The sequence below is a fragment of the Microlunatus capsulatus genome (genome assembly GCF_017876495.1).
Lineage (GTDB): Bacteria > Actinomycetota > Actinomycetes > Propionibacteriales > Propionibacteriaceae > Microlunatus > Microlunatus capsulatus.
The window spans coordinates 1,253,125-1,365,891 of record NZ_JAGIOB010000001.1 but is presented as its reverse complement, the minus strand read 5'-3'; the positions used below and the strand labels follow the sequence as shown (position 1 = coordinate 1,365,891).

The following is a 112,767-nucleotide window of genomic DNA, read 5'->3' as shown; positions in this document are numbered from 1 at the left end:
TTGCGCGCGCGGCCGCCCTCGGGCTGCGAGTGCTGAGAATCTGCATCTCCGGACGTCTCTTCGGTGCGGTCTTCCAGCACTCGCCGAGCTCGGGCGGCCGACCCGACCCGACCCGCGAGCAACCCCGGGTCAGGCGCCGTTGGGCTCGGGGGAGTTGACGACGGGGTACTGGGTCATGAAGTCGGCGATGGCGGCACCGCTGACCTGGCCGCAGGCCTGGCGGACGCCCTGCTGCTTGGTGGTGTCGGCGGGGTTGGCCGGGTCGGCGGTCCAGCGGGTCAGGACGACGTCCTTGCCGTCCGGGAACGGGCCGCCGTCGGCCTCGGACCAGGGGGCGGCGATGAACTTGTCGGCCGGGTCGTAGTCGTCGCTGCCGAAGGTCTTGGCGATGTCGCTGAGGGTGTCGACCTGGTCCTGCGGGGCCTCGGCGCGGTACCAGACGACGGTGTAGCCGTGCTCGAGGTTGTGCACCAGGGTCTCGACCTGAGGGCGGTCGGCGGTGGAGTAGAAGTGCTTGGTGAACGGGGCCGGGGTGGCGTAGTGCGGACCCGAGTCGGGCGGGAACCGGTCGTAGGTCACCTTGGTGCCCTCGGCGACGTGCTCCTGGTTGCCGGTGGCGGGGTTGCTGGCCGCGGGGTCGCAGCCGGCCGCCGAGGCCGCCGGGCCGAAGTCGGTGATGGTGGCGTTGCGGGCCTTGTAGTCGTCGACGAACAGGTAGACGGGGTAGGCCAGCAGGGCCAGCGCGAGCACGCCGCAGATGGCGAAGAGGCCGATGGTGCGACGGCGCTGCTCGGCCTTGCGGGCGGCCTCGAACGAGGCCAGCCGGTCCCGACGGCTCGTGCCGGGCGCGGGCGTGGGGGACTTGGCCACCGGTACTCCTCCAGGGCCCACCAGGTGCGCGGGGGCGCGGTGGGGTCGACGGTTCGCGGGCGGCACGGGGCGGGTGCCCCGCGCGCCGGGGGCCGAGTCTAACCGCTGGACCTGGGCCGACGGCCCTCCGCGAGCGGCCGCCGGCGCCGTCCCCGGGCGGTCAGCGCAGGTCGGCGGCCAGCAGCGCGCGGACCAGCGCGACGGCCTGCGGGCCCAGCGGCTCGCCGTCCGGACCGGTCCCGGCCAGCACGGCGGCGGTGCGCTCGGGCTCGTCCAGGGCGACGACCTCCTCGTACCGCTCCGGCTGGCCGGTGGCCGTCAGCGCCGCCAGCAGCACGGCCTCCCGGGCGCCGCGGGAGAACATGTCCTGGCCCGGGTCGCGGACCAGCGCGCGGGCGGTGCCGTCGGGCCCGCCCACCGGCTGCACGAGGTGACCCAGGCCGCGGACCACCGCGACGGGACGGCCGGCCAGCTTGCCCTTGACGAGGTCGGCGGCCCCGGCCACCTCGTCGGCGACGGCCATCGCCGTCACCTTGAGGTCGTTGCCGTAGCCGTCCTGCCGGCCGGCGTAGCGCTCCAGCACGCGCAGCCCGGCCGCGCCGATGGCCTGGTCGGTCTGCCCCTCGCGCCAGGCCCGGCCCGCGGTGTCGGAGACGACGACGGCCAGCGCCAGCCCGGTCCGGGCCGCCAGGGCGGCCAGCAGGTCCGCGGCGTCGGCGTCGGGGTCGGCGGGCAGCACGAGGACCGTCCCGGCCGCGACGTTGGAGGCGTCGACGCCGGCCGCGGCCAGGGTGAGGCCGTGCCGGGTGCGGACGATCCGGGTCGGCCCGCGACGGGCGACGGTGCGCACCGTCTGCTCGTCGACCGCGGCCTCCCGGTCGGCGCCCGGGCGGGCCAGGCCGGCGGCCTTGCTCAGCACCTTGGAGGTGACGACGACGACGTCGCCGTCGACGAGGGGCCCGTGCGGGTCGGCCGCGACGGTCCGCAGCACGAGGTCGGCCAGGTCGGTGCCGACCACCACCTCGCCGGCGCCGTCGGGGGCGAAGACGGTGATCACGCGGGGGGGGCCGACCCCGTCGGCAGCCGGTCGAGGGCGTGCCGGACGAAGGCGGCGGTGGCGTCGGCGTCGGCCATCACGAGGTCGGTGGTGGTCACGGCGAGGCCGCCCCGGCGCACCGCGTCGGCCGAGCCCGCGTCGCGCTCGTCCATCACCCAGAGGTCGAGCACCCCGCCGGCGTCCCGGGCGCCGTAGTGCAGCCCGACGGCGGCCGCGTCGACCTCCACGCCGATCGCGGGCAGCAGCCGGTGCGCCATCCCCAGCACCGGCGCGCCGCCGAGGATGCCGGCGAAGCCGACCACGGGGGCCGGCGTCGCCCGGAGCGCGTCCCGGAGCCCCGGCACGGCGAGGATCGGGCCGATGGAGACGACGGGGTTGCTGGGCGCGACGAGCACGAGGTCGGCGCCCGCCAGCGCGGCGAGCACCGCGGACGTCGGCCGCGCGGCGTCGATCCCGACGCGGACCACCTCCAGCGCGTCCGGGGCGGCGCGCAGCCGCACCCAGTACTCCTGGAAGTGCACGGCGCGCCGGCCGGCGGGGGAGCCCGGGTCGGCGATGACGACGTGGGTCTCGACGCGGTCGTCGCTCATCGGCAGCAGCCGGATGCCGGGGTCGGCGGCGAGCCAGCGGGCCGTCAGCGCCTGCGTGACCTCGGTCAGCGGGTAGCCGGCCTCCAGCATCTGGGTGCGCACCAGGTGGGTGCCGATGTCCAGGTCGCCGAGGGAGAACCAGCTGGGCTCCACCCCGTAGGCGGCCAGCTCGCCCAGCACGTTCCAGGTCTCCCCGAGCCGGCCCCAGCCGCGCTCGTCGTCCCCGCCGCCGCCGAGGGTGTACATCATCGTGTCCAGGTCGGGGCAGATCCGCAGGCCGTGCATCGTGATGTCGTCGGCGGTGTTGCCGATGACGCTGATGGTCGCCCCGGGGTGCGCCCGGCGCACCCCCTGCACGAACCTCGACCCGCCCACGCCGCCCGCCAGCACCACGATCTGCACCGGCCCAGTCTCCCAGGCGCCGGGCGGCCGCCCGACCCCGCCCGCGGCCGGTCCCGGCGCGGGGGCGGGCCGCACTAGGGTGCCCGCATGGAACGGGTGCAGCGCTGGCGCGAGCCCGCGGTCGTCGTCGTGGTGCTGGTCCTGCTGGTCCGGCTGGTGCTGGTGGCGGCCTTCGCGGTCAGCACCCTGCGCCTCGGGGTGGGCGCCGCGCCCGACGCGGCCTACCTGGCCAGCCGCCAGCTCGCCGACCCGACGCCCTACGTCGTGCTCGCGGCGCTGGTGCTGGCCTGCCACCTCCGCCCCGCCACCGCGCACGCCCGGACCCTGTCCGCGGTGGCCGCCGGCGTCGGTGGGGTCGGCTTCGTGCTGGTGCTCGCGCTGGCCGTCTACGGCTACACGACCTACGCCGCACCCTTCAGCCAGCTCGACCTCGCCGACCGGCTGGACGCCGCCGTCGTCCCGCTGCTGGCGGTGGTCCTGCTCGTCGCGCTGGCCGCCCGGCCCGCACCGGCGGCGGCCGGTGCGCTGGAGCGCGGCCGGCCGGCCGACGTCGCCGACGGCGCACCGGCCGCCCCCGCCCCCGACCCGGCGCTGGAGCCGACCTGGACCCCGGACGCGGCCGCCGGCGCGGCGTGGACCACGGCGGGGGAGGCGGCCAGCGGGCGTCCGGCCACCGGATGGGGCACCCCGACCGGCACGGGCTGGGAGGTGCCGCGGGCCCTCGACGCGTCAAGGACTGACGAAAGCCGCGCTGACCAGGGGGATCACCCACCCGCCGACGAGGGCGGGCACCCGTGGGGCCGGCCCGTCCAATAGCACGTCAGGGGTCCGGCGTACAGCGGGCGCTATAGCAGGTCCGCACTTGACGAACCGGTATTGACGGGCATGTAATTCCACCAGTGTCATTCGCCGTACCGGCCCGGCGCCCGTGCTCAGGTCCCCCGACCCGCACAGGACGTCGGTGGGGGCTGCCGGGGTGGGCGGGCGACCGAGCCGACGCCCTCACGGCCCGCGAAGTCGTGGTGGTCCGGCTCGACACACATTTGCGGGGTCGAGGAGGCACAGATGCAGGAACTGGCACAGCTCATGCCGGAGCTGGTGGACGAGAGCGACGACGAGGGTCTGCTCGGCTGGCAGGAGCGCGCGCTGTGCGCCCAGACCGACCCGGAGGCGTTCTTCCCCGAGAAGGGCGGGTCCACCCGCGAGGCCAAGAAGGTCTGCCTCTCCTGCGACGTCCGCGGTGAGTGCCTGGAGTACGCGCTGCAGAACGACGAGCGCTTCGGGATCTGGGGCGGGCTGAGCGAGCGCGAGCGGCGCAAGCTCAAGAAGCGCGCGGTCTGAGGTCCCCCGGCGAGCGCCCGCGTCCGTGGTGACGCACGGCTGCATCGCCTAGGGTAGGGGCCGCCCGACCGGGCGCCCCGGCCCGCCGCACCCCCTGCGGGAGCGCGCTGACCAGGGGAGACACCGACCACGCAGCAGGGGACAGCGCTCAGCGGATGGACAGCTCGACGGGTGGCGGACCGCGCACGGACCGACGGCGGAGTGGTGAGGACGACGCCTTCGCCGCTCTGCGCTCGGGTCCCTTCGGCGGCTCTGCTGACGACTCCGACCCTTGGTCCTGGGCCGCGCAGGAGCCCGTTCCCCCGGCTGAGCGCGACGTCTCCTCGGCCCACGTCACCGCCGTCCTGGTCGCCTTCGATGCGGCCCGCTGGCTGAGCGCCACCCTCGACGGCCTCGAGGCCCTCACCCGTCGGCCCGAGCGGCTCATCGCCGTGGACAACGGCAGCGACGACACCACCGCCACCCTGCTGGAGCGGGCCCGCGACCGCGGCCTGCTGCACGCGGTCTACCGCGGCGAGCTGGGGCGCGGCTTCGGCGACGCCGTCCGCTCCGCCCTGGAGCAGGACCGCACGGCCACCCTCGAGGACAGCGGCACCCGGCTGCTGCGGCCCGCCAGCGGCCACGAGAGCCGCTGGCTGTGGCTGCTGCACGACGACGCCGTCCCCGCCCCCGACGCCCTCCAGCAGCTGCTGGCCCACGCGGTCGGTGAGCGCCTCGACATCACCGGACCCAAGCTGCTGCTCCCGCGGCGGCGCCAGGCCGGCCAGCAGATCAGCGAGGTCGGCGTCAGCATCTCCGGCACCGGCCGCCGCGAGCTGGGCGTGGACGTCGGCGAGATCGACCAGGGCCAGCGCGACGAGCCGGCCGAGCGGCTCGGCGTCTCCACCTGCGGGATGCTGCTGCGGACGGCGGTCTGGAACGACCTCGACGGCCTCGACCCGGCGCTCCCCGTCTTCCGCGACGGCGTCGAGCTGGGCTGGCGCGCGCACCTCAACGGCTACCGGGTCGTCACCACCCCGCAGGCGGAGATGACCCACCGCCAGGTCGGCCGCGCCGGGCTGCGCCCCCGCGGGGTCACCGGCCGCCGGCCGGGCCGGCTCGACCGGCTGCTCGGCATGCTCGTCGTCGCCGGCCACGCCCCCGCCCGCGCGCTGCCGCTGGTCTGGCTGCGGCTCGTCTGGAGCTGCCTCGTGCACGCGGTCGGCTACCTCGTCGGGAAGGTGCCGGGCCGGGCGCTGGACGAGGTGCTGGCGCTGGGCTCCTTCGTCGCCCACCCGGGCCGCCTGCGCGCCCTGCGCCGGCGGACGGCCACCATCGAGCCCGCGCCGGGCACCGCCGAGGTCGTGCAGGCCCTCCGGCCGCCGTGGTGGAGCAGCCTGCGGGTGGCGGCCGAGGCCGTCAACGGCGCGCTGTCGGACCGCTACCGCTCGGTGGCCGGGGAGGTCGAGGGCACCAGCCTCGACGAGCTCACCGGCGACGACTTCAGCACCGTCGCCGAGGACCGCACCCGCAACCCCTGGCTGAGCCCGGTGGTGCTCACCCTGCTGCTCCTGGTCGTCGCGAGCCTCGTCGCCGCGCGCGGCGTCCTCGGCACCGGGTCGCTGGCCGGCCCCGCCCTGCTGCCCGCCCAGGACACCCTCGGCGCGCTGTGGGCCTCGGTCTGGGACGCGGTGCCGGGGGCGCCCGGCCAGTCCAGCCCGCCGTGGCTGGCGCTGGCCGCCGTCGCCTCGACCGTGCTGGCCGGCCGGCCCGAGTGGTTCACCACCCTGATGGTCTGCGCCGTCGTGCCGCTGGCCCTGCTCGTGGCCTACCCGGTCGTCCGCCGGGTGGTGGCCGACCGGCGGCTGCGGCTCTGGGTCGCCCTCACCTACGCCCTGCTGCCGGCGCTGCTCGGCGGCACCAACCAGGGCCGGCTCTCGCTCGGCGTCGTCGCGCTCACCCTGCCGCTGCTGGCGGCGGCCGTGCGCGCCCTGGTGCTGCGCCGGGTCCGCACGCCCGAGGCCTGGCGGGGTGCCTGGGGCTCGGGCGTCGCCCTGCTCGTGCTCGTCTGCTTCGAGCCGTCGCTGATGGCCTTCGCCCTGGTCGCCGGGGCCGCCGGCGCGGTCGCCCTGCGCCGCAGCCCGCGCAAGATCGGCCGGATCGGCATCGCCCTGGGCCTGCCGCTGGTCGTGCTGCTGCCGTGGTGGCCCAGCCTGATCCTCGAGCCCGGTCGGCTGCTCGTCGGACCGGACGCCGCACTGCAGGGGGCACCGCCCGCCGCCGAGGTCTGGCAGCTGGCGCTGGGCCGCGACGTCGGTCCCGGCCTGCCCCCGCTCTGGCTCGGCGCCGTGGTCTTCGGCGTGGTGTGGGCGCTCGCCCTCGGCGGGCTGGTCCGCCGGGCCGACCGCAAGCTCGTCCTCGTCTGCTGGTCCGCCGCGCTCCTCGCGCTGGCGCTGGCCGTCGTGCTCTCCCGGCTGGTCGTCGCCGTCCCGCCGCTCGGCACCGAGGTCCGGCCGTGGGTGGGCCCGCAGCTGCTCATCGCCTTCGGCGCGCTCGCCCTGGGCGGCGCGGTGGGCGTGGACGGGCTGACCCGCGACGTCGGCCGCCGCAGCTTCTCGCTGCTGCAGCCCGCCGCGGTCCTCGGCGGCGTGGCGATCGCCGTGGTGACCCTCGGCGGCGCGGCCTGGTGGGTGGGGGCCGGCGTCGCCGGTCCCGTCGACCGGGTGGGCCTGGACGCGCTGCCGCCCTATGTCCGCAACGCCATGGTCGGCGACACCCGCACCCGGGTGCTGGCCGTGGACCTCGCCGGCGACGACGCCCGCTTCTCCGTGCTCGCCGACCGCCAGCTGCGGCTGGGCGACGCCGACCGCGGCGGCGCCTTCGGCGGCTCGGCCGCCGCCCAGCAGGAGGCCCAGGACCTCGTCGTCCGCCTCGTGGCCGGGACGGCCGACTCCGACATCGCCCCGCAGCTGGGCGCGCTCGGCGTCGGCTACGTGTGGGTCCAGGGCGCCACCGAGGAGGAGCGGGCGCGGATCGACAACACCCCCGGCCTCGGCGCGGCCAGCGGCGACGACGGCGCGACGGTGTGGCGCCTCGAGCCCGCCGTCAGCCGCAGCGTCCTCGTCGACGGCGCCACCCGGACTCCGGTCGCCGGCGGCTCCGCCGTCGTGCCGCCCGGCGGGGAGGGCCGCCAGCTCCTGCTGGGCGAGGCCGTTGACCGCCGCTGGGAGGCCACCCTGGACGGGCAGCCGCTCGCGCGCGTCGACGCCGGCTGGCAGCAGGGCTTCGCGGTGCCCGCGGCGGGGGGCCAGCTGGTCTGGTCGCTGCCCTCGGTGTCCCACTGGTTCCTGCCGGCCCAGGGCCTGCTGGTGGCCGTCGCGTGCGTGCTCGCCGCCCCGGCCGTCCGGCGTCCCGAGGTCCGGGACCCCACGAAGTCGGCCCGCCGGGCCGCGACCCTGGCGGAGGTGGGCTGATGTCGGACTACAGCGGAGAGCGGATGCGCGACCGTCGCGGCGTCCGGACGGCCGTGGCCGGCCTCCTGGTGGCCCTGGCCCTGGTGCTGGTGCTCGGCGGCGGCAGCCTGCTGGGCGCGCGCAGCGCCGCCCCCACGACCGCCGCCGGCCTCGTCGTCGGCCGGACCAGCGCCGTCTGCACCGCCGGCGCGGCGGACACCCTGCCCTCGCCGACCGCGACGCCCACCCCGGGCGGGAGCACCAGCGGCGAGCCGGGCGGCAGCCCGACGCCGTCGGACCCCGCCCCCAGCCCGACGCCGTCGGCCTCGCCGTCCGCGTCACCCACCCCCTCGGCCAGCGCCTCCGCTGACGGCGACGCCCCGACCAGCACCGTCTCGGCCGTGGCCGCGGCGCAGGGCGCGGCGTCGGGCACCGGCTCGCTGACCGGCGCCCCGCTGGCCGGCGGCGCCGGGGACCTCGAGGTCACCCAGCCCGGCAGCGGCGCGGTGCAGACCGGCGTCGGCGCCCCGCTGCTGCTCACCGGCGAGGGCGCGCTGGCCACCGCGGGCAGCGGCGCCGTCACCAGCCAGGAGGACGGCGGCGAGACCGCCGGCCTGATGGCCGCCCCGTGCCTGGTGCCCGGCACCGAGCAGTGGTTCGTCGGGGTCGGCTCGCGCGACAGCGACCGGACCGAGCTGGTCCTCAGCAACCCCGACGACGCCCAGGCCGAGGTCGACCTCCGCTTCTTCGGCCCGCAGGGCCGGGTCGTGGTGCCGGGCAGCCCCGGGGTGGTCGTCAGCGGCCGCTCGTCGCGGGCCGTCTCGGTCAGCAGCCTCGTCGACGCCGACGGCCCGCTGAGCGTGGCCGTCCGGGCCAGCGAGGGCCGGGTGAGCGTGGCCGCCCGCCGCATCCGCACCGACGACCTCAGGCCCGCCGGCGCGGACTGGCAGGTTCCCTCGGTCGCCCCCGGTCCCGCGGTCGTCGTGGCCGGGGTGCCGGGCGACGTCGGCGCGCGCTCGCTCGAGGTGGTCAACCCCGGGCCCGACCGGGCCTCGGTCTCGGTCGAGGTGCTGGGCCTCAGCGGCCCCTTCGCCCCGGCCGGTGCCGACGTCGTCGAGGTCGCCCCGGAGAGCACCGCCAGCGTCGCGCTGGAGTCGGGCCTGGCCGGGGAGTCGGCCAGCGTCCGGCTCAGCAGCACCACCCCGGTCAGCGCGGCCGTGGTCTCCACCAGCAGCCGCGAGGACGCCCAGGCCGACCTCGCCGTCCAGTCGGCCCTGCCGCCCCTGGTCCGCCAGGGGGTCAGCGCCGTGGGCGCCGGCAGCGGGTCCACCGCGGCCGAGCTCGTCCTCAGCAACGGCGGTGACGCCGACGCCCAGACCTCGTTCCGCGAGGTCAGCTACACCGGCGTCGTCCTCCGCGAGGACGACATCCTGCTGGCCGCCGGCGGCACCGCGACCCGGCGGCTCACCGGCACCGGCCCCAGCTACGTCGTGGTGGACGTGCCCGACGGCTCCTCGGTCGTCGGCTCGGTCATCCTGACCCAGCCCGAGGGCGACGTCGCGGGCCTGGCCACCCTCCCGCTCACCTCGCCCGACGTCGCCAGCCGGGCGCCCTCGGTCGAGCAGGACCCCGCCGTCGCGCGCTGAGCGCGGGCTCGCGGAACGCAACGCCCCGCGCCCTCACCCGCACCCTCAGCCGCACCCGCTCCCTGAGCCTGTCGAAGGGCCTTCGACAGGCTCAGGCCGCGGTGGTCTGCTCAGCCCGCGGGGTCGCGTCACGCTCCCTGAGCTCGTCGAAGGGCCTTCGACGAGCTCAGGCCGCGGAGGTCTGCTCGGGCCGCGGGGTCGCGTCACGCCCCCTGAGCTCGTCGAAGGGCCTCCGACAGGCTCAGGCCGCGGACTCGGCGGACGCGCTAGTCGTCGTCCTCGTCGCTCAGCCCGTCGGGGTCGAGCTCGTCGACGCTGCGCCCGGTGAGGGCGGCGAGCTGCTCGACGACGGTGCGGTGCACCAGCAGCGCCAGCCCGCGGCGGCTGCTGGCCCGGTGCTCCAGGGGGCGGCGGTAGACCACGAGCTGGGCGGGACGGTCGGCCGTCGCCTCGACGGCGAGCGCCAGCGGCACGTGCGGGCCGGTCCACGACGGCTCCAGCACGGGCACCTCCTCGATCCCGAAGGCGACCTCGGCGACCGCGTCGGGGCAGGCCCGGGCGACCCGCTCGACGGCGGCGTGCACCGCCTCGTGGAAGGCCTCGGCCGGGCTGGCCGGGCGGGGCGGGTTGGCGGGCCGGCCGGCCAGCGGCGACGGGGCGGCGAGGGGGCCGCGCAGGCCCCGGCCGTGGCGGTCGCGGCGGCGGTTCGACATGGCGGCCACTCTAGGCCGCCGGGGCCGCTCCGCCGGCTGCGCGACCGGCCACGCGAGCCTCCCGGGCGCCGGGGCGGGCGGCGGGTAGCGTCGCGCAGGTGAGGTCACGAAGGTGTTCGCGGTCGGGGTGCTCGGAGCCGGCGACCTCCACCCTGACCTACGTCTACAGCGACTCGACTGCGGTGCTCGGCCCGCTGGCCACCCAGGCCGAGCCGCACTGCTACGACCTGTGCCGCACCCACGCCACGGCGCTGTCCGCGCCGCGCGGTTGGGAGGTCATCCGGCTCGCCGCCGACCCCGACCCGCGGCCCAGCAGCGACGACCTGCTGGCGCTGGCCGACGCCGTCCGCGAGGTCGGGCTGTCCTACGACCCGCCGCCGCCCGGCGAGGAGCCGGCCCGGACCCGTCCCGGGATCGTCGAGCTGCGCCGTCGCGGCCACCTGACGGTGCTCGCCGACCCCGACGCCTAGACCGGCGCGCGGCGGTGACGCGGTCCCACGCCGGGGCTCGGTCGACCGGGGACGTCACGACGTCCCCGTATGATCCGCACCGATGATCACCGAGGGAATCTTCAAGGCCAACGACATCCGCGGCGTCACCGAGGGCCCCGACCCCGAGTGGGACGAGGCGGGGGCGACGGCCGTCGGCGTGGCCCTGGTCGCCGTGCTGGGTCTGGGCGCCGGTGACCAGCTGGTGCTCGGCCGCGACATGCGGGTGAGCGGTGAGCGGATGTCCGCCGCGTTCACCGAGGGCGTGCTGAGCCGGGGCGTCGACGTCCTCGACATCGGCCTGGCCAGCACCGACGAGCTGTGGTTCGCCTCGGGCCGGCTGGACCTGCCCGGCGCGATGTTCACCGCCAGCCACAACCCGGCCGCCTACAACGGCGTGAAGTTCTGCCGGCCGGGCGCGAAGCCGATCGACCCGGCCCAGCTGGTCGAGATCGCCCGGCTCGCCCAGGGCGCGCAGCCCGTCCCCGCCGCCACCCGCGGGACCCGCACCGAGCAGGACCTGCTGCCGGCCTACGCCGAGCACCTGCTCTCCCTCGTCGACCTCACCGGGATCCGCCGGCTGACGGTGGTCGCCGACGCCGGCAACGGGATGGCCGGGCACACCCTGCCCGCCGTCCTCGGCACCCTCGACCTCGACCTGGTCGGCCTCTACACCGACCCCGACGGCACCTTCCCGAACCACCAGCCCAACCCGCTGGAGCCGGAGAACCTCGTCGACGCCCAGGCCGCGGTCCGCGAGCACGGCGCCGACCTGGCCCTGGTCTTCGACGGCGACGCCGACCGCTGCTTCGTCATCGACGAGCGCGGGGAGGTGGTGACGCCCTCCACGGTGACGGCGATGATCGCCCGCTCCGAGCTGGCCCGCGAGCCGGGCAGCACCGTGGTCTGCAACAAGATCACGTCCTGGTCGGTGCCCGAGATCGTCCGCGAGCTGGGCGGGGAGATCGTCATCACCCGGGTCGGCCACACGTTCGTCAAGGCCGGGATGGCCGAGCACGGGGCGATCTTCGGCGGCGAGCACTCCGCGCACTACTACTTCCGCGACTTCTGGGGCGCCGACACCGGCATGCTGGCCGCGCTGCACGTGCTGGCCCTGCTGGGACGCTCCGACGAGCCGCTGTCGGCCCTCAGCGCCGAGTACACCCGCTACGTCCCCTCTGGCGAGCTCAACTCCACCGTCACCGACGCGCCCGCCGCGATCGCCCGGGTGGAGGAGGCCTTCGCCGGCCGCGGCACGGCCGACCACGTCGACGGGCTGACCGTCGCGGGGGAGGACTGGTGGGTCAACGTCCGGCCCAGCAACACCGAGCCGCTGCTCCGGCTGAACGTCGAGGCGCGGACGCAGGACATGATGGAGTCCCTGCGCGACGAGGTGCTCGCGCTCGTCCGCCGCTGACCCCGGTCGCGCGGACCGCGCACCGCCGGGCACCGACCGCACGACCGAAGGAGAACGATGGCTGTCGAGCTGGCTCCCGAGCTGCTGGAGATCCTGGCCTGCCCCCACTGCCACGGCGCGCTGGCCGTCGACCACGAGCGCGAGGAGCTGGTCTGCCTCGCCGCCGACTGCGGTCTGGCGTACCCCGTGCGGCAGGGCATCCCCGTGCTCCTCATCGACGAGGCCCGCCGGCCCGACGCCGGCTGACCCCGTGTTCGAGGACTCGCTGCTGGAGGACCGCTCCGCGCTGGAGGGCGCCGACGCCGTGCTGCGCCGGCTCGCCGAGGCCGGCGCCCGGGTGCGCCGGGAGGCCGCCGACGCCGAGCGGCCGCTCGCCACCCTGACCGACGACGTCCGGCCGCGCGCCGTCATCGCCGCCGGCTCGGAGGCGCGGCTGCTGCGCGCGGTGCTGGAGCCCGTCTGCCCGGTGCCGTTCGTCGCCTGGCCCGCCCACGGCCTGCCCGGCTGGGTCGGCGCGCTCGACCTCGTCGTCGTGATGGCGAGCGACGGCGCCGAGCCGGGCGTGGTGGCCACGGTGCACGAGGCCGTCCGCCGCGGCTGCCAGCTGCTCATCGCCTGCCCGCCGGCCTCGCTGGTCGCCGAGCACGCCGCCTCGCGCTCCACCGTGCTGCTGCCGACCTCGGCCGCCGACCCGCTGTCGGCGGCGGTGGTCACCCTCGCCGGGCTGCAGCGCCTCGGCCTGGGGCCGGTCGTCGACCCGCAGGCCGTCGCCGACGCCCTCGACCAGGTCGCCGCCGACTGCTCCCCGTTCCTCGACGTCTCGGAGAACCCCGCCAAGGACCTCGCCGTCAGCCTGGCCGAGGCCCAGCCGCTGGCCTGGGGCGGCACCGTGCTCGCCGCCCGCGCGAGCCGTCGCGTCGCCGAGGCCCTGCGGGCCGCGAGCGGGCGCGCCGCGCTGGCCGCCGACGCCGACGAGCTGCTGCCGATCCTGGAGTCCCAGGTCCCGCGCGACCCCTTCGCCGACCCCTTCGAGGACGACGCCGACGCCGACCGCCGGCCCGCCCTCGTGCTGCTCGACGACGGCAGCCAGGACAGCCTGGTCCGCCGCGACCTCAACCGGCTGCGCGCCGCCGCCGAGCACCAGGACGTGCGGGTCTGCACCGTCAGCCAGCACCACGGCTCCGACGTCGAGCGCTACGCCCACCTGCTGCAGACCGGCATGTTCGCCGCGGTCTACCTGGCCGTCGGCCTCGGCCGCTACGTCGACCTCTGACCCGCTGCCCGGCCTCCGGCGGAGCCGTCGGCGGGTCTGAGAGGATCCGGGCGTGAGCACCGAAGGTGGGACCAGGGCCGTCGTGGCCGCGCTGACCGCGAACCTCGCCATCGCGGCGACCAAGTTCGGGGCCTGGGCGCTGACCGGCGCCTCCTCGATGCTGGCCGAGGCCATCCACTCGGTGGCCGACTCCGGCAACCAGGTGCTGCTGCTCGTCGGCGGCAAGCGGGCCCGCCGGGCGCCGACGGCCGAGCACCCCTTCGGCTTCGGCCGCGAGCGCTACGTCTTCGCGTTCCTGGTCTCCATCGTGCTGTTCAGCATCGGCGGGGTCTTCGCGCTCTACGAGGCGTACCACAAGTACGAGGAGATCCAGGAGGGCCACGGCAACGAGCTCCTCGACAGCCGGTGGTGGTGGGTGCCGCTGGCCGTGCTGGCCGCGGCGATCGTCGCCGAGTCGCTGTCGTTCCGGACGGCGGTCCGCGAGGCCAACAAGTCCCGCGGGAAGCAGAGCCTCGGCCGCTTCGTCAAGAGCGCCAAGGCCCCCGAGCTGCCCGTCATCCTGCTCGAGGACTTCGCCGCGCTCGTCGGCCTGGTCTTCGCGCTGTTCGGCGTGGGGCTCACGCTGCTCACGCGCAACGGGCTGTTCGACGTCGTCGGCACGGCGATGATCGGCCTGCTGCTCGTCGCCGTCGCCATCTCGCTGGCCTACGAGACCAAGAGCCTGCTGCTGGGGGAGTCCGCCGGGCCGGAGGCGGTCCGGAGGATCGAGGCCGCGATCACCGGGACCCCGGGCGTCGAGGGGCTCATCCACATGAAGACGCTGCACCTCGGTCCGGAGGAGATCCTGGTCGCCGCCAAGATCGCGGTGCCGGCCGCGGAGACCGCCGGCGAGGTCGCCGAGGCCATCGACGCGGCCGAGCGGGCCATCCGCGAGGCCGAGCCGATGGTGACCGCGCTCTACCTCGAGCCGGACGTCTTCCACGCCGACTACACCCCCGCGCCGCGGCCCGAGCGGCCGGGTGCCCCGGCGCACTGAGACCGCCCCGCGGCACAGGAGGACGCTGTCGGCGGGAGCCCCTACGCTGGGCCCCATGGACTACCGCGTCGCAGATCTGACCCTGGCCGACTTCGGCCGCCTCGAGATCAAGCTCGCCGAGCACGAGATGCCGGGTCTGATGGCCATGCGCGAGCAGTTCGGGGAGTCGAAGCCGCTCACCGGCGCCCGGATCGCCGGGTCGATCCACATGACGACCCAGACCGCCGTGCTGATCGAGACCCTCGTCGCCCTGGGCGCGGAGGTCCGCTGGGCCAGCTGCAACATCTTCTCCACCCAGGACCAGGCCGCCGCGGCCGTCGTCGTCGGCGACGGCACGCCCGAGGCCCCGGCCGGCTCGCCCGTGTTCGCCTGGAAGGGCGAGACGCTGGAGGAGTACTGGGAGCAGACGCTGGAGATCCTGCGCTGGCCCGACGGCAAGCTGGCCAACATGATCCTCGACGACGGCGGGGACGCCACCCTGCTGGTGCACCGGGCGGTCGAGGCGGTCAAGACCGGCCAGGTCCCGCAGGCCGAGGACGACGACCCCGAGGAGCTGCACGTCATCATCGCGCTCATCAAGCGCACCCTCGAGGAGGACGTCGACTGGCTGGCCATCGGCAACGCCATCCAGGGCGTCACCGAGGAGACCACCACCGGCGTGCACCGGCTCTACGAGATGTTCCGCGGCGACCAGCTGCTGTTCCCGGCGATCAACGTCAACGACTCGGTGACCAAGTCCAAGTTCGACAACAAGTACGGCACCCGGCACTCGCTGATCGACGGCCTGAACCGGGCGACCGACGTCCTCATCGGCGGCAAGACCGTCCTCGTCTGCGGCTACGGCGACGTCGGCAAGGGCTGCGCCGAGGCGCTGCGCGGCCAGGGCGCCCGCGTCATCGTCACCGAGGTCGACCCGATCTGCGCGCTGCAGGCGGCCATGGACGGGTTCCAGGTCACCACCCTGGAGGAGGCGCTGCCGCTCGTCGACATCTTCGTCACCGCGACCGGCTGCCTCGGCGTCATCACCGCCGACCAGATGGGCCGGATGAAGAACCAGGCGATCGTGGCCAACATCGGCCACTTCGACAACGAGATCGACATGGCCGGGCTGGCCAAGCGCCCCGACGCCACCCGGGTCCGGATCAAGCCGCAGGTCGACCAGTGGGTCTTCGACGGCGGCACCGACGGCGAGCGCTCGGTCATCGTGCTCAGCGAGGGCCGGCTGATGAACCTCGGCAACGCCACCGGCCACCCCAGCTTCGTGATGAGCAACTCCTTCACCAACCAGGTGCTGGCCCAGATCGAGCTCTACACCAAGCCGCAGGAGTACCCGGTCGGGGTCTACACCCTGCCCAAGCACCTCGACGAGGCCGTGGCCCGGCTGCACCTCGACGCGCTGGGGGTCAAGCTCACCGAGCTGACCGACAAGCAGGCCGACTACCTCGGCGTGCCGACGACCGGGCCGTTCAAGTCCGACCAGTACCGCTACTGAGCCAGCCCGCAGGTCCCGGACGGGGCCGGACGCCGTCGTCCGGCCCTCGTCCCCGCCCGTGCCCGTCGAGCAGGTCAGGGAGTCGTCGATGAGCACCAAGGTCGCGCTGGAGCACCGCACCACCTACCGGTTCGACCGGAGCATCGGGATCGGCCCGCACGTGGTGCGGCTGCGGCCGGCACCGCACACGCGCACCCCGGTGAGCGCCTACTCGCTGACGGTCAGCCCGGCCGACCACTTCGTCAACTGGCAGCAGGACCCCTTCGGGAACCACCTCGCGCGGCTCGTCTTCCCGCACCCGGCCGACACCCTGGAGATCACCGTCGGGCTGGTCGCCGACCTCGGCGTCATCAACCCCTTCGACTTCTTCGTCGAGCCCTACGCCGGGACCTTCCCCTTCGCCTACGACGACCAGCTGGCCCGTGACCTGCAGCCCTACCTCGGCACGGCCGCGGCCGACCCGGTGCTGGCCGGCTGGCTGGACCGGGTGCGCAGCGGGCTCGAGGGCCGCTCGACGATCGACGTCCTGGTCGCCCTCAACAGCGCGGTGAACGGTGACGTCGCCTACTCGCTGCGGATGGAGGAGGGCGTCCAGACCCCGGCCGAGACCCTCACCCGGGCGGTCGGCAGCTGCCGCGACTCGGCCTGGCTGCTCGTCACCGCGCTGCGGCACCTCGGGCTCGCCGCCCGCTTCGTCTCGGGCTACCTCGTGCAGCTCGCGCCCGACGTGCCCGGCGCGGGCGGCCCCGCCGAGGACTTCACCGACCTGCACGCGTGGGCCGAGGTGTTCCTGCCCGGGGCCGGCTGGATCGGGCTGGACCCCACCTCGGCGCTGTTCGCCAGCGAGGGCCACATCCCGCTCGCCGCCACGCCCGAGCCGTCCTCGGCGGCGCCCGTCACCGGCGCCACCGACCCCAGCGAGACCACGTTCAGCTTCTCCAGCAGCATCACCCGGGTGCACGAGGACCTGCGGGTCACCCGGCCCTACACGCCCGCCCAGGTGGACGGGATCTCGCGGGTCGGCGCGCTCGTCGACGAGCGGCTGGCCGCCGCCGGGCTGGAGCTGACGATGGGCGGCGAGCCCACCTTCGTCGCGCTCGACCGGCCGAGCGCCCCGGAGTGGACGGTGACGGCCGACGGCGCCGACAAGCGGGAGCGGGCCGACCGGCTGGCCCTGCGGCTGGCCGAGCACTACGCCCGCGGCGGGCTCGTCCAGCGCAGCCAGGGCCGCTGGTACCCCGGCGAGGACCAGCCCCGCTGGGAGATCGGCCTGGTCTGGCGCGCGGACGGCGTGCCGCTGTGGGCCGACCCCGCCCTGCTGGCCGACCCGCAGCAGCGCACGGCCGGCGACGACGCCCCGGCCCGCGCCGCGGCGCTCGCCGCCCGGCTGGCGACCGAGGCCGGGCTCCCCGCGACGCAGGCGCAGCCCTGCTACGAGGACCCGCTCGCGGCGCTGGCCGCCGACCTGCGCCAGCCCGTCGGCCCGCGGCCCGGCCAGGACCCGCGGACGGCCTCCCCGGCGCTGGCCGCCGACCTCGACGCCGCCGCGACGGACCCCGCTGCCTGGGTGCTGCCGCTGGTCCCGTCCTGGTTCGGCGGCGCCTGGTCCAGCCCGGTCTGGCGGACCCGCCGCGACCGCGTCGTGCTGGTGCCGGGGGACTACCCGGCCGGCATGCGGCTGCCGTTGGACTCCCTCTCCTGGTCCGACCGCGAGGGTCCGGGCGAGGCGTCCTACGTCGCGCCCGACGACGTGCTGGCCGAGCCCGGCGAGGGGCTGCACGCCGTCGTCGCCGACCCCGACGAGGTGCCCGCCCGCACCGCGCTGGTCGTCGAGCCCAGGGACGGCTCGGTGCACGTCTTCCTGCCGCCGCTGGAGCAGCTCGAGCGCTTCGTCGAGCTGGTGCGGCTCGTCGAGCGGTGCGCCGCCGCGCTGGGCACCCCCGTCGTGCTGGAGGGCTACGGCCCGCCGCCGGACCCGCGGGTCCGCACCCTGGGCGTCACCCCCGACCCGGGCGTCATCGAGGTCAACCTGCACCCGACGGCCGGCTGGGCCGAGCTCGCCGAGGTGACCCGCACGGTGCACCGGCTGGCCGCCGAGCAGGGCCTCGGCACCGAGACCTTCGCCCTCGACGGCGGGCACCGCGGCACCGGGGGCGGCAACCACCTCACCCTCGGCGGCCCGACGCCGGCCCGCTCGCCGCTGCTGCGCCGGCCCGACCTGCTCGTCAGCATGCTCACCTTCTGGCAGCACCACCCGTCGCTGTCCTACCTGTTCTCGGGCCGCTTCGTCGGCGCCACCAGCCAGGCGCCGCGCGCCGACGAGGGCCGCCCCGACGCGACGTACGAGCTGGAGACCGCCTTCGCCGAGATCGCGGCGCTACCCGCCGACGACCTGCGGCCCTGGCGGGTCGACCGCTCGCTGCGGAACCTGCTCACCGACCTCACCGGCAACGCGCACCGGTCGGAGTTCTGCGTCGACAAGCTGTGGAGCCCCAACGCCACCCGCGGGCGGCTGGGGCTGCTGGAGCTGCGCGCGTTCGAGATGCCGCCGCACCCGGACATGGGGCTGGTCCAGGCGCTGCTGGTCCGCGCCCTGGTGGCCCGCTTCGCCAAGGAGCCCTACGCCGGCCCGCTGGTCCGCTGGGGCCCGGCGTTGCACGAGCGCTTCCTGCTGCCGCACTTCGCGCTGGCCGACGCCGCCGAGGTCGTGGCGGACCTGCGCGCGCACGGGCTGGACGTCGACCCGGCCTGGCTGACCCCCTTCGGCGAGTTCCGCTTCCCCCGGATCGGCGAGACCACCGTCAGCGCGGCCGACGGCAGCCCCGTCCGCGTGGAGCTGCGCCAGGCCATCGAGCCCTGGAACGTGCTGGGGGAGGAGGCCAGCTCCGGCGGCACCGCGCGCTACGTCGACTCCTCGACCGAGCGGGTCCAGGTCCTCGTCGACGGCTTCGTGCCCGAGCGCCAGGTGCTGACCTGCAACGGCCGGCCGGTGCCGCTGGCGCCGACCGGGACGAGCGGCCAGCACGTCGCCGGCATCCGCTACCAGGCGTGGACGCCGTGGTCGGCCCTGCACCCGACCCTGGAGGTCGACGCCCCGCTGCACCTCGACGTCGTCGACCGGGCGAACGGGGTCGCGCTGGGCGGCGTGACCTACCACGTCGTCCACCCGGGCGGCCGGTCCTACGCCCACCCGCCGGTGAACGCGGCCGAGGCCGAGGCCCGGCGCGCGCGGCGGTTCGAGCCCTCCGGGCACACGCCCGGACCGGTCGACGTCGCCGCCCTCGACGCCGAGGCCGGCGCCCGGGCGGCCCTGCCGCAGGAGCACCCGCTGACGCTGGACCTGCGCCGGCGCCCCGCCGCGAGCGGGGTGCGGTCCCGGTGACCGTGCTCGGCCGCTACCTCGCCACCGCGGGGCAGGGCGATGTGCTGACCCCCGAGCCCGGCTTCGACGAGCTCGCAGCGCCCGACGGCACCCCGCGCCGCGGGTGGCGCGGGCTGCTCGAGGGGCTGGACCGCTTCGTCGATGGCGACCTGGCCCACGCCCAGCGCGAGGTGGCCCGGCTGCTCGAGGACGACAACGTCACCTACACCCCCAGCCCGGGGTCGGCGGTGTCGGTGGTGGACGACCCGGCCCCCGTCGCGGCGACGGCGCTGGCCCAGCCGCGGCCCTGGCGCCTGGACCCGGTGCCGCTGGTGCTCGACGACCGCGAGTGGGCGGTGCTGGAGGCCGGCGTCGTCCAGCGCGCCGAGCTGCTCGACGCGGTGCTGGCCGACCTCTACGGCCCGCAGCGGCTGCTCGCCTCCGGCGACATCCCGGCCGCCGCCGTCCTCGACCACAGCGAGTACCTCCGGCCCGTGGTCGGGACCGAGGCGCTGGAGAGCCAGCGGCTGTTCCTCACCGCCGCCGACCTCGGCCGTGACGCCGCGGGGGACTGGAAGGTCCTCGCCGACCGCACGCAGGCGCCGTCCGGGGCCGGCTTCGCCATGCAGAACCGCCGGGTCGTCTCCCGGGTGATGCCCGAGCTGTACCACGCGGCGAACCTGCACCGGCTGACGCCGTTCTTCCAGGCGATGCGGACCGCGCTGGTCGAGTCGGCCCCGCCGACGGTGGAGGACCCGCGCGTCGTCGTGCTGAGCCCGGGACCGCACAGCGAGACCGCCTTCGACCAGGCCTTCGTCGCCTCCCTGCTCGGCTTCCCGCTGGTCGAGGGCAGCGACCTCACCGTCCGCGACGGCCGGGTCTGGCTGCGCGGCCTGGGCCGGCGCGAGCAGGTCGACGTCATCCTGCGCCGCGTCGACTCGGTGTGGACCGACCCGCTGGAGCTGCGCCCGGGCTCGCGGCTCGGCGTCAGCGGACTGCTGGAGTGCGTGCGGCAGGGCAGCGTCAGCGTCGTCAACACCCTCGGCTCTGGGATCCTCGAGAACCCGGCGCTGCTGCCCTTCCTGCCCCGGCTCAGCGAGCGGCTGCTGGGGCAGCCGCTGCGGCTGCCCTCGGTCGACACCTGGTGGTGCGGCGACCCGGCCGGCCGTTCCCACGTGCTGGCGCACCTCGACGAGCTCGTCGTCCGCCCGATCACCCGCGACGCCGGCCGCAGCGTCCTCGGCTCCGCGCTCACCGCCGCGCAGCGCGAGACGCTGCGGGCCCGGATCGACGCCGCCCCGCACCGCTTCGTCGGCCAGGAGGTGCTGCCGCTGTCCTCGGCGCCGACGACGGTGGCCGAGCGGCTGGTGCCGCGCGACGTCGTGCTGCGCTCCTTCGTCGTCCGCAGCGGGACCTCCTACACCCCGATGCTCGGCGGCCTGGCCCGGGTGGCCGACCAGGCCGGCGACCGGCACGGCCCGCTGGTCACCGCGCCCGACGGCGGGCTGGCCAAGGACGTGTGGGTGGTCAGCAGCGAGCCCGTCGTGGCCAGCCGCGTGGTCGTGCCGCGCCGGGCCGTCCCGCACACCCGGCACCCGAGCGCGCCGGCCGCGATGGTGCCGCGCGTGCTCAGCGACCTCTTCTGGTTCGGCCGCTACGCCGAGCGCGCGGAGGACCTGCTCCGCCTGGTGCTGGCCACCCGGACCCTGGCCATCGAGACCGACCTCGACACCACCCACGGGCGGGCGCTCGAGGTGCTGCTGCAGGCCGTCACCCACGTCAGCACGGCCTACCCGGGGTTCCTCGGCCGGGCCGAGCTGATGCCCGAGCTGCGGGCGATGCTGCTGGACCGGCACCGCTCCGGGACGGCGGCCCAGGCGCTGGCCTCGTTGTCGATGGCGGCCCAGGGCGTCCGCGACCAGCTGTCCGAGGACGTCTGGATGGTGCTCGCGGAGGTGGACCGGGCGCTGGCCGCCCTCGCCGCCAACCCCCACGACCAGGGGCTGCAGCTGGTCGACGTCAGCGAGCGGGTGCTGTCGGGGCTGCTGGCCCTGGCCGGCATCATCAGCGAGAACATGGTCCGCGACCCGGGCTGGTTCATGCTCGACGCCGGCCGCGGGATCGAGCGGGCGCTGCAGGTCGTCGCCCTGCTGCGGGTGACGGTGGTGCGCGAGCGCGCAGCCGACACCGACCGGATGGTGGCCGAGGCGGTGCTGACGGCCTCGGAGTCGATCGTCACCTACCGGCGGCGCTACCGCGGGCGCTCCGGGCCCGAGGCCCTGGTCGAGCTGCTGGTCGTCGACCAGCACAACCCGCGCTCGGTGGCCTACCAGCTGGCCCGGGTGCTCGCCGACCTGCAGGCGCTGCCGACCACCTCGCCGACCGCCCGGCCGCTGCGGCTGCTGGAGACGCTCGTCGAGACGGTCCGGACGGCCGACCCGGACGCCCTCGTCGCCGCCGACGGCGACCGCCGGCCGGGCCTGGAGCGGTTCCTCGCCGAGCTGCACGACCAGCTCCGCGACCTCTCCGACGCCGTCCGCACCCAGTACCAGCAGCAGCCGCCCACCCAGCAGCCGCTCTCGGACACCTCGAGCTGGGGAGGGACCCCGTGAGGACCTACCGGATCCAGCACAGCACCACCTACACCTACGAGGCCGACGTCACCGCCAGCTACGGCCAGTTCCACCTGCGCCCGCGCGACCTCGGCTGGCAGCGCTGCCTCAGCCACGAGATCACGGTCGCGCCCGGGGCGGACGACCTGTTCGTCCACGACGACCTCTACGGCAACGCGAAGTCCTACTTCCACGTGACGCAGCCGCACCGCGAGCTCGTGGTCACCGCCGTCAGCCACGTCGAGGTGGGCGTCGGGCGCCCGGACGAGGAGCACCTCGCCGTGCCCTGGGAGCAGGCCCGGCCCGCCGTCCGGCCCGAGCAGCCGGACGCCTGGTCGGCCACCGACTTCACCTTCCCCTCGCCCTACGTCGAGGTGCCGCCCGGCGTCGAGGAGTACACCCGGCAGTCGTTCACCCCGGGCCGGCCGCTGGGGGAGGCCGCGGTCGAGCTCATGCACCGCGTGCACGACGACTTCACCTACAAGTTCGGCTCCACCTCGGTGGGCACGACGGTGAGCACCCTGCTGGAGCGCCGGACCGGCGTCTGCCAGGACTTCTCCCACGTCATGCTGTCCGGCCTCCGCTCGCTGGGGCTGGCCGGCCGCTACGTCAGCGGCTACCTGGCCACCCGTCCGCCGCCGGGGAAGCCCCGGCTGGTGGGCGCCGACGCCAGCCACGCCTGGGTGGGCTGCTGGGTGCCGGGCGGCGGCTGGCTCTACCTCGACCCGACCAACGCCAAGGTGATCGACGAGTCCCACGCCACGGTGGCCTACGGCCGCGACTACGGCGACGTCCTGCCGGTCAAGGGCGTCATCTTCACCGAGTCGAAGTCCTCGACGATGAAGGTCTCGGTGGACATGGCCCCCCTGGATCTGCAGACGTAGTGACGTCAGGACGGCCTCAGAGCCGTCCGGTGCGCCACTGCGTCTGCAGAACCAGGGCGGCGCGGACCTCCTGCACGAACTCCTCGGGGTGGTCGCGCAGCATCGCCCAGGTGAAGCGGAGCACGCGCCAGCCGGCGCGCACGAGCGCGTTCTGCCGCCAGCGGTCGGACTCGAAGAGCGAGTCGTCGTCCTCGTGCAGCCGGCCGTCGATCTCGACGGCGAGCCGGGCGCCGCGGAAGGCGATGTCCAGGTAGTAGGTCCGCCCGGAGACGACGACGGGGAGGTTGGACCGCCACCCCGTCACGCCGGCCGCCCGCAGGAGCCGGTGCGCGCGACGTTCCGCCTCCGACCAGGGCTCGTCGCGGGAGTCGAGCAGCACCCGGGCGCGCTCCGCGTTGCCCGCGCGGTGCCGGGTCAGCCGGAGCGCCTCGTGCATCCCGGCCAGCGTGGCCGACCGGGTCCGCAGGGCGAGGTCCACCGCCTCGGCGCACGCCTCCGTCGCGAGCTCGACCGCCGTCAGCGCCGGGTCGGTCCAGCGCAGCCCGCCCCGCTCGACGACGAGCTCCGGCGGGATGCGGCGGCGCTGCCAGCGGTACCCGGGCTGGGGCCGCAGGCCGACCGGCAGCGCGGCCTCCACCACGGGCAGCGGGGCGGTGGGCCAGAAACCCAGGCGCGCGGCCGCGCCTCCGACGAGCACCGCGTCCGGGTGGGTGACGCAGACGGCGCGGAGGCGGACGGCCGGCTCACCGGCCTGCTCCGCGAGCGCGTAGGTGCCGGGGAGCAGGGGCACCAGCCGCCCCGACCGCAGCTGCCAGTCCAGGGCAGCGCGGTGCTCGGCCAGCTCCTGACGACGGAGGACCCCGCCGCCCGCGACCAGCGCCCGCCCGAGCTCCGCCTCGTCCACACCGGGAGGATCCGGACGTCAGCGGGCGGCAGGACGCCCCGAGGGTCGCCTGTGCAGGAGACCCGAGCGGGTCAGGCCCCTGTGGAGGAGCTCAGTCCTCGTCGTCCCCGCCCTCGGACATCCCGGCCCAGATCTCCTGGCACTCGGGGCAGACGGGGAAGCGCTCGGGGTCGCGGCTGGGGACCCACACCTTGCCGCAGAGCGCGACGACGGGGGTGCCCAGCACCATGGCCTCGGTGAGCTTCTCCTTGGGCACGTAGTGCGAGAAGCGCTCGTGGTCACCCTCCTCGAGACGCAGGTCTTCACGCTCGGCGACGCGCTCGTCGACGATCGTCTCGGCTCCCGGGCTCAGCTGCTGGCTCACGCGGTCAGTGTAGACAGCACGGCCACGGGGTGGAGGATTCTGCCGGGCTGGTGCGGGGGTGGTGGACTGGGCCGGTGAGCACCCCCGGCACCCAGGGCACCGACGCCGGACCGACGTCCCCGGGAGCCCCGCCCGCACCTCCGGTGTCCCAGCGCCGGCTCGTCGTCGGGGTCTGCGCGACCATCGTCGCCGTCGCCTTCGAGTCCATCGCCGTGGCCACCGCGATGCCGGTCGCTGCCCGCGACCTCGACGGCTTCGCCTACTACGCCTGGTCCTTCTCGGTCTTCGTCATCGGGATGCTGTTCTCCACCGTGGTCGGCGGCCGCCTGGGGGACCGGATCGGCCCGGCCCGGCCGCTGCTGGTGGGCATCGTCGTCTTCGCCCTCGGCCTGGTGCTGGCCGGCTCCGCCACGACGATGGGCCAGCTCATCGCCGGCCGCTTCGTGCAGGGGCTCGGCGGTGGCGTCCTCAACGTCTCGATCTTCGTCTGCGTCGCCCAGGTGTTCGCGCCGCAGGACCGGCCGCGGATGTTCAGCTACATCTCCACCGCCTGGGTGCTGCCGGCCTTCGTCGGCCCGCCCGTCTCGGCCTGGCTGACCCACCGGCTCAGCTGGCACTGGGTGTTCTTCGCCGTCCTGCCGCTGGTCGCCCTCGGCGGCGCCCTCGTGCTGCCGACGATGCTCCGGCTGATGCGCTCCTTCGTGCCCAGCGAGCCGGAACCGGGGGCCCGGCCACCCGCGCCGATCTGGGCGGCCGTCGTCGTCTCGCTCGCCGCGGCCGCGCTGCAGCTGGCCGGGCAGCGGCTCGACGTCGTCGCGCTCGTGCTGCTCGTCGCCGGCCTCGCCGGGCTGGCGGTGGGCCTGCCCCGGCTGATGCCGCCCGGCTTCCTGCGCTTCCGTCGGGGGATCTCCCCGGTCATCGTGGTCCGCGGCCTGCTGCCCGGCGCCTTCTTCGGCGGCGAGGCCTTCATCCCGCTGATGCTCGTCGAGCAGCGCGGCGTCGCCCTGGTCCTGGCCGGGGCCACCCTCACCGTGGGTGCCGTCGGCTGGACGACCGGCTCCTGGATCCAGTCCCGGCCCTGGCTGCGGCTGCGCCGCGACCGGCTCATCACCGTCGGCTGCTGCTCGGTCGCGCTGGGCCTCGCCTCGGTCGGCACCCTGGCCTTCCTGCCGGGCGTGCCGTTCTGGCTCGCCGGCGTCGGCTGGGTCTTCGCCGGCTTCGGCATGGGCCTCTCGGTCTCCAGCACCTCGCTGGCGGTGATGACCCTGTCGTCGGAGGCCGAGCAGGGCCGCAACGCCTCCTCGCTGAACCTCTTCGACGCCCTCGGCTCCAGCGTCTTCGTCGGCATCGCCGGCTCGCTGTTCAACGCGCTGCGACCCGGCGGCGACCTGCCGCTGACCTTCGGCGTCCTGCTGCTCTCGATGATGGTGATCGCGGTGCTCGCCGCCCTGGCCAGCCTGCGGATCGGGGTCGTCCGCAACGAGTTCGCGCCCCGCTGAGAGCCCGCCGGCCCCCGCGCGGGGTGCGGTCCGGACCGGTCCGGGGTCCTAGACTCTGGGGAATGTCTGCCCAGCCCGACCCCGCGTCCGCCGCGGGTGCTGCCGCAGCCATCGCCGCCTCCGGGCTGCCTCCCGCGTTCCCCGCCCGGGCCGCCTGGGGCACCGCCAAGAGCCTCCGGGCCTGGCAGGCGGCGGCGCTGCAGCGGTACTTCGACGAGACCCCCCGCGACTTCCTGGCCGTCGCCACGCCCGGCGCCGGCAAGACCTCGTTCGCGCTCACGCTGGCGCAGAACCTGCTGGCCCGGCGCCAGATCGACCGCATCATCATCGTCGCGCCGACCGAGCACCTGAAGACCCAGTGGGCCGAGGCCGCACACCGCATCAACCTGGCCATCGACCCGAACTTCGGCGTCAAGCAGGGCCGGACCAGCCGCGACTACCAGGGCATCGCCCTGACCTACGCCGGCGTCGCGGTGAACCCGCTGGCCCTGCGGATCCGGACCGAGGGCTTCAAGACCCTCGTCATCCTCGACGAGGTGCACCACGCGGGCGACGCGCTCAGCTGGGGCGAGGCGGTCCGCGAGGCCTTCGAGCCGGCCACCCGCCGGCTGATGCTCACCGGCACCCCGTTCCGCTCCGACACCAACCCCATCCCGTTCGTCCGCTACGAGGCCGACGGCGCCGGCGTGCTGCGGTCCAAGGCCGACTACGCCTACGGCTACGGCGAGGCGCTGGCCGACGGCATCGTCCGGCCCGTGCTCTTCATGGCCTACTCCGGTGACCTGCACTGGCGGACCAGCGCCGGCGACGAGATCTCGGCCCGGCTGGGCGGCCCGCTCACCAAGGACCTCGCCAGCCAGGCCCTGCGCACGGCCCTGGACCCGCAGGGCTCCTGGATCCCGGCCGTGCTCAAGGCCGCCGACACCCGGCTCAGCGAGATCCGGGCCCACGTCCCCGACGCCGGCGGCCTCGTCATCGCCACCGACCAGACGGCGGCCCGGGCCTACGCCGGGCTGCTCAAGGCCATCACCGGCCGCGCGCCGACGCTGGTGCTCAGCGACGAGCCGCAGTCGAGCAAGAAGATCACCACCTTCGCCGAGGGCGACGCCCGGTGGATGGTGGCGGTCCGGATGGTCTCCGAGGGCGTCGACGTGCCGCGGCTGGCCGTCGGGGTCTACGCCACGTCGACGTCGACACCGCTGTTCTTCGCCCAGGCCGTCGGCCGCTTCGTCCGCGCCCGCAGCAAGGGGGAGTCGGCGTCGGTCTTCGTGCCCAGCGTGCCGAACCTGCTGCTGTTCGCCTCCGAGATGGAGAAGGAGCGCGACCACGTCCTGCGGGCCCCGAAGGAGGTCGACGAGGCCGACCTGCTGGTGGAGGCCGAGCGGACCGAGAGCGAGCGCGACCTGCCGGAGGGGGAGTTCACCGCCCTGGGCAGCGAGGCCGACTTCGACCGGGTCGTCTTCGACGGCGCCGACTTCGGCCTCACCACCCAGTCGGGCAGCGACGAGGAGGCGGACTACCTCGGCCTCCCCGGCCTGCTGGAGCCCGACCAGGTGAAGGACCTGCTCCGCCGCCACCAGGCGAACCACCTCTCGCGCAGCCCCCGCGACGCCGCGCCGGCGCCGACCGTCAGCACCCACGAGGAGCTGCGGGCGCTGCGCAAGGAGCTCAACGGCCTGGTCGCCGCCTGGCACCACCGCACCGACCTGCCGCACGGCGTCGTGCACGCCCAGCTGCGCACCGAGTGCGGCGGTCCGCCCACCGCGATCGCCAGCGCCGAGCAGCTGCAGGAGCGCATCGACCGCCTCCGGGAGTGGGCCGTCACGGGGCGCCGGCCGGGCTGACGGCTGCCCGCGGCCGGACCGGCCGCTCCGGGCCGTCGGGTAGTTTGTGCCGTCCCGGCCGCCGCGCCGGGCGTGCGAGGGCCCTGCCACGCGATCCCGCTCCCGCTCCCGCTCGTCGGACCACCCCGAAGGATCCCGTGAAGATCTCCGTCATCGGCTGCGGCTACCTCGGGGCCGTGCACGCCGCCTCCATGGCCCAGCTGGGGCACGACGTGGTGGGCGTGGACGTGGACGTCGCCAAGGTCGAGGCCCTCGCCTCCGGGTCCGCGCCGATCTTCGAGCCGGGCCTGGAGGACCTGCTCCGCGCGGGCGCGGCGTCGGGCCGGCTGGCGTTCTCCACCGACGCCGCCGCCGTCCGCGGAGCCCGGGTGCACTTCGTCGCCGTCGGCACGCCGCAGCGCCGCGGCGAGAATGCGGCCGACCTCACCTACGTGGACGCCGCCGTCGAGGGCCTGCTGCCGCACCTGCGGCCGGGCGACCTCGTCGTCGGCAAGTCGACCGTCCCGGTCGGCACCGCGGCCCGGCTGCAGGCCCGGCTGGACGAGGCGGGCTCGGGCGCCACCCTGGCCTGGAACCCCGAGTTCCTCCGCGAGGGCTTCGCGGTGCAGGACACGATCAGCCCGGACCGGCTGGTCTACGGCGTGCCGCCCGGTCGACGGGGGGAGGAGGCCCGCGCGCTGCTCGACGAGGTCTACGCCGACGCGATCGGCCGGGACACCCCGCTGATCGTCACCGACTTCGCGACCGCCGAGCTGGTCAAGGTCGCCGCCAACGCCTTCCTGGCCACGAAGATCTCCTTCATCAACGCGATGGCCGAGATCGCGGACGCGGCCGGCGGCGACGTCACCGCCCTCGCCGACGCGATCGGCCACGACGCCCGTATCGGGCGACGCTTCCTCAACGCCGGCATCGGCTTCGGCGGTGGCTGCCTGCCCAAGGACATCCGGGCCTTCGCGGCCCGGGCCGAGGAGCTGGGGCGGGGGGAGTCGACCGCCTTCCTCAAGGAGGTCGACGCGATCAACCTGCGCCGGCGCCAGCAGATGGTCGACATGGTCGTCGAGTCCCTGGGCGGGGTGGTCTACCAGAAGAAGGTCGCCGTGCTGGGGCTGGCCTTCAAGCCCGAGTCCGACGACGTCCGCGACTCCCCGGCGCTCGACGTCGCCGTCCGCCTCAACGGCCTGGGCGCGCACGTGGTCGCGACCGACCCGGCCGCCATCCCCAACTCGCTGCGGATGCACCCCCAGCTGGGCTTCGCCACCGACACCCTCGACGCGCTGCGGGGGGCCGACGCGGTCGTGCTCGTCACCGAGTGGCCGGAGTACCGCGCCCTCGACCCGGTCGCCGTGGGCGGGCTGGTGTCGGCGAAGCTGGTGCTCGACGGCCGCAACGTCCTCGACGCCGGGGCCTGGCGCGCCGCCGGCTGGACCTACCGGGGGATGGGCCGGCCCTGACGGCACGGCCGGGCGCGCCACGTACGGGCCCGGCGGCGATCTGGATGCGTGAGCCTTCCCACGGGCCCCCGCCGTGTGAGGCCCGGAGGCGCGGGGTAGTCATGGAGGTCCGCACCAAGTCTCGAGGAGCTCCATGAAGACCAATGTCATCTCCCGCTCGCTGCACGACGTCGGCCTGTCGGCCTGGTTCGGCGGGACCCTCGCCAACGCGGTGGCCCTGAACCGCGCCGCCTCGGCCGCCAGCGACGCCCGCTCGACCGGCGCCGTCTCCAACGCCGGCTGGGACGCCTGGACCCCGGTCAACGCCGTCGCCATCGGCGCCCACCTCGTCGGCTCCGTCGGCCAGCTGCTCGGCAACCGCCAGCGGATCGCCGGCCAGCAGGGCGTCGGCACGATGTCGGTCGTCAAGACCGTCGTGACCGTCGCCGCGCTCGGCGCCACCGGCTACAGCCGGGTGCTGGGCCGCAAGGTCTCCGACCACGGCGCCGTGCCCGCCGCCTCCGGCACCGAGCCGGCCGCCAGCACCCCGCCCGAGGTCGCGAAGGCCCAGGAGCAGCTCCAGACGCTGCAGTGGGTCATCCCGGCCCTCACCGGCGCCCTGCTGGTCATCAGCAGCTTCGCCGGCGAGCAGCAGCGCCCCACCTCGGTCCTCTCGGGCGTGACCGACCGCCTGGGCATCGGCCGCTGACCCAGCGCCAGAGGGACGACCAGGGACCGTGCGGGAAGCTCCGCGCGGTCCCTGTTTGGCTCCACGGCCCGGGGGTACAGCAGTGACGGGACGGCGTTTACACCGTAAACACCGGTGACCGCGAGGTCGTCCCAGAAGGAGCACCATCGTGAGCCTGACCACTGACCAAGCACGCACGCTCGCCGGTTCCGGCGGGAACGTCGTCTCCACCGACGGCGGCAAGATCGGGGGCATCGGTCAGATCTACCTGGACGACGCGACCGGCGACCCCACCTGGGTGACCGCCAAGACCGGTCTGTTCGGCACCAAGGAGTCCTTCGTCCCGCTCGAGGGCGCCCGCGTCGACGGCGACGACGTCGTCGTCGGGTACGACAAGTCCAAGGTCACCGACGCCCCGCGCGTCGACCCCGACGGCAACCTGTCGCCCGAGGAGGAGGACCAGCTCTACGCCTACTACGGCCTGGGCAGCGGCTCCACCGGCGCCGGCTACGCCGACTCCACCTCCGGCACCCAGAGCGGCACCGGCACCGAGACCGGCATCGCGAGCGGCTACGTCGAGAACGCCTCCGACGCCGACTACTCCGAGACCGCGACCACCGGCGGCACCGGCGCCGGGACCGGCTTCGCCGCCGGCACCGGGACCACCACCGGCACCGACCGCGACGACGACCTCGGCACCACCACGGCCACCGACCGCGACCTCGACGACGACCGCACCCGCGGCGCCGTCGGGCACGACACCTCGGGCCCGACGACCGACGAGGCCATGACCCGCTCCGAGGAGCAGGTCACCGTGGGCACCACCCAGCGGGAGACCGGTCGCGCGCGGCTGCGCAAGTACGTCGTGACCGAGAACGTCACCCAGACCGTGCCGGTGAGCCACGAGGAGGTGCGGCTCGAGCGCGAGCCCATCACCGAGGGCAACCGCGGTGAGGCCTACGACGGCCCCGCCATCAGCGAGGAGGAGCACGAGGTCGTCCTCCACGCCGAGCAGCCGGTCGTGCAGAAGGAGGCCGTCCCGGTCGAGCGCGTGCGCCTCGACAAGGAGACGGTCACCGACACCGAGACGGTGTCGGAGGACGTCCGCAAGGAGCAGATCGAGCTCGAGGACGACGGCGACACGAAGCGCTGACCCCGGTCGTGTGAACCGGAGAACCTGCCGCCGCTCCCCTAGTGTGGGGAGCGGCGGCAGTCCCACGTCCGGGGCGCGGCCGAGCGGCCCGGCCCCGGCGGCACAGCCCCGCACGGACCACGAGGAGAAACACCATGAGCAGCGCAGTCAACCCCAGCACCGGCGACCGGCGCCCCGGCCCGACCGGCGGCGCGTCGAACCACCAGGAGCTGGTCGCCCGCCAGAAGGAGCAGTTCGGCGGCATGAAGTTCGGCTGCTCGTTCTTCGGCTGGCTCACCGCCACCGGGACGGCGGTCCTGCTCACCGCGCTGCTGGCCGCGATCGGTGCGGCGCTCGGCTACAAGGGCGTCCTCGGCACCCAGCCGGCCGACAGCGAGATCCGCACCATCGGCCTGGTCAGCGGCATCATCCTGCTGGTCGTCGTGCTGGTGGCCTACTTCGCCGGCGGCTACGTGGCCGCCCGGATGGCCCGGTTCAGCGGCGTCAAGCAGGGCCTCGGCGTGTGGCTGTGGGCCGTGATCTTCACCATCGTCGTCGGGGTGCTCGGCTTCGTCGCCGGCAACCAGGTCGACCTGATGAGCCGGGCCAACGGGCTGCCCCGGCTGCCCGTGAACAGCGACGCCCTCGCCGGCGGCGGGATCATCACCGTCGCCGCGATCGTCCTGATCAGCCTCGTCGGCGCCCTGCTGGGCGGCCTGGCGGGCATGCGGTACCACCGCCGCGTCGACCGGGCGGGCTTCGACGAGGCCTGAGCACCACCCCACGACGCGGCCGGCGCCGGTGGTCCCGACGGGACCACCGGCGTCGTCGCGTCCGCACCCGGTCGCGGCGACCGGCTAGCCGGCCGGCTGCACCGCCGGCCGCTCGTCCTCGCCGACGGTGACCTCGTCCTTGGTCTGCCCGCCCCGGTGGTCCCACACGTCGCGCAGCACCACCTGCACGATGCCGGCGACGGGGATGGCCAGCAGCGCGCCCAGCACCCCCGCCAGCTCGACCCCGACGAGGATCGAGACGAGCACGGCAAGCGGGTTGAGCTTCACCGTGCGGGCCAGGATCACCGGTTGCAGGACGTGGTTCTCCAGCTGCTGGTAGGCGACGAAGAAGATCGCGACGACGACCAGCGCCGGCACCGACTGCACCGCCGCCGCGACGATCGCCACCAGGGCCCCGACGGTGGCCCCGACCAGCGGGATGAGGTCGGCCACCGCGACGAACAGCGCGATCAGCCCGGCGAACGGGACGTCCATGATGCTGAGCACCAGCCAGGTGAGCAGCCCGCAGATCAGGCTGATCAGCAGGTTGCCGGAGATGTAGCCGGTGATCGACTTCGCGCAGTCGCCCGCCACCCGGCGCACCCGCTCGCGCTGCCGCGGGCTGTCGATGAGGTGAGCGTCCCGTCGACGACCTTCGGGCCCTCCAGCACCATCAGCAGGGCCAGGACGAAGACGGTGACCACCCCGGCGACCCCCGTCGCCACCTCGCGCAGCAGACCGGCGGCCGGCGTCGTCAGCCCGGTGACGAAGCCGCTGATCCGCTCCTGGTTCTCCTGCAGGTAGCCCAGCGCGTGGGTGCGCTCGAGCAGGTCGCCGACGGGTCCGCGACCGGCGCGGGCGTCCGCGACCAGGTCGGGCAGCCGGACGGCGAAGTCGGCCCCCTCGCGCGCCAGCGGCACCGCGAAGAGGGTCACCAGCCCGCCGACCAGCGCCAGCACGACGAGGAACACCAGCAGGGTCGCGAGCGTCCGGTGGAACCACGTGAGGTGCCGCTCGACCCAGTTGGTCACCGGGTACAGCGCGATGGTGAAGAAGACGGCGACGACGACCCAGACCAGGGTCCGGCGCACCTCGTAGAGCAGCAGCAGGGTCAGGGCGGTGGCCAGCACGAGGCCGATGGTGGCGAGGATGGTGCGCACCGGGACGGGCCGGCGCGGGTCCCCGAGGGCGGTGGACGGCATGCCGGGTCGCTACCCCGGAGCAGCCCTGCTCACCCCGTCGGCAGCGCCGCGGCGCGGACGCGCGGCCGGGCGCCGGGGCCGGCGAACCAGCGGCGGCACAGCAGCACCGCCATCGCCACCTCGACGACGTCGCCGGCGTAGTACATGACCACCGCGCCCGCCTGCGCGGTGGCCGCGTCGACGGCCGCCGGGGGCTCGGCCCACAGCGTCTTGGCCAGGATCCCGTGCGCGGCCAGCGCCACCACCAGGGCGACGGCGCGGTGCCGGTGCGAGCGCCGGTGGGGGAGCGGGTCGCGGCCCACCAGGACGGCGGCCAGCAGGTAGCCGGCCAGCACGAGGTGCAGGTGCACCGCCAGGTGGACGGCGGGCGCGGTGTGCGTCCAGCCCAGCAGCGGCGTCCGGTAGAGCAGCCACAGGCCGCCGAGGTCCAGCACGACGGCGACGGCGGGCTCGGTGAGCAGCCGGAGCGGGCGGCTGCGCAGCACGCCGCTCAGCCGCCGGGCGCCCGCCACCGGGAGGGCCCGCAGGGCCAGGGTGACCGGGGCGCCGAGGACCAGCAGCAGCGGGCCGAGCATCCCGACCAGCACGTGGGCCACCGCGTGCGCCCGGAAGTCGGTGTGGGCGGCGGCGGCGAGCGGACCGGTCGTCCCCGCCACCACCGCGGCGACCCCGGCCAGCCAGCAGGCGGTGCGCCCGGGCGGCCAGCTCCGCCGGCCGGCCTCGCCGCGGACGGCCACCAGGTAGCCCACCACCGCCGGCACCGCGACCAGCAGCACCAGCAGGGTGGTCGGGTCGGGTCCGTGACCGGCGTGCCCGTCCACCGCTCAGGACCCCGGCCCGGCCGGTGCCGGCCGGCGGTCGCGCCGGGCGACGAGGACGCCGGCCACCAGCAGGGCGACGGCGACGAGGTTCCAGGTGAGGTCGTAGGGCAGCAGGGCGACGTCGTAGCGGATCTGGTGCAGGCCCAGCAGCTTGTGCTGCACGGTGCCGTCGTAGAGCTGGAAGGCGCCGGTCCCCACCAGCAGCCCGCCCACCCAGCGCGCTGTCACCAGCTCGGCCCGGCGGCGGAGCGCCGCGAACCAGAACAGCCCGGCGACGACGGCGAACCAGCCGACGGCGTGGAAGACGCCGTCGGACACGAGGCCCGCCTCCGGCGTCGAGCGGTCGTAGAAGTGGTGCCAGTGCAGCAGCTGGTGGAAGACGGTCTCGTCGACGAAGGCCGCGACGCCCACGCCGACCAGGACCCCGGACCACCAGCTGGCGCGCGCCGGTGGTGTGCCGGTCCTGCGGTCCCGGCTGCTGCGCGCGGGGCCGTGCGCCGCGGTGCTCAGCGCGGGTCCGGGACGGGGGCGGGCGTTCGGTGCACGGGGAGGCTCCTCGGGTGGGGACGGGTGCCGGTCCGGGTACCCGGTCACCCGCTGGACCAACCCGGCCCGGAGGTCAGGAAGCCGAGCCCGTGCCCATCAGCGACTCGAGCGTGGCCCGCGCGCCGCGCTCGTGCAGGGAGCCGAGCACCGCGAGGTAGGGCTCGGTGAAGCCCGGCTCGTCAGCCAGGTCGCCGAACAGCCGCCGGTTGGCCACGAAGGCCAGCGGCTCCTCCTGCTGGCGGGCGGCGATCCCGGTGAGCTCCTCGGCCAGCCGGTCGACCACCTCGATCGGCTCGCCCTGCTCGTCGACGCCCTCGGCGTAGCGGGCCCAGCTGGCCACGACGGCCGCGGCGTAGCGGGTGCTGCGGCCGGCGGCGAGGTTGGTGCGGATGACGGGCAGCAGCCACTTGGGGATGCGGTCGGAGCTCTCGGCGCACAGCCGGGCCACGGTGTCGCGGACGGCGTCGTTGGAGAAGCGCGCGATGAGCTCGCTCTTGTAGACCTCGAGGTCCATGCCCGGGACGGGCGGCAGCGTCGGCGTGCCCTCGTCGTCCATGTAGGCGCGCAGGAACCGGGCGAACAGCGGGTCCTGCGCGACCTCGTGGACCAGCCGGAAGCCGGCCAGGTAGCCGAGGTAGCAGAGCGCCTGGTGGCTGGCGTTGAGCAGCCGCAGCTTCATCAGCTCGTAGGGCTCGACGTCGTCGACCACCTGCACGCCGACCTCCTCCAGCGGGGGCCGGCCCTGGGTGAAGCGGTCCTCCAGGACCCACTGGGTGAACGGCTCGCAGACCACCGGCCAGGCGTCGTCGAGGCCGAACCGCTCGGCGATCTGGGCCTTGTCGTCGTCGGTGGTGACCGGGGTGATCCGGTCGACCATGGAGTTGGGGAAGCTGACCTCCGCGCGCACCCACCGGCCGAGCTCGGGGTCGCGGAGGTCGGCGAAGGCCGAGAACACCTGCTGGGCCATGTGGCCGTTGCCGGGGATGTTGTCGCAGGACATGACGGTGAAGGGGGCCTGACCGCGATCGCGGCGTCGGGCGAGGGCCTCGGTGACCAGGCCGAACACCGTCGCCGGCACCGCACCCGGCCGCAGGTCGGCCACGACGGCCGGGTTCTCCGCGTCGAACTCGCCGGTGACGGGGGAGAAGTTGTAGCCGCCCTCGGTGACGGTGAGCGAGACGACACGGGTGGCGGGGTCGGCCATCTTCTCGACCACGGCCTCGGCGTCGTCGGGGGCGAACAGGTACTCGACGACCGAGCCGACGACCTTCGGGGTCCAGCTGCCGTCGGGGTCCTTGAGCACCAGGGTGTAGAGGCAGTCCTGCGCGGCCATCGCGTCCCGCATCCGCGCGTCGGAGGGCATCACGCCGACGCCGCAGATGCCCCAGTCGAGGGCGAGCCCCTGCTCCATCAGCCGGTCGAGGTACATGGCCTGGTGGGCGCGGTGGAAGCCGCCGACGCCGAAGTGCACGATCCCGGTGGTCACCGCCGACCGGTCGTAGCGGGGGACGGGCACCCCGAGCTCGCCGAGGTGGGCGCTGTCGAGATGGGTCAGGGCACCAGCGGTCATCGTCGACTCCTCGTCCGGGGGCGGGTCCAGCCATGTATAACGCAGCGACTGCCGGCCCGCCCACACCGGCGGGGCGCTCCCGGCCCCGCGCGCGGACCGGGTACGGGGGCTCCGCTCCCTAGGATGGGGGCGTGTCTGGTATCCCCGTCGGCAGTCCTCCGGTCCCGCCCGGCCGTCACGCGGCCCCGTCCGGCTGGTACGCCGACCCGCTCGACGGCGCCCAGGAGCGCTACTGGGACGGCTGGCAGTGGTCGCGCAACACCCGCGCCCGCGAGGGCGGCGCACCGCAGGCGCCCGCCGCGCCCGCGGTCCCGCCGACCGGCCCCGCCGGTGGCCAGGGCCAGCCCGGCCAGCAGCCGCAGCCGTGGGCGCCGCAGCAGCCCTGGTCGGGCCAGCCGGGGCAGCCCGGGCCGTCCGACGGCCAGGGCCAGCAGGGTTACCCGGGCCAGCCGGGCTACCCGAACCAGCCGGGCTACCCAAACCAGCCGGGCTACCCGGGCCAGCAGGGCTACCCGGGCCAGCCCCCGCAGGGCTACCCGGGCTATCCGGGCTACCCGCAGGCCTACCCGGGTCAACCGGTCGGCGGCCGACCGGGCCAGGCGGCCTACACCGCCGACGGGGTCCGCCTCGCCGGCTGGTGGTGGCGCGTGCTGGCGTCGCTCGTCGACTCGCTCCTCGTCGGCGCCCTGACGACGCTGGCCGTCCTGCCCCTGCTGCTGCCGGTCCTCGACCGGGTCTCGGCCTACTTCGCCGAGGTCGTGGCCGCGGCCGAGCAGGGCCTCCCGCAGCCGGTGCTGGACCAGCAGAGCCTCATCCCGACCGGTGACCTGCTGCTGATGTCGCTCGCCTCGGTCGCCATCACGTTCGTCTACCACGCCGCCTTCCTCCGGTGGCGGGCCGCGACGCCGGGCAAGCTGCTCTGCGGCCTGCGGGTCGTCCCGGTCGACCAGGGCCGCGCGACCGGCGGGCTCGACCTGCGCCGAGCCCTCGCCCGCGCCCTGGTCTGGGCCGCGCCCGGGCTGAACAGCCTGCTCGGGCTGTTCCAGCTGGTCGACGTGCTGTTCCCCCTCTGGCAGCCCCGCCGCCAGGCCATCCACGACCTGCTCGCCCGGACCCAGGTCGTCCGCCGCTGAGCGCCGGGGGAGCGCGGCGACGACAACGGTTTCGCAGCGTTCTCCGGCGAGGGTGCCGCGCCGCCGCGGCGTTGCTATGTTGTGCGCGGGCCAGGGCCGGGACGTGATCCCCCCGGGCCCCCCGCCTTCCCCGTCCTGACCGTCCGACCAAGGGTGCCCGTGCCTCGAGCGAGCCGTGTGCTGCGTCCAGCCTGCCTGGCCGCGCTCGCGCTGGTGTGCGCCCCGGTGCTGACGACCGGTCCGGCCCTCGCCGACCTCACGGACGGCACGCTGAGCGTCACCGTGGCCGTCGACCTCGACGCCGACGGCAGCTACGACCCCGAGACCGACGGCCGGCAGGCCGGCGTGCTGGTCACCGTGGCCGACGCGGGCGGCGGCACCGTCAGCGGGACCACCGACGAGGACGGCCGGTTCGTCGTCGAGCCGACCGCCGAGCTCGCCGGCGGGCGCTACTTCGTGACCGCGCAGGTGCCCGACGAGCTCGCCGTCAGCCCGGTCGGGCCCGGCGACTCCTTCGCCCCCTTCAGCTCCACCGTCGACGTCAGCGCCGGCAGCCAGTCGGTGACGCTCGGCGTCGTCGCGGCCGTCGCGACCGCCGAGCCGACCCCGGAGGAACCCGTGGTCGCGGCGGAGGAGGCCAGCGAGGAGCCCGAGCCGCCGGCCGAGGAGCGCCGGGCCGAGGCCGAGGCCCCGGCGCGCTTCGCCGTCGGCGACCGGGTCTGGTGGGACGCCGACGGCGACGGCCGCCAGGACGACGACGAGAGCGGCCAGGGCGGGGTCAGCGTCCAGCTCCTCGACGACGGCGGCTCCGTGGTGTCCACGACCAGCAGCGCGGGCGACGGCCGCTACCTGTTCGACGACCTCCCGGCGGGCACCTACGCCGTCCGCTTCGCCGGCCTGGACAGCGGCGCCAAGCTCAGCCCGGCGGGCGTCGGCGGCGGCTCGGGCGACTCCGACCCCGACTACACCGGGGTCACCCCCTCCTTCACCCTCGGCGAGGGCGAGCAGGGCGTGCGGCCCGCGGAGGCCGCCGACGGCGTCCGGGCCGGCTTCCTCAACAGCACCGTCGACGCCGGCGTCGCCCCGCTGCGGTTCGCCATCGCCTCGGTCGTCTGGCAGGACCACGACGCCGACGGCCTGCTCGACCCGTCCGAGCCGGCCGGCACCGCGAAGGTCGTGCTGCTGCGGGGCGGCGACGTCGTGGCCTCCACCACCACCGACCCGCAGGGCCGCTACCGCTTCACGGGGCTGCCGCAGGGCTCCTACCGGGTCCGGTTCGCCGACCTGGGCGAGCACCGGGTGCTGACCCGCCCGCACGTGGGCTCCAACCGCGCCCTCGGCTCGGCGCCGGACCCGCTGACCGCGACGTCGGAGGTCGTGCGGCTGGCCCAGGGCACCGCCGACCTGGTCCCGGGATCGGAGTTCGGGGACGTCGACGCCGACTTCGTGCTGACCGCGGTCAACGCCGGCACGGTCGGCAGCTACAGCATCACCAACGCCGTCTGGCGCGACCTGGACGGCGACGGCGTGCGCGGCCCGGGCGAGCCCGGGGTGGCCGGCATCCGGGTGGAGCTGCTCGACGCCGCCGGCGACCTCGTCGCGAGCACGACCACGGCGGCCAGCGGGCGCTTCAGCTTCGACCGGCTGCCCGAGGGCCAGTACCGGCTGCGCTTCCCGGCCCTGCCGCCCGGCCTGCACTTCACCACGCCGCGCGCGGGCAGCGACCCCGCGGCCGACTCCGCCGTCTACGGCAACGCGCTGACCGCCGCCATCAGCGTCGGCGCGGACAACCCGGTCGAGACCTCGGTGTCCGCGGGACTGACCACCTCCGCCTCGGCCGCGGCCGGCACGGTCGCGCCGCCGGTGACGCCGAGCAGCACCCCCGCGGTCGCCGCGGCCACGGCGACCGCCACGCCCGCCGCGGTCCTGGCCGGCAGCGGGACCAGCCCCCTGCTCGTCGGCCTGGTGGGCCTGGGCGTCGCCGCCGCCGGGGCCGGTGTGGTCCTGCACGCCCGCCTGCGGCGGCGCTGAGCCGTCCGGCTCAGCCCCTCCCCAGCACCCCGAGCGCCTCGAGGTCGGCCAGCGCCGCCCCGACGTCGGTGCCGACGGAGCGCAGCCGCCGCCGCACCCGGCCCGCCGTGGCCGCGTCCCAGCGGGCCAGCCCGGACCGGACCCGGTCGGGGTCGGCGGCCAGCAGGGCCGCCGCCTCCTCGGCCTCCGCGCCGTCCACGAGCGCCTCGACCAGCATCGCCAGGGCGAGCACGGCGAGCCCGGACCGCGGCGCCGCCGGCAGCACGGCGGCGAAGGGCAGGTCCGCCTCGACGAGCACCGACAGCCGCCGCGCGAGGGCGACGGGGTCGGTGCCCGGGCCGACGCCCACCCGGGCCAGCAGCCCGGCGGCCTCGACGACCTCGACGGCGCGGACCCAGCCCGGCACGTCGGGCAGCTCGACGAACACCTCGACGTCCTCGAGCGCGGACGCGGCGGCGGCGATCCGGGCGACCCCGCCGGCCGGGTCGTCCAGGTCCCGCAGCCCCGTCCGGACCGCCTCGACCCGCAGCCCGTCGGCGCTCCGGCCGGCGAGCGCGGCCACCCCGCCGGCCCCGCCGTCCACGTCGACGGCGACCGGCCAGGTCACCGGACCGGGCCGCGCGGACCGGGCGCGGCCGGTGGCGACCAGCGCGGTGTCGGGCACCACCAGGCGTCCGAGGACGTCGGCGTGCGGCCCGTCGCGGTGCACGGCGTGGGCGGCGACCACGGCCGCGGGGGCCGCGGCGGGGTCGGGCCGGTCGTCCAGCAGGTGGCGCAGGAGCGTTGTGGTGGGGGCGTCCATCTCGGCAGACTAGGGCGGGCCGGGCGGCGCCCGCCCGGCGGGGAGGAGGCCCGGTGACCACCACGCAGGGCTCGGGCGCCGCCTCCGCCCAGCTGGAGCGGGTGCGGGCGCTCTGCCTGGCCCTGCCGCGGGCGACCGAGCGACCCAGCCACGGGGGACCGGCGTTCTTCGCCGACCCGCGCTGCTTCGTCATGTTCCTCGACGACCACCACGGCGACGGGCGGCTGGCGCTGTGGTGCGCGGCCCCCGAGGGCGTGCAGGCCGAGCAGGTGGCGCTGGAGCCGGACCGCTTCTTCCGGCCGCCCTACGTGGGTCACCGGGGGTGGCTGGGCGTGCTGCCGGCCACCCTGGACGACGACGAGCTGGCCGCCGTCGTCCTCGACGCCTACCGCTGCACGGCCTCCGCGCGCGCCCGGCGCGAGCTGGACGCCCGCCCGGGCTGAGCGCTCAGCCCGCCGGCGCGGGGTAGGTGACGCCGGTCAGCTCCTCCGACGCGGCCCACAGCTTCGCGGCGAGCGCGCCGTCGCTCGCCGCGGCGCTGCGGCCGACCAGGGTCGGGTGCCCGCTCATCTCCCCGCGGCCGTCCGGGCCGACGTAGCTGCCGCCGGGCAGGTCGACGACGGCGGCGTAGAGGGTGGGCAGCGCACCCTGGGCGTCGGACTGGGCGAGGAACCGGTTGGCGAGCCCCACCAGCGAGCTGCGGAGCCGGCCGCCGCCGCTCTGCAGGTTGGTCGCCGCGTAGCCCGGGTGGGCGGCGACGGCCCTCAGCGGGGACCCGTCGGCCACCAGCCGGCGCTCCAGCTCGAGGGTGAACAGCAGGTTCGCCAGCTTCGACTGCCCGTAGGCGCCGTAGGGGCTGTAGCGCCGGCGCTCCCAGTTGAGGTCGTCCAGGGCGATCCGGCCCCGCCGGTGCAGGCCGGAGGAGACGGTGACGACGCGGTCGGTGAGGGCGGGCAGCAGCAGGTTGGTCAGCGCGAAGTGGCCGAGGTGGTTCGTGCCCAGCTGCAGCTCGAAGCCGTCGGCGGTCCGCTGCTGCGGCACCGCCATCAGGCCGGCGTTGTTGACCAGGACGTCCAGCGGCCCCTCCCAGGCGGCGGCGAAGCGCCGGACGGAGGCGAGGTCGGCCAGGTCCAGCTCGCGCACCTCGACGTCGCCCGGCATGCGGCGGGCGGCCTCCTCGCCGCGGCCGCGGTCCCGGACCGCGAGCACCACGCGGGCCCCGCGCGCGGCCAGGGCGGCGCTCGTCCGGCGGCCCAGGCCGCTGTTGGCGCCGGTGACCACGACGGTGCGGCCCGTCTGGTCGGGGATGTCGTCGGTCGTCCAGGGGCTCATGGCCGCCACTGTAGGTCGGCCCGCCGCCGGGTCAGGCCTGGTCGCGCACCGCGACGCCCGCCGCCGCGAGCTGGGCCAGGGTGGCGTCGAGCCGGTCGGGCGAGACCGCGGCCGTGAGGTCCAGCAGCACCGTGGTCGTGAAGCCCGCGGCCGCGGCGTCCAGGGCGGTGGCGCGGACGCAGTGGTCGGTCGCGAGCCCGCAGACCTCGACGGCGTCGACGCCGCGCGCGCGGAGGAGGTCGGCCAGCCCGCGGCCCTCGGCGTCCACGCCCTCGAACCCCGAGTACGCCGCGGCGTGGGCGCCCTTGTCGACGACGGCGTCGAAGGTCCGGCCGGCCAGCGCGTCGTGCAGCTCGGCGCCGGGGGTGCCGACCACGCAGTGCGGCGGCCAGCTGTCGACGAAGTCCGGGGTGGCGGAGAAGTGCGGGCCGGGGTCGACGTGCCGGTCCCGGGTGGCGACGACGGCCGCGTACCCGTGGTCGGTGCCCAGCAGGGCGTCGACGGCGGCGGCGACGGCCGAGCCGCCCGCCACGCCGAGGGCCCCGCCCTCGCAGAAGTCGCGCTGCACGTCGACGACGACGAGCGCCGTGCGCCCGCTCACCGGCCGGCCGCCGCGTAGGGGTTGCCCGGGGTCGCGCCGGCCCCGGCGTAGACGGTCTCGACGACCGGCTCGCCGCGGGACATCTTGAGCGCCTCGAGCGGCAGCTCGGCCCGCACGCGGCGGTGCCGCTCGCGCGCGGCCTCCAGGGGCTCCTTGCCCACGACCTCGCCGTCGACCACGAGCGGCACCAGCAGCTCGCGGTCGTCGGAGTCGTGCCGCGAGACCGCGCCGATGCCCACGAGCTCGGCCTCCGCGACGCCCTGGGCCGACAGCTGGCGGACGGCGTACTTGCGGCCGCCGACCGAGATCTTGTCGGCGCTCTTCTTGGCCACCGGCGTCAGCGGGGCGCCCGGCTCGTCGGACTCGGCCCGCGCCACCAGCTTGTAGACGAAGCCGCAGGTCGGGGCGCCGCTGCCGGTGACCAGGGCGGTGCCCACGCCGTAGCCGTCGACCGGGGCGCCGGACAGCGCGGCGATGGTGAACTCGTCGAGGTCGCTGGTGACGATGATCCGGGTGCCCGTGGCGCCCAGGGAGTCCAGCAGCTCGCGGACCCGGGTGGCCATCACGGCCAGGTCGCCGGAGTCGAGCCGCACCGCGCCCAGCCGGCCGCCGGTCAGCTCGACGCCGGTCCGGACGGCCGCCTCGACGTCGTAGGTGTCGACCAGCAGCGTCGTGTCCTCGCCCAGCGCGGCGATCTGGGCGGCGAACGCGGACCGCTCGTCGGCGTGCAGCAGGGTGAAGGAGTGGGCCGACGTGCCCCGGGTCGGCACGCCGTAGCGCCGGCCGGCCTCCAGGTTGGAGGTGGCCTCGAAGCCGGCCACGTACGCGGCGCGGGCGGCGGCGACGGCGGCCAGCTCCTGGGTCCGCCGCGAGCCCATCTCGATGCAGGGCCGGTCGCCGGCCATCGCCGTCATCCGGGACGCGGCCGAGGCGATGGCGGCGTCGTGGTTGTAGATGCTGAGCAGCACCGTCTCCAGGACGACGCCGGCGGCGAAGCTCGACTCCACCACGACGACGGGGGAGCCGGGGAAGTAGACCTCGCCCTCGGGGTAGCCCCAGATGCTGCCGTCGAAGCGGAAGTCCGCGAGCCAGTCGGCGGTCCGGTCGTCGACGACGTGCGCGCCGCGCAGGAACTCCAGCGACTCGGCGTCGAAGCGGAAGTGCTCCAGGGCCCGCAGCGCGCGGCCGACCCCGGCGACGACGCCGTAGCGACGGCCCGGCGGCAGCCGTCGGGCGAAGAGCTCGAACACGCAGGGCCGGTCGGCCGTGCCCGCCTGCAGCGCGGCCTGCAGCATCGTCAGCTCGTAGTGGTCGGTGAGCAGGGCGGTCGTCGGGACCTCGCGGGGCCCCCACGAGGCCGGGGCGCCGAGCGCCGGTCCAGGGACGGTCACGGCCTCACCCTAGCCAGCCCGGTGCCGGTGTCGGGCAGGGCCGGGGTTTGCCATGATGGGGGGCATGTCCGGAACCGAGGGGGTGCCCGTCGTCCCCGCCGGGGGGACGGCCGTGGCCGAGCGTCCGCTCGAGCAGACGACCCCGCAGACCCCGTGGGTGACGATCGTCTGGGACGACCCCGTCAACCTCATGTCCTACGTCACCCACGTCTTCGTGACCTACTTCCACTACTCCAAGAGCAAGGCCGCGAAGCTGATGATGCAGGTGCACAACGACGGCAAGGCGGTCGTCTCCAGCGGCTCGCGCGAGGAGATGGAGCGCGACGTCGGCGCCATGCACGAGTACGGCCTGTGGGCGACGATGGACCGGGCCGATGACTGAGGGGCGCCGCGGCGGCCGGGCGGCCGCGTGAAGAAGTTCACCCGGCGCCGCGGGCTCGTCGGAACCTCCCTCAGCGGGTACGAGGTCGAGCTGCTGACGTCGCTGGTCGGCCAGCTGGTCGAGCTGGTCTCCGACGGGGAGCCCGAGCGGTTCGCCGAGCCGGCCCCGGGCGCCGACCCGTTCGAGCGGCTGGTCCGCGACCTGCAGGCCGAGCCCGACGCGCCGGAGGTCTCCGACGACCCCGTCCTGCGCCGGCTGTTCCCCAACGCCTACCCCCACGACGAACGGGCGTCCTCGGACTTCCGCCGCTTCACCGAGCGCGACCTGCGGGGCAAGAAGGTCGACGACGCCCGCGTCGTGCTCCGCGACCTGGACGCGACCGAGGGCGGGACGCACGACCTGCGGGTGGACCCGGCGGACGCCCAGGCCTGGCTGCGCACCCTCACCAGCGTGCGGATCGCCGTCGCCACCCGGCTCGGGATCACCGACGCGGAGAGCGCCGAGGAGCTGGCTGAGCTGCCCGAGGACGACCCGCGCAGCTACATGATGAGCGTGTACGACTGGCTGGGCTTCGCCCAGGAGACCCTGATCGCCGCGCTCTGAGCCTCCGGCGCCCAGGCCGCGGGCCGTCATGAGATCGCCGGCGACGGGAACACCCCTGTAACAGAAATCACAGTAGGGTCTCGCCATGACGACACCTGCGGTCGAGGACGTTTCCCAGCACAGCGAGCTCAAGCGCTCGATCACCGGCCGGCAGCTGTACTTCTACGTGGTCGGCGACGTCCTGGGCTCGGGCATCTACGTGCTCGTCGGCCTGGTCGCCGCGGCGGTGGGGGGCGCCTTCTGGATGGCCTTCCTCGCGGGTGTGGCGATCGCGGCCATCACCGGCCTCGCCTACGCCGAGCTGGTCACGAAGTACCCGCAGGCCGCCGGCGCCTCCCTCTACATCAACAAGGCCTTCCGCAGCCCGCTGCTGACGTTCTTCATCACCATCTGCATGCTCTCGTCGCAGATGGCCGCGATCGGCTCGCTGGCCTCGGGCTTCGTGCGGTACTTCAGCTCGGTGGTCGGGCTCTCGGAGGACTCCATCTGGGGTGCCACCGTCATCGCCCTGGTCTTCCTGGCGATCATCACCGCCATCAACCTGATCGGCATCTCCGAGTCGGTCGTGGTCAACGTGGTCATGACCTTCATAGAGATCAGCGGACTGGTCATCGTCGTGATCATCGGGGTCGTGGCCCTGGCCGAGGGCATCGGCAGCCCCAGCGTGCTGCTGGAGTTCAGCGCGGAGGGCTCCCCGGTCATCGCCGTGCTCGCCGGTGTCTCGCTGGCCTTCTTCGCCATGACCGGCTTCGAGAACGCGGCCAACGTGGCCGAGGAGACGATCAACCCCGAGCGCGCCTTCCCGCGGGCCCTCATCGGCGGCATGCTGACCGCCGGCGTGGTCTACGTGCTGGTCTCGATCGCGGCGGCCCTGGCCGTGCCGATGGAGGACCTCGCCGGCAACACGCTCCTCGAGGTCATCCGCGCCGACCTCTTCTTCATCCCGGCCACGGTCATGCTGGTCGTGTTCGCGCTGATCGCCATGGTCGCCATCAGCAACACGACGCTGGTCACGGTGGTGGCGCAGGCCCGGGTGCTCTACGGCATGGCCCGCCAGGACGTCGTGCCCTCGGTCTTCGCCAAGATCCACCCCGTCCGCCGCAGCCCCTACGTCGCGCTGGTCTTCGGCTTCGTCATCGTGTCCGCCCTGCTGCTGATCGGGGCGGGGATCCAGGCCAGCCAGTCCGAGCTGCCCGCGGACGACCGGCTCGACATCGTCGACCGGCTGGCCACCATCACGGTCGTGTTCCTGCTGTTCATCTACGCGCTCGTCATCGTCGCCTGCCTCAAGCTGCGCGGCCGGGACGAGAGCGAGCACACCTACCGCGCGAACACGCCCCTGCTGGTCGTCGGGATCGTCGGCAACCTCGCGGTGCTGGTCTACACCCTGATCGACGACCCCGCGGCGCTGCTGTGGGTGGCCGGGCTGCTGGCCGTCGGCCTCGTGCTCTTCCTGGCCGAGAAGTTCTTCGGCAAGCAGGACCGCCCCCCGGGCACCCGTCCGGGCGACCCGGAGGCCGTGCCCTCCACGACGAAGGAGCTCTGACCCATGCACTGCATCGTCACCACCGACGGCTCCCGCGCCTCCCTGGTCGGGGCCAAGCAGTTCAAGTGGATCGCCGACTCGCGCGAGATCACCGACGTGACCGTCATCGCCGTCGTCAGCCCGTTCGCGGCCGTGCCCTTCGCCAACGAGCTGGGGGAGCAGCGCCCCACGCAGCTGGCCGACCTCAGCTTCCAGCAGGAGGCCCAGACGGCGGTCGACCTCGTGGCCGCGGTCTTCGACGGGTGGGGGCCCGCGGTCCACCGGCAGGTCCGCAGCGGCTCGCCGGCCCAGGAGATCGTCCGGGCGGCCGAGGACCTCGACGCCGACCTCATCTCCATGGCCGCGGGCAGCCGGGGGCTCACCCCGACGATCCTGCTCGGCAGCACGGCGTCGCGGGTCCAGCACTCGGCGCCCTGCCCGGTCCTCATCTGCCGCCCGACCGCCCGCAGCGAGCGCGCGACCGCCTGACCGGGCGGTGGGGCGGGGCCCTACAGTCTCGACATGAGCGACGCGCTGGAGCTGCCCGACCTGCCTTTCCCGCTGACCCCGTCCGCCGGCTCGACCTGGCACCTGGACGAGGACGGCGCGGTGGTGGGGCAGGCCCCGCCCCGGACCGACCTCTACGTCAACCCCGGCGGGGCGGGCGCCGGTGACGCGGAGTCGCTCGCGAACGCCGTGACCCTGCTGGGCGAGCCGCCGGAGGGGGACTTCCAGCTCCGCGCCCGGGTCGCCGTCGACTTCGCCGCCACCTTCGACGCGGGCGTGCTGCTGCTCTGGCAGGACGCCACCCACTGGGCCAAGCTCTGCTTCGAGCGCTCGCCCGCGGGGGAGCCGATGGTGGTCTCCGTCGTCACCGTGGGTGTGTCCGACGACGCCAACTCCTTCGTCGTCGACGGGCGCTCGGTCTGGCTGCGGGTCTCCCGGGTGGGCCGCGTGTACGCCTACCACGCGTCGACCGACGGGGTGGACTGGGCGCTGGTCCGGGTCTTCACCCTCGGCGACGTCTTGGCCGCGCACCGCGTCGGGCTCGAGGCGCAGAGCCCGACGGGCGACGGCTGCACCGTCCGCTTCGCCGACGTCGTGTTCGTGCCCGAGCGGCTCCACGACCTGCGCGACGGCTCCTGACCGGTCCGCGCACCGGACACCGGTCTCAGTGCGCGGATGGACCCGGCGCCGGTGGACGCGCCACCTAGGCTCGCCGCCGTGCTGAGCATCGCCCGTGCCCACGTGGACGCCATGGTGGCCCACGCCCGCGCCGACCACCCGGACGAGGCGTGCGGCGTCATCGTCGGCCCGGCCGGCTCCGACGTCCCGGCCCGCTTCGTGGCCATGACCAACGCGGACCGCTCGCCGACCTTCTTCCGGTTCGACCCCACCGAGCAGCTGCGGCTCTACCAGGCGATGGACGAGGCCGACGAGGAGGTCGTCGTGGTCTACCACTCCCACACCGCCACCGAGGCCTACCCCTCGCGCACCGACATCGCCTACGCGGCCGAGCCGCAGGCCCACTACGTCCTGGTCTCGACGGCGGAGTCGGGCGCCGGGGAGGGTCCGGTCTCGGTCCGCTCGTACCGGATCGTGGACGGGCAGGTCACCGAGGAAGACCTGACCATCACGGAATAGGCCCTTCCGGGCAGGTGTTGGCACAGACGGCGAGCCCGGCGCAGGCCGGGCGGCGAGGAGAGGTAGGACCATGGCGGTAGAGGTGCGGATCCCGACGATCCTGCGGACGTTCACCGGCGGCGAGAAGGCCGTCCAGGGTGCGGGCGCCACGCTGGCGCAGGTGATCGACGACGTCGACAGCCGCCACCCGGGCCTCAAGGAGCGCCTGGTCGAGTCCGACGCCCTGCGGCGCTTCGTCAACGTCTACGTCAACGACGAGGACGTCCGCTTCGTCGGCGGCCTCGAGGCCGCGACCGCCGACGGCGACGTCGTGGTCGTGCTGCCGGCCGTGGCCGGCGGCGCCTGAGCCGAGGTCCCGACCCCGTGACGCGCTACCACTCGCTGGCCGACTCCGTCGGCAACACCCCCATGGTCGGTCTGCCGGCGCTCTCGCCGAGCAGCCGCGTCCGGCTGTGGGCCAAGCTGGAGGACCGCAACCCCACGGGGTCCATCAAGGACCGCGCGGCCTTCAACATGATCCGGGTCGCCGAGGCGTCCGGTCAGCTGAAGCCGGGCTCGACGATCCTCGAGCCCACCAGCGGCAACACCGGCATCTCCCTCGCCATGGCGGCCAAGCTCGCCGGCTACCGGATGATCTGCGTGATGCCGGAGAACACCTCCGTGGAGCGCCGCCAGATCCTCGCGATGTGGGGCGCCGAGATCGTCTCGTCCTCTGCGGCGGGCGGCTCCAACGAGGCCGTCCGGGTGGCCAAGCAGCTGGCCGCCGAGCACCCCGACTGGGTGATGCTCTACCAGTACGGCAACCCGGCCAACGCCGAGGCGCACTACCTGACGACCGGTCCCGAGATCCTCGAGGACCTCCCCGAGGTGACCCACGTCGTCGCCGGCCTGGGCACCACCGGCACCCTGATGGGCATCGGCCGGTTCTTCGCCGACAAGAAGCCCGACGTGAAGATCGTCGCCGCCGAGCCGCGCTACGGCGAGCTGGTCTACGGCCTGCGCAACCTCGACGAGGGCTTCGTCCCCGAGCTCTACGACCCGCAGTACGTCACCTCGCGGTTCTCCGTCGGCTCCCGCGACGCCGTCCGCCGCGTCCGCGAGCTGCTGGAGCGCGAGGGCATCTTCGCGGGACTGTCGACCGGGGCCATCGTGCACGCCGCGATGGCGCAGGCGGCCCGGGCCGAGAAGGCTGGGGAGTCCGCCGACATCGTCCTCATCATCTGCGACGGCGGCTGGAAGTACCTCTCCACCGGCGCCTACACCACCGACCTCGACGCCTCCGAGGACTTCCTCGACACCCAGGTCTGGGCCTGACCCGCTCGGCCGGCCTCACCCCCGCTCCCTGAGCTCGTCGAAGGGCCCCCGCTCCCTGAGCCTGTCGAAGGGCCCCCGCTCCCTGAGCCTGTCGAAGGGGCCGGGTCCGGTGCCGGTCAGGGCCGCTGGGCTCCCGCTCGGGGCAACCATCCGCGCCTCCGCAGGCTCCGGCGCTCCCGCCAGGCCCGTCCACGCCCCTCCACGGGACCGCAGCGGCCCTGACCGTCACCTCGGCGGTGGTGCCGCGCCCGCTCGCCGTTCCTCGAGGTCGTCGAGGGGCGCACCGTCGGCGCCCCCCGCTCCCTGAGCCCGTCGAAGGGACCCGCTCGGTCGATGAGCTACCCCCTGAGCCCTCGAAAGGCCTGGGTGCCTCTGGTCAGGCCGGGGACCAGCGGGGGTCGCGACCGGCGCCGCCGAGGACGCGGTCGAGGAGGGGCGCGTCGGCGGGGACGGGGTGGACCGGGCCGAAGAGGCCCTCGCGGGCGGCCGGGTCGTCGGGGGTCTGGCGGACGAGCTGCCAGGCGGCCTCGAGGTTGGCCGGGTCGACGGCGAAGGGCTGGCCGGTGGCGACGGCGAGGTCCCAGCCGTGCAGGACCAGCTCGTCGTTGGCCACCAGGCCCATCACCGCGGCGGGCATCTCGACACCGCCGGCGACGGCGAGGCCGGTCCAGGCCTCGGGCGCGCGCCAGGCGGCCGCGAGGGCGTCGAGGTGCCCGGGGACCCGGGCACGCCAGTCGGGCGGCAGGTCGAGGGAGTCGGGAGCGGGAGCGGTCCGGGTGGTCGGGCCGTCGACCTTCGCGGCCGCGTCGGTGAAGGCCTCGGCGAGGCCCAGCAGGTGGGCCAGCAGCTGGCGGACCGTGATCTGGCAGGGCGTCGGCCGGTCGAGGTCGGCGTCGCCGACGGTGGCGGCGAGCCGGGCGGCCGTCGCCGCGGGCGGGTGCAGGTCGAGCAGGGTCGTCTCCGCTGAGGTGGTGCCGGGTGTCGTCATGCCGGTCAGACCGGGACCGGCCCGTAAACTCACCGACCGTGACCGCCGCCGCAGCCTCGCCCGGGCCGGGCAGCGAGGCGCCGATCGGCATCTTCGACTCGGGGTTCGGCGGGCTCACCGTCGCCCGGGCCGTCATCGACCAGCTGCCCCACGAGGACCTCGTCTACCTCGGCGACACCGCGCGGGCGCCCTACGGCGAGCAGCCGATCGCCGACGTCCGCGAGTTCGCGCTCGAGTGCCTCGACCACCTCGTCGCCCAGGGCGTCAAGGCCCTCGTCATCGCCTGCAACTCCGCCAGCGCCGCCGTCCTGCGCGACGCCCGCGAGCGCTACGCCGTCCCCGTCGTCGAGGTGATCCTGCCGGCGGCCCGGCGTGCGGTCGCCGCCACCCGGAGCGGCCGGGTCGGCGTCATCTGCACCGAGGCGACGGCGACGTCCCAGGCCTACGACGACGCCTTCGCCGCCGCCCCGCAGGTCCGGCTGGAGACGGCCGCCTGCCCCCGCTTCGTGCCCTTCGTCGAGGCCGGCGTCACCGGCGGTCCCGAGCTGCTGGCCTGCGCCGAGGACTACCTGGCGCCGCTGCAGGCGGCCGGGATCGACACCCTCATCCTCGGCTGCACCCACTACCCGCTGCTGACGGGTGTGCTGTCCTACGTCCTCGGCGACGGGGTCACCCTGGTCTCCAGCGCCGACGAGTGCGCCAAGGACGTCTACGCCGTGCTGACCCGACGCGGGCTGACGCACGACCGGCCGCGGGAGGCCTCGCACCGCTTCCTCACCACCGGCGACCCGCAGGCGTTCGAGGGCATCGGCCACCGGCTGATGGGCGGGCTGGTCAGCGGCGTGGAGCAGTTCGCGTGAGGACGGGGGAGCCGGCGTGGAGCTGACCGTGGTGGGCTGCAGCGGCTCGGTCTCGGGACCGGACGCGGCCGCGTCGAGCTACCTGGTGCGGGCGCCCTTCGCGGGCGGCACCTTCGCCCTCGTGCTCGACCTCGGCCCGGGGGCGATGGGCGCGCTGTACCGCCACCTGGCGCCCGAGGACGTCGGCGCCATCGCGCTCACCCACCTGCACCCGGACCACTGCCTCGACGTCTGCGCGTTCTACGTGGGGGCTCGCTACTCCCCGACGGCGCCGTGGCCGCGCATCCCGCTGCTCGGCCCGCCCGGGACGCGCGAGCGGCTGGTCGCCGCCTACGCCGTGCCCGGCGAGGACGACCCGGCCGGCCGGCCCGCCGGCATCGGCGCCCACTTCGCCCACCAGGACTGGGCACCCCGCCAGCAGGTCGGGCCGTTCCGGATCGAGACCGCGCGGGTCGACCACCCCGTCGAGACCTACGCGCTGCGGGTCACCGAGGACGTGCCCGAGGGCGGCAGCCTGGTCTACAGCGGGGACACCGGCCCCTGCGAGGCACTGGTCGAGCTGGCGACCGGGGCCGACCTGCTGCTGGCGGAGGCCTCGTTCCGCGACGTCCCCGGCAACCCGCCCGGCCTGCACCTCTCCGGCCGGGACGCGGCCGAGGCGGCGCAGCGGGCCGGCGTCGCCGAGCTCGTGCTGACCCACGTCCCGCCCTGGCACGACCGCGACGCCGTGCTGGCCGAGGCCCGGCCGCACCTCGACGCCCCCGTCTCGCTGGCCGAGCCCGGGGCCAGCTGGACCATCGGTCCTCGCTGAGCGGTCGCCGCGCGGAAGTGTCGGCGGGGGCAAATAGAGTGCAGCGCATGACCTCACGAGCCGACGGACGCGACCTCGACCAGCTCCGGGAGGTGCGCTTCACCCGCAACTGGCTCAGCCAGGCCGAGGGGTCGGTGCTCGTGGAGTACGGCCAGACCCGGGTGCTCGTCGCGGCCAGCGTCACCGAGGGCGTGCCGCGCTGGCGCAAGGGCTCGGGGCTCGGCTGGGTGACGAGCGAGTACGCGATGCTGCCGCGGGCGACGAACACCCGCAACGACCGCGAGTCGGTCAAGGGCCGCATCGGCGGCCGCACCCACGAGATCAGCCGGCTGATCGGCCGCAGCCTGCGCGCCGTCATCGACTACAAGGCCCTGGGCGAGAACACCATCGTCCTCGACTGCGACGTCCTGCAGGCCGACGGCGGCACCCGGACGGCCTCCATCACCGGCGCCTACGTGGCCCTGGCCGACGCCGTCGCCTGGCTGCGCGGGCGCGACGCCCTGGCCGGGGAGCCGCTCGTCGACAGCGTCGCCGCGGTTTCGGTCGGCGTCGTCGGCGGGACGCCGATGCTCGACCTCTGCTACACCGAGGACTCCGCGGCCGACACCGACATGAACATCGTGATGAGCGGGGCCGGCACCTTCATCGAGGTGCAGGGCACCGCCGAGGGCGCCCCCTTCGACCGCGGCGTCCTCGACGAGCTGCTCGACCTCGGCACCGCCGGCTGCGCCGAGCTGGCCCGGCTCCAGCGCGCCGCCCTCGAGGCGAGCGTTGCCTAGCCCCGGGCCCGTCGCGCCCCCCGAGCCCGTCGAGGGGCGGGTGGTGCTGGCCACCAACAACGCGAAGAAGCTCACCGAGCTGCGCCGGATCGTCGCCGCGGCGGCCCCGGCCGTCGAGGTGCTCGCCCTGGCCGACGTCGCGCGGTACCCGGAGCCGGCCGAGACCGAGCAGACCTTCGAGGGCAACGCCCTGCTCAAGGCCCGGGCCTGCGTAGCGGCGACGGGCCTGCCGGCCGTCGCCGACGACTCCGGGCTGGCCGTCGACCGGCTCAACGGCATGCCCGGCGTCCGCTCGGCCCGGTGGTCCGGCGCCGAAGCCACGGACGCGAGCAACAACGCCCTGCTGCTGCGCCAGCTGTTCGACCTCGAGGGGCCGGAGCAGCGCAGCGGCCAGTTCGTCTGCGCCATGGCCCTGGTGCTGCCCGACGGGACCGAGCACGTCCGCACCGGGGTCATGCCCGGCCACCTGACCACCGCGCCGGCCGGCGAGCACGGCTTCGGCTACGACCCGCTGTTCGTGGCCCAGGGCCACGACCGCACGACGGCCCAGCTGGACCCGGCCGCGAAGGACGCCATCAGCCACCGCGGCCAAGCCATCCGGGCCCTCGTGCCCGTGCTGATCGACGAGCTGCGGCGGACCGCCGCACAGGAGGAGGTGCGGTGAAGACCTACCTGGACCTGGTCCGGCACGTGCTGGACACCGGGGTGCCCAAGGGGGACCGGACGGGCACCGGCACGCTCAGCACCTTCGGGTACCAGATGCGCTTCGACCTCGCCGCCGGCTTCCCGCTGGTGACGACGAAGAAGATCCACGTCCGGTCGGTGGTCGCCGAGCTGCTGTGGTTCGTCTCGGGCTCGACGAACATCGGCTGGCTGCACGAGCAGGGCGTGACGATCTGGGACGAGTGGGCCGACGCGGACGGCGAGCTGGGCCCGGTCTACGGGTCCCAGTGGCGCTCCTGGCCCACCCCCGACGGCCGGCACGTCGACCAGCTGGCCGCCGTCGTCGCGTCGCTGCGGTCCAACCCGGACTCGCGCCGGCACGTCGTGAGCGCCTGGAACGTGGCCGAGGTCGACCAGATGGCGCTGCCGCCCTGCCACACCCTCTTCCAGTTCTACGTCGCGCCGCCGCCGGCCGACGTGCCGGGCGCCCGGGGCCGGCTGTCGTGCCAGCTCTACCAGCGCTCGGCCGACGTCTTCCTCGGCGTGCCGTTCAACATCGCCTCGTACGCGCTGCTCACCCACCTCGTGGCCCAGGTCTGCGACCTCGACGTCGGCGAGCTGGTGCACACCCTGGGCGACGCGCACCTCTACGTGAACCACCTCGACCAGGCCCGCCGGCAGCTGGAGCGCGAGCCGCGACCGCTGCCGCGGCTGGTGCTCGACCCCGGGGTCGACAGCATCGACGGGTTCACGATGGCCGACGTCGTCGTCGAGGGCTACGACCCGCACCCGGGCATCAGAGCCCCGATCGCGGTCTGAGGTGGCCGGCGCGCAGGTGGTGGCCGTCGTCGCGGTCGCCCGCAACGGGGTGATCGGGTCCGGTCCGGACATCCCCTGGCACGTGCCGGGGGACCAGGCCCGCTTCAAGCGGCTGACACTGGGCCACCCGCTGGTGATGGGCCGGCTCACCTACGACGCCATCGGGCGTCCGCTGCCCGGGCGCACCACCCTCGTGGTCAGCCGCGACCCGGCCTTCGGCCCCGACGGCGTCGAGGTGCACCGCGACGTCGACGCCGCGCTCGACCGCGCGCTGGCCCTCGACGACGACCTCGTCGTGGTGGCCGGCGGCGGCCAGGTCTACCGCGCCGCCTGGGAGCGGCTGGACGCCCTCGAGGTCACCGAGGTGGACGCCGAGCCGGCGGGGGACGTCTTCTTCCCGGCGGTGGACCCGGCGGACTGGGTCGAGACGGCGCGGGAGCCGCACGAGGGGCACGCCTTCGTCCGCTACGAGCGCCGCCGGCCCGACGACGCGGGGTAGGCTGCCGCCCGCGCCGGAGTGGTGGAACTGGCAGACACGCAGGATTTAGGTTCCTGTGCTCCATGAGCGTGAGGGTTCGAGTCCCTTCTCCGGCACCCGCACCCCCGCGAGGTCAGGCGTCAGAGGCCGAGCTCGCGCCGCAGCTTGGCCACGTGGCCGGCGGCCCGCACGTTGTACTGCGCCACCGCGACGGTGCCGGCGCCCTTGCGGTCGACGTCCACCACGAAGGTCGAGCGGATGACGCCCTCCACGAGCTTGCCGTAGAGCAGCTTCTCGCCGTAGGCGCCGTACGCGCCCAGGGTCGCGCGGTCGGGGTCCGACAGCAGCGGGAAGGCCACCGACTGCTGGTCGCGGAACTCCGCGAGCCGGGCGGGGGCGTCGGGGGAGATGCCGAGGACGTGCAGGCCGGCCGCGCTCAGGTCGTCCATGGCGGCGGTGAAGTCGACGGCCTGGGTGGTGCAGCCCGGCGTCATCGCGGCCGGGTAGAAGTAGACGATGACCCGCTGGCCGGCGAAGTCGGACAGCGAGACCTCCTTGCCGTCGGCGTCGGGGAGGGTGAAGTCCGGGGCGGTGTCGCCAGCCGACAGTCGGGTCGTCATGGGCTCGACCTTAGCGGGGGTCCGCCCCGGTCAGGAACGCGAGGCCCGGCCCCGCCGCGGGCCGTGCGACGGCTCCCCCCGACCTGCAATACGCTGGCCCCTGACCCGGCGCCCGCCGGGCTCGTGACCGCACCTCCGAGGGGATCCTCACGTGGCCAGCAGCCGACCGGACCGGGACGCCGACCAGATCCAAGCCGACCTGGGGGCCACCCGCGACCGTCTGGCGGCCGCCGTCGAGGCGCTCATCGACCAGGTCCACCCGCAGCGGGTCAAGCAGCGCCAGGTCGAGGGCGCGAAGCGCTTCCTGCACACCGAGATCGAGAAGGCCAAGTCGCTCGTCTTCAACGCCCGCGGTGACCTGCGCACCGAGCGCGTCGGCATCGTCGGCGGGGCCGTGGCCGGAGCCGTCACCCTGCTCGTCGTGCTGCGCGGCGTCGTCCGCCGCCGTCGCGGCTGAGCCGTTGCCGAGCCCGGAGACGCCGGCGGCGGAGCCGCTGCCCCTGCGGATGCTGCACGACCGGGTCCTGGTGTCGACCGACGCCGAGGCCGGTGAGCGGCGCAGCGGGGGCGGCATCCTGATCCCGGCGACGGTGGCCATCGGCCGCCGGCTCACCTGGGGCCAGGTGGTCGCCGCGGGCAGCTCGGTCCGCGTCGTCAAGGTGGGGGACCGGGTCCTGTTCGACCCCGAGGACCGCGCCGAGGTCGAGGTGCGCGGCCGGGACTACGTGCTGCTGCGCGAGCGCGACCTGCACGCCGTCGCCGAGGAGCGCCGTCCCGACGGCCAGACCGGGCTCTACCTCTGAAACCCCTGCGGACCTCTGCGACCGCGTGACCGCACCGGTGGCGGGAAAGCGTTACCCCGTCCTACTGATCGGTAACAAATCGTGACCGGGGTCGGGGGAGTCGTGGTTTTGTGACGGAGATCATCTAGCCTGGCGCAGTGCACCAACGGATGGGTGCCATCTCGACAACGAAGTGAGGCCTGTATGACTTCCGCTCGTCCCGCGCGGCGCGTCCTGATCGCCGCTGCATCACTCACCGCACTGCTCGCCGCCGCCGCCTGCGGTGGCAGCGGCGAGACCCCCGCCGCCGGCGGTTCGTCCGCGCCGGCCGTGGACCTCACCAAGAAGGGCCCGATCGAGTACTGGCAGGGCAAGGACACCTCCGGCAACGTGAAGAACATCATCGCGGCCTGGAACAAGGACCACCCTGACGAGCAGGTCACCCTGCGCGAGCTGCCCGACAACGCCGACCAGCAGCGCCAGCAGATGATCCAGAACACCCAGATCAAGGACACCAAGATGGCTGTCCTGAGCGTGGACAACGTCTGGACCGCCGAGTTCGCCGCCAACGGGTACATCGTCCCGCTGCCGGCCGACCAGTTCCCGACCGACGACTTCGTGCCCGCGACGGTCAACTCCGGCACGTACTTCAACAAGCTGTACGCCTACCCGACGTCCTCCGACGGCGGCCTGCTGTACTACCGCAAGGACCTGCTCGACAAGTACGACCTGCAGCCGCCGACCACCTTCGACGAGATGAAGGCCGCCTGCAAGACGATCAAGGACGGCGAGGGCGACGCCAAGCTCAACTGCTTCGCCGGCCAGTACCAGAAGTACGAGGGCCTGACGGTGAACTTCGCCGAGGCCGTCAACAGCGCCGGCGGCGTCATCGTCGGCGAGGACGGCAAGGCGAACGTCAACACCCCCGAGGCCAAGGCCGGGCTCGACGCGCTGAGCGGCATGTTCGCCGACGGCACGATCCCCAAGGGTGCGATCACCTGGCAGGAGGAGCAGGGCCGTCAGGCGTTCCAGGACGGCGAGCTGATCTTCCACCGCAACTGGCCCTACGTGTACGCGCTGGCGCAGAAGACCGACGGCTCGTCCAAGGTCGCCGGCAAGTTCGACGTCGCCGCCCTGCCGGGCATCAGCGGCCCGGGCGTGTCCAGCCTCGGCGGGCACAACTTCGGCATCGCGGCCAACGCCGAGAACAAGGGCACCGCGGCCGACTTCATCAAGTACTTCGGCTCGGCCGAGGTCCAGAAGTCGAACGCTCTCGCCACGTCGGCGGCCCCGACCCGCTCGGCGCTCTACAGCGACCCGGACATGGTCAAGAAGTACCCCTACATGCCCATCCTGCTGAAGTCGATCGAGACCGCGCAGCCGCGGCCGAAGGCCGTCAAGTACGGTGACGTCACGCTGGCCATCCAGGACGCCGCGTACGGCACCCTGCAGGGGCAGCAGACGTCCGACGCCGCTCTCTCCGGCCTGCAGACCAAGCTCGAGGGCCTGATCCAGTAAGACGCAGTGGTTCCCGACGGATCCCGGTGCCGCCCAGCGGCACCGGGATCCGGCGCCTTTCGCAAGGGGAGGTAGGCAGCATGGCAACCGCAACCGCGGAAGCACCCGTCCGTCCGCCGTCAGCCGACGGACGCAAGCGGAAGAAGAACGCGCTCAGCGACGGGCAGGGCCGGCTGGCCTGGATCCTGCTGGCGCCGACGCTGCTGGTCATCATCGTCGTCGCGGGCATCCCCGTGCTGATGTCGATCCGCGAGTCCTTCTTCCAGACCAACTCCGGGGTCGACCCCACGACCGGCCTGGTGGCCGGCGGGGAGCGCTTCTCCGGGCTCGAGAACTTCACGGCCATCTTCAGCGGGCAGGACACCGTCAGCGGTTCCTACGGCCAGCTGGGCCGCTTCATCAACGCGTTCCTCAACACCACCTTCATCACGGTGGTGGCGGTGCTGGCGGAGACGGTCCTCGGCGTCGCGATGGCGCTGATCATGGCCAAGGCCTTCCGGGGCCGCGGCATCGTCCGCGCCGGCATCCTCGTCCCGTGGGCGATCCCGACCATCGTGTCGGCGCTCATGTGGAAGCTGATCTTCGACGAGGCCGGTGTCATGAACCGGATCCTGGGGTCGCAGATCCTCTGGCTCGCCGACGGCGCGTCGTCCTTCTGGGCCGTCATCATCGCCGACGTCTGGAAGACCGCCCCGTTCATCGGCCTGCTGACCCTGGCCGGGCTGCAGACCATCCCGGCCGAGGTCTACGAGGCCGCCAAGGTCGACGGGGCCACGGCCTGGCAGCAGTTCACCCGGATCACCCTGCCGATGGTGCGGCCGACCCTGGTGGTGGCCGTGCTGTTCCGCACGCTCGACACGCTCCGGATGTTCGACCTGCCCTACGGCATGATCGGGCCGGGCAAGTACCGGGTGGAGACGCTGTCGATCTTCGCCTACCTGGAGGCCAACGCCGGCCGGTACGGGCCCGCCGCGGCCTACGCCATCGTGCTGTTCATCTACGTCCTGCTCATCGCCTTCCTCTTCGTGAAGATCCTGGGCGCGGACGTCATCGGTGACAGCGCGCCGAAGAAGGCCAAGAAGAAGCGCGGCGACCGCGACGCCACCACCGGCGCCGTCCCCGCGCTGCAGCAGATGGGGGGGAACCACTGATGGCCACCGCTGTCGGCACCACGCAGCAGACCTCCTCGGACCAGGTCGCCGCCCTCTCGCACCCCAAGCGCAGCCGCAAGGCCCGCTTCGGGGTCGTGGCCAGCTACATCGGCATGGGCCTGATCGTGCTCTACTGCGTGCTGCCCTTCTACTGGATGATCGTCTCGTCGCTGCGGATCCCCACCGAGGGCCGCAGCACCGAGTTCATCCCCAGCCCGGTCTCGGTCGAGAACTACAGCGGCGTGTTCGCCGGCGGGAACAACTTCGGCCGGTCGCTGGTCAACTCCCTGATCGTCTCGGGGACGACGACGGTGCTCACCCTCGTGTTCGGCATCGTGGCTGCCTACGCGCTGGCCCGGCTGCAGTTCCGGGGCAAGGCCGCCGTGCTCTGGGTGATCATGGCCTGCTCGATGTTCCCGCTGATCATCCTGATCCCGCCGCTGCTCAAGATGTTCTCCTCCACGGAGCCGTTCACCTGGTTCCCGTACTGGGTGAACACCTACCAGTCGGTGATCATCCCGGGCCTCAGCTTCGGCCTGCCGCTGGCCGTGTGGAACCTCACGGCGTTCTTCAAGCAGCTGCCGGTCGAGCTGGAGCAGGCGGCCATGGTCGACGGCTGCACGCCGGGCGTCGCCTTCCGCAAGGTGATCCTGCCGCTCGCGGCACCGGGTGTGTTCACCACGGCGATCATCGTGTTCATCGGGGCCTGGAACGAGTTCCTCCTGGCCCTGACTTTCCTGCCCGACCCGAGCAAGCAGACCGCCACCGTGGCGATCAGCAAGTTCACCGGCGTCACCGGCTTCGACACCCCGTACGGCACGATCATGGCCGCCGGTGTGATCGTGACGGTGCCGCTGCTCATCGCGGTGCTGATCTTCCAGCGCCGCATCGTCGCCGGCCTCACGGCAGGTGGCGTCAAGTAGCCCCGGTCGCACCCCGACCAGCAGCCTGGCGCCGACGCGGACCCCCGCGTCGGCGCCAGTGCTGCGTCCGGGGGCGGACCGGTGAGCGCGGCACCGCCCGGCGGCTACTGGAACCACAACACCCACCACCACGGCTGGCTGCTGTCGGAGCTGCCCGCCCGCGTGGGGACCGCCGTGGACGTCGGCTGCGGGGACGGGCTGCTGCTGGAGCGGCTGGCGCCGCGCTGCGCCGAGGTCGTCGGCCTGGAGCCCGACCCGGCGACGGCCGAGCGCGCCCGCGCCCGGGCCCGGACGGCAGGGCTCGGCCACGTCCGGGTCGAGACGACCGGGCTGCTGGAGTGGCCGGCGGCGGACGGCTCCGTCGACGTCGTCTGCGCCGTCGCGAGCCTGCACCACCTCGACCTGGTCGCCGCGCTGGAGCGGGTCCGGCGGCTGCTGCGGCCGGGCGGCCTGCTCGTCGTGGTCGGGCTCGCCCGTGAGCAGGGCTGGGCCGACCACGTCGCCGGCGCCCTGGACCTGGTGGGAGCCCGGCTGCTGGAGGCCCGGCACGGCGGCGCCCGCGACCCGGGCGTGCCCGTGCGCGACGTCGCGCTCAGCCGCGCGGAGACCCGCGACGCCTTCCGGGCGGTCCTCCCGGGGGTGCGGCTGCGCCGCCGGGCGCTGTGGCGGTACGGCGCGGTCTGGCGGCGTCCGGTCTAGGAGCGCTCGACCGGGTGGGCGCCGCTGCGCTCGGGGTCGGGGTCGGGGCCCTCCTCGCCGACGGGCGTCGGCAGCGGCTGGGAGGCGCTGCGCGCGGTCCGGCGGTCCTGGTTCCAGCTCCAGAGCCGGTGCAGCTGGGTGACGAGGAGGCCGACCGAGACGGCGAAGGCGATCGCGACGACCATGGCCCAGACCGGGTGGTTGGCGATCCGGCCCCCGATGGAGCCGAGGGTGGCGTAGATGCCGGCCCACAGGGCGCAGGCGACGGTGTCGAAGAGCAGGAACTTCCGCACCGGGAACCGGGACAGCCCCAGCGCGACGATGACGGGGGTGCGGCCGCCGGGGATCAGCCGGCCGGTGACGACGGCGTTGAAGGCGTTGCGGGTGAGCGCGTCCTGGGCGGCGGTGACCCGGGTGCCGAAGCGGTGCCGGGCCAGCCAGGCCTGCAGCCGGCGTCGGCCCCAGCGGGCCTCGAGCAGCATGAGGGTGTCGCCGAGCACCGAGCAGATCCAGGTGATGAGGAAGATCAGGACGACGTTGAGCTCGGAGTGCGCCGCGTAGGCGGCGGCGCCGCTGACCATCTCCCCGGTCGGCACGAAGGGCACCGCGGAGCCGACCAGGACCGAGACCGCCAGCAGCAGGTGCGCCTTGAGCCCGTTCACGCCCTCACGGTACGCGTCGCCGCCGCCGCGACGGGTGAGGACCGGCCGTCGGGAGCGGGCTCAGCGCCCGGTCTCCACGTAGCGGTGCCAGGACTCCGTGCGGTAGCCGGTGCGCCAGCCCAGCGACAGGTAGAGGCCGTCGGCGCCGGTCTCGGAGTCGGCGTCGACCTCCAGGCCCACCCGGTTGCGGTCCCGGCGGGCGGCGTCGGCGATGACCGTGTGCAGCAGCGCCTTCGCGACCCCGCGGCCCCGGGCCCGGCGGTGCACGCCGATGTAGTCGACGTAGCTGCCGTAGCGGCCCCCGGCGTCGGGCGGCAGCACCGAGCTGATGAGGGCGCCGCCGACCTGCTCGGTGCCGTCGACGTCGACGAGGGCGATCCACCAGTGGTCCCAGCGGTGCCAGGGGTCCTCCTGCAGCCGCACGACGAACTCGGCGAAGCCCTCGCGGTAGGAGTTGAAGTGGTCGGCGAACGACTCCTCCAGCACCTGGTGCACCAGGTGCAGGTCCTCGGCCACCGGCAGCCCGTTGTCGTGCGCGCGGACGCGGCGGACCGTGACGCCCGGTCGCGCACCCGGCAGGGCGTCCGGCGCGGCCTCGGACGGGTCGACGGGCCGGCTCATCTGCAGCCAGGTGCGCACGCAGGCGTAGCCGGCCTCGGCCAGCCAGCCGCGCTGGCGGGCGTCGTCGGCCCGGCTGCCGGAGTCGAGCTGGGTCGAGGGCACCCGCCGCAGCGCGGCGACCACCCGGCCGGCCGCCTCGGCCCAGCGGAAGAGCGCGGCGGCGATCCGGTCGGCGTGCTCGGCGCCGGGCAGCACCATCACCTCGACCTCGGTCCGGCCGGCGGCCCGGTCGTGCACGACGGCCCACGCGACGGCGGCCCGGTCGGGGTCGGTGACCAGCAGCTGGCGCCGCGTCCAGGACGCCGGGCCGACGACGACGGCCTCGACGGTCGAGGTGTCGGCGGGCGCGGTCCCGGCGGGGGCGCCGTCCGGGGCGCGCCGGGTGGCCTCGCGCAGCAGGGTGAGGGTGGCGACGTCGGCGTCCCCGGGCGGACGGGCGGTCCAACCCGGGGGCAGGGCGTCCGCGTCCAGGGGGACGCCGAGAGTGCTCATCGGGACAGTCTCGCAGCCGGCTCGGGTAGGGACTCAGCCCGTCCAGCCGAGGAAGGCCTCCCCGGCGCTCAGCGCCCCGACCCAGACGAGGACCGCCACGACGGGCAGCGGCAGCACCCACCACGGGCGCCGGCGGAACCAGACCACCCCCAGCACCAGCAGGGCCAGCCAGGCCCCGACCAGCACGACGACGGCCCAGCCCGGCGCCAGCAGGCCCGCGCTGACGAAGAACGGCGCCAGCGCGAGCAGCACCAGCAGGGCGACGCCGGCGAGCACGTGACGGGTCGTCAGGGAGCGGTGCACGGAGCGCGGCCGCGGGACGGGGCTGTCCACGCCGCCAGTGTGGCAGCGGGCGGCCCCGTCCGCAGCCGGCGCGTCAGTCCCGCCAGCTGTGGCTGGGCTTCCAGCCGAACAGCTCGCGCATCCGGCTGCAGTCGAAGGCCGAGCGCGGGTCCTCGTAGTCGTCGGCGAACCGGTCGTAGCCGTCGTAGTGCTCGGCCATCAGCTCGCGCAGGCCGCGCTTCGCCCGGGTGTCGGCGGCGGCGATGAGGCAGACCTCGTGCCCGCTCGTCGTGCCCTCCAGGGCGGCGAGGTAGGCCGTGCCGACGTCGCGGGCGTCGATGTAGCTCCAGAAGTTGCCCCGGCTGATGCTCGGGTCCTCCCACTCGGCGGCGAAGCGGTCGTAGGTGTCCGGCGGGATGACGTTGTTGATCCGCAGGCCCACCCAGGCGGTGTCCGGGTAGCGGACGGCGAGGGAGTCCGCGATCACCTCGCTGAGGTACTTGCTGAGCGCGTAGGCGTTGGGGGAGGGGCGGCGCTCGGACTCGTCGAACGGGATCCGGTCCGGGACGGTGCCCTCGGTGAGCAGCCCGGTGGCCATCTCGCTGGAGGCGTAGACAAAGCGCCGCACGCCCGCGTCCCCGGCCGCCTGCATGAGGTGGTAGGCGCTGAGGGTGTTGTTGGTGAAGACGTCGACCTGCGCCTGGCCGCTGGGCGCCGGGTTGGCCGCGAGGTGGCAGATCCCCTCGGGGCGGAACTGGAACAGGGCGTCGTAGACCTTGCCGGCGTCGGTCAGGTCCACGCGGCAGAACTCCGCGGGCAGGTCCAGCTCGGGGCGGTCGACGACGTCGAGGTTGACGACGTCGTGGCCGGCCCCCGCGAGCGAGCGGACGACCCACTGCCCGGCCTTGCCGGTTCCTCCGGTGACGACGACACGCATGCAGGGCTCCTCGGGGTTCTCGGGCGGTGGTGCCCGTCGCACGGTAGCCGAGGGGGCGGGGGTCCTCGTCGGCGGTCCGCCCGCGGATGTCCGCCGAACGTGCGCTGCAGTTGGGTAACGGTCTCGAGCGCGTGCCGCGGCTCGTCCTCAGCCTTCCTAGGGTCATCCGGTGTCCTTCCCCGAGACCCCCGACCGCTGCCCCCGCCGGCCAGGGGGTGTCCGATGACCAAGCGATTCGTGTCCCCACCCAACTGGCCGGCATCACCCGCTGGCTGGCGTCCTCCTGCTGGCTGGCGGCCTGACCCACGCTGGGGTCCGGCTCCGCGTGGGTGGCAGTTCTGGCAGGAAGAGCAACGGTCGACGACATGGTTCGGCCGTCACCGGTTTCTGACCGTTCTGCTGGCAGCGCCGCTGGCACTGTTGGTGGCCCTGTTCTCGATCGGGGTCCTGGTCGGTGGACCGACCGCGGGTTCGGCGGGTGCTGCCCAACCTCCGGCAACGCGTCCCGTCAACGCCGTGGACGCGGCGGGGGCGGCGGAGACCCCTGCGGTAAGTCAGGACGAGGCGGCACAGGTTGCCGAGGCGGAGGCCGCGCGGGCTGAGGCGGAACGAGCGGAAGCCGCACGGGCGAAGGCTGAGGCGGAGAAGGTGAGAGCCGCCGAGGAGAAGGCCGCAGCGAAGGCGAAGGCGAAGGCGAAGGCGAAGGCGGAGGCGGAGGCGAAGGCGGAGGCCAAGGCGAAGGCGGAGGCCAAGGCGAAGGCAGAGGCCAAGGCGAAAGCCAAGGCGAAGGCCAAGGCAGCGAAGATCAGGGCCGCCGAGGAGCGGGCTGCTGAGGAGGCCGCCGAGCAGCAGGCGCTACGAGAGCAAGAGGCTGAGGCGCAGGCGCTGCGTGAGGAGGAGGCCGAGGACGAGGCCGTCGGGGACGAGAGCGGTGGCTGCACGGATGGATACTCGCCCTGTCTTCCGCCTGCATCGGACTACGACTGCTCGGGTGGGAGCGGCAACGGACCGGAGTATGTCGAGGGGACCGTTCAGGTCAGCGGAGCGGACCCTTACGACCTGGACCGGGATGGTGACGGGGTCGGCTGCGACTCCTAGCGACCCCGTGCTCGGGCGAGCTGATCAGAGCCGAGGACCGAGGGCCGGGGGCGTCCGGAGCGCCCGGGCGGCCTCGGCGACGGCGGCGGCCACCCGGTCGAGACCGGCCGCGGCCAGCCGCCACTGCTGCCAGTGCAGGGCCACGTCGAGGTGTGCCGTGGGGGCGAGCGGGCGCAGGGAGCCGGGCTCCAGCCGGTCGAGCTGCAGGTCGGGCAGCATGCCCCAGCCCAGGCCCAGCTGGAGGGCGCGGCCGAACTCGGCGGTGGCGGGGACGTGGTGCCGCGGCGGTGCTGTCGCCGCGCGGCGCGCCCGCCGCAGGTAGCGGTCCTGAAGGTCGTCCTTCTCGTCGTAGACCACCACCGGGGCGGCGGCCAGGGCGGCCGGGGTGGGGCCGTCGGGGAACCAGCGGGCCGCGAACCCCGGGGAGCACACCGGCCGGTAGCGCATCACGCCGAGCGGGCGCGACGAGCAGCCCGGCACCGGGGCGGCGGTGGCGGTGACCGCGCCGTGCGCGGTGCCCCGGCGCAGGAGGTCGAGGGAGTGGTCCTGGTCCTCGCGCAGCACGGTGAGCTGGACGTCGTCGGCCACCGTCGCCAGCCCGTCGAGGGCCCAGGTGTGCAGCGAGTCCCCGTTGACCACGAGGGTGATCCGCGGCGCGCTCCCGGCGGACGCCGGCGCCAGCTGGTCGGAGAGGTCGGCCGCGAGCAGCTCCAGCTGCCGGGCGAAGCGCACGACGGCCTCGCCGGCCTCCGTCAGCTCCACCGGCCGGACCCGGCGCAGCACCGGCCGCCCGACGGCGACCTCCAGCGCCCGGACCCGCTGGCTCACCGCGGACGGGGTGAGGTGCAGGAGGCGGGCGGCCGCGTCGAAGGTCCCCTCGCCGACGATCGCCGCCAGGGTCGCCGCCTGCTCGGGCTGTACCGTCACCATGAAGCGATCTTACGGTGCGTGCAGAACATGAACTGGTCTCATGCCTCGCAGGGCCCTACGGTCGTCCCGTGCTCCTCGCCTCGCTCTCCGGGTTCGTCACCGGCCTGTCCCTCATCGTCGCCATCGGTGCGCAGAACGCCTTCGTGCTGCGCCAGGGGCTCCGGCGCCGGCACGTGGCGCTGGTCGTCGCCGTCTGCGCCCTCTCGGACCTGCTGCTGATCCTGGCCGGGGTCGCCGGCATCGGGACGCTCGTCGAGCGGGCGCCCGCGGTGCTCGTCGTCGTCCGCTGGGCGGGGGCCGCCTTCCTGGTCGGCTACGGGCTGCTCGCCGCCCGGCGGGCCGTCCGCGGCGGCCGGCTGGAGGCGGCGGAGGACCGCCCGCTCAGCGCGGGGGCGGTGCTCGCGGCGGCGCTGGCGTTCACCTGGCTGAACCCGCACGTGTACCTGGACACCGTGCTCCTGGTGGGCTCGGTCGCGAGCGCGCACGGCGACCCCGGTCGGTGGTGGTTCGCCCTCGGCGCCGGCCTGGCCAGCATCACCTGGTTCACCGCCCTCGGCTTCGGAGCCCGCGCCCTCACGCCCGTGTTCCGCCGGCCCGGCGCCTGGCGGGTGCTCGACGCCGTCATCGCGGTGGTCATGCTCGCGCTGGCGGCGTCCCTCCTGCTTAGCGGCTAGCCCGAGGCCTGGCGCCGGGGACGGAGCCCCGGGGACGACAAAGCCCTGGCCGACCGGGAGGTCGACCAGGGCTGGTAGTGCGCCGCGAGGGAATCGAACCCCCAACCCGCTGATTAAGAGTCAGCTGCTCTGCCTATTGAGCTAGCGGCGCGCGAGGAGAAACATTACCAAACGCCGCCGGAAGGGTCGAATCGGGAGGCTCCGCCGGTCTCCTCCAGGACGGCCATCGCGGCGTCGTGACCGCCGAGCCCGCTCACCGCGCCCCCGCGGACGGCGGCCGCGCCGCAGAGCAGCACGCCGGGGAGAGCCGTCGCCACCCCCCAGCGCTCGGCCGCCGTGGCGGGCTGCGCGCCCTCCGGGAGCCAGGGCCAGACGAGGTCGCCGTGGAAGATGTGCCCGCCGGGCATGGACAGCTCCGCCTCGACGTCCAGCGGCGTCATCACCTCCACGCAGGCCCGGCCGTCGGCGTCGTGGGCCAGGCAGTCCTCCAGCGGCTCGGCGAGCACCGCCTGCAGGGACCGGAGTGCCGCGGCGCCCACCGCGGCGCGGGCGCCGTCGGGGTCGTCGACGAACAGCCGGGCGGGGGTGTGCAGCGCGAAGAGGGTGAGGGTGTGCGCCCCGGCGGCGCGCAGGTCCGGGCCGAGGATCGTCGGGTCGGTGAGGCTGTGGCAGTAGGCCTCGACCGGCAGCGGGTCGGGCAGCCGGCCCGCCTCGGCCTCGGCCCAGGCCTCGTCGAGCCGGGCGTAGCCCTGGGCCAGGTGGAGGGTGCCGGCGAAGGCCGTCGCCGGGTCGACCCCCGAGCGGAGGCGGGGCAGCCGGGCGAGCACGAGGTTGACCTTGGTCTGGCTGCCCTCGGGCCGCACGGCACCGCCGGACGCCAGGCCGGGCAGGGCCGCGGGGGCGCAGCCGACGAGCACGTGGGGTGCGGTGAGGGTGCTGCCGTCGGCCAGCGTCACGGTGGCGCCACCCCCGGGCTGCGGGGCCAGCCCCGTCACCCGGGCGCCGGTCCGCAGCTGGGCGCCGGCCCCGGTCGCCACCCGGACCAGCTCGGCGGCCACCCGACCCATCCCGCCCACGGGCACCTTCCACTCCCCGGTCCCGCGGCCGACGACGTGGTAGAGGAAGCAGCGGTTCTGCCGCAGGTCCGGCTCGTGCGCGCGGGCCGACGTGCCGATCAGGGCGTCGGTGAGCACCAGGCCGCGGAGGGCGTCGTCGGCCAGGCTCTCCTCGACCAGCGCGCCGAGCGGTCGCTCCACCAGCGCCCGCCACAGCTCCGGCTCCACCTGGGCCCGGACGTCCTCGAGCCGGGGGAGCGGGCCGGTCAGGGTGGGGGCGACGACGGCCGCGAAGGCGGTCAGCCGCTCCTCCAGCCGGCGCCAGCGCGGCTCGTCGTCGGGGGCGAGCGCGGCGAAGGAGGCCGCGGTGGCCGCGCCGGGCACGCGCTCGACGACGAGGGCCGCGTCGCCGACCGGGGTGCAGGAGGCGATCCGGCGCGAGGCCAGCTGGAGGTCCAGGCCCAGCTCGTCGACCAGCGACTGGGGGAGCAGCGAGACGAGGTAGGAGAAGCGGGAGAGGAGGGCGTCGACGCCGGGGAACGGCCGGCCGCCGGCGACGGCCCCGCCGAGCCGGTCGGCCGCCTCGAGGACGACCACGCGCCGACCGGTCCGGGCGAGGTAGGTCGCGGCGACGAGGGCGTTGTGGCCCCCGCCGACCACGACGACGTCGTACCCCTCCGGGCCGGTCGGCGTCACGGGCGGGCGCTCAGGCCAGCCCGCGGGTGGCGCTCAGCCGCTCCAGCTCGTCGGCCGTCAGCTCCAGGTCGGCCGCCTTCGCGGAGTCGGTGATCGACGCCGACCGGCGGGCACCCGGGATCGGGATGACGTGCTCGCCCAGCGACAGCTCCCAGGCCAGAACGACCTGCTGGGGGCTGACGCCGTGCGCCTGCGCCACCTCCGCGAACGGCGCGAAGTCCTCGCCGACCTTGCGGGCGCCGCCGCCGGTGCCGCCCAGCGGGCTCCACGGCAGGAAGGCGACGCCGTGCTCGCCGCAGAAGTCGAGCTCGTCCTGGGAGGAGCGGAAGCGCGGGGAGAACTCGTTCTGGACGCTGACCAGGCCGCCCTCGCCGAGGACGTCGATGGCCACCTGGATCTCCTCGACGTTGGCGTTGGAGATGCCGACGCTCTTGACGAGGCCCTCGTCCTGCAGGGTCTTGAAGTGGCCGATGACCTCGCCGTAGACCTTCCAGCGGTCGGGCCGGTGCCACTGGTAGAGGTCGATGACGTCGACGCCCAGGTTGGTCAGCGACTTCTGCACCGCCGAGCGCAGGTACTCCAGGCTGCCGTCGCGGCCCCACTGCTCGCCCTCGCTGCGGGTGATCCCGCCCTTGGTGCCGATGACGACGCCGGAGGTGTCACCGCCCCAGCTCTTGACGGCCTTGCCGACGATCAGCTCGTTGTGCCCCATGGTGTCCCAGGTGGGGCTGTAGATGTCCGCCGTGTCGATGAAGGTGACGCCGGCGTCGAGGGCCGCGTGGACCGTGGCGATGGCCTGGTCCTCGTCGGGGAAGGTGTTGTCGCTGTTCATGGAGACGGGCATGGCGCCGAGGCCGATGGCCGACACCGTGAAGGGTCCGAGTTTCCTGGTACGCATGGCGCGAGGCTAGCCAGGCCGCCGGCCGGCTCGGGGGGCGGGGCTACCGCGCCGAGCGGCGGACCGCCGCCAGCCGCTGCCGGCGCAGCTCGGCGATCTCGGGCCGGTCGAGCGGGGCCAGCGGCTCGTCGAGGGCGAGCTCGAGGACGTGGTCGGCCAGGGCCGGGTTGCGGGCGAGCAGCGGGCCGTGCGGGTAGGTGCCCACGACCGTGCCCGCCACGGCGCCCTCGGTGCCGTCGCCGCAGTTGCCCACGCCCACCTCGACGGTGGCCAACGGGGTGGCGCCCGGACCCAGCACCGTGTAGCCGCCGTGGTTCTCGAAGCCGGTCAGCCACTGGGCGTCGCCGTCGGCCTCGCGGCCCCGCCAGCGGCTGAGGATCTCCCCGACGGCCCGGACCGGACCGCGGGTGGTGGTCACGTCGAGCAGCCCGAGGCCCTCGATCTCGCGGTCGTCGGGGCCGTCGGCCACGGTGAAGGAGCGGCCGACGATCTGGTAGCCGGCGCAGACGGCCAGCACGGCCGCACCCCGGTCGACGGCCCGGTGCAGCCCGCCGTCGGCGCGCAGGGCCTTGACGGCCGAGATCTGGGCCGCGTCCTCGCCACCGCCCAGCAGGTAGACGTCGCCGGTGTCCGGCAGCGCCTCGCCGGGCTCGACGGTGGTGAGCACGGCGTCGAAGCCGCGCCAGGCCAGCCGCTTCGCCAGCACGGTGGCGTTGCCGCGGTCGCCGTAGATGCCCAGCAGCGACTGGTAGACCAGCACCACCTCGACCCGCCGTCCGGCGCCCTGCTCGAGGCCTCCCGCTGCCGTCATCAGACGCCTCCCATCTTCCGCAGCCGCTGGAACGGCGTGTAGGTCGCGATCACGTCGACCGGCTCGGGGTGGCCGGCGAGGGCCTGGGCCAGGTCGGGCACGGCGCGGAACTCGACGCCGGCGTAGGCGAGCCGGACCGCCAGGTCCTGGGCGCGCGGGCCGGTGGCCACGACCGTGCGGCCGGCCAGCTGCTCGTACTCGACGTCCCACAGCCAGGAGACGTCGCGGCCGTCGGCGGCGGCGGAGTCGATGGCCAGCACCACCGTCGCGCTCTGGGCCAGCGGCAGCGCCTCGGCCCAGCCCGCCGGGTTCTTGGCCAGCAGCAGCCGGGCCGTGGTGCCGCCCACCTGCATGGTGGCGAACCGGCCGGCCGGGGCGGTCACGGTGCGCATGCCGGCCAGCGCCGTGGCCGCGGGGACGCCCAGCAGCTCGGCGGCGGCCAGCGCGCAGGCCGCGTTGCTGACGTTGAAGGCGCCGGGCACGGAGAGCTCGGGCAGCCAGACCTGGCCGTCGGGCCCGACGATCGTGCCGTCCTGCACCCGGTAGGACGCCGGAGGCTGGCGCAGCTCGCAGCCGGAGCAGTGCCAGTCCCCGCCGGGCCCGCCGGTGTGCTCGGGCTGCTCGCGCAGCAGGGCCGAGCCGCAGTTCGGGCACAGCGACGCGTCCTGGGTCCAGGTGCTGGCGGTGTCGACCCAGACGACCTCGCGCGCGGTCTCGGCCGCCCAGACGATCAGCGGCTCGTCGGCGTTGGCGACGACGACCGGCCCGTCCTCCCCGGCGGCCGCGAGCGCGTTGCGCCAGCTGCGGCCGAGGCCCTTGATCTCGTGGTGGCGGTCCAGCTGGTCGCGGCTGAAGTTCAGCAGCACCAGCACCTCGGGCCGGCCCAGCCGGACGACGTCGGCGACGACCCGCTCGTCGGTCTCGAGGACGGCGGTGGTCGCCCGCGGGTTCGCGCTGAGCGCGGAGGCGATGCCGAAGTGCAGGTTGGCGCCGTCGGCGTTGTGCACCAGCTGCGAGGCGTCCTCGCCGAGGTGGGCACGGACGGCGGCCGCCAGGAAGTGCGTCGTCGTCGTCTTGCCGTTGGTGCCCGAGACCATCGCGACCCGCTTGCCCTGCAGCAGCTTGGCCAGCGCGGCGGGGTCGAGCCGCATCATCACCTGACCGCGGATCGAGGCACCGGAGCCGCGGCCGGCGACCCGGCTCGCCACCTGGGCCAGCCGGCCGGCGGTCGTCGCGGCGAGCAGCCGGGCCCGACCGGCCCGCCGCACGGGGGCGGGGTGGGGGTGCTGCGGCGGGGGTGGGGCGGCCATGGCCCCATCATCGCCGGGCGGCCCGCGCGCGGTCGACGCGGCACGGCGGCACCGCGGTGTCGGCTCGCTCACGTCCCGGCCGGGAACGGCCGCTCCGGCTGGCTAGGGTGAGCACGACGAGGGGAGGGTGCCGTGGCCGGCGTGGCGTGGGTGTTCGTGGGCGCGGCGGCGGTGGCGACGCTGGTCGCCCTGCTCGTCTTCCTGGTCCCGCTGGGCCGCCGCGGCAGCGAGTCCCTCGGCACCCGCCCGGCCGTCGACGCCGGACCGGGCAGCCCGGCCGGCTCGCTGGCCCGCGGCTTCAGCTACCTGCACGTCTCGCCGCCGCCCGGCGTCCGGCGCGCCGGGGTGCACGACCGGCTGGCGCGGGCCTTCGCCCGCGTGGACTCCGTCGACCCGCACGAGGCGCCCCGGCGGATCGGCGAGGCCCTGCTGCAGGCCGGGCTCGCCGACGGGTCCGCCGCGACCCGCACCACCCCCAGCCCCGCACCGGCGGCCCCGGCCCCCGCAGACCCCGACCGGACCCGGCCCGACCGCGGCCCGGCCCCGCACCCGAGAGAGCCCGCATGAGCGAACGACCCGTCGGCACCGACCGCTACAAGGACCCGCTGCAGGTCTACGCCGAGGCGGACCCGCAGACCCGGGCGGTGATCGAGAAGGAGCTGGACCGCATCGACCTGCTCGACCAGCGCGACGCCCAGCTGAACGCCCGCGGGCTGAACTACGGCGTCGTCGTCACCCTCGCCTTCCTCGCCGCCTGCGTCTACCTGGTGGCCAGCGGGCACGGCGTCGAGGGCACCGTCCTCGGCGTCATGTTCATCGCCGCCCTGGTGGCGATCCTGGCGGTCGGCCGGCGGCGCTGACCCCGTCGGGGCGCCGGTCCTGGACAACCGGGGGCACGCCCACGAAGGTGGCCCCATGACCACCGACCGCCTGATCTCCGAGACGCCCGACGACGTCGAGCCCGCCGCCCCGACCGCGCTGGTCGTGGGCCACGACGGCTCGGACTGCGCCTCCCGTGCGCTGGGGACGGCGCTCCAGCTGGCCGCCGAGCTGGGCGCACCGGTCACCGTCGTCCGGGCCTGGTCGATGGTCACGGCGCCGCGGCCGCCCGGCTGGACCTTCGGCACCGTCCCCTCTACCGACGAGCTGGCCGCCGCCGTCACCGCCGAGCTGGAGGACGACGTCCGAGCGCCGGCCGCTGCGTTCCCCGGCGTCGAGGTCACCTGCCGGGCCTACCACGCGGGTCCGGTCCGGGCCCTCATCGACGCCGCCCGCGAGGCGCGGATGCTCGTCGTCGGCTCCCGGGGCGTGGGCGGGCTGCGCGAGATGGTGCTGGGCTCGGTCAGCGACCAGTGCGTGCGCTACGCCGCCTGCCCGGTGCTCGTGGTGCGGGACCGCGCCGAGGGCTGAGGGCCCGCACCGGCGAGCCACCGACCCCGGGGACGACGCAGCCCCCGACCGGGACCCGGTCGGGGGCTGTCGTGCGGATGGGGTGAGTGACGGGACTTGAACCCGCGGCCACCTGGACCACAACCAGGTGCTCTACCAACTGAGCTACACCCACCATCGCTGCCCGCGGATCCGGCGGAGGAGTCCGACGGCCACAGGGGCGACGACGAGTGTAACGGCCGCCGACCCGGATGCTGAAATCAGCGGGCGGGCGTCGCGGTGACCCCGGTCAGGGCGCCCCCGTGCCGGCTGGCGATCTCCTTGGCGGTGGCGCTGTCCGGGCCGGGCCGGGGGACGAAGACGGCGTCGCGGTAGTACCGCAGCTCCTCGATCGACTCCTGGACGTCGGCGAGGGCGCGGTGGTTGCCCGACTTGGCGGGGGAGGAGTAGTAGGCCCGCGGGAACCAGCGGCGGGCCAGCTCCTTGATGCTGGAGACGTCGACGTTGCGGTAGTGAACGTGGGCCTCGAAGGTCGGCATGTCGCGGGCTAGGAACGCCCGGTCGGTGCCGATGGTGTTGCCGGCCAGCGGTGCCTTGCGCGGGTCGGGCACGAACTCGCGCACGTAGGCCAGCACCCGCTCCTCGGCCTCGGCCATGGTCAGCCCCGTGGCCAGCTGCTCGAGCAGGCCCGACTTCGTGTGCATCTCGCGGACGAAGTCGCCCATCCGCTCCAGGGCCTCGTCGCCGGGCTTGATGATCACGTCCACGCCCTCGCCCAGGACGTTCAGCTCGCCGTCGGTGACCAGCGCGGCCACCTCGACGAGCGCGTCCCCGGACAGGTCGAGACCGGTCATCTCGCAGTCGGCCCACACCATCAGCTCACGCATCCCCCCACCCTACGGTCCGGGTCGGCGCCGTCCGGTCCGGCGGCGCAGGCGGGCGTGCGGGCCCGCCGCGTAGGCCGGCACCCAGCGGGCCAGCCAGCCCGAGCCGAGGATCGTCAGCCCACCCATCACCACCGTGGCGACGGCCAGCGGGGCGACGAGGCTGACGGCGCCGATCAGCAGCGGGCCGGACGCGTTGCCGAGGTCGGCGCAGAGCCGCCAGCCGCCGAGGAACTGGCTGCGGTGGCCGGCGGGGGAGGCGTCGGCGCCCAGGGTCATGACGATGCCGGCCGAGATCCCGTTGCCCAGCCCCATCAGGCAGGCGACCGCGCCGATCCCGACGGCGGTGCTGGTCAGCGGCAGCAGCACGAAGCCGAGACCCAGCACGACCATCGACGGCACCGCGACGAACACCCGGCCGAAGCGGTCCATGATCGCGCCGCCCGGGTAGAACAGCAGCATGTCGACCCCGGCGGAGACGCCGTAGATGATGCTGGTCGTCGCGGCGTCGAGCCCCTGCGACTCGGCCCACAGCGGGATGATCGACTGCCGCGTCGAGCGGGCGGCGGCGATCACCAGGACGCCCAGCCCGAGGGTCAGCAGCACGCGCCGGTGCTCGGCCAGCACCGACCAGACCGTGCGGTGCGCCACCCCCGAGGCCGCGCGGTCGGCGCGGCTCTGCCGGGTGATGTCGGGCAGGAAGGCCGTCAGCACGGCGGCCGACAGGCTCATCACCGCCGCGAACCCGTAGCCCGCCTGGATCGAGAAGGCCGTGACCAGCCCGGCCCCGATGAAGGGGCCGATGAACAGCCCGATCCGGAACGTGCCGCCGAGGGTGGACAGGGCCCGGGCCCGCATCCGGACCGGCACGGCCTCGGTCAGGTAGGCCTGCCGGGCCAGGCTGAACACGGCGCCGGCGAGGCCGGTGACCAGGACGGCGAGGGCCAGCAGGACGAGGGACTGGGCCAGGAACGCGCCCAGCAGGGCCAGGGCGTCGAGGACGCAGGCGCCGATCAGCGCCCGCTGCTCGCCGATCCGGGCGGCCAGCGCGCCGGCCGGCAGGTCGCCGATCAGCTGGCCGAGCCCGGCCAGGGCGACGACGAGGGCCGCGACGGTGACGCTGGCGCCGAGGTCGCGGGCCGAGAGGGCGACGAGCGGCAGGATCGCGCCCTGCCCGATCGAGACCAGCACGGTGGGCCCGTAGGCGGGGACGGCGAGCGAGCGCCAGCTGACCGACTCCGGAGGGGCGTGACCCGGGGACGGGGGCGGGGGAGGTCGGTCGGTCCCGGTCATGCGGCCGAACCTACGTCGCGAGGTCCTCCGCCGGACGACCCGCCGTCCCGGTCCCGCGCGGCGACCAGCGGCTAGGATGCCCGGACGGACGAGGGAGCCCACCGCTCGCCTGGCCCCCGTAGCTCAGAGGATAGAGCAGCAGCCTTCTAATCTGTCGGTCGTAGGTTCGATTCCTACCGGGGGCGCAGAAGACGACAGCCCGACCAGCTTCTCATCAGCCGGTCACTGGTTCGAATCCAGTCGGGGGCGCACCGGCTGTGACACGAGTGCTGCGAACTCGCAGATCCGGGGCCCGCTGCGCTGGGACGTCTCAGCACTCGCTGCGGCGAGCCGATCCGTGGTAGCAAGGGGCCACCAGGTCCCGGGGGGTCGAGCGCCTGCGAGCCGAGAGGTCGTCATGCCGCCCGCTTCCCGTCCCCGTCCGCACCTCACCCGGAGCCCGCGGGTCCGCGCCGCCCTCGTCGGGCTCGGCGTCGCCGCCCTGACGGCGGGCTGGCTGACTCCCGCGGGCGCGGCACCCACCAGCCCGTCGACGCCGGCCGCGCCCAGCGCCCCCACCGCCGTCGAGCCGGCCCCGGTCCCGGCCACCCCGGAGGTCCGCGAGCTCGCGGTGCCCGCCGTGGTCCCGGCCACCGGTGGTGCGGGGCGGTCGGCCAGCACCTTGCGGGCCCGGCCCGGCACCGTGCTGGCCCGGCTCGCGGCGACGCGCACGCCCACGTTCTCGACGGTCGGCGTCACCTGGGCGGCCGGCACCGACGCGCAGCCGCGCGTCGAGGTCCGGGTCCGGGCCGGCGGTGCCTGGTCGGGCTGGGAGGCCCTGGCGAGCGCCGACGACGCGGACGGGGCCGAGGCGGCGGGCGCGCGGCCGGGCACCGAGCCCCGCTGGTTCGGCGACGCGACCGGCGTCGAGGTCCGGCTCCGGGCGACGGCGGACCCGGTCGGCGCGACGGCCCCGGCCGACGTGCGGGTCGCGCTCGTCGACCCGCAGGTGCTGCCGAGCGACGCCGCTCCGACGGCGGTGGTGGTCCCGCCCCCCGCCGCCGCGCTCCGCGCCGCCGGGGCGCCGAAGCTCTCCCCGGCGCCGGCGATCGTGACCCGCGCCCGGTGGGGGGCCGACGAGAAGCTGCGCACGCTCAACGGGAAGCGCTGCGCGACGCCCGACTACGACACCACGCTGCGGGCGGCGATCGTCCACCACACCGCCGGCGCCAACCGCTACAGCCGCTCCGACTCGGCGGCCATCGTGCGGGGCATCTACGCCTTCCACACCCGCAGCAAGGGCTGGTGCGACATCGGCTACAACTTCCTCGTCGACCGCTTCGGCACCGTCTTCGAGGGCCGCTACGGCGGCGTCTGGGCCGTCGTCCACGGGGCGCACGCCACCCGGTGGAACGGCGAGACGGTCGGGGTCTCGCTGATGGGCAACTTCGACACCGGCCAGCCGACCGCCGCCATGATGACCAGCACCGCGAAGGTGCTGGCCTGGAAGCTCGAGGGCTTCTACCGCGACCCGCGCGGCAAGGTCACCCTGGCGGGCAAGCGCATCAACGTCATCGCCGGTCACGGCGACGTCATGCAGACCGCCTGCCCCGGCCGCAACGTCCGCTCCCGGATGGGCGCGCTGCGCAAGGCCGTCGACCGCCGGGTCGGCTCGTACCGGACGCCGATCTTCACGACCTGGCAGCGGCTGGGCGGGGAGAAGGGCGCCTTGGGCTCGCCCACGACGCCGGAGCGGGTGGTCGGGAAGGGCCGGGTCACCCACTTCCAGCGGGGCGACCTGCTGTGGAGCCCGACGACCGGGACCCACCGCGTCGGCGGCGCGATCCGGACCCGCTATCGAGCGCTCGGCGAGGCCCGGCACGCCCTCGGCTTCCCCACCTCCGACGAGCGGGCCGGCGTCCTGGGCTCGCGCCGGGTCACGTTCCAGGACGGCGTCATCTACTCCAGCCGGGCCTCCGGCACCGTCGACGTGCACGGCGCGTTCGCCCGCCACCACGCCGCGCTGGGGGCCGCGGTGTCCCGGCTGGGGCTGCCGACCGCCGCCCAGCACCGCGGCGCGGTCGCCGGCTCGCAGGTCCAAGCCTTCCAGCAGGGCAGCCTGTACTGGTCCCGCTCGACGGGGGTGCAGGAGGTGAACGGCGCCGTCTTCACCGCCTACGCCGGGCTGGGCGCCGAGGCGTCACGGCTCGGCCTGCCGGTCCGGGGCGACCACGCCGTCCCCGGCGGGCGCGCCGTCGACTTCTCGGGCGGGACGATCACCTGGGACAGCACCACCGGGCTGACCGCCGTCACCTACCGCTGACCCGCCGGCCCGGGAGCGGCCCGATACTGTGCAGCCATGGCGACCACGACGCTCCCGGGCGGGCCCACGCTGAGCTACCGCGAGTGGGGCCGTCCCGACGGAGCGGTCGTCCTGCTGCTGCACGGCCTGGGCAGCTCCAGCGCCAGCTGGCGCCACGTCGCCCCGGTGCTGGGGCAGCACTTCCGCTGCATCGCCCCCGACGCCCGCGGGCACGGGGAGTCGGAGTGGACGAAGGAGTACTCCCTCGACGCCCTGACCGCCGACGTCGCGGGCCTGATGGACGCGCTGGGCATCCTCGGCGCGATCCCCTACGGCCACTCGATGGGGGCGCTGACGGCCTACCAGCTGGCCGCCACCCAGCCCGACCTCGTGCGGATGATGGTGCTCGAGGACATGCCCCCGCCCGACCCGGCCGACCCGCCCCGCCCGATCCCGCGCCAGCCCGAGCCCGGCGCCGACCACGACTGGCGCGCCGAGATCGCCGTCCACCGCTGGCGCAACCAGCCGACGCCGGGCTGGTGGGAGTACGCCGACCGGATCGGCACCGAGACCCTCGTCCTCGGCGGCCTGCGCAGCCACCTGCCGCAGCAGCGGCTGCGCGACCTCGCCGAGCGGCTGCCGAACGGGCGCTACGTCGGCCTCGACCTGGACCACGCGATGCACGAGGACCGGCCGGGCGAGGTGCTCACGGTCGTCGAGCCCTTCCTCCAGCCCTTCGCCAAGTGACCCGGGGGCTGCCCGCCCGTTGGGTAGCCTGGCGCCATGTCGGTGGCCAGCAGCGAGAGGCGTGCCCCCGCGCGCGGTGACCGACGGACCCGCCGGGGACGGACGTCGGCCCCCGACGACCGCCGCGCGCTCAGCCGCAACGGCCTGCCCGCCGACGTCGACCCCTCGGTGCCGCTGCCGAAGCGGCTGCTGCGCAACCGGCTGTTCTGGGTCAGCGTCGCCGTGCTGCTCGGCTACGTCGCCTGCCTGCTGCTGCTCTACCGCCAGGTGGTCCCCGACCAGGAGGTGCCCGGCGGCACGATCCCGGGCCTGGGCACCGAGGCCCTGCCGATCGCCGCCCGCTACGCGGCGATCACCGCCGTCCCGCTCTCGCTCGTCTTCCTGTGGGCCGACCGCTTCCGCCCCCAGCGGATCTGGGTCTGGCTGATGACCTTCGGCTGGGGCGCCTGCGTGGCCACCTTCGTCTCGGCGCAGGTCAACACCTGGGCCGCGTCGCAGCTGAGCATCGCCGGCGACGGCGACCCCGCGACCGGGGCGCGGGCCGCCATCTTCGTCGCGCCGTTCGTGGAGGAGGCGGCCAAGGGGACCGTGCTCTTCTGGCTGGCCATCCTCATGCGCTACCAGTGGGTGAGCCGGCTCAGCGGGATCGTGCTGGCCGGGCTGTCCGGGGCGGCCTTCGCCTTCGTCGAGAACATCCTGTACTACGGCCGCGCCTACCGTTTCGCGGCGCGGACCTTCGGCCAGGTGCCGCCGCTGGAGGCCCTGCAGCAGCTGTTCGTGCTCCGCGGGCTCATCACGTTCTTCGGCCACCCGCTCTTCACCGCGATGCTGGGGATCGGCCTGGCCGTCGCGCTGCGCTCGAAGAGCAAGACGGTGCGGGTGGTCGCCCCGCTGGCCGGCTACCTGGCCGCCGCGTTCCTGCACATGGCCTTCAACACCACCGCCTCGCTGACCCAGGGCCGCAGCCAGCTCTTCGTCTACCTCTTCGTCGCCCTGCCCCTGGTGGTCGGCGTCGTCGTCTTCGTCGTCCGCCAGCTGTTCCGCGAGGGCCGGCTGATCCGCGACCGGCTGGTCGACTACGTGCGGGTCGGCTGGCTGCCCGAAGGGGACCCGGCGGCGCTGTCGCGGCTGCGCACCCGCAGCAAGGCCGTCTGGCACGCGCTGTTCCTCGGCCCCGACCGGCTGCTGGCCACCCTGCGGATGCAGCGCGCGGCGACGGAGCTGGCCTACCTGCGCGACTCCATGGTCCGCGGCCTCGTCGACGAGGCCGGCACCCGCCGCGAACGCGTCCTGCTGGCCCGGATCCGCTCGCTCCGGGCGGCCGCCGTCACCCAGCCCGAGGGGCGGGCCGCCTACCCGTCGCTCCGCCGTCGCCGGACGGCGGGGGCGCCGGGCGGCTACGCGCCGGCCAGCTACCCCGGGCCCGCGGGCCTCGGCGGCAACTACCCGGCTCCCGCGCTGACCGCCCGCCCGCCGGGTGTCCCGCCGTCGGCGTCGGCACCGCTGGGGCAGACTGCTACCCAGTACTCCGAGGTCGACCCGACCTGGAAGCCGCCCGGGGAGTAGCCGGCCGGGACGCAGTGGAGGAGGAGCCCGATGGCCAGCAGGCAGCCGACGCCGCTGGAGGCCGCGCTCGCCGAGCTTCGGGCCGTCGTCGCCCCCGTCACCTTCCCGCTCCCGCTGGCCCGTGCGGCCGAGCAGCAGCGGGCCGTCACCGAGATCACCCGGCAGCTCGACGACTACGTCCTGCCCCGGCTGGCCACGATCGACGCCCCGCTGCTGGCCGTCGTCGGCGGGTCCACCGGCGCCGGCAAGTCGACGCTGGTCAACTCCCTCGTCGGCCGCCGCGTCACGACGCCGGGCGTCATCCGGCCGACGACGCGGGCGCCCGTCCTGGTCCACCACAGCACCGACGCCCGCTGGTTCGCCGACGACCGGATCCTGCCCGGGCTGGCCCGCTCCACCGGCAGCCGCGACGACGCCCGGTCGCTCCAGCTGGTCACCGACGACTCGATCCCGCCGGGCCTGGCCATCCTCGACGCCCCGGACATTGACTCCGTCGTCAGCGAGAACCGCGCCCTGGCCGCCCAGCTGCTGGCGGCCGCCGACCTGTGGCTCTTCGTCACCTCCGCCGCCCGCTACGCCGACCAGGTGCCCTGGGACTTCCTGCACGCCGCCGCGGAGCGCAGCGCCGCCGTCGCCGTCGTCCTGGACCGGGTCCCGCCGCGGGCCATGGCGGAGGTGCCACCGCACCTCGGCCAGATGATGAGCGAGCGCGGGCTGGCCGGCTCGCCGCTGTTCGCGGTCCCCGAGACCGCGGTGGACGCCGAGGGCCTGCTGCCCGTCGCGGCCGTGCAGCCCATCCGCGGCTGGCTCGCCGCCCTCGCCGCCGACCAGAGCAGCCGGATCCAGGTGGTCCAGCGCACCCTCGACGGCGCGATCGGCGCCCTGGTCACGAGGACGCCGGAGCTGGCCACCGCCGTCGACGACCAGGTGGAGGCCCTCACCCGGTTGCGCGCCGAGGTCGACCATTCCTACGCCGAGGCCGTCCGCACCGTCCAGGTGCAGACCACCGACGGCACCCTGCTGCGCGGGGAGGTGCTGGCCCGCTGGCACGAGTTCGTCGGCACCGGGGAGTTCTTCCGCGCGCTGGAGCAGAAGGTCGGCTGGCTGCGGGACCGGGTCGTCTCGGCGTTCAAGGGCCAGCCGCCGGAGGTGGACAACCTCAAGGTGGCTGTCGAGTCGGGTCTGGAGTCGCTCATCCGCGAGGAGGGCGACGCCGCCGCCGAGCGGGCCGAGGCGTCCTGGCGGGCCAACGCCGCCGGCCGCGCCCTGCTGGAGCGCAGCCGCGTCGACCTCACCCGGGCCTCGCCCGACTTCGACCGCTCCGTAGAGCGGACCATCCGCGACTGGCAGGGCGCCGTCCTCGACCTCGTCGCCGACGAGGGGATGGGCAAGCGCTCCCGGGCCCGGTTCCTCGCCTTCGGCGTCAACGGCATCGGCGTCGCGCTGATGATCGTCGTCTTCGCCCACACCGGCGGCCTCGTCGGGGCCGAGGTCGGCGTCGCCGGCGGCACCGCGATCCTCGCCCAGCGGGTGCTGGAGGCCGTCTTCGGCGACCAGGCCGTCCGCCGGCTGGCCGAGACGGCGAAGGAGGAGCTCGACACCCGCGTCGAGGCGCTGATGGCCGCCGAGCTGCTGCGCTACCACGCCCTGCTGGACGCCGCGGCGCTCGACCCGGAGACCGCCGACCGGCTCCGCGCCGCCGCCGACGCGGTCCAGCGGGCGCGCGCCGACGGGCTGCCGACGGGCTCGACCGGGCCGGCGGACGAGCCGGCGCTGGCCGCGGCCGAGGAGCGGCTGGCCATCGCGCCGCCCACCGTCACCCAGGTGCCCTACGCCCCCGGCCTCGACGACTCCGACCCCGACGCCGACGTGCTGGACGCCGAGCTCGTCGAGCCGGCCCCGGTGCGGCGCGAGGACCGACGATGACGGCGGTTCGCTGATGGCGGGCAAGGGCGTCGCCCTGCTGCGGCGGCACGACGAGACGGCCCAGCTGGTCACCCGGGTCCGGGCGCTCGGCGAGGCGGCCGACCTCTGCGAGGGGCGGGTGGACGACGCCGCGGTGGCGGAGGCCCGGCGCGTCGTCACCCAGACCGACCGCCGGCTCGCCGTCTCCGGGGCCGCCACCGTCGTGGCCCTGGCCGGGGCGACCGGCTCGGGCAAGTCGAGCACCTTCAACGCGCTCACCGGCACCGAGCTGGCCACCGTCGGCGTGCGCCGGCCGACGACGTCGACGGCGCTGGCCTGCAGCTTCGGGGAGGACTCGGCCGAGGAGCTCCTCGACTGGCTGGCCATCCCGCGCCGGCACGCGCTGGAGGCCGACCCGCGGCTGGCGGCCGGTCTCGACGGCCTGGTCCTGCTGGACCTGCCCGACCACGACTCGACCGAGGTGGCCCACCGGCTGGAGGTGGACCGGCTGGTCCAGCTCGTCGACATGCTCGTCTGGGTCGTCGACCCGCAGAAGTACGCCGACGCCGCGCTGCACGAGCGCTACCTCCGCCCGCTCGCCTCGCACGTCGACGTGATGATGGTCGTCCTCAACCAGGTGGACACGCTGACCCCGGAGCAGCAGGAGCAGTGCCTGCGCGACCTCCGCCGGCTGCTGGCGAGCGAGGGGCTGGGTGCGGCCGAGGTGCTGGGCGTCTCGGCCCGCACCGGCCAGGGCCTCGACCAGCTGCGGGCACGGCTGGGCAGGCGGATCGCCGACAAGCGGGCCGCGGCCCGTCGGCTGGCCGCCGACGTCGAGGACGCCGCCGCCGGGCTGGTCCGGGCGTCGGGGGAGGAGAAGCTGCCGGCGCTGTCGTCGTCGACGGTCGACGCGCTGACCACCCAGCTGGCCCAGGCGGCCGGGGTGCCCGTCGTCGTCGAGGCGGTCGACAAGGCGTGGCGGCTGCGCGGCGGGCTGGCGACCGGCTGGCCGGTGCTCGCGTGGCTGGCCAAGTTCAAGCCCGACCCGCTCCGCCGGCTGCACCTGGACCGCCTCGGCAGCGGCGGCCGGCGCCGTGAGATTGACCCGTCCGGGGTGGGGCGCACCTCGCTGCCCGCGACCACCGGCGTGCAGAAGGCCCGGGTCGACACCGCCCTGCGCTCGCTGGCCGACACGGCCTCGTCCGGGATGAGCCGCGGCTGGGTCGACGCCGTCCGCGCCGCCGCCCGCTCGGGGGAGGGCCAGCTGTCCGACGCCCTGGACCGGGCCGTCGCCGGCACCGACCTCGACCTGTCGGGGCACCGGCGCTGGTGGCAGGCGGTGCGGGTGCTGCAGTGGGCGCTGGTCGCCGCCGTCGTGGCCGGGCTGGTCTGGCTGGGCTCGGCCTTCGTGCTGGCCTACCTGCGTCTGCCCCCGCTGCCCGACGTGCTCTGGTGGGGGCTGCCCGCGCCGACGGTGCTCACCCTGGGCGGGGTGGTCGCCGGGCTGCTGGTCGCCGCGCTGTCCCGGATCGGCGTCGTGGTCGGCGCCCGCCGTCGCGCCCGCCGGGCCCGCGCCGCCCTGCGCAGGTCCGTCGCCGCCGTCGCCGACCGGCTGGTGGTCGAGCCGCTGCGCCTGGAGCGGCAGCGCTACGACGACGCCCGCGCCGCCCTGGACCGGGCCCGCACCGCGCGCTGACCACCCCGCACCCTGAGCCTGTCGAAGGGCCGCCTGCTCGGAGACGCCCTGAGAACGCAGACGCAGTGACGCCCCGCGGCCCGCTGGGCACCCGATCCGGGCCACTGCGTCTGCAGAATCAGGGGGCGGGGACCGCGATGACCCGCCGCGCCGCCTCGACGGCGGCGGCCCGCTGCTCGGCGGGGGAGGAGATCTGGTCCTCGGGGCGGACCGGGGTCTGCACCCAGGCGTGCGCGATGGAGAACAGCAGCTCTAGCAGGTCCTCCGGCCGCCAGGCCGGGTCGACGACGCCGTCGCGCTGCGCCTGCTCCAGGGCCTCGACCTTGCGGCGCGGGGTGACGCCGGCCGGGAGCCGGTAGTCGATGCCCTCGAGCCGGGCCCAGGTCAGCATCCGCAGGTGCTCGGGGTGGCGGGCCGACTCGTCGAAGACCGCGCCCACGAAGCCCGCGACGTCGGCGGGGTCGAGGGCGACGGCCTCGTGGAACTCGGCGGCATCGGCGTCCAGCACCGCCTGGAAGAGCGTGGCCTTGTCGCCGAAGTGGGCGTACAGCCGCTCCTTGCTGGCGCGGGCCTCGGCGGCGATCCGGTCGACGCGGGCCCCGGCCAGCCCGCGCTCCGCGAACTCGGCCCGGGCGGCCAGCAGCACGCGGCTGCGGACGTCGGCGGTGGTCGCGGTCATGGACCCAGGGTAGACCAGCCGAACTAGTTCGTTTGACCAGCCGCGGGGTGCCCGCCTACGCTGAGGTCTCCGCCAGCTCTACCTGAGGGATCCCCGTGTCCGTTTCCACCCGTCCAGCCGTACCTGCCGACGGGACCGGACCCGCCGAGCCGGCGTCCGCCGCCCCCGCCGGCCGTCGTCGCTGGCTCGTGCTGCTCGTCGTCGCCCTCGCGCAGCTGACCGTCGTGCTCGACGCGACCATCGTCAACATCGCCCTGCCGGCGGCCCAGGCCGACCTGGCCATGACCGACGCCCAGCGCGGCGCCGTCGTCACCGTCTACGCCCTCGCCTTCGGCGCCCTGCTGCTGCTCGGCGGCCGGATCGCCGACTTCTGGGGCCGCAAGCGCTCCTTCGTCGTCGGCATGGCCGGCTTCGCGCTGGCCTCGGCGCTGGGCGGCGTGGCCACCTCGGGGGAGATGCTGCTGGCGGCCCGCGGGCTGCAGGGCGCCTTCGCGGCCCTGCTCGCCCCGGCGGCGCTCGCCGTCCTGTCGGTCACCTTCCCCTCGGGCCGTGACCGGGTCCGCGCCTTCGCCGTCTACGGGACGATCGGCGGCGGCGGGGCCGCGGTCGGCCTGGTGCTGGGCGGGGTGCTCACCGAGTTCCTCAGCTGGCACTGGTGCCTGCTGGTCAACGTGCCGATCGCCGTCGTGGCCATCGCCGCCGCGCTGCCGCTGCTCAAGGAGAGCCGCGCCGACGGCGACACCCGCTACGACGTCCCCGGCGCCGTGCTGGTGACGGCGGGCCTGGCCTCGCTGGTCTACGGCTTCTCCCAGGCCGAGGGCGGCTGGGGCCGCTGGGACACCGTGACGTTCCTCGCGCTCGGCGTCGTGCTGCTCGCCGCCTTCGTCGCCGTCGAGAGCCGGACCGGCCACGCCCTGCTGCCGATGCGCGTGCTGGCCGACCGCACCCGCGGCGGCGCGTACCTGGTGGCGGTCGTCGTCGGCGCCGCCCTCATCGGCGCGCTGCTCTACCTGACCTTCCACTTCCAGATCGTCTGGGGCATGACCCCGCTGCAGGCGGGCCTCGCGTCGCTGCCGATGACGGCGGCGATCATGGTCACCGCGCCTCTGGTGGCCAAGCTGCTGGGCACCGTCGGCCCCCGGGTCCTGATGACCGTCGGACCGCTCGTGGCCGCCACGGGCCTGCTGCTGATGGGCACCATCACCGTCGACGGCACCTACGCCGCCCAGGTGCTGCCCGGCCAGCTGCTGCTGGGCGTCGGGCTCGCGCTGGTGTTCGTGCCGCTGCAGAACGTCGCGCTGCTCGGGATCGAGGCCCGCGACGCCGGCGTGGCCAGCGCCGCCGTCACCGCCACACAGCAGATCGGCGGCTCCATCGGGACGGCCGTCTTCACCGCCGTCTACGCCGCCGTGCTCACCGGTGCGTCCGGCCCGCAGGGTCCCGACCCCGCCGCGCTCGTCGAGGGCTACGCGTGGGTGTTCCGCGCCGCGGCCATCGGCCTGGTGGCGGCGGCCCCGGTGGCCTGGTTCATGATCCGCGTCGACCGGCGCCGCTTCACCGCGGTCGAGCCGGCGCCCCACCTCGGCTGAGGCCGACCGCGCCCGGGGTCGGCCCGGCCCCGACGGCCTCCCGTCGAGGTCGAGCCGGTCCCGCACCGCTGGCATACTGGGCGGCTGCGGGCGCCCGACCAGGGTCTGGTCCCGCCCCGCCCCGCGCGGGCACACCGCACGACCCCGCACGCGACAGCAAAGGTCCGGCTCCTCATGCCTGAGTTCATCTACTCGATGCACAACGTCCGCAAGGCGCTCGGTGACAAGGTCGTCCTCGACAACATCACCCTGTCCTTCTACCCGGGCGCCAAGATCGGCGTCGTCGGCCCCAACGGCACCGGGAAGTCGACGCTGCTCAAGCTGATGGCCGGCATCGAGAAGCCCAACAACGGCGACACCATGCTGGCCAAGGAGGCGACGGTCGGCATCCTGCTGCAGGAACCGCCGCTGACCGAGGGCAAGACGGTGCTCGAGAACGTCGAGGAGGCCGTCGCCGACATCAAGGCGCTGCAGCGCCGGATGGACGAGCTGGGCGTCGCCATGGGCGAGCCCGACGCCGACTTCGACGCCCTGATGGCCGAGATGGGCGACGTCCAGACCGAGCTCGACAACCGCAACGCCTGGGACATCGACTCCCAGCTGGAGCAGGCGATGGACGCGCTCCGCTGCCCGCCGCCGGACGCGATCGTCGACGTCCTCTCCGGCGGTGAGCGCCGCCGCGTCGCGCTGTGCAAGCTGCTCCTCCAGCAGCCCGACCTGCTGCTCCTCGACGAGCCCACCAACCACCTGGACGCCGAGTCGGTGCACTGGCTGGAGGGCCACCTCAAGAACTACGCCGGCGCCGTCCTGGCCGTCACCCACGACCGGTACTTCCTGGACAACGTCGCCGAGTGGATCCTCGAGATCGACCGCGGCAAGACCCACCCCTACGAGGGCAACTACTCGACCTACCTGGACTCCAAGCGGGCCCGGCTGCAGGTCGAGGGCAAGCGGGACGCCAAGCGCGCCAAGATCCTCGAGCGCGAGCTGGAGTGGGCCCGCGCCAACCCCAAGGCGCGGCAGGCCAAGAACAAGGCCCGGCTGGCCCGCTACGAGGAGATGGCGGCCGAGGCCGACCGCAACCGCAAGCTGGACTTCGAGGAGATCAACATCCCGGCCGGTCCCCGGCTGGGCAGCACCGTCCTGGACGGCGACAAGATCGTCAAGGGCTTCGGCGACCGCCTGCTCTTCGACGGGCTCAGCTTCTCGCTGCCCCGCGCCGGCATCGTCGGCGTCGTCGGCCCGAACGGCGTCGGCAAGTCGACGCTGTTCCGGATGATCGTGGGGGAGGAGACCCCGGACTCCGGCGCCCTGCGCATCGGCGAGACGGTCAAGTACTCCTACGTCGACCAGAGCCGCTCGGGCCTGGACGAGAAGAAGAACGTCTGGGAGCTCGTCTCCGACGGCCTCGACTACATCAAGGTCGGCAGCTTCGAGGTGCCCTCGCGGGCCTACGTCGCCTCCTTCGGCTTCAAGGGCCCGGACCAGCAGAAGCCGTCCGGCGTCCTCTCCGGTGGTGAGCGGAACCGGCTGAACCTGGCCCTCACGCTGAAGATGGGCGGCAACCTGCTGCTGCTCGACGAGCCGACGAACGACCTGGACGTCGAGACGCTGCAGTCCATGGAGGACGCGCTGCTGGAGTTCCCGGGCTGCGCCGTGGTGATCTCCCACGACCGGTGGTTCCTGGACCGGGTGGCCACGCACATCCTGGCCTGGGAGGGCGACGACGAGGACCAGGCCCAGTGGTTCTGGTTCGAGGGCAACTACGCCGACTACGAGGCCAACAAGATCGCCCGGCTGGGTGCCGAGGCGGCCCGGCCGCACCGCGCCACCCACCGGCGGCTCACCCGGGGCTGAGGCTAGGGTCGGGAGCACCCGACCCGAACCCAGGAGAGCCCGTGCCCGACGTCCCGTCCGCGGACCTGCCCGACCCCGACCACACCACCCCGGACGGGGTGGACGACGCCACGGTCGACGCCCTCGGCCAGCTCAGCGAGGCGCTGGAGACGGTGGAGCGGGCGCGCGGGCAGCTCTACACGTTCCACCAGCTGACCGGTGAGGCCGACATCGCGCTGCAGGGCGCGGTCGACGCCCTGCGCGAGGCCGGGCACGCCGCGGTGGCGGACCGGATCGAGCGCGAGCTGGTGGGCCGCAACGTGCTGCAGGGGCGCTGGACCTTCCAGGTCGTCGAGGAGTACGACGACGGCTACTGGTCGCTCTTCCGCGCCCTGGAGAAGGACGCCCGCGACCAGCTCGCGGGCGGCCGTCGGCACCTCTTCGAGGCCCGGCTGAAGCAGGTCGGGCGGACGCGCGGTGAGACCGGGCACGAGGCGACGCCGGCCGGCTGAGCTCCGTGGTCGGTCGCGTGCGACGGGCCTGGCTACAGTGGCGCCGGACCCACCCACGACGCACCGAAGGACCACAGCCTTGAGCGACCTCGCACCCCGGCAGAACGTGAAGTTCGACCGCAACGGCACCACCATCAGCGGCTACCTGCAGCTGCCGCCCGGGGGCAGCGGTCCCGGGCTCGTCGTCATCCAGGAGTGGTGGGGGCTGGACGACCACATCGTCGCCCTGGTCGACCGCTACGCCGCCGAGGGCTTCGTCGCCCTGGCCCCGGACCTCTACGGCGGCCGGGTGACCCACGGCGCGGACGAGGCGGCCGAGCTGGCCGGCTCGCTGTCCGAGCCCGAGGCGGCGCGCGCGCTGGCCGGGGCGGTGGACTACCTGCTGGAGCAGGAGGCCGTCACGTCCGAGAAGGTCGGGGCCGTCGGCTACTGCATGGGCGGCGGCTTCGTGCTGCTGCTGGCCACCGAGCGCCCGGACTCCATCGGCGCCGTCGTGCCCTACTACGGCGTCGGCCACCTGCCCGGCTCCTACGCGGCGATCAACGCCCCCGTGCAGGGCCACTACGGCGAGCAGGACGGGATGTACCCCGTCGACCAGGCCCGCGCCCAGGAGCAGCAGATCCGCGACGAGGCGGGCGTGGAGGTCGAGTACTTCTACTACCCGGCCGGCCACGCGTTCGCCAACGACGACGACCACATGGGCACCTACGACGCCGACAGCGCCGCCCTGGCCTGGCAGCGCACCCTGGAGTTCCTGCACCGCCACGTCGGCTGAGCCGTCGTCGGGCCGGTCACCGCGGTGGTGGCCGGCCCGCTCGGCTCGCTCAGAGCTTCTCGCAGGCGATCCCGTCGCCGTCCCGGTCGCTCTCGTCGTTGAGCTCGTACAGCTTCTGGTGACGGAGGAAGTCGGTGACACGCTCGGTGGAGCCGCTGACCTGGTCGACGGCGCCGGGGAGCCCGACGCCGTGGGGGTGCACCTGGTTCAGCTCCGTGCAGTTGGCGTAGTCGACGAGCGCGACAGGCTTCGCCTTCTTCTTGACGGTGACGGTCACCTTCCCTGTCCCGCGGGTCACCTGCGAGGTCCCGCCGTACACGACGGTGTAGGCGTGCTTGCCGGCCTTCACCCCGCTGGCGGACCAGCTCGCCTTGCCCGCCTTCACCCTGAGGCCCTTCTTCACCGTCTTCGCGCCGTCCTTGATCGTGACGGTGCCACTGAGGCTGCGCTGGCCCGACGCCTTGACGGTCACCTTCAGCGCGACCTTCCCGGCGGCGGGGGAGCTCCCGGTGACCGTGACGGCCGGAACGGCCTTGGCGCGCACAGTGACGGCGGTGCTCCTCTGGACGGGCTTGGTGCTGCTCGTGCCGGCGTAGCGCACCACGTACGTGTGCCGTCCTGGCTTCAGGCCTCCCACCGACCAGACCGCCCGACCGCGGGCCAGCGTCAGCGTCTTCACCGTCCGCTCCCCCTCGTGCACGGTGACCCGCCCGCCGAGAGCCTTCGCGCCGCTGGTCAGCCGGACGGTCAGCGTCAGCCGGCCGACTGCCGGTGAGCTCGCGGAGACCGCGAGCGTTGCGGTGGCCCGGTCTCGCACGGTAGCCGTCACGGTGCGCGACGCGAGTGCGACCGCTGCCGTCCCGCTGTACTCGACGGTGTAGCGGTGCGCGCCGGGCACCAGCCCGGTCGACGTCCAGGTGGCCGTGCCCCGCGACAGGGCCGGCCGGGCGACCACGGAGCCGCCCTCGCGCACCAGCACGGTGCCCCCGCTCACGGCGGACCCGTCGTTCGTCACCCGCGCGGTCAGCACCAGCCGCCCGATGCCGGGGGACGAGGTCGTGACGGCGAGTGCTGCGGCCGCCTTGACCAGGACGGTGACCGTGTCCTCGGAGGGTGCCACCCGCTCCGTGCCGGCGTAGCCGACGGTGAGGACGTGCTGACCCGCGTCGAGGTCGGTCAGCCGCACGGCGGCGACGCCGCTCACGAGCGCGGCGCCGGCGGCCAAGGTGGTCGTGCCCTCGCGCACCTCCACGGTGCCGGCGTCGACGTCGTCGTCCGCGGCCCGGACGGTGACGGTGAGATCGGCCGAGCCCGGGGACCCCGGGCGGGCGTTCACGGCCGTGGTCGAGGTGATCCTCGCGACCGCGGCGGTCGCGTCGGAGTCCGCGGTGGCGGTGCGACCGTCGGGGGTGGTGCCCGTCGCGCGGACCGTCAGGATGGCCCCGACGTCGGCGACGCCGAGGACGAGGGTCGGCCCGGTGGCCTCCGGGACCGGGGCGCCGTCGCGGAGCCACTGGTAGCCCGTGACGACGTCGGCCAAGTTCCAGGTCGGCGGCTGCGCCGTGAGGGTCGAGCCGACGACGGGCGCGCCGGCGACGACCGGGGGAGCGGTCGCCTGGAGGGCTACCTCCTCGCCCTCCTCCGCCGCGACCACGCGGGCGGGGTCGGGCGGGGCGGCCAGGGCGGGCGGGGCCAGAAGCAGGGTGGCCAGCAGGGACGGGAGGACGAGGGCGAGAGCGCGCGCACGGGCAGAGCCGGCATGGGGGCCTGACGACATGGGGCGGAGTCTGTCAGGCCCTGCCCTCCGCCGTGCGGTCCGCGACGGATCCCTACTTCTTGACCGTGACCGCCACCTTCGCCGAGCCGCTCGTCACCTGCGAGGTGCCGGCGTAGACGACGGTGTAGGTGTGCTTGCCCGCCGTCAGGCCGGTCGCCGTCCAGGTCGCCCGGCCCTTCGTCACGGCCAGGCCCTTCTTCAGCGTCCTGCTGCCCTCCTTGACCGTGACGGTGCCGCCGAGGCCGGTCTGTCCGCTGGCCTTCACGGTGACCGCCACGGTCGCCTTCCGCGACGACGGCGAGCTCCCCTTCAGGGTGACGGTCGGCGTGACCTTGGCCTTGACCGTGGTCGTGAGGGTGGTCCGGGCGGGCTTCACCGCGCCGGTGCCGCTGAAGCTGACGGTGTAGGTGTGCGCGCCGCTGGGCAGGCCCTTCGCCGTCCAGCTGGCCCGGCCGGCCACGACCGGCAGGCCGCCGGCCACCGTGCGGGAGCCCTCGGTGACGGTGACGGTCCCGCCCGGCACCGGCGCGCCGGCCGCGTCGACCGCCACGGCGAGGGTGAGGGCGCCGACCGAGGTCGAGGTCGGGGTCACCGCGAGCGCGGCGGTGGCCCGGTCCTGCACGGTGACGACGGTGGTGACGGCGGCCGGCGCGACACGGGTCGAGCCCAGCCAGCGGACGGTCAGCGTGTGGTCGCCAGGGGCGAGGTCGGTCACCGACCAGGTCGCGCGGCCGTCGGTGACCGAGGTGGTGGTGCCCACCAACCGGCCGCCGTCGCGCACCTCGAGCCGGCCGTCCGGGGCGGACTCGCCCGCCGCGGAGACGACGACGTCGAGCGCCAGCCGGCCCGGGGCGGTCGAGCGGGGCTCGACGTCCAGCTCGGCCGCGACCGGCCCGCCCACGTCGACGGCCGCGGCCGTCGTCGAGGCGGCGCCCACGCGGGGGCCACCGGCGAAGCGGACGGTGTAGCGGTGGCTGCCCGGGCTGACGTCGGTCAGGGTGCGGTCGGCCCGCCCCGCCGTCAGGGCCACGCCCGGCGCGACCACGGTGCCGTCCTCGAGCACGTCGACGGTCCCGGTCGGAGCGGGCTCGGCGCCCGCCGTCACGGTGACGTCCAGCGCCACCTGGCGCTGGTCGGGCGAGGTCGCGGTGACCTCGACCGTGGCCGGCGCGCGCACCACCGACGTAGGGGCGGAGGAGACCGTGAGCGGGTCCCGACCGGGCGCCGTGCCCGTGACGGCCACGCTGACCCGCTCGCCGACATCGCCGGGTGCCAGCAGGAGCGTGGCGCCCGTGGCCCCGGGGAGCGGACCGCTGCCGCGGTACCACTGGTAGGTGGTGGTGGTGCCCGGCAGCGACCAGCCGGGCGCCGTCGCGCGCAGGGTCTGCCCCGCCAGCGGCGAGCCCTCGACGGTGACCGGGCCGGCCGCCTCCAGGGGGATGTCGGCGGCGGGGTCGAACAGCGTGACGGTGTAGCGGTACGGGGTGATCGGCTCGCCCCGCTTGAGGATGCCGGTGACGGTCACGGCGTAGGCGTCCGTGGCCGCGCCGGCGGGCCGCGCGATGGTGCCGACGTCGAAGACGAGCGAGCCGAAGGCCGCGTCGACCGGCGCCGGGCGGACGGCGAGGTCGCCGGCCGGTCCGCGGACGGCGACGGTGGCGCGGCTGAGGTCGTAGTCGGGGTCCCAGGTGGTGAAGGACCAGCGGCCCCCCGGCTCCAGCGGTCCGGGGACGTAGCCGGCCGAGGGCCAGCTCGTGTAGCGCGGGCCGGTGGTGAAGCCGCTGTCGCCGGCCACCCACAGCGCGTTGGAGCCGCCGACGGTCCCGTTGCCCATCGTCAGCGTGCGGGGTCGCTGCAGCCACCAGCGGTGCCCGGCCGCGAGGTTGCCCTCCCCGGCGTCGTCCATGTAGCCGCGGACGACGTCGGCGCCGCCGTAGCCCAGGGCGAGGTTCGAGCTGGCCGCGGCCTCGGCGCCGTCGCTGCTCCAGCAGGTCGACCGCGACGACGGGGTATGGCTCAGGGCGCCGTTGGCGTAGCCGATCAGGGCCGCCTTCTGGGCCTTGGCCGAGAAGCGGGCGTCGAAGGTCACGGGGCCGACGCCGCTCATGGCCCGGAAGTAGTTCACCAGGTCGCGGGTGGCGTTCTGCAGGACGACCGGCGTGCTCCCGGCGTCGCAGCTGGTCGTGGTGCCGGCCGCCGGTTCCGGGGCCCTCACCGCCACCGCCGGCAGGTAGACGTCGCGGTAGGCCGCCGCCACCGACGCGCGGTCGCCCGGGTCGACCGCGGCGGCCGCCGCCGGCGCCGTCCCCGCGGGTGCCGCCTGGGCCGGGGCGGCGTCCAGGGTCAGCAGTGCGGTGAGGAGCAGGGGGAGGCCGAGGGCCAGGGAGCGCGCGCGAACAGGGATGGCTCGGGGGATCGCCAACATGGCAGGAAGTCTGTCAGCGAAGCATCCCGGACACGCCGACGCGGACGCGAGTCAGGACCTTGGTCCTGCGAAGTCGGGACGGAAGGACCTGTCAGGGACGGGTGAGCAGCTCGGCCAGGGTGACGGCCCGGCGGCCCGCCAGCTCGGCCAGCTGCGTCCGGCAGGAGAACCCGTCGGCCAGCACGACGGCGTCGGGTCGCGCCTCGACGGCCGGCAGCAGGTCGTGCTCGGCCACCTTGACCGAGACGTCGTAGTGGCCCTTCTCGGCCCCGAAGTTCCCGGCCAGACCGCAGCACCCGCCGACCGTCGTCACCGTGGCCCCCGAGGCGGCGAGCAGGTCGGCGTCGGCCTTCCAGCCGATCACCGAGGCGTGGTGGCAGTGCGGCTGGGCCACCAGCTCGACGCCGCTGAGGTCGGGCGGTCGCCAGCCCTCGGTCCGGGTGAGCAGCTCGGCCATGGTCAGCACGCCGGTGGCCAGGTCGGCGACCCGCGGGTCGTCCGGCAGCAGCTCGGCGGCGTCGCTGCGCCAGACCGCGAGGCAGGACGGCTCCAGCCCGACGACGGGGGTGCCGGCGGCGACGTGCGGGTGCAGGACGTCGAGGGCGTTCAGCAGCTGGCGGCGGGCGCCGTCGCGCTGGCCCGTGCTGATCCAGGTGAGCCCGCAGCACGCGTTGCGCTCCAGGAGCTCGGGGGCGTAGCCGGCCTGGGTCAGCAGTGCCACCGCCGCCTCGACGCCCTCGCCGGTGAAGCAGTCGGAGAACGAGTCGACCCACAGCACGACGCGCCGCCCGCCGCCGTCCGGCACCGCGACGCGGTCGCGCGCGGCCCGGGTGGCGAAGCGGGGCAGGTCGCGGCGCTGGTCGACGCCGGCGGTCCAGCGGACGACGCGGCGCAGGCCGGGGGTGGCCATGGTGGTGTTGATCAGGGTCGAGAGCAGCCGGTGGCGGGTGATCATCCGGCCCCAGCGGGGCAGCCAGCCCAACGTGTAGTGGCTGCGCGGCCTGATCTTGCCCTTGTAGGTGTGGTCGATCACCTGCGACTTGTACGAGGCCATGTCGATGCCGGTGGGGCAGTCGCGCGCACATCCCTTGCAGGACAGGCAGAGGTCGAGGGCCTGGTGCACCGCGGGCGACTTCCATCCCATGGTGATCACCTCGCCGTTGATCATCTCCTGCAGCACCCGGGCGCGGCCGCGGGTGGAGTCCTTCTCCTCCCGCGTCGCCTGGTAGGAGGGGCACATGACGCCGAGCCCCGGCGTCGTGTTCGCCAGGCACTTGCCCACCCCGGAGCAGTTGTGCACCTCCTGGGCGAAGTGGTCGACCTTGCCCACCAGCTGCACCGCGCGCAGGTCGGCGTCGTAGGGGCGCGGGTCGACGAGGACGCCGGGGTTCATCAGGTCGTCGGGGTCGAAGGCCGCCTTGACCTCCCCGAACAGCCGGATGGCGTCCGCGGAGTACATCGCGGGCAGCAGCGAGGACCGGGCCCGGCCGTCGCCGTGCTCCCCGGACATCGAGCCGCCGTAGCGGGCGACCAGCGCGGCCGCGTCCTGCAGGAAGGCGCGGTGCACGGCGTCGCCGCCCGCGGTGGTCAGCGGGAAGTCGATCCGGACGTGCACGCAGCCGTCGCCGAAGTGGCCGTAGGGCAGGCCGTCGAGGCCGTGCTGTCCCAGCAGGGCGTCGAAGTCGCGCAGGTAGCTGCCCAGGTGCTCGGGCGGCACCGCCGCGTCCTCCCAGCCGGGGTAGGCCGGCGAGGCCAGGCTGACGCCGGCCAGCCCCGCGCCGTCCTCGCGGATCTTCCACAGCGCCAGCGCCTGCCGCGGGTCGTCGACGACGAAGCCGTCGAGCGCCTGCCCGTCGGCCAGCACCCGCTCGGCCCGGGCGCGCACCTCGGCCGGGTCGTCCCCGACGACCTCGACGAACATCCACCCGTCGCCGCGGGGGAGCGGCGGCACCGCGGACTCGCCGTGCGTGCGCCGGACGACCTCGACGATGCGCCGGTCCAGGCCCTCGGCGGCGGTCGGGCGGTGGGGGAGGATCGCGGTGGCGGCGTCGCCGGCGTCGGCCATCGAGGCGTAGCCGAGCGCGATCATCAGCTTGTGCGGGGCGTCGGCCACCAGCCGGACGGTCGCGCCGAGGATGACGCCCAGCGTGCCCTCGGTGCCGGCGAAGAAGCGGGCGACGTCGAAGCGGCGCTCGGGCAGCAGGTGCTCGAGGCTGTAGCCGGACACCTGGCGGCCGAAGCGGCCGAACTCGGTGCGGATGGTGCCGAGGTTCGCCCCGACCACCTTCTTCAGCGCGGTGAGGCTGGCGAACGCGTCGACGCTCTCGGTGCCGTCGAGCAGGATCCGCTCGCCGCTGCCGGTCAGCACGTCGAGGGCGACGACGTTGTCCGCCGTCCGCCCGTAGCCCAGCGCCCGGGGGCCGCAGGCGTTGTTGCCGATCATCCCGCCGATGGTGCAGCGGTTGTGGGTGGAGGGGTCGGGCCCGAAGCGCAGGCCGTGCGGGGCCGCGGCCACCTGCAGCGAGGACTGGACGACGCCGGGCTCGACGGTCGCCGTCCGGGCTTCGGGGTCGAGCGCGGTGATCGCGGTCAGGTGGCGGGAGGTGTCCAGCACCAGGCCGGGGCCGACGGCGTTGCCGGCGCAGGAGGTGCCGGCGCCGCGGGTGGTCACCGGCATGCCGGCCGCGCGCGCCGCCTCGAGGACCGCGACGGCCTCCTCGACGGTGCGGGGGTGGGCGACGGCCTGCGGGACGACGCGGTACAGCGAGGCGTCGGAGGAGTAGAGGGCGCGCGTCAGCTTCGTGGAGTCCAGCGTGTGCGCGACGCCGCGCCGGCGCAGCTGGTCCCGCAGGTCACCGACCTCGGGCAGCTCGGCGACCGGGTTCGGCAGGCTCACGGCGTTCGGCATGTCGAGTGCATGCTAGTCGGCGGCGCCGCGCCCGCCCGGTCCTCGCGACGGGGTGGACCGCCGCGGCCGCCGGCTCAGTCCTCGGTGGTGGCGAGGACGGCGCTGAAGCCGCGGCCGACGGCGGCGTAGTCCTCCGGCGTCATGGCCTCGACGAAGTGGCGGCGGACCGCCTCGACGTGGGTGGGGGCGGCCACCTCGAGCAGCCGGAAGCCCTCGTCGCTCAGGTGGGCCCAGACGCCGCGTCGGTCGGTCGGGCAGCTGGCGCGGTCGACCAGCCCGGCGTTCTCCATCCGGGAGACGGTGTGGGTCAGCCGGGAGCGGGACTGGTGCACGGCCTCGGCCAGCTCGGACATCCGCACCCGGCGGTCCGGGGCCTCGGACAGGGTGACGAGGATCTCGTACTCCCCGAGGTCCAGGCCGAACTCGCGCAGGTCGGCGTCGAGCCGCTCGGCGAGGCGGGCGCTGCCCAGCAGGTAGGCCCGCCAGACCTTCTGCTGCTCGACGTCGAGCCAACGGGGAGCGGTCTGGACGCGGGGCATGGCCGGAAGTCTAGCCCACAACTAGTTGACATTTCAACCAGTGCGGCTTACGGTGGTCTCAGTTGAAGCGTCAACCTGTGTCGGGCACCGTGCCCGCACCCGTCCCTCTCGAGGAGAGCACCATGACCGCAGAGCTCGTCGGAACCGGCCTGGTGGCCGGCACCTGGACCGTCGACCCCAGCCACTCCACCGTCGGCTTCACCGTCCGGCACCTGATGAGCAAGGTGCGCGGCACCTTCGCGGACTTCTCCGGCACGATCGTCACCACCGGCGACCCGACCGCCAGCACCGTCGAGGTCGCCATCACCAGCGCCTCGGTCACCACCAACAACGAGCAGCGCGACGGCCACCTGCGCTCGACCGACTTCTTCGACGCCGAGGCGGGCCAGCAGCTGGTCTTCGTCTCCACCGGCGTCACCGAGGGCCCGGACGGCCACGTCATCGTCGGCGACCTGACCATCAACGGCCGCACCCGCCCCGTCGAGCTGGCCGCGGAGTTCCTCGGCGTGGCCGTCGACGCCTACGGCGTCACCCGGCTGGGGGCCGAGGCCACCACCTCGATCAGCCGCAAGGAGTTCGGCGTCGACTTCAACGTCCCGCTCGAGGGCGGCAAGCTGCTCATCGGCGACAAGATCGACATCAGCCTCGAGATCGAGGCCGTCCTCGCCTGAGGACCACCCCGCTGAAGGGCCGGCCCTTCCGCTGCCGGAGCCTGCCCACCGCTGCCTGAGCCTGTCGAAGGCCCTCCGACAGGCTCAGGGCGCGCACGTCAGGGCGGGCTCACGTCGAGCGAGTCGACCGCGGCCAGCACCTCCTCGACGGTGACGGCGAGCAGCGCCGGGTCGGGCTGGTCGGTGAAGGGGGAGGAGCCGCGCAGCGCGGCGTGCGTGAGGGCGACGTGCGGTCCGGGCGGCGGGCCCCAGTGCTCCGGCGGGGCGGGGCCGAAGACCACGACCGAGGGGCGTGCGTAGGCCGACGCCAGGTGCCCGGCACCGGTGTCGGCCGTCACCACCAGCGCGGCCCCGGCCACCAGGGCGGCGAAGTCCAGCAGCGGGAGCCGTCCGGCGAGCACCGCGGCCGGGGGCAGCCCCGCCACCTCGGCCACCCGCCGGGCCCGCTCGACGTCGCGCTCCCCGCCGGTCACGACGACCTCCAGGCCGCGGCCGCGGAGCGCGGCCGCCACGGCGCCGAACCGCTCCACCGGCCACTCCCGGGAGCCGAAGGCGGCGCCGACGTGCACCACCGCCGCCCCGGGGTGGGGGCTCGGCAGGTCGGGGCGCCGCAGGGCGAGGTCCAGCGGGTCGGCCGGCATCCCGTGGGCGGTGACGAGGCTCGCCCAGCGCTCCCGCTCGTGGACGTCGTCGGGGTGCTCGGGACCCTCCCAGCCCGGCGCCCGCCAGCCGACCAGCCGCTGCGGCCGGACCGCCTCGCAGACCGCCCGGCTGCGCGGCCCGTGCCCGTGCAGGTCGACCGCCGCCTCCACCCGCCCCGGCGCGAGCTCCAGCGGGGCGAGCTCCACGGTCGGCAGCAGCACGTCGACGGCGTCGGCCAGCTCCACCACCGGCTCCAGCCAGGCCGATGTCGCCAGCACGACCCGCGCGTCGGGCCGGGCCCGGCGGATCCCGCGCAGCGCCGGCACCGCGACCAGCAGGTCGCCCAGCCCCAGCGCGCGCAGCACCAGCAGCTCCGGTCGGCCGTCCGGCTCACCCAGCCTGTCCACGTCGCCCTCCCGTCCCCGCGGCCGTCCGCCGCTCCTGCACCGCGTCGGCGAGCAGCGCCCGCACGTCGGCCAGCACCCGGCCCGGGTCGACGTCGCCGACGATCGACGGGTCGTGCTCGCAGCGCTCCGCCGTCCAGCCCGGCTCGGTGAGGTCGCGCCCGCACACCGGGCAGTGCGTGGTGAAGCCGACCTGGACCCGGTGCCGGCTGCGGCCGAGCGGCGCGGCGGTGACGACGTTGCCGACCCAGTAGACCCCGACGGTCCGGGTGCCGACGGCGGCGGCGACGTGCCGGGGCCCGGAGTCGTTGGCCAGCACGACGTCGGCCGACGCCAGCGTGCCCACCAGCGCGCCGATGTCCTGCTCGCCGGCGAGGGAGCGGACCCGCCCCCGGGGGTCGTCGACCGCGGCCAGCAGCGCCTCCGCCAGCCCGGCCTCGGCGGCGTCGCCGACCACCGCGACCCGGACCCCGTCCGCGACGAGCGCCCCGACCACCGCCGCGAACCGCTCGACCGGCCAGTGCCGCCGCGGGTCGCTGGCCCCGGGGTGCACGACCACGGTGGGCGGGCCGTCGAGGGCCGCGTCCCGCTGCTCCTGCTCGACCGGGCGCAGGTGGATCCGCGGCTCCAGCCCGACCGGCTCGGCACCGGCCAGGGCCACCACCTCCAGCCCGCGCAGCACCTCGTGCTGGAGGTGGAGGAAGGGGCGCCACCGCTCGAGCTCGGGGGCGTCGTCGGTCCGGCTGCCGACGGTGTGCCGCGCGCCCAGCCCGAGCAGGAAGGGGTTGGCGTTGCGGCCGCCGCCGTGCAGCTGCACCGCGAGGTCGTAGCGCTGCGCCCGGGCGTCCGCGAGGAACGTCGCCGTCGCCGCCGGGTCCTCGACGCCCGCCTGGACGCCGGGCCGGGCCGGCAGCGCCAGCAGCGTCCGGTACGGGGACGGCCGCTCGGCCAGCAGGGCGAGGTGGCCGGGCGTGCCCAGCAGCGTCAGCGCGGCGTCGGGGTACGCCGCCGCCAGGGCCTCCGCGGCCGGCAGCGACTGCACGAGGTCGCCGAGCCCGCTGCCCCGCAGCACCGCCACCCGGCGCACGTCGGGGAAGCGGGGAGCCGCCCGCCCCACCCAGGTGTTCTCGACCTCCACGCGTCCTCCCTCTCCTCGACGACGGGGATCCTGCCGCACCTCCGCTACGGTCCCTGCAGAGGGCTGCCGGACTTCTTCTCCTCCCGAGCAGTCGAGGCGAGGAGAAGTGGGTAGGAGGAGCAGTTATGGGTACCAACAGCTGGATCGGCTCCGCCGCCGCCGGTCGCGGGGCAGCCGCGTGAGCGCCTCCCTCGCCGACGTCACCGCGCTCACCCCCGACCTCCCGCTGGCGCTGCGGCACCGGGCGCCGCGGGTCGTCGTCGTCGGTGACGTGATGCTCGACCGCTGGTGGGTCGGCTCCAGCCACCGGCTCTCGCGGGAGGCGCCCGCGCCCGTCGTCGAGGTCAGCGGGCGGCACGAGGTCCCCGGCGGGGCGGCCAACACGGCGATGAACCTGGCCGCGCTGGGCGCTGACGTCCGGCTGGTCGGCCTGGTCGGGGCCGACGAGGCGGGCCGCACGCTCCGCGCGCTGCTGGAGCGGGCCGGCGTCGAGGTCAGCGGGCTGCTGGACTCACCCGACGTCGCCACCGTGACCAAGACGCGGGTGGTCGCCGACGACCAGATGCTGGTCCGGATCGACGACGTCCAGCCCCTGGCGCTGACGCCGGCCCTGGAGGACGACCTGGCCACCGCCACCGCCAAGGCCCTGGTCGAGGCCGAGGCGCTGGTGGTCTGCGACTACGACTCGGGCGTCCTGCTGCACGCCGTCCGGACCGCGTTCACCCGCCAGGCCCGCCCGCCCCTCGTGGTCGTCGACGCCCACGACGCCGCGCCCTGGTCGGCCCTGCGGCCCGACGTGGTCACCCCGAACGCCGAGGAGGCGTTCCGGCTGCTCAGCCGCTCGGTGCCCACCGACGGCACCCGGCTGGCCGCGCTGACCGGCGCGGCCGACGAGCTCCGCGAGCGCTCGGGGGCGGCGGCGGTGCTCGTCACCCTGGACCGCGACGGCTCGATGCTGCTGACCGGCGACGACGTCGAGGGCCGGCCGTTCCGCACCTCCGGCTCGCCGCGCGCCGAGAAGCAGGCGGCGGGTGCGGGGGACACCTTCGTCGCCGCGCTCACCCTGGCCCGCGCCGCCGGCACCCCGCTGCGCGTCGCGGCCGCGCTGGCGCAGGCCGCCGCGGACGTCGTCGTTCAGCGCTTCGGCACCTCGGTCTGCTCCACCGACGAGCTGGTCGAGCACCTCGGCGTGGGCGACGCCGCGCTCGACGAGGAGACCCTGCTGCGCCGGGTCGCCGCCGAGCGCGCGGCCGGCCGCCGGGTCGTGATGACCAACGGCTGCTTCGACGTCCTGCACCGCGGGCACACCACCTACCTGCAGCAGGCCGCGCAGCTCGGCGACGTGCTGGTGGTGGCGGTCAACAGCGACCGCTCCGTGCGCCGGCTCAAGGGGCCGGAGCGGCCGATCAACGGCGAGGCGGACCGGGCCGGCGTCATCGCCGCCCTCAGCTGCGTCTCCTACGTCACCGTCTTCGACACCGACACCCCGGTCCCGCTGCTGGAGCGGCTGAGGCCCGACGTCTACGCCAAGGGCGGGGACTACCGGCCCGAGGACCTCGTCGAGGCGGCGGTGGTGGAGGGCTACGGCGGCGAGGTGCAGATCCTCGGCTTCGTGCCCAGCCAGTCCACCACCGACGTCGTCGGCCGGATCCGGGCCCGCCGGGGCCAGCCGCTGGCGGACTGAGCAGGTCCCGGCCGCGGGTCAGCCGCGGGCGAGCATCCGGGCGATGTCGTCGGCGAACCGCACCTCGGAGTCGTCCTGGGGGTCGTAGCCGACGACCTCCCGGGCGTTGGTGGTGCTCCAGAACGTGCGCGCGTTGGCCGAGACGCCGTAGAAGATCTGGAACGGCACGCCGAACCGGTCGTCGACCGACGGGGCGTCGACCGAGCGGGTGAACAGCTGGGCGAGGTCGCGCGGGCTCACGTAGCCGGCGATGTCGCGCAGGTAGCGCTCCAGGGGGCGGTCGGCGAAGTCGGCGGCGTCGATCTCCCGCGGGGCGACGATCCGCACCAGCACCACCTCGACGGGGCGGCCCAGGGCGCCGCAGGCGTAGAGGAAGCCCATCGACTCGTACGCCGCCTTGGCCCAGCCGTACCAGGAGTCGGGCTTCGGGTAGTCCTCGGGACCGACGCGGTCGATCCGGTGCTCGGCCCAGGGCCGCTCGTACCACTTCGAGGCCTGGTTGGTGCTCGCGGCGACGACGCGGCGGACGCCGGCCGTGCGCGCCGCCTCGAGGACCCGCTGGGTCATGTCGACGTTGCGCCGCTCCTGCGCGTAGGTGGGCTCGCCGGCCGACGGCGCGTAGCCGCAGTGCACGACCGTGTCGACGCCGTCGACGAGCGCGAGCAGCTCCGCGTCGTCGGCCCCCAGCAGGTCGAGCAGCTCCACGCCCTCGACCCGGTGGCCGTCCCGGTCGGTGTCGCGGACGTCCACCAGCCGGAGGTCGTAGGCCTCCCGCAGGGCCGGCAGCAGCTGCCCGGCCACCGTCCCCGTCGCCCCGGTCAGCAGGACCCGTCGTCGCTCGGTGCTCACCGGGCGACCGTAGTGCAGGCCGCGACGGCTCGGCGCGGAGGTGCCGCAGCGGGCGCGGAACGGGTAGTCTGCCGCTTACCTACCGACGGGTAACTTCGCCCCGAGGGTGACGGGGAGGACGCGATGAGGCGCACCATCTTCGACGAGGACCACGAGGCGTTCCGCGACACCTGCCGCACCTTCGTCGACCGCGTGCTGCGGCCCGACCAGGAGAAGCACATCGCCGACCACGGCTTCGGCCGCGACGTCTGGCTGGAGCTGGGCCGCCTCGACCTGCTGGGCCTCAACGTGCCGGAGGAGTACGGCGGCGTCGGCGTCGACGACCCCCGGTTCACGATGGTGCTCAGCGAGGAGCTCTCCAAGCTGTCCTTCGCCTACCCCTCGTGCGTCGGCATCCACGCCGACTGCGTCGCGCCCTACCTCGTCGAGCTGGGCACCGAGGAGCAGAAGCGCCGCTGGCTGCCCCGGTTCTGCACCGGCGAGCTGGTCACCGCGATCGGCATGACCGAGCCTTCCGGCGGCTCCGACCTGGCCGCCCTGCGGACCACGGCCGTCCGCGACGGCGACGGCTGGGTGCTCAACGGCTCCAAGACCTTCATCACCAACGGCTGGTCGGCCGACCTCGTGCTGGTCGCCGCGCGCACCAGCCCGGAGAAGGGCGCCCGCGGCATCACCCTGTTCGCCGTCGAGACCGGGATGCCCGGCTTCGAGCGCGGCCGCAAGCTCGACAAGGTGGGCCAGCAGGAGTCCGACACCGCGGAGCTGTTCTTCGCCGACGTCCGGCTGGGCCCCGAGCAGGTGGTCGGGGAGGTCGACGGCGGCTTCGTCGCGATGATGGAGCGGCTGGTCACCGAGCGGATCGGTGCCGCCGTCTACAACCTCTCCCACGCCCGCCAGATCCTCGACGAGACGCTGGTCTACGTGCGCGAGCGGCAGGCGTTCGGCCAGCCGATCGGCTCGTTCCAGGCCAACCGGTTCACCCTCGCCGAGCTGGTGACCACGGCCGAGGTCACGCAGGCCTTCGTCGACGCGTGCGTCATGGAGCAGCTGCACGGCCGGCTCACCGCCGTCGACGCGGCCAAGGCCAAGTGGTGGACCGCCCAGGTGCAGAACGACATCCTCGACGCCTGCGTCCAGCTGTGGGGTGGCTACGGCTACATGAACGAGTACCGGGTGACGCGGGCCTGGGCCGACGCCCGGGTGTCACGGATCTGGGCCGGCTCGAACGAGATCATGAAGGAGCTGATCGGGCGCGACCTCGGGCTCGGCGGCCAGCCCGTGAAGGTGCGGGCCCACTGATGCCCGACGCCGTCGTCGTCGCCGCCGGCCGGACCCCGATCGGGCGCGCCGTCAAGGGCTCGCTGGCCTCCGTCCGCCCCGACGACCTCGCCGCCGGCGTCGTCCGCGGCGTCCTGGACCGGGTCCCGGAGCTGGACCCGGCCACCCTCGACGATCTCTACCTCGGCTGCGCGGAGCCGCGTGACGAGCACGGCGGCAACATCGCCCGCCGGGTCGCTGTCCAGCTGGGGCTCGACGGCGTCCCCGCCGCCACCGTCAACCGGTTCTGCGCCTCCAGCGTGCAGACCGCGCGGATGGCCTTCCACGCGATCCGGGCGGGGGAGGGCGACGCCTTCGTCTCCGGCGGCGTCGAGTGCGTGTCGCGCTACCGCGGCTTCGGCTCCGCCGGCGTCGACGCCCCCGAGAGCCACCACCCCGCCTTCGCTGCCGCCGCCGAGCGCACCCGCGCGACCGCGGAGGAGAACCGGCCCTGGCACGACCCGCGGCGCGACGGCGAGCTGCCGGACGTCTACATCGCGATGGGCCAGACGGCCGAGAACGTCGCCGGGCTGCGCGGCATCACCCGCCGCGAGCAGGACGAGTTCGCCGTCCGCTCCCAGAACCGGGCCGAGCAGGCCATCGCCGACGGCGTCCCCGAGGCCGAGATCATCCCCGTCACGCTCGCCGACGGGACCGTCGTCCGCACCGACGACGGGCCCCGGGCCGGCGTCACCCTCGAGGGCGTGTCCGGGCTGCGCCCGGTGTTCCGGCCCGACGGCACCGTGACGGCCGGCAACTGCTGCCCGCTCAACGACGGCGCGGCGGCCGTGGTCATCATGAGCAGCACCCGCGCGGCCGAGCTGGGGCTGACGCCGCTGGCCCGGATCGTCGCCACCGGGGTCAGCGCGCTGAGCCCCGAGATCATGGGGCTCGGGCCCGTCGAGGCCAGCCGGCAGGCGCTGACCCGGGCCGGGATGCGGATGTCCGACGTCGACCTCGTCGAGATCAACGAGGCGTTCGCCGTGCAGGTCATCGCCTCCCAGCGCGACCTCGGCATCGACCCGGACCGGCTCAACGTGCACGGTGGCGCGATCGCGCTGGGCCACCCGTTCGGCTCCACCGGCGCCCGGATCATGACGACGCTGCTGCACGCCATGGTGCGCCGCGACGTCCAGGTGGGCCTGGAGACGATGTGCGTCGGCGGGGGGCAGGGGATGGCCGTCATCCTCGAGCGGCTCTCCTGAGGTCACCGGGGGGACGTCGGCCCGGAGGCTGAGAATCGGCTGTGCACGGCCGCGCGGGCGGGGGAGCGGGCGCGGGCCCGATACGCTCAGGGCAAGCCCTCACCGCGGCAGGCCGAGCGTGGCGTGCGCCGGGGGCGCCCTTCTCACGCGAGGTGGAACACCATGACCGAGTCAGCGCTGCTGGCCTCCCGTCACCCCAGCGTCGCCGCGATGCTGGTCGACCAGGTCCGGGCCAAGGCCGGCCGCGAGGCGCTCCGGTACCTCGACGGCGACCGCTGGGTCTCCCTGACCTGGCAGCAGACGCAGGATCAGGTCTTCGACCTGGCGGCGGGGCTGCTCGCCCTGGGCATCGGCCCCGAGGACCGCGTCGCCATCGACTCCGGCACCCGGGTCGAGTGGATCCTCGCCGACCTCGCCGTGATGTGCGCCGGCGGCGCGACCACCACGGTCTACCCGAACACCCAGCACGAGGACGTCAGCTACATCCTCGGCGACTCCCAGTCCAAGGTCGTCTTCGCCGAGGACGAGCTGCAGGTCTCCAAGGTCCTCGACCACCTCGACGAGCTGCCCGAGCTCACCACCATCGTGCAGATCGACGGCACCCCCGCCCACGAGCGGGTGATCAGCTGGGCCGCCCTCGCCGAGCGCGGCCGCGAGCACCTGGCCGCGCACCCGCACGCCGTCGAGGAGGCCATCGCCCCCATCGGTCCCGAGCACCTCGCCACCCTGATCTACACCTCGGGCACCACCGGCCGCCCCAAGGGCGTCCGCCTCGTGCAGGACAACTGGACCTACCTCGGCGCCGCGCTCGAGGAGTTCGACATCATCGAGCCCGAGGACCTGCAGTACCTCTGGCTGCCCCTCAGCCACGTCTTCGGCAAGGTGCTGATCGCCGCCCAGCTGCGGCTCGGCTTCGCCACCGCCGTCGACGGCAACATCGAGCGCATCGTGGAGAACCTCGGCGTCGTGCAGCCGACGTTCATGGCCGGCGCCCCGCGCATCTTCGAGAAGGTCCGGGCCAAGGTGATGACCTCGGCCAGCGCCGGGGTCAAGGCCAAGATCTTCGACTGGGCCTTCGCCGTCGGCCGGCGGACGACGCCGATCCGGCTGGCCGGGAAGAAGCCGAGCGGCTTGCTGGCCGTGCAGTACGCGCTGGCCGACCGGCTGGTCTTCAGCAAGATCAAGGCCCGGATGGGCGGCAAGATCAGGTTCTTCGTCTCCGGCTCGGCCTCGCTGAACCGCGAGGTGCAGGAGTGGTTCTACGCCGCGGGGCTGCTGATCCTCGAGGGCTACGGCCTCACCGAGACCGGCGCCGCGACGTGCGTGAACAACCCGCGGGCGACCCGCTTCGGCACCGTCGGCCCGCCGCTGCCCGGCACGCAGGTGAGCATCGCCGAGGACGGCGAGATCATGATCAAGGGCCCGGCCGTGATGCGCGGCTACCACCACCTGGACGAGGCCACGGCCGAGGTCCTGCAGGACGACGGCTGGTTCGCCACCGGCGACATGGGCGAGCTGGATGATCATGGTTACCTGCGGATCACCGACCGCAAGAAGGACCTGATCAAGACCTCCGGCGGCAAGTACGTCGCCCCGCAGAAGGTCGAGGGCACCCTCAAGGCCGCCTGCCCCTACATCAGCCAGGTGGTCGTGCACGGCGAGGGCCGCAAGTACATCACCGCGCTGACCACCCTCGACCCCGAGGCCGTGGCGGGCTGGGCGTCGGAGCAGGGCGTCGAGCACGCCGAGGGCGAGGACCTGGCGCAGAGCCCGCAGGTCCGCACCATGGTCGAGGGCTACGTCGGCGCGGCCAACAAGCGGCTGGAGCGCTGGGAGACGGTGAAGAAGTTCGAGATCCTGCCCGGCGAGCTCAGCGTCGACGAGGGCGAGGTCACCCCCAGCATGAAGATCCGCCGCAAGGCGGTCGAGGGCAAGTACGCCGACCTGCTGGAGAGCATGTACGAGAAGGTCTGACGACCGCCGGCGGCTCAGGGCGCGGGGTGGTCGCTCAGGGCGCGTCGGCGAAGAGCACGGATCGGGCCTCGACCGTGCGGTCGGGGACCGTCGTCGGGGCCTCGAGGTGGACCGCGCCGCTGGGCAGCAGGCCCGCGGCGCCGTGGCGCTCCATCACCCGCCACTGGGCGGCGACGTCCTCGCCGGCGTGGGACGGGGGCAGCCGGCGCCAGAAGTCGAAGCCGCCGGACTCCACCAGGGCCGAGCGGCGGAACAGGGTGCAGGCCCCGACCCAGGCGATCTTGTACGGCAGCCAGCCGTCGCGCGGGACCGGCACCCGCTCGGCGACGTGCACGAGGTTCGCCGCGCCGTGCAGGGAGGCCCGGGCGATCGCCGGGCTGTCGTCGCGGACGCGCTCGGGCCGGACGGGGCCGTCCCAGGGCTCGAACGGCGCCTGGTGGTGCGGACGGCGGTCGTCGAGGAAGCTCAGCCCCATCGGGGCGCTGCCGACGAAGCCGCAGCCCAGCCGGTCCAGGGCCTCCGACATCCGGGCCAGCGTGCCCGGCTCCAGCCAGACGTCGTCGTCGAGGAACAGCACCTGGTCCGCCTCGGCGGTGTCCAGCAGGAACTGGCGGTGCTCGGCCAGCCCGCGGCGGGGCAGGTGCCGGAGCAGCCGGACCTCCCGGCCCTGGGCCCGCAGCACCCGGACCATCGCCTCGACGGCCGGGGCGCGGGCCGCGCTGCCGTCGTCGGACTGGTCGCTGACCGTGACCCGGAAGGGCGGGTCGTCCTGCGCGGCCAGGCCGGCCAGGGTGACGGCCAGCTCGGCCGGCCGGTCGACGGTCGGCACCAGCACGTCGACGACGGGCGGCACGCGCTCCACCGGCCGGGACCAGTCCTCCGACCAGCGGCGGGACGGCTCCGGACCGGACGACGCCATGGCTGCCCCCTCTGCTCAGCGGGGCCGGGCGACCCCTCCGTCCGCAGTACCTCTTCTGCTCCGGGCCAAACTTCTGGTCCGGGCCGGACTTCTGGCCGGATCTCGGCGCCGGCGGGCGGACGGAGGGGGTGCGCTCAGGTGCGCGGGCGCGCCTGCACGGCAGCGGTGACGGCCTTGGCGTAGGCCTTCTGCCCCGCCGCGTTCGGGTGGAAGGTGGCCGGGTCCAGCGAGGGCGGCGCCGTCGGGGCGAGCAGCACGCCGTTGAGCCACGGCGTGCCCGAGCCGCAGACGTTGTGGCTGGTGAAGGCGTCGGCGACGTCGACGTAGGTGGCCGGGACACCGAGGCTGCGGGCCTGGGCGACGCCGGCCCGCAGGGCCGCGTTGAGGCCGTCGGCCTTGGCGCGCACCCAGCGGACGTCGGCGCTGCTGACGTACAGCGGGGCGCCAGCGACGGAGCCGACCCGGCAGCCGTAGGCGTCGAAGCCGGTCAGCCCGAACAGCCGGGGGTAGCCGGTGACGTAGACCTTCGCGCGCGGGGCCTTGCGGTGCACCTCGGCCAGCACCGTCGCCAGGCTGACGCGGCCCGGACCGGTCGGCACCTTCCCGGCGAGCCCGGCGGTGGCCCCGGCGACCAGCGGCTCCAGCTTCTCCCGGCAGCCCGGGCGGCCCAGCACGACGCCCTGGAGCGCGGGGACGGGGGTGTAGGTGCAGGTGGCCAGCACCGGTGCGAAGAGGATGTCGTTGCCGCCGACGGTGAGCGTCACGGTCCGGGTGCGCCGGCTGAGGGCGGCGGTCTGGGCCGCCACGTCGTCGCCCGGGCGGAGGTCGGCGACCACGTCGCCGGTCAGCGCGCCGGAGCAGGCGACCGAGCGGACGCTGCTGACCGCCGGGTGCCGGCCCTCGTCGAGCAGCTCGGGGTAGGCCCGCGGCGAGCGGTGGCAGGTGGTGGTGGCCGTGTCGGTGCCGGCGCGGTAGGGGGCCAGGCCCTCCCCGGAGGCGAAGGAGTCGCCGAGGGCGACGGTGCGCCCGCCGGCCGGCGCGGCCTGGGCGGGGCCGGCCAGCAGCGTCGAGCCGGCGAGGGCCAGCGCGACGGTCGCGACGACCAGCCGGAGACGGCCGGGACGGGGAGCGGGGAGGGGGCCGGGGAGGGGAGCGGGGGCGCGGAGCGGCACGGAGGGTCCGATCGTCGTCGAGGACCGGTGCAGGGGCGCCGGCGCCTCAGCATGGCGGCGGCCCGTGACCGGCGCAAGGGTGTCAGCGCGGCGGCGGGCGGCGCTGCCGCAGGCGTCGCCCGGCCTCGACGTCACGGCGGTCCCGCGCCGCCACCTTCTCGCTGAGCCGGACGTCGCGGGGCTCCAGCACGACGCGCTCCTCCGCGGCCACCCCGGCGGCGAGCTGGCGCACCCGCTCGACCTCGCGGTCCACCTCGGCCCCCAGCAGCAGCGCGAGGTTGGACACCCACAGCCACACCAGCAGAACCACGAGCCCGGCCAGCGCGCCGTAGGTGCGCTGGTAGCCGGCGACGTGGCGGACGTAGAAGCCGAAGGCCAGCGAGCCGACGAGCCAGATGACGATGGCGAGCACCGCGCCGGGGCTCACCCAGCGCCGGTGGGGCGGCCGCACGTTGGGGGCCCGGGCGTACAGCAGCCCGACCAGCAGGGCCAGCACCGCGGCGAGCAGCGGCCACTTGAGCACCCCGACCACCCGCACCACCGGCGAGCCGACGCCGAAGAGGAACCCGAGCGCCTCGGCCACCGGCGCGGACAGCAGGAGCAGGACCGCGGCGAGCAGCACGAGCACGCCCAGGACCAGCGTCAGGCCCACCGTGCGGACCAGGCGCGGCAGGAGCGGCCGCCCCTCGCGCACCTCGAAGACCCGGTTGAGCGCGCGGCCGACGGCCAGCACGTAGATGGTGACGAACCACTGGGCGAGGACGACGCCCAGGACCAGGGTCACCACCCGTGAGGAGGAGGCCGCGAGGTTCTCCACCAGCGGCTCGACGACGCCGAGCGCCTCGGCGGGGACCAGCAGCCGGGCGACGACCAGCACGGTGTCGGTGGACCGGTCGCCGGCGCCGAGCAGGCCCAGCAGCGACACGAGGGCCACGAGCGCGGGGAAGACGGCGAGCACCGCGTGGTAGGTGAGGCCGGCGGCGAGGTCGTGGTCCTGGTGGCGCCAGAACCCGCGGCCGACGCGGCGGAGGGCGTAGAGCCAGGCCCTCGCGCTCACCGACCGCAGCGGGACGACCTCCCCGGGGGCGGGGTGGGGGGCGTGGTCGGGCACACGTCCTCCTCGGCCCGGCCCGGGTCGGCCGGGGCGCGCTCATCCTAGGGGCCGGTCGGGCGGGGGCCGTCTGGCAGCATGAGCCGGTGAGCCGGCACCGCTACCGCTGTCCGATCCGCTGGGGTGACCTGGACGCGCAGGGGCACGTCAACAACGCGGCGTTCCTCGACTACCTCCAGGAGGCCCGCGTCGACTGGCTGCTGGCCGGACCCCCGGAGATGGCGCACCTGCTGGACGCGGGCGTGCTCGTCGTCAGCCACCAGGTGGAGTACCTGGCCCCCGTCGGCTACGGCGAGCGCCCGCTGCTGGTCGAGCTGTGGGCGGACACGGTGGGTGCGAGCCGCTTCACCGTCGCCTACGACGTGTGGGACGGCGACGTGCTCGCCGCCCGGGCCCGGACCGGCGCCACCCCCTTCGACCTCGCCGGCGGCGGGCTGCGCCGGCTGGACCCGGGCGAGCGCGCCGGGCTGAGCGCGGTGCTGGAGCCGCCCCGGCCGCTGCGCCCGCTGCCCCGGACCGCCGTCGCCGAGCCGGCGTCGCACCACCCGCTGGCCGTGCGCTGGTCCGACCTGGACTCCTACGGCCACGTCAACAACGTCAAGTACTTCGACTACGTGCAGGAGGCGCGGATCGAGCTCATGCTCGCCACGCTGGACTGGCAGCCCGAGGACGTCTGGGTGGTGGCCCGGCAGGACCTGGAGTACCGCCGGCCGATGGACCTGCAGCCGGAGCCCTACGACGTCGTCACCTCGGTCAGCGCCCTGGGCACGCGCTCGTTCACCCTGGCCGTGGAGATCCGCAACCCGCGCGACGGCGGCCTGCACGCGACCGCCCGGACGGTGGTCGTGGGGGAGCGCCCGCTGACCCCGTCTCAGCGCACCGCGCTGGCCCGGTGGGCTCCGGAGGACCTCGCGGCCAGCCACTAGGGTGGCGGCCATGACCACCACCTCGGCGCCGAGCGACCAGACCCGATCCCTGCTGCTGCGCGAGCACGAGGTCGCCGTGCAGCCCGGCCCGGTCCCCGAGCCCGGACCGCACCAGGTGCTCATCGAGGTCGCCGCCGTCGGCATCTGCGGCTCCGACGTGCACTACTACGAGCACGGCCGGATCGCCGACTTCGTCGTCGAGGCGCCGCTGGTGCTGGGCCACGAGGCGTCCGGGACCATCCGCGCGCTGGGCAGCGCCGTCGACGACCGCGCCGTCGGCCAGCGGGTCGCGATGGAGCCGCAGGAGACCTGCGGCCGCTGCACCCAGTGCCTGGCCGGGCGCTACAACCTGTGCCCGCACGTCCAGTTCTTCGCGACCCCGCCCGTCGACGGCGCGTTCACCCAGTACGTCGTGCTGGACTCCTCGCGGGCCCACCCCGTGCCGGACAGCCTGAGCGACGAGGCCGCCGCGCTCATCGAGCCGCTCTCGGTCGCCGTCGCCGCCGCCCGCAAGGCCCGGATCGAGCCGGGGGACCGGGTGCTGGTCACCGGCGCCGGACCGGTCGGCCTGCTGTGCGCCGACGTGGCCCGCGCCCGCGGCGCCGCCTGGGTCGGCGTCAGCGACACCAACGACACCCGTCTGGAGGTCGCCCGCCGGCGCGGCGCCAGCCAGACCGCGAACGTCGCCACGGCCCCGCTGGAGAGCCAGGTCGAGGCCGTCGACGTCATCCTCGAGTGCAGCGGCGCGACCCCGGCCGTGCAGGCCGCGTTCGGCGTCGCCGCCCCGGCCGCGCGCGTGGTGCTGGTCGGCCTGGGCGCGCCGGCGATGGAGCTGCCCGTGGCCACGATCCAGGTCAAGGAGCTCGAGGTGACGGGCGTCTTCCGCTACGCCAACTGCTACCCCGCGGCCATCGGCCTGGCGGCCAGCGATGCCGTCGACCTCGACGGCCTGGTGACCGGCAAGTTCGGGCTGGAGCAGGTCGAGGAGGCGCTGACGGCGTCGCGCCGCGACCCGCACAGCCTCAAGCCCGTCGTCTACCCGGGTACCGAGCGCTTCTGAGCGACCGACCCTGACGGTGTGAGGAGTTCGACCGGGTACTCCCGGACGAACTCCTCACAACCCGGACGTCAGAGCTGGAGGCCGCGGGCCGCGCCCGCCGGGCCGTCCATCCGGTTGACCATCGAGTGGGCCGCGCGCTCCATGTAGCTCCAGAGCTCCTGCGACTGGGCCGGGGTCAGGTGCTCGAGGGAGTCGACGGCGTCGCGCATGTGCCGCAGCCAGCGGTCGCGCATGTCGAGGGTCACCTCGAACGGCATGTGCCGCATCCGCAGCCGCGGGTGGCCGCGCTGCTCGCTGTAGGTCGTCGGACCGCCCCAGTACTGCTCCAGGAACATCCGGAAGCGGGTCTCGGCCGGGCCGAGGTCCTCCTCGGGGTAGAGCGCGCGGAGCGGCGGGTCGCCGGCGACGCCCTCGTAGAAGCGCTTCACGAGGGCCACGAACGTCTCGTGCCCGCCGACGGCGTCGTAGAAGGTCTGCAGGGGCGGTGCTGGCTCGGTCATCGGCTCCATCATCCCCCACCCACCGGCGGCCGCTCCCGGACCGGTCGCCGCGCGCGAGGCTGCGGGCTGGCAGGATGAGTCGCGCCCACCCGACCTGCGTCGGTCGGGTCCGACCACACGAGGAGAAGCATGGCTACCGTCCGCACCGCAGAGGCCCACTGGGAAGGCTCGCTCATGGAGGGCCAGGGCGAGGTCGAGCTCGTCACCTCCGGCGTCGGCAGCTTCGAGGTCAACTGGGCCTCGCGCGCCAACGAGTCCGACGGCCGCACCAGCCCCGAGGAGCTCATCGCCGCCGCCCACTCCACCTGCTTCTCGATGGCCCTCTCGCACGGCCTCGCGCAGGCCGGCAACGCGCCGACCTCCATCGACACCACCGCCGACGTGACCTTCCAGGCCGGCGAGGGCATCACCGGCATCAAGCTGAGCGTCAAGGGCGTCGTGCCCGGCCTCACGCCGCTGCAGTTCGAGGAGGCGGCCCAGGACGCCAAGAAGAACTGCCCCGTCTCGCAGGCCCTGACCGGCACCACCATCACCCTCGAGGCCACGCTCGTCGAGGGCTGAGCCCTCGCCGCGGCCTGAGCCCGACCTCGCGCGCTGAGCCGAACTCCGCGGCCTGAGCCTGTCGAAGGCCCTTCGACAGGCTCAGGGCACGGGGCCGGCTTAGGGCGCGGGTGCCGGTGCGGGCTCCTCGACCACCGGGGGCCGGCCGGGCCCGCCCTGGGAGTAGTTCCCCACCCGCAGCACCTCGCCGTTGCGGACGTACCAGACGGTGCCGTCGTCGTCGCGGAGCGAGGTGACGCGGAGGCCGATGGCCTCCACCCGGCCCGACGCCTTCTCCATGTCGACCCAGTCGCCGACGCCCAGCTGGTCCTCGATGAGCATGCAGACGCCCGAGATCAGGTCCTTGATGATGTTCTGCGTGCCGAACGCGACCGCGACGCCGGCGACCGAGGCCCCCGCCACCAGCGTGGTGATCTGGTAGCCCAGCTCGGCCAGCACGGTCAGCGCCGTCACCAGCAGGACCACGAAGGTGACCAGGCTCTTGGCCAGGCTGCCCAGGGCGCCGATCCGCGCGTCCCGCCGGTCGGGCGACGCGTCCGGGGTCTCGAAGAGCACCTGAGCGGCCTTGAACCGGGTCACGGGCGCCCGGCGCACGGACTGCCGGACCGTCCGGTCGATCAGCCGGTGCAGGAGCGCGCGCGCCACCACGGCCACCAGCAGCAGGAACGCGATCCGCAGCGGGACGAACGCGGCGACCTCGGCCGGGGTGTCGGGGAACCAGGTGGGCATGGGGGCCAGCCTAGGGCGGCAGAACTGTCAGCCCCGGGACCGACAATCGGGTGGTGAGCGACCACGCCGTCGGCGAGGGTGGGCCCGTGCCCCGTCCTGCCGTGACCCCGACCCGCCCCGACGAGGGCCCGGGCCCGCATCCCGTCCAGGACGGGCCCCCGGACGCGAGGCTGCTGCTCGCCGTCGCCACCACGGTGCTGGCCTGGGCTTCGGCCTTCGTCGTCATCCGCTCCGCCGGCCCGCACTTCTCGCCCGGGGCCCTGACGCTGGGCCGGCTCCTGGTGGGCAGCGTCGTGCTCACCCTGGTCGTCGCCGGCCGCCGCAAGGTCCGGCTGGGCCGCCGGGAGTGGGCCCTCGTCGGCCTCATCGGGGTCGCCTGGTTCGGGGTCTACAACGTCGCCCTCAACGCCGGCGAGCAGCACGTCGACGCGGGCACGGCGGCCATGCTCATCCAGGTCGCGCCGATCCTCATCGGGGTGCTGGCCGGCCTGCTGCTGGGCGAGGGGTTCCCGCGGGCGCTCGTCGTCGGCGGCCTGGTGGCCTTCGCCGGCACGCTCGTCATCGGGATCGCGACCAGCACAGGCGACGCCGACGTCGTGGGCGTGCTGCTCGTCCTGCTCAGCGCGGTCGTCTACGCAGTCGCCATGGTGGCGCAGAAGGTGGTGCTGCGCCGGGTGCCCGGGCTGCAGGTCACCTGGCTGGCCTGCCTGGTGGGGACGGTCGCGACGCTCGTGTTCGCCCCGACGCTGGTCGCGGAGGTCCGGGTGGCGCCGACGTCGGCCCTGCTGGGCGTGCTGTACCTGGGCGTCGTGCCGACGGCCCTGGCCTTCTCCACCTGGGCCTACGCCCTCAGCCGGACCAGCGCCGGCCGGCTGGGCGTGACCACCTACGTCGTGCCGCCGATCGCCATCGGGCTGGGCTGGCTGTTCCTGCAGGAGGTGCCGGCGCTGCTGGCCGTCGCCGGCGGGGTGCTGTCCCTCGTCGGGGTGGCGCTGGCCCGCCGGCCGTCACGTCCCGCCGTCCCGGAGACGGCGGCCTAGGCCGTCAGGCCGTCCGCCGGTGCTGACCACGCCGAGCCAGCGGTGGGGGCGCCGTCGGCTCGGGGTGGTGGACGGCACCGTGCTCCTCCGGGTGGCGGTCGGGCGGGTCAGCGGTCGGGGCCGGGTCCGGGCTGGCAGCGCGGGCACCACCAGGTGCGACGCCGCTCGGGGTCGCCGGGCACCTCGGCGGCGACCTGGATGGTCGTGCGGCAGCGCAGGCAGGGCTGACCGCTGCGGCCGGACACCCAGTGGTCCTGGCCGCGTCGGCTGTTGCCCGTCGTCACCTGGTAGGCGCCGGGCACCAGGGCGGAGTGCTTGAGGGCCCGGGCGGCCAGCCGCAGGGTCGCCGGCACGTCGACCTCG

107 protein-coding genes and 4 tRNA genes (1 of these 111 only partly in view) are annotated in these 112,767 nt (G+C 75.0%); 67 read left to right on the top strand and 44 right to left on the bottom strand.

The genetic code is table 11. The annotated features are described in order from the left end of the window. Window positions 1-129: 129 nt before the first annotated feature. From JOF54_RS06310 to cofD, 3 genes are all read right to left on the bottom strand, one after another. Window positions 130-870 carry a thioredoxin-like domain-containing protein gene (locus JOF54_RS06310; RefSeq protein WP_210053982.1) on the bottom strand — a complete coding sequence of 247 codons (741 nt, stop codon included), beginning with the start codon at window positions 868-870 and terminating at the stop codon, window positions 130-132. A gap of 160 nt (window positions 871-1,030) precedes the next feature. Further along, complete coding sequence (locus JOF54_RS06305) at window positions 1,031-1,927, bottom strand: coenzyme F420-0:L-glutamate ligase (RefSeq protein ID WP_210053979.1); 897 nt, start codon at window positions 1,925-1,927, stop codon at window positions 1,031-1,033. Next, window positions 1,924-2,919: a 2-phospho-L-lactate transferase gene (gene cofD, locus JOF54_RS06300; RefSeq protein WP_210053977.1), complete on the bottom strand. Its 996-nt coding sequence runs from the start codon at window positions 2,917-2,919 to the stop codon at window positions 1,924-1,926. The genes JOF54_RS06305 and cofD overlap by 4 nt, the downstream gene beginning before the upstream one ends. Before the next feature lie 87 nt (window positions 2,920-3,006). Here cofD and JOF54_RS06295 point away from each other — a divergent pair, with 87 nt between their 5' ends. From JOF54_RS06295 to JOF54_RS06280, 4 genes are all read left to right on the top strand, one after another. Further along, window positions 3,007-3,735 carry a hypothetical protein gene (locus JOF54_RS06295; protein WP_210053975.1) on the top strand — a complete coding sequence of 243 codons (729 nt, stop codon included), beginning with the start codon at window positions 3,007-3,009 and terminating at the stop codon, window positions 3,733-3,735. Window positions 3,736-4,005: 270 nt separating this feature from the next. Further along, window positions 4,006-4,260 carry a WhiB family transcriptional regulator gene (locus tag JOF54_RS06290; RefSeq protein ID WP_245359191.1) on the top strand — a complete coding sequence of 85 codons (255 nt, stop codon included), beginning with the start codon at window positions 4,006-4,008 and terminating at the stop codon, window positions 4,258-4,260. A gap of 155 nt (window positions 4,261-4,415) precedes the next feature. Next, window positions 4,416-7,712, top strand: a complete 3,297-nt coding sequence (locus tag JOF54_RS06285; RefSeq protein ID WP_210053970.1) for a glycosyltransferase — start codon at window positions 4,416-4,418, stop codon at window positions 7,710-7,712. Further along, window positions 7,712-9,337 carry a DUF5719 family protein gene (locus JOF54_RS06280; RefSeq protein WP_210053968.1) on the top strand — a complete coding sequence of 542 codons (1,626 nt, stop codon included), beginning with the start codon at window positions 7,712-7,714 and terminating at the stop codon, window positions 9,335-9,337. Before JOF54_RS06285 ends, JOF54_RS06280 begins: the two co-directional genes overlap by 1 nt. Before the next feature lie 266 nt (window positions 9,338-9,603). Here JOF54_RS06280 and JOF54_RS06275 read toward each other — a convergent pair whose 3' ends face one another. Continuing rightward, on the bottom strand, window positions 9,604-10,050 hold the full coding sequence (locus tag JOF54_RS06275; RefSeq protein ID WP_210053966.1) for a metallopeptidase family protein: 447 nt from the start codon (window positions 10,048-10,050) through the stop codon (window positions 9,604-9,606). Between the two features lie 98 nt (window positions 10,051-10,148). On the opposite strand from JOF54_RS06275, the gene JOF54_RS06270 reads away from it, so the two are divergent. The 9 genes from JOF54_RS06270 to JOF54_RS06230 all read left to right on the top strand — a co-directional run bounded on the left by JOF54_RS06270 (window position 10,149) and on the right by JOF54_RS06230 (window position 22,613). After that, a complete protein-coding gene (locus JOF54_RS06270) occupies window positions 10,149-10,520 on the top strand; it encodes a DUF3499 domain-containing protein (protein WP_210053964.1) in 372 nt (123 codons plus the stop codon). Window positions 10,521-10,602: 82 nt separating this feature from the next. Then, the gene (locus JOF54_RS06265; RefSeq protein ID WP_210053963.1) at window positions 10,603-11,955 is read left to right on the top strand and encodes a phosphomannomutase/phosphoglucomutase; all 1,353 of its coding nucleotides are present in this window, start codon (window positions 10,603-10,605) and stop codon (window positions 11,953-11,955) included. A gap of 57 nt (window positions 11,956-12,012) precedes the next feature. Further along, complete coding sequence (locus JOF54_RS06260; protein ID WP_210053961.1) at window positions 12,013-12,201, top strand: Trm112 family protein; 189 nt, start codon at window positions 12,013-12,015, stop codon at window positions 12,199-12,201. A gap of 4 nt (window positions 12,202-12,205) precedes the next feature. Continuing rightward, window positions 12,206-13,228 (top strand): SIS domain-containing protein, encoded by a 1,023-nt coding sequence (locus JOF54_RS06255; RefSeq protein WP_210053960.1) that lies wholly within the window; start codon window positions 12,206-12,208, stop codon window positions 13,226-13,228. 52 nt (window positions 13,229-13,280) lie between these two features. Beyond that, window positions 13,281-14,264, top strand: a complete 984-nt coding sequence (locus tag JOF54_RS06250; protein ID WP_210053958.1) for a cation diffusion facilitator family transporter — start codon at window positions 13,281-13,283, stop codon at window positions 14,262-14,264. A 55-nt stretch (window positions 14,265-14,319) separates the two neighbouring features. Beyond that, window positions 14,320-15,756: an adenosylhomocysteinase gene (ahcY, locus tag JOF54_RS06245; protein WP_210053956.1), complete on the top strand. Its 1,437-nt coding sequence runs from the start codon at window positions 14,320-14,322 to the stop codon at window positions 15,754-15,756. A gap of 88 nt (window positions 15,757-15,844) precedes the next feature. Next, window positions 15,845-19,138 (top strand): transglutaminase family protein, encoded by a 3,294-nt coding sequence (locus JOF54_RS06240; protein ID WP_210053954.1) that lies wholly within the window; start codon window positions 15,845-15,847, stop codon window positions 19,136-19,138. Continuing rightward, window positions 19,135-21,729: a circularly permuted type 2 ATP-grasp protein gene (locus JOF54_RS06235; RefSeq protein ID WP_210053952.1), complete on the top strand. Its 2,595-nt coding sequence runs from the start codon at window positions 19,135-19,137 to the stop codon at window positions 21,727-21,729. Before JOF54_RS06240 ends, JOF54_RS06235 begins: the two co-directional genes overlap by 4 nt. Then, a complete protein-coding gene (locus JOF54_RS06230) occupies window positions 21,726-22,613 on the top strand; it encodes a transglutaminase family protein (RefSeq protein ID WP_210053950.1) in 888 nt (295 codons plus the stop codon). Before JOF54_RS06235 ends, JOF54_RS06230 begins: the two co-directional genes overlap by 4 nt. 16 nt (window positions 22,614-22,629) lie before the next feature. Here the strand turns inward: JOF54_RS06230 and JOF54_RS21805 are convergent, their stop codons facing one another. Both JOF54_RS21805 and JOF54_RS06220 read right to left on the bottom strand, forming a co-directional pair. Further along, window positions 22,630-23,517: a PDDEXK-like endonuclease domain-containing protein gene (locus JOF54_RS21805; protein ID WP_210053948.1), complete on the bottom strand. Its 888-nt coding sequence runs from the start codon at window positions 23,515-23,517 to the stop codon at window positions 22,630-22,632. A 91-nt stretch (window positions 23,518-23,608) separates the two neighbouring features. Further along, window positions 23,609-23,881 carry a DUF3039 domain-containing protein gene (locus tag JOF54_RS06220; RefSeq protein WP_210053946.1) on the bottom strand — a complete coding sequence of 91 codons (273 nt, stop codon included), beginning with the start codon at window positions 23,879-23,881 and terminating at the stop codon, window positions 23,609-23,611. A 74-nt stretch (window positions 23,882-23,955) separates the two neighbouring features. Here JOF54_RS06220 and JOF54_RS06215 point away from each other — a divergent pair, with 74 nt between their 5' ends. The 6 genes from JOF54_RS06215 (at window position 23,956) to JOF54_RS06190 (ending at window position 31,247) form a co-directional block, all read left to right on the top strand. After that, window positions 23,956-25,380, top strand: coding sequence for an MFS transporter (locus JOF54_RS06215; protein ID WP_210053944.1), 1,425 nt, complete (start codon window positions 23,956-23,958; stop codon window positions 25,378-25,380). Window positions 25,381-25,442: 62 nt separating this feature from the next. Then, the gene (locus JOF54_RS06210) at window positions 25,443-27,224 is read left to right on the top strand and encodes a DEAD/DEAH box helicase (RefSeq protein ID WP_210053942.1); all 1,782 of its coding nucleotides are present in this window, start codon (window positions 25,443-25,445) and stop codon (window positions 27,222-27,224) included. A 137-nt stretch (window positions 27,225-27,361) separates the two neighbouring features. Next, a complete protein-coding gene (locus JOF54_RS06205; RefSeq protein WP_210053940.1) occupies window positions 27,362-28,675 on the top strand; it encodes a UDP-glucose dehydrogenase family protein in 1,314 nt (437 codons plus the stop codon). 133 nt (window positions 28,676-28,808) lie between these two features. Beyond that, a complete protein-coding gene (locus tag JOF54_RS06200) occupies window positions 28,809-29,363 on the top strand; it encodes a hypothetical protein (protein WP_210053938.1) in 555 nt (184 codons plus the stop codon). 148 nt (window positions 29,364-29,511) lie between these two features. Next, window positions 29,512-30,495, top strand: coding sequence for a YsnF/AvaK domain-containing protein (locus JOF54_RS06195; protein WP_210053935.1), 984 nt, complete (start codon window positions 29,512-29,514; stop codon window positions 30,493-30,495). Window positions 30,496-30,629: 134 nt separating this feature from the next. Further along, complete coding sequence (locus JOF54_RS06190; protein WP_210053933.1) at window positions 30,630-31,247, top strand: hypothetical protein; 618 nt, start codon at window positions 30,630-30,632, stop codon at window positions 31,245-31,247. A gap of 84 nt (window positions 31,248-31,331) precedes the next feature. On the opposite strand, the gene JOF54_RS21430 is transcribed toward JOF54_RS06190, so the two are convergent. Genes JOF54_RS21430 through JOF54_RS06165 form a run of 5 tightly spaced genes read right to left on the bottom strand, consistent with a single transcriptional unit; the run spans window position 31,332 to window position 35,386 of the window. After that, complete coding sequence (locus JOF54_RS21430; protein ID WP_210053931.1) at window positions 31,332-31,841, bottom strand: AI-2E family transporter; 510 nt, start codon at window positions 31,839-31,841, stop codon at window positions 31,332-31,334. Continuing rightward, window positions 31,787-32,449, bottom strand: a complete 663-nt coding sequence (locus JOF54_RS21425; RefSeq protein ID WP_210053930.1) for an AI-2E family transporter — start codon at window positions 32,447-32,449, stop codon at window positions 31,787-31,789. Before JOF54_RS21425 ends, JOF54_RS21430 begins: the two co-directional genes overlap by 55 nt. Before the next feature lie 29 nt (window positions 32,450-32,478). After that, entirely contained in the window at window positions 32,479-33,270 is a 792-nt protein-coding gene (locus JOF54_RS06175) for a cytochrome c oxidase assembly protein (protein ID WP_210053927.1), read from the bottom strand. Window positions 33,271-33,273: 3 nt separating this feature from the next. Beyond that, the gene (locus tag JOF54_RS06170) at window positions 33,274-33,864 is read right to left on the bottom strand and encodes a DUF2243 domain-containing protein (RefSeq protein WP_307803883.1); all 591 of its coding nucleotides are present in this window, start codon (window positions 33,862-33,864) and stop codon (window positions 33,274-33,276) included. A gap of 25 nt (window positions 33,865-33,889) precedes the next feature. After that, a complete protein-coding gene (locus JOF54_RS06165) occupies window positions 33,890-35,386 on the bottom strand; it encodes a mannitol dehydrogenase family protein (RefSeq protein WP_210053925.1) in 1,497 nt (498 codons plus the stop codon). Window positions 35,387-35,517: 131 nt separating this feature from the next. Between JOF54_RS06165 and JOF54_RS21420 the strand changes: the two genes are divergently transcribed. Together JOF54_RS21420 and JOF54_RS06155 are read left to right on the top strand one after the other, a co-directional pair. Continuing rightward, complete coding sequence (locus JOF54_RS21420; protein ID WP_210053923.1) at window positions 35,518-36,519, top strand: RDD family protein; 1,002 nt, start codon at window positions 35,518-35,520, stop codon at window positions 36,517-36,519. Between the two features lie 177 nt (window positions 36,520-36,696). After that, window positions 36,697-38,550 carry an SdrD B-like domain-containing protein gene (locus JOF54_RS06155; RefSeq protein ID WP_210053921.1) on the top strand — a complete coding sequence of 618 codons (1,854 nt, stop codon included), beginning with the start codon at window positions 36,697-36,699 and terminating at the stop codon, window positions 38,548-38,550. 10 nt (window positions 38,551-38,560) lie between these two features. Here JOF54_RS06155 and JOF54_RS06150 read toward each other — a convergent pair whose 3' ends face one another. Beyond that, complete coding sequence (locus JOF54_RS06150) at window positions 38,561-39,352, bottom strand: hypothetical protein (RefSeq protein ID WP_210053919.1); 792 nt, start codon at window positions 39,350-39,352, stop codon at window positions 38,561-38,563. A 53-nt stretch (window positions 39,353-39,405) separates the two neighbouring features. Between JOF54_RS06150 and JOF54_RS06145 the strand changes: the two genes are divergently transcribed. Continuing rightward, complete coding sequence (locus tag JOF54_RS06145; RefSeq protein WP_307803881.1) at window positions 39,406-39,795, top strand: MmcQ/YjbR family DNA-binding protein; 390 nt, start codon at window positions 39,406-39,408, stop codon at window positions 39,793-39,795. A 4-nt stretch (window positions 39,796-39,799) separates the two neighbouring features. On the opposite strand, the gene JOF54_RS06140 is transcribed toward JOF54_RS06145, so the two are convergent. From JOF54_RS06140 to JOF54_RS06130, 3 genes are read right to left on the bottom strand one after another with little or no spacing between them, the layout of a single operon-like run. Continuing rightward, window positions 39,800-40,684 (bottom strand): oxidoreductase, encoded by an 885-nt coding sequence (locus JOF54_RS06140; protein WP_210053917.1) that lies wholly within the window; start codon window positions 40,682-40,684, stop codon window positions 39,800-39,802. A 31-nt stretch (window positions 40,685-40,715) separates the two neighbouring features. Then, the gene (locus JOF54_RS06135; RefSeq protein ID WP_210053915.1) at window positions 40,716-41,285 is read right to left on the bottom strand and encodes an isochorismatase family protein; all 570 of its coding nucleotides are present in this window, start codon (window positions 41,283-41,285) and stop codon (window positions 40,716-40,718) included. Next, on the bottom strand, window positions 41,282-42,580 hold the full coding sequence (locus JOF54_RS06130; RefSeq protein WP_210059387.1) for a nicotinate phosphoribosyltransferase: 1,299 nt from the start codon (window positions 42,578-42,580) through the stop codon (window positions 41,282-41,284). The genes JOF54_RS06135 and JOF54_RS06130 overlap by 4 nt, the downstream gene beginning before the upstream one ends. A 151-nt stretch (window positions 42,581-42,731) precedes the next feature. On the opposite strand from JOF54_RS06130, the gene clpS reads away from it, so the two are divergent. The 8 genes from clpS (at window position 42,732) to JOF54_RS06090 (ending at window position 48,144) form a co-directional block, all read left to right on the top strand. Next, window positions 42,732-43,058 carry an ATP-dependent Clp protease adapter ClpS gene (gene clpS / locus JOF54_RS06125; RefSeq protein ID WP_210053913.1) on the top strand — a complete coding sequence of 109 codons (327 nt, stop codon included), beginning with the start codon at window positions 42,732-42,734 and terminating at the stop codon, window positions 43,056-43,058. Between the two features lie 27 nt (window positions 43,059-43,085). Continuing rightward, a complete protein-coding gene (locus JOF54_RS06120) occupies window positions 43,086-43,661 on the top strand; it encodes a DUF2017 domain-containing protein (RefSeq protein WP_210053911.1) in 576 nt (191 codons plus the stop codon). An 85-nt stretch (window positions 43,662-43,746) separates the two neighbouring features. After that, the gene (locus JOF54_RS06115; RefSeq protein WP_210053909.1) at window positions 43,747-45,207 is read left to right on the top strand and encodes an APC family permease; all 1,461 of its coding nucleotides are present in this window, start codon (window positions 43,747-43,749) and stop codon (window positions 45,205-45,207) included. Between the two features lie 3 nt (window positions 45,208-45,210). After that, complete coding sequence (locus tag JOF54_RS06110) at window positions 45,211-45,675, top strand: universal stress protein (protein WP_210053907.1); 465 nt, start codon at window positions 45,211-45,213, stop codon at window positions 45,673-45,675. Between the two features lie 33 nt (window positions 45,676-45,708). Beyond that, a complete protein-coding gene (locus JOF54_RS06105) occupies window positions 45,709-46,332 on the top strand; it encodes a DUF1349 domain-containing protein (protein ID WP_210053905.1) in 624 nt (207 codons plus the stop codon). Window positions 46,333-46,410: 78 nt separating this feature from the next. Then, complete coding sequence (locus JOF54_RS06100) at window positions 46,411-46,830, top strand: M67 family metallopeptidase (RefSeq protein WP_307803878.1); 420 nt, start codon at window positions 46,411-46,413, stop codon at window positions 46,828-46,830. Window positions 46,831-46,900: 70 nt separating this feature from the next. Further along, window positions 46,901-47,176 carry a MoaD/ThiS family protein gene (locus tag JOF54_RS06095; RefSeq protein ID WP_210053902.1) on the top strand — a complete coding sequence of 92 codons (276 nt, stop codon included), beginning with the start codon at window positions 46,901-46,903 and terminating at the stop codon, window positions 47,174-47,176. Between the two features lie 17 nt (window positions 47,177-47,193). Then, a complete protein-coding gene (locus tag JOF54_RS06090; RefSeq protein ID WP_210053898.1) occupies window positions 47,194-48,144 on the top strand; it encodes a PLP-dependent cysteine synthase family protein in 951 nt (316 codons plus the stop codon). Window positions 48,145-48,520: 376 nt separating this feature from the next. Here the strand turns inward: JOF54_RS06090 and JOF54_RS06085 are convergent, their stop codons facing one another. Beyond that, window positions 48,521-49,132, bottom strand: a complete 612-nt coding sequence (locus JOF54_RS06085; protein WP_210053896.1) for a TIGR03086 family metal-binding protein — start codon at window positions 49,130-49,132, stop codon at window positions 48,521-48,523. Window positions 49,133-49,170: 38 nt separating this feature from the next. Here JOF54_RS06085 and murI point away from each other — a divergent pair, with 38 nt between their 5' ends. The 7 genes from murI (at window position 49,171) to JOF54_RS06050 (ending at window position 53,658) form a co-directional block, all read left to right on the top strand. After that, complete coding sequence (gene murI / locus JOF54_RS06080) at window positions 49,171-49,992, top strand: glutamate racemase (protein WP_210053893.1); 822 nt, start codon at window positions 49,171-49,173, stop codon at window positions 49,990-49,992. 16 nt (window positions 49,993-50,008) lie between these two features. Next, entirely contained in the window at window positions 50,009-50,803 is a 795-nt protein-coding gene (locus tag JOF54_RS06075; protein ID WP_210053891.1) for an MBL fold metallo-hydrolase, read from the top strand. A gap of 47 nt (window positions 50,804-50,850) precedes the next feature. Then, on the top strand, window positions 50,851-51,582 hold the full coding sequence (gene rph, locus JOF54_RS06070) for a ribonuclease PH (RefSeq protein ID WP_210053890.1): 732 nt from the start codon (window positions 50,851-50,853) through the stop codon (window positions 51,580-51,582). Next, the gene (gene rdgB / locus JOF54_RS06065; RefSeq protein ID WP_245357990.1) at window positions 51,575-52,246 is read left to right on the top strand and encodes an RdgB/HAM1 family non-canonical purine NTP pyrophosphatase; all 672 of its coding nucleotides are present in this window, start codon (window positions 51,575-51,577) and stop codon (window positions 52,244-52,246) included. The genes rph and rdgB overlap by 8 nt, the downstream gene beginning before the upstream one ends. Continuing rightward, entirely contained in the window at window positions 52,243-53,064 is an 822-nt protein-coding gene (locus tag JOF54_RS06060; protein WP_210053888.1) for a thymidylate synthase, read from the top strand. Before rdgB ends, JOF54_RS06060 begins: the two co-directional genes overlap by 4 nt. A 1-nt stretch (window position 53,065) precedes the next feature. Continuing rightward, window positions 53,066-53,563: a dihydrofolate reductase gene (locus JOF54_RS06055; protein ID WP_307803877.1), complete on the top strand. Its 498-nt coding sequence runs from the start codon at window positions 53,066-53,068 to the stop codon at window positions 53,561-53,563. Between the two features lie 12 nt (window positions 53,564-53,575). Further along, window positions 53,576-53,658 (top strand) — tRNA-Leu (locus JOF54_RS06050). Between the two features lie 24 nt (window positions 53,659-53,682). On the opposite strand, the gene bcp is transcribed toward JOF54_RS06050, so the two are convergent. Beyond that, window positions 53,683-54,162, bottom strand: a complete 480-nt coding sequence (gene bcp, locus JOF54_RS06045) for a thioredoxin-dependent thiol peroxidase (protein ID WP_210053887.1) — start codon at window positions 54,160-54,162, stop codon at window positions 53,683-53,685. 151 nt (window positions 54,163-54,313) lie between these two features. On the opposite strand from bcp, the gene JOF54_RS06040 reads away from it, so the two are divergent. The 6 genes from JOF54_RS06040 to JOF54_RS06015 all read left to right on the top strand — a co-directional run bounded on the left by JOF54_RS06040 (window position 54,314) and on the right by JOF54_RS06015 (window position 59,235). Further along, complete coding sequence (locus tag JOF54_RS06040; protein WP_210053886.1) at window positions 54,314-54,619, top strand: DUF3618 domain-containing protein; 306 nt, start codon at window positions 54,314-54,316, stop codon at window positions 54,617-54,619. 49 nt (window positions 54,620-54,668) lie between these two features. Continuing rightward, entirely contained in the window at window positions 54,669-54,965 is a 297-nt protein-coding gene (locus tag JOF54_RS06035) for a GroES family chaperonin (protein WP_210059384.1), read from the top strand. A gap of 183 nt (window positions 54,966-55,148) precedes the next feature. Next, window positions 55,149-56,462: an ABC transporter substrate-binding protein gene (locus JOF54_RS06030; protein WP_210053885.1), complete on the top strand. Its 1,314-nt coding sequence runs from the start codon at window positions 55,149-55,151 to the stop codon at window positions 56,460-56,462. Between the two features lie 80 nt (window positions 56,463-56,542). Next, on the top strand, window positions 56,543-57,613 hold the full coding sequence (locus JOF54_RS06025; protein ID WP_210053884.1) for a carbohydrate ABC transporter permease: 1,071 nt from the start codon (window positions 56,543-56,545) through the stop codon (window positions 57,611-57,613). Next, entirely contained in the window at window positions 57,613-58,536 is a 924-nt protein-coding gene (locus JOF54_RS06020; RefSeq protein ID WP_372443474.1) for a carbohydrate ABC transporter permease, read from the top strand. Before JOF54_RS06025 ends, JOF54_RS06020 begins: the two co-directional genes overlap by 1 nt. Window positions 58,537-58,617: 81 nt before the next feature. Further along, a complete protein-coding gene (locus tag JOF54_RS06015) occupies window positions 58,618-59,235 on the top strand; it encodes a class I SAM-dependent methyltransferase (protein WP_210053883.1) in 618 nt (205 codons plus the stop codon). On the opposite strand, the gene JOF54_RS06010 is transcribed toward JOF54_RS06015, so the two are convergent. The 4 genes from JOF54_RS06010 to JOF54_RS05995 are packed head-to-tail and all read right to left on the bottom strand — an operon-like array spanning window position 59,232 to window position 62,229. Then, window positions 59,232-59,897: a DedA family protein gene (locus JOF54_RS06010; RefSeq protein ID WP_210053882.1), complete on the bottom strand. Its 666-nt coding sequence runs from the start codon at window positions 59,895-59,897 to the stop codon at window positions 59,232-59,234. The two genes, JOF54_RS06015 and JOF54_RS06010, sit on opposite strands and share 4 nt — an antisense overlap. 60 nt (window positions 59,898-59,957) lie before the next feature. Beyond that, window positions 59,958-61,010 carry a GNAT family N-acetyltransferase gene (locus tag JOF54_RS06005; protein WP_210053881.1) on the bottom strand — a complete coding sequence of 351 codons (1,053 nt, stop codon included), beginning with the start codon at window positions 61,008-61,010 and terminating at the stop codon, window positions 59,958-59,960. A 33-nt stretch (window positions 61,011-61,043) separates the two neighbouring features. Next, window positions 61,044-61,343: a hypothetical protein gene (locus JOF54_RS06000; protein ID WP_307803875.1), complete on the bottom strand. Its 300-nt coding sequence runs from the start codon at window positions 61,341-61,343 to the stop codon at window positions 61,044-61,046. Window positions 61,344-61,386: 43 nt separating this feature from the next. Next, on the bottom strand, window positions 61,387-62,229 hold the full coding sequence (locus JOF54_RS05995; protein ID WP_210053880.1) for an NAD-dependent epimerase/dehydratase family protein: 843 nt from the start codon (window positions 62,227-62,229) through the stop codon (window positions 61,387-61,389). A gap of 222 nt (window positions 62,230-62,451) precedes the next feature. On the opposite strand from JOF54_RS05995, the gene JOF54_RS05990 reads away from it, so the two are divergent. After that, window positions 62,452-63,327 (top strand): hypothetical protein, encoded by an 876-nt coding sequence (locus JOF54_RS05990; RefSeq protein ID WP_210053879.1) that lies wholly within the window; start codon window positions 62,452-62,454, stop codon window positions 63,325-63,327. A gap of 24 nt (window positions 63,328-63,351) precedes the next feature. Here the strand turns inward: JOF54_RS05990 and JOF54_RS05985 are convergent, their stop codons facing one another. Continuing rightward, window positions 63,352-64,257: an ArgP/LysG family DNA-binding transcriptional regulator gene (locus JOF54_RS05985; protein WP_210053878.1), complete on the bottom strand. Its 906-nt coding sequence runs from the start codon at window positions 64,255-64,257 to the stop codon at window positions 63,352-63,354. A gap of 68 nt (window positions 64,258-64,325) precedes the next feature. On the opposite strand from JOF54_RS05985, the gene JOF54_RS05980 reads away from it, so the two are divergent. Then, window positions 64,326-64,931, top strand: a complete 606-nt coding sequence (locus JOF54_RS05980) for a LysE/ArgO family amino acid transporter (RefSeq protein ID WP_210053877.1) — start codon at window positions 64,326-64,328, stop codon at window positions 64,929-64,931. 78 nt (window positions 64,932-65,009) lie between these two features. On the opposite strand, the gene JOF54_RS05975 is transcribed toward JOF54_RS05980, so the two are convergent. The 5 genes from JOF54_RS05975 to JOF54_RS05955 all read right to left on the bottom strand — a co-directional run bounded on the left by JOF54_RS05975 (window position 65,010) and on the right by JOF54_RS05955 (window position 69,542). Then, window positions 65,010-65,082: transfer RNA gene (locus JOF54_RS05975), tRNA-Lys, on the bottom strand. A 13-nt stretch (window positions 65,083-65,095) separates the two neighbouring features. Beyond that, window positions 65,096-66,682: a phytoene desaturase family protein gene (locus tag JOF54_RS05970; RefSeq protein ID WP_210053876.1), complete on the bottom strand. Its 1,587-nt coding sequence runs from the start codon at window positions 66,680-66,682 to the stop codon at window positions 65,096-65,098. 10 nt (window positions 66,683-66,692) lie between these two features. Continuing rightward, window positions 66,693-67,580, bottom strand: a complete 888-nt coding sequence (locus tag JOF54_RS05965; RefSeq protein WP_210053875.1) for an aldo/keto reductase — start codon at window positions 67,578-67,580, stop codon at window positions 66,693-66,695. Between the two features lie 43 nt (window positions 67,581-67,623). Continuing rightward, on the bottom strand, window positions 67,624-68,391 hold the full coding sequence (locus JOF54_RS05960; RefSeq protein WP_210053874.1) for a type 1 glutamine amidotransferase: 768 nt from the start codon (window positions 68,389-68,391) through the stop codon (window positions 67,624-67,626). Beyond that, the gene (locus JOF54_RS05955) at window positions 68,391-69,542 is read right to left on the bottom strand and encodes a Mur ligase family protein (RefSeq protein WP_210059381.1); all 1,152 of its coding nucleotides are present in this window, start codon (window positions 69,540-69,542) and stop codon (window positions 68,391-68,393) included. Before JOF54_RS05955 ends, JOF54_RS05960 begins: the two co-directional genes overlap by 1 nt. 291 nt (window positions 69,543-69,833) lie before the next feature. Here JOF54_RS05955 and JOF54_RS05950 point away from each other — a divergent pair, with 291 nt between their 5' ends. The 3 genes from JOF54_RS05950 to JOF54_RS05940 are packed head-to-tail and all read left to right on the top strand — an operon-like array spanning window position 69,834 to window position 71,111. Beyond that, the gene (locus tag JOF54_RS05950; RefSeq protein ID WP_210053873.1) at window positions 69,834-70,268 is read left to right on the top strand and encodes a hypothetical protein; all 435 of its coding nucleotides are present in this window, start codon (window positions 69,834-69,836) and stop codon (window positions 70,266-70,268) included. Further along, window positions 70,265-70,561: a hypothetical protein gene (locus JOF54_RS05945; protein WP_210053872.1), complete on the top strand. Its 297-nt coding sequence runs from the start codon at window positions 70,265-70,267 to the stop codon at window positions 70,559-70,561. Before JOF54_RS05950 ends, JOF54_RS05945 begins: the two co-directional genes overlap by 4 nt. 55 nt (window positions 70,562-70,616) lie before the next feature. Then, window positions 70,617-71,111 (top strand): universal stress protein, encoded by a 495-nt coding sequence (locus JOF54_RS05940; RefSeq protein ID WP_210053871.1) that lies wholly within the window; start codon window positions 70,617-70,619, stop codon window positions 71,109-71,111. Between the two features lie 78 nt (window positions 71,112-71,189). Here JOF54_RS05940 and JOF54_RS05935 read toward each other — a convergent pair. The 3 genes from JOF54_RS05935 to JOF54_RS05925 form a co-directional block, all read right to left on the bottom strand. Then, a tRNA-His gene (locus JOF54_RS05935) sits at window positions 71,190-71,265 on the bottom strand. Window positions 71,266-71,350: 85 nt separating this feature from the next. Then, entirely contained in the window at window positions 71,351-71,968 is a 618-nt protein-coding gene (gene orn / locus JOF54_RS05930) for an oligoribonuclease (RefSeq protein WP_210059380.1), read from the bottom strand. A gap of 18 nt (window positions 71,969-71,986) precedes the next feature. Continuing rightward, window positions 71,987-73,267 (bottom strand): MFS transporter, encoded by a 1,281-nt coding sequence (locus JOF54_RS05925; RefSeq protein ID WP_210053870.1) that lies wholly within the window; start codon window positions 73,265-73,267, stop codon window positions 71,987-71,989. Window positions 73,268-73,379: 112 nt separating this feature from the next. Between JOF54_RS05925 and JOF54_RS05920 the strand changes: the two genes are divergently transcribed. From JOF54_RS05920 to JOF54_RS05895, 6 genes are all read left to right on the top strand, one after another. Next, a tRNA-Arg gene (locus tag JOF54_RS05920) sits at window positions 73,380-73,452 on the top strand. A 212-nt stretch (window positions 73,453-73,664) separates the two neighbouring features. Beyond that, window positions 73,665-75,569: an N-acetylmuramoyl-L-alanine amidase gene (locus JOF54_RS05915; RefSeq protein ID WP_210053869.1), complete on the top strand. Its 1,905-nt coding sequence runs from the start codon at window positions 73,665-73,667 to the stop codon at window positions 75,567-75,569. A gap of 36 nt (window positions 75,570-75,605) precedes the next feature. Then, window positions 75,606-76,295 carry an alpha/beta fold hydrolase gene (locus tag JOF54_RS05910; protein WP_210053867.1) on the top strand — a complete coding sequence of 230 codons (690 nt, stop codon included), beginning with the start codon at window positions 75,606-75,608 and terminating at the stop codon, window positions 76,293-76,295. Between the two features lie 36 nt (window positions 76,296-76,331). Further along, window positions 76,332-77,861 (top strand): PrsW family intramembrane metalloprotease, encoded by a 1,530-nt coding sequence (locus JOF54_RS05905; RefSeq protein ID WP_210053864.1) that lies wholly within the window; start codon window positions 76,332-76,334, stop codon window positions 77,859-77,861. Window positions 77,862-77,891: 30 nt separating this feature from the next. Beyond that, window positions 77,892-79,787, top strand: a complete 1,896-nt coding sequence (locus JOF54_RS05900) for a dynamin family protein (protein ID WP_210053861.1) — start codon at window positions 77,892-77,894, stop codon at window positions 79,785-79,787. Between the two features lie 13 nt (window positions 79,788-79,800). Continuing rightward, the gene (locus JOF54_RS05895; RefSeq protein WP_210053859.1) at window positions 79,801-81,462 is read left to right on the top strand and encodes a GTPase; all 1,662 of its coding nucleotides are present in this window, start codon (window positions 79,801-79,803) and stop codon (window positions 81,460-81,462) included. A 118-nt stretch (window positions 81,463-81,580) separates the two neighbouring features. Here the strand turns inward: JOF54_RS05895 and JOF54_RS05890 are convergent, their stop codons facing one another. After that, the gene (locus JOF54_RS05890) at window positions 81,581-82,141 is read right to left on the bottom strand and encodes a TetR/AcrR family transcriptional regulator (protein WP_210053857.1); all 561 of its coding nucleotides are present in this window, start codon (window positions 82,139-82,141) and stop codon (window positions 81,581-81,583) included. A gap of 95 nt (window positions 82,142-82,236) precedes the next feature. Here JOF54_RS05890 and JOF54_RS05885 point away from each other — a divergent pair, with 95 nt between their 5' ends. From JOF54_RS05885 to JOF54_RS05870, 4 genes are all read left to right on the top strand, one after another. Next, entirely contained in the window at window positions 82,237-83,730 is a 1,494-nt protein-coding gene (locus JOF54_RS05885) for an MFS transporter (RefSeq protein ID WP_210053855.1), read from the top strand. Between the two features lie 174 nt (window positions 83,731-83,904). After that, window positions 83,905-85,587, top strand: a complete 1,683-nt coding sequence (gene ettA / locus JOF54_RS05880) for an energy-dependent translational throttle protein EttA (RefSeq protein ID WP_210053853.1) — start codon at window positions 83,905-83,907, stop codon at window positions 85,585-85,587. Window positions 85,588-85,628: 41 nt separating this feature from the next. Then, window positions 85,629-86,078: a hypothetical protein gene (locus tag JOF54_RS05875; RefSeq protein ID WP_307803870.1), complete on the top strand. Its 450-nt coding sequence runs from the start codon at window positions 85,629-85,631 to the stop codon at window positions 86,076-86,078. 79 nt (window positions 86,079-86,157) lie between these two features. After that, window positions 86,158-86,853 carry a dienelactone hydrolase family protein gene (locus tag JOF54_RS05870; protein ID WP_210053851.1) on the top strand — a complete coding sequence of 232 codons (696 nt, stop codon included), beginning with the start codon at window positions 86,158-86,160 and terminating at the stop codon, window positions 86,851-86,853. A 49-nt stretch (window positions 86,854-86,902) separates the two neighbouring features. On the opposite strand, the gene JOF54_RS05865 is transcribed toward JOF54_RS05870, so the two are convergent. The 4 genes from JOF54_RS05865 to JOF54_RS05850 all read right to left on the bottom strand — a co-directional run bounded on the left by JOF54_RS05865 (window position 86,903) and on the right by JOF54_RS05850 (window position 94,502). Then, a complete protein-coding gene (locus tag JOF54_RS05865; RefSeq protein WP_210053849.1) occupies window positions 86,903-88,630 on the bottom strand; it encodes an Ig-like domain repeat protein in 1,728 nt (575 codons plus the stop codon). Between the two features lie 52 nt (window positions 88,631-88,682). After that, on the bottom strand, window positions 88,683-91,055 hold the full coding sequence (locus tag JOF54_RS05860) for an Ig-like domain repeat protein (RefSeq protein WP_210053847.1): 2,373 nt from the start codon (window positions 91,053-91,055) through the stop codon (window positions 88,683-88,685). Between the two features lie 91 nt (window positions 91,056-91,146). Then, complete coding sequence (locus JOF54_RS05855) at window positions 91,147-93,963, bottom strand: FAD-binding and (Fe-S)-binding domain-containing protein (protein WP_210053845.1); 2,817 nt, start codon at window positions 93,961-93,963, stop codon at window positions 91,147-91,149. Window positions 93,964-94,037: 74 nt separating this feature from the next. Beyond that, window positions 94,038-94,502, bottom strand: coding sequence for a MarR family winged helix-turn-helix transcriptional regulator (locus JOF54_RS05850; RefSeq protein WP_210053843.1), 465 nt, complete (start codon window positions 94,500-94,502; stop codon window positions 94,038-94,040). 122 nt (window positions 94,503-94,624) lie between these two features. Between JOF54_RS05850 and JOF54_RS05845 the strand changes: the two genes are divergently transcribed. Continuing rightward, window positions 94,625-95,173, top strand: a complete 549-nt coding sequence (locus JOF54_RS05845; protein WP_210053841.1) for a YceI family protein — start codon at window positions 94,625-94,627, stop codon at window positions 95,171-95,173. A 98-nt stretch (window positions 95,174-95,271) separates the two neighbouring features. On the opposite strand, the gene JOF54_RS05840 is transcribed toward JOF54_RS05845, so the two are convergent. Beyond that, window positions 95,272-96,222: a glycosyltransferase family 9 protein gene (locus JOF54_RS05840; RefSeq protein WP_307803869.1), complete on the bottom strand. Its 951-nt coding sequence runs from the start codon at window positions 96,220-96,222 to the stop codon at window positions 95,272-95,274. Next, window positions 96,206-97,357 carry a glycosyltransferase family 9 protein gene (locus JOF54_RS05835; RefSeq protein WP_210053839.1) on the bottom strand — a complete coding sequence of 384 codons (1,152 nt, stop codon included), beginning with the start codon at window positions 97,355-97,357 and terminating at the stop codon, window positions 96,206-96,208. Before JOF54_RS05835 ends, JOF54_RS05840 begins: the two co-directional genes overlap by 17 nt. Window positions 97,358-97,535: 178 nt before the next feature. Between JOF54_RS05835 and rfaE2 the strand changes: the two genes are divergently transcribed. Continuing rightward, window positions 97,536-99,041, top strand: coding sequence for a D-glycero-beta-D-manno-heptose 1-phosphate adenylyltransferase (gene rfaE2 / locus JOF54_RS05830; RefSeq protein WP_210053837.1), 1,506 nt, complete (start codon window positions 97,536-97,538; stop codon window positions 99,039-99,041). A gap of 18 nt (window positions 99,042-99,059) precedes the next feature. Here the strand turns inward: rfaE2 and JOF54_RS05825 are convergent, their stop codons facing one another. After that, window positions 99,060-99,890 carry an NAD-dependent epimerase/dehydratase family protein gene (locus JOF54_RS05825; protein ID WP_307803867.1) on the bottom strand — a complete coding sequence of 277 codons (831 nt, stop codon included), beginning with the start codon at window positions 99,888-99,890 and terminating at the stop codon, window positions 99,060-99,062. Between the two features lie 123 nt (window positions 99,891-100,013). Between JOF54_RS05825 and JOF54_RS05820 the strand changes: the two genes are divergently transcribed. The 3 genes from JOF54_RS05820 to JOF54_RS05810 all read left to right on the top strand — a co-directional run bounded on the left by JOF54_RS05820 (window position 100,014) and on the right by JOF54_RS05810 (window position 104,386). Continuing rightward, window positions 100,014-101,189 (top strand): acyl-CoA dehydrogenase family protein, encoded by a 1,176-nt coding sequence (locus JOF54_RS05820; RefSeq protein WP_210053835.1) that lies wholly within the window; start codon window positions 100,014-100,016, stop codon window positions 101,187-101,189. Further along, window positions 101,189-102,412: an acetyl-CoA C-acetyltransferase gene (locus tag JOF54_RS05815; RefSeq protein WP_210053833.1), complete on the top strand. Its 1,224-nt coding sequence runs from the start codon at window positions 101,189-101,191 to the stop codon at window positions 102,410-102,412. The genes JOF54_RS05820 and JOF54_RS05815 overlap by 1 nt, the downstream gene beginning before the upstream one ends. Window positions 102,413-102,574: 162 nt before the next feature. Continuing rightward, complete coding sequence (locus JOF54_RS05810) at window positions 102,575-104,386, top strand: AMP-dependent synthetase/ligase (protein WP_210053831.1); 1,812 nt, start codon at window positions 102,575-102,577, stop codon at window positions 104,384-104,386. Between the two features lie 34 nt (window positions 104,387-104,420). On the opposite strand, the gene JOF54_RS05805 is transcribed toward JOF54_RS05810, so the two are convergent. The 3 genes from JOF54_RS05805 to JOF54_RS05795 form a co-directional block, all read right to left on the bottom strand. Further along, the gene (locus tag JOF54_RS05805) at window positions 104,421-105,305 is read right to left on the bottom strand and encodes a glycosyltransferase family 2 protein (RefSeq protein ID WP_210053829.1); all 885 of its coding nucleotides are present in this window, start codon (window positions 105,303-105,305) and stop codon (window positions 104,421-104,423) included. Between the two features lie 134 nt (window positions 105,306-105,439). Continuing rightward, window positions 105,440-106,477 carry an SGNH/GDSL hydrolase family protein gene (locus JOF54_RS05800; RefSeq protein ID WP_210053827.1) on the bottom strand — a complete coding sequence of 346 codons (1,038 nt, stop codon included), beginning with the start codon at window positions 106,475-106,477 and terminating at the stop codon, window positions 105,440-105,442. 82 nt (window positions 106,478-106,559) lie between these two features. Next, entirely contained in the window at window positions 106,560-107,588 is a 1,029-nt protein-coding gene (locus tag JOF54_RS05795) for a YihY/virulence factor BrkB family protein (RefSeq protein ID WP_210053825.1), read from the bottom strand. 86 nt (window positions 107,589-107,674) lie between these two features. Between JOF54_RS05795 and JOF54_RS05790 the strand changes: the two genes are divergently transcribed. Then, entirely contained in the window at window positions 107,675-108,514 is an 840-nt protein-coding gene (locus JOF54_RS05790; protein ID WP_210053823.1) for an acyl-CoA thioesterase, read from the top strand. Between the two features lie 10 nt (window positions 108,515-108,524). Next, window positions 108,525-109,574, top strand: a complete 1,050-nt coding sequence (locus JOF54_RS05785) for an NAD(P)-dependent alcohol dehydrogenase (protein ID WP_210053821.1) — start codon at window positions 108,525-108,527, stop codon at window positions 109,572-109,574. 68 nt (window positions 109,575-109,642) lie between these two features. Here JOF54_RS05785 and JOF54_RS05780 read toward each other — a convergent pair whose 3' ends face one another. Beyond that, window positions 109,643-110,074 carry a globin gene (locus JOF54_RS05780; protein ID WP_210053819.1) on the bottom strand — a complete coding sequence of 144 codons (432 nt, stop codon included), beginning with the start codon at window positions 110,072-110,074 and terminating at the stop codon, window positions 109,643-109,645. Between the two features lie 129 nt (window positions 110,075-110,203). Between JOF54_RS05780 and JOF54_RS05775 the strand changes: the two genes are divergently transcribed. Continuing rightward, complete coding sequence (locus JOF54_RS05775) at window positions 110,204-110,635, top strand: OsmC family peroxiredoxin (RefSeq protein ID WP_210053817.1); 432 nt, start codon at window positions 110,204-110,206, stop codon at window positions 110,633-110,635. Window positions 110,636-110,734: 99 nt separating this feature from the next. Here JOF54_RS05775 and JOF54_RS05770 read toward each other — a convergent pair whose 3' ends face one another. Continuing rightward, window positions 110,735-111,364: a mechanosensitive ion channel family protein gene (locus tag JOF54_RS05770; protein ID WP_210053814.1), complete on the bottom strand. Its 630-nt coding sequence runs from the start codon at window positions 111,362-111,364 to the stop codon at window positions 110,735-110,737. 53 nt (window positions 111,365-111,417) lie between these two features. On the opposite strand from JOF54_RS05770, the gene JOF54_RS05765 reads away from it, so the two are divergent. Then, window positions 111,418-112,404: a DMT family transporter gene (locus tag JOF54_RS05765; protein ID WP_307803865.1), complete on the top strand. Its 987-nt coding sequence runs from the start codon at window positions 111,418-111,420 to the stop codon at window positions 112,402-112,404. Between the two features lie 107 nt (window positions 112,405-112,511). Here the strand turns inward: JOF54_RS05765 and JOF54_RS21800 are convergent, their stop codons facing one another. Beyond that, window positions 112,512-112,767, bottom strand: partial view of a DNA-formamidopyrimidine glycosylase family protein gene (locus tag JOF54_RS21800; protein ID WP_210053812.1) — the final stretch only. It continues 554 nt past the right edge of the window; 256 of the gene's 810 nt are visible here — the last part of the coding sequence; its start codon lies off the right edge, out of view — the gene reads right to left on this strand; its stop codon occupies window positions 112,512-112,514.

Coding starts and splice junctions, on each gene's coding strand:
- JOF54_RS06295 (WP_210053975.1), top strand. CDS start 3,007: ATGGAACGGGTGCAGCGCTGGCGCGAGCCCGCGGTCGTCGTCGTGGTG.
- JOF54_RS06290 (WP_245359191.1), top strand. CDS start 4,006: ATGCCGGAGCTGGTGGACGAGAGCGACGACGAGGGTCTGCTCGGCTGG.
- JOF54_RS06285 (WP_210053970.1), top strand. CDS start 4,416: ATGGACAGCTCGACGGGTGGCGGACCGCGCACGGACCGACGGCGGAGT.
- JOF54_RS06280 (WP_210053968.1), top strand. CDS start 7,712: ATGTCGGACTACAGCGGAGAGCGGATGCGCGACCGTCGCGGCGTCCGG.
- JOF54_RS06275 (WP_210053966.1), bottom strand. CDS start 10,050: ATGTCGAACCGCCGCCGCGACCGCCACGGCCGGGGCCTGCGCGGCCCC.
- JOF54_RS06265 (WP_210053963.1), top strand. CDS start 10,603: ATGATCACCGAGGGAATCTTCAAGGCCAACGACATCCGCGGCGTCACC.
- JOF54_RS06260 (WP_210053961.1), top strand. CDS start 12,013: ATGGCTGTCGAGCTGGCTCCCGAGCTGCTGGAGATCCTGGCCTGCCCC.
- ahcY (WP_210053956.1), top strand. CDS start 14,320: ATGGACTACCGCGTCGCAGATCTGACCCTGGCCGACTTCGGCCGCCTC.
- JOF54_RS06240 (WP_210053954.1), top strand. CDS start 15,845: ATGAGCACCAAGGTCGCGCTGGAGCACCGCACCACCTACCGGTTCGAC.
- JOF54_RS06210 (WP_210053942.1), top strand. CDS start 25,443: ATGTCTGCCCAGCCCGACCCCGCGTCCGCCGCGGGTGCTGCCGCAGCC.
- JOF54_RS06200 (WP_210053938.1), top strand. CDS start 28,809: ATGAAGACCAATGTCATCTCCCGCTCGCTGCACGACGTCGGCCTGTCG.
- JOF54_RS06190 (WP_210053933.1), top strand. CDS start 30,630: ATGAGCAGCGCAGTCAACCCCAGCACCGGCGACCGGCGCCCCGGCCCG.
- JOF54_RS21425 (WP_210053930.1), bottom strand. CDS start 32,449: ATGCCGTCCACCGCCCTCGGGGACCCGCGCCGGCCCGTCCCGGTGCGC.
- JOF54_RS06165 (WP_210053925.1), bottom strand. CDS start 35,386: ATGACCGCTGGTGCCCTGACCCATCTCGACAGCGCCCACCTCGGCGAG.
- JOF54_RS06150 (WP_210053919.1), bottom strand. CDS start 39,352: ATGGACGCCCCCACCACAACGCTCCTGCGCCACCTGCTGGACGACCGG.
- JOF54_RS06140 (WP_210053917.1), bottom strand. CDS start 40,684: ATGAGCCCCTGGACGACCGACGACATCCCCGACCAGACGGGCCGCACC.
- JOF54_RS06130 (WP_210059387.1), bottom strand. CDS start 42,580: ATGCTGCAGGCCGCGCTGCAGGCGGGCACGGCCGACCGGCCCTGCGTG.
- clpS (WP_210053913.1), top strand. CDS start 42,732: ATGGGGGGCATGTCCGGAACCGAGGGGGTGCCCGTCGTCCCCGCCGGG.
- JOF54_RS06115 (WP_210053909.1), top strand. CDS start 43,747: ATGACGACACCTGCGGTCGAGGACGTTTCCCAGCACAGCGAGCTCAAG.
- JOF54_RS06110 (WP_210053907.1), top strand. CDS start 45,211: ATGCACTGCATCGTCACCACCGACGGCTCCCGCGCCTCCCTGGTCGGG.
- JOF54_RS06105 (WP_210053905.1), top strand. CDS start 45,709: ATGAGCGACGCGCTGGAGCTGCCCGACCTGCCTTTCCCGCTGACCCCG.
- JOF54_RS06095 (WP_210053902.1), top strand. CDS start 46,901: ATGGCGGTAGAGGTGCGGATCCCGACGATCCTGCGGACGTTCACCGGC.
- JOF54_RS06085 (WP_210053896.1), bottom strand. CDS start 49,132: ATGACGACACCCGGCACCACCTCAGCGGAGACGACCCTGCTCGACCTG.
- rph (WP_210053890.1), top strand. CDS start 50,851: ATGACCTCACGAGCCGACGGACGCGACCTCGACCAGCTCCGGGAGGTG.
- bcp (WP_210053887.1), bottom strand. CDS start 54,162: ATGACGACCCGACTGTCGGCTGGCGACACCGCCCCGGACTTCACCCTC.
- JOF54_RS06035 (WP_210059384.1), top strand. CDS start 54,669: ATGCTGCACGACCGGGTCCTGGTGTCGACCGACGCCGAGGCCGGTGAG.
- JOF54_RS06030 (WP_210053885.1), top strand. CDS start 55,149: ATGACTTCCGCTCGTCCCGCGCGGCGCGTCCTGATCGCCGCTGCATCA.
- JOF54_RS06025 (WP_210053884.1), top strand. CDS start 56,543: ATGGCAACCGCAACCGCGGAAGCACCCGTCCGTCCGCCGTCAGCCGAC.
- JOF54_RS06020 (WP_372443474.1), top strand. CDS start 57,613: ATGGCCACCGCTGTCGGCACCACGCAGCAGACCTCCTCGGACCAGGTC.
- JOF54_RS06005 (WP_210053881.1), bottom strand. CDS start 61,010: ATGAGCACTCTCGGCGTCCCCCTGGACGCGGACGCCCTGCCCCCGGGT.
- JOF54_RS05995 (WP_210053880.1), bottom strand. CDS start 62,229: ATGCGTGTCGTCGTCACCGGAGGAACCGGCAAGGCCGGGCAGTGGGTC.
- JOF54_RS05990 (WP_210053879.1), top strand. CDS start 62,452: ATGACCAAGCGATTCGTGTCCCCACCCAACTGGCCGGCATCACCCGCT.
- JOF54_RS05985 (WP_210053878.1), bottom strand. CDS start 64,257: ATGGTGACGGTACAGCCCGAGCAGGCGGCGACCCTGGCGGCGATCGTC.
- JOF54_RS05965 (WP_210053875.1), bottom strand. CDS start 67,580: ATGCGTACCAGGAAACTCGGACCCTTCACGGTGTCGGCCATCGGCCTC.
- JOF54_RS05960 (WP_210053874.1), bottom strand. CDS start 68,391: ATGACGGCAGCGGGAGGCCTCGAGCAGGGCGCCGGACGGCGGGTCGAG.
- JOF54_RS05955 (WP_210059381.1), bottom strand. CDS start 69,542: ATGCGGCTCGACCCCGCCGCGCTGGCCAAGCTGCTGCAGGGCAAGCGG.
- JOF54_RS05945 (WP_210053872.1), top strand. CDS start 70,265: ATGAGCGAACGACCCGTCGGCACCGACCGCTACAAGGACCCGCTGCAG.
- JOF54_RS05940 (WP_210053871.1), top strand. CDS start 70,617: ATGACCACCGACCGCCTGATCTCCGAGACGCCCGACGACGTCGAGCCC.
- JOF54_RS05925 (WP_210053870.1), bottom strand. CDS start 73,267: ATGACCGGGACCGACCGACCTCCCCCGCCCCCGTCCCCGGGTCACGCC.
- JOF54_RS05915 (WP_210053869.1), top strand. CDS start 73,665: ATGCCGCCCGCTTCCCGTCCCCGTCCGCACCTCACCCGGAGCCCGCGG.
- JOF54_RS05910 (WP_210053867.1), top strand. CDS start 75,606: ATGGCGACCACGACGCTCCCGGGCGGGCCCACGCTGAGCTACCGCGAG.
- JOF54_RS05905 (WP_210053864.1), top strand. CDS start 76,332: ATGTCGGTGGCCAGCAGCGAGAGGCGTGCCCCCGCGCGCGGTGACCGA.
- JOF54_RS05900 (WP_210053861.1), top strand. CDS start 77,892: ATGGCCAGCAGGCAGCCGACGCCGCTGGAGGCCGCGCTCGCCGAGCTT.
- JOF54_RS05895 (WP_210053859.1), top strand. CDS start 79,801: ATGGCGGGCAAGGGCGTCGCCCTGCTGCGGCGGCACGACGAGACGGCC.
- JOF54_RS05890 (WP_210053857.1), bottom strand. CDS start 82,141: ATGACCGCGACCACCGCCGACGTCCGCAGCCGCGTGCTGCTGGCCGCC.
- ettA (WP_210053853.1), top strand. CDS start 83,905: ATGCCTGAGTTCATCTACTCGATGCACAACGTCCGCAAGGCGCTCGGT.
- JOF54_RS05865 (WP_210053849.1), bottom strand. CDS start 88,630: ATGTCGTCAGGCCCCCATGCCGGCTCTGCCCGTGCGCGCGCTCTCGCC.
- JOF54_RS05860 (WP_210053847.1), bottom strand. CDS start 91,055: ATGTTGGCGATCCCCCGAGCCATCCCTGTTCGCGCGCGCTCCCTGGCC.
- JOF54_RS05855 (WP_210053845.1), bottom strand. CDS start 93,963: ATGCCGAACGCCGTGAGCCTGCCGAACCCGGTCGCCGAGCTGCCCGAG.
- JOF54_RS05850 (WP_210053843.1), bottom strand. CDS start 94,502: ATGCCCCGCGTCCAGACCGCTCCCCGTTGGCTCGACGTCGAGCAGCAG.
- JOF54_RS05845 (WP_210053841.1), top strand. CDS start 94,625: ATGACCGCAGAGCTCGTCGGAACCGGCCTGGTGGCCGGCACCTGGACC.
- JOF54_RS05820 (WP_210053835.1), top strand. CDS start 100,014: ATGAGGCGCACCATCTTCGACGAGGACCACGAGGCGTTCCGCGACACC.
- JOF54_RS05815 (WP_210053833.1), top strand. CDS start 101,189: ATGCCCGACGCCGTCGTCGTCGCCGCCGGCCGGACCCCGATCGGGCGC.
- JOF54_RS05810 (WP_210053831.1), top strand. CDS start 102,575: ATGACCGAGTCAGCGCTGCTGGCCTCCCGTCACCCCAGCGTCGCCGCG.
- JOF54_RS05805 (WP_210053829.1), bottom strand. CDS start 105,305: ATGGCGTCGTCCGGTCCGGAGCCGTCCCGCCGCTGGTCGGAGGACTGG.
- JOF54_RS05785 (WP_210053821.1), top strand. CDS start 108,525: ATGACCACCACCTCGGCGCCGAGCGACCAGACCCGATCCCTGCTGCTG.
- JOF54_RS05780 (WP_210053819.1), bottom strand. CDS start 110,074: ATGACCGAGCCAGCACCGCCCCTGCAGACCTTCTACGACGCCGTCGGC.
- JOF54_RS05775 (WP_210053817.1), top strand. CDS start 110,204: ATGGCTACCGTCCGCACCGCAGAGGCCCACTGGGAAGGCTCGCTCATG.
- JOF54_RS05770 (WP_210053814.1), bottom strand. CDS start 111,364: ATGCCCACCTGGTTCCCCGACACCCCGGCCGAGGTCGCCGCGTTCGTC.